Source organism: Paraburkholderia sp. GAS38, from assembly GCF_050434965.1.
Classification (GTDB): Bacteria; Pseudomonadota; Gammaproteobacteria; order Burkholderiales; family Burkholderiaceae; genus Paraburkholderia; species Paraburkholderia phenazinium_A.
Genome location: NZ_JBNDJO010000012.1, coordinates 1 through 112,992, shown reverse-complemented (window position 1 = coordinate 112,992; position 112,992 = coordinate 1). Strand labels below are relative to the sequence as shown.

The following is a 112,992-nucleotide window of genomic DNA, read 5'->3' as shown; positions in this document are numbered from 1 at the left end:
GTGTTCGCCGATATGTACGCGAACTCGGTCGCCACGGCCGTCAACAACCAGATCGGTATCGGTACGCAGCTCGCGGCCGTGCAGCAGCAGTTCTCGCAGGGCACCATCAACACGACCGGGCAGGCACTGGACGTCGCCATCAACGGCAACGGTTTCTTCCAGATGTCGAACAACGGTGCGCTCACGTATTCGCGTAACGGTGTGTTCCAGCTGAACAACGCCGGCCAGATCGTGAATTCGCAGGGCTTGCAGCTGATGGGTTATGCGGCGAACTCCTCCGGCATCATCAACAGCGCGCAGACCGTGCCGCTGACCGTGCCGACGACGAACATCGCGCCGACCGCGACGACCTCGATCACCGGCCAGTTCAACCTGGACGCGCAGGCTGCGGCCACCGTCGGGACCTTCGCGACCCTTGCCACGGGCAATACGGGCACGCTCGCGAGTAGCGGTGTGACGGGAACCGGTACGAACTCCGACAACTTCACGATCAACTTTACGAGTGCGACGGCGTACACGATAACGGACACTACAGCCGTTCCGAATACAACGACCAGCGGCACTTACACCGCGGGAACGGCTATTCCGCTCGGTAATGGAACGAGCGTGACCTTCACCGGTACCCCAGCGGCTGGCGACTCGGCGACGGTGGCGACGACGGCGTTCAACCAGAACACGTCGACGACCTACAACTATCCGACTTCCATCCAGGCCTACGACTCGCTCGGCGGCTCGCAGACGGTGGATATGTACTTCGCGAAGACGAGCGCGGGTAACTGGAACGTTTATGCAGGCGTCGCAGGCGGCACCGCGAGCCTGATCGGCACCGCGACGTTCAACAGCAACGGCGCGCTGACCGGCGTGACGAGCATCACGCCGTCGACCGGGGCGGACACGCTGGCGTTCTCGATTCCGAACACCGACGGCTCCGGCACGCCGCAGACGCTCACGCTGAATCTGACCGGCACGACGCAGTTCGGCAGCGCCAACGGCACCAACAACCTGCAGCAAAACGGCTTCGCGGCCGGGCAGTTGTCGAACTTCACGGTCGGCACCAACGGCATCCTGACCGGCAACTATACGAACGGCCAGACCGCCGACCTCGGCCAGATCGTGCTTGCCAACTTCAACGACCCGAACGGCCTCGTCGACCTCGGCAATAACGAATACGAACAGACCGCGGCATCGGGTGCGGCGCAGATTTCCACCCCGGGCAGCACGAACCACGGCACGCTGCAAGGCGGCGCGGTGGAAGAGTCGAACACGGACCTGACCAACGAACTGGTCAACCTGATCACCGCGCAGCGCAACTACCAGGCGAATGCGCAGACGATCAAGACGCAGCAGACCGTCGACCAGACGCTGATCAACCTGTAAGCGTCTGAGGAGCCGAACGAATGACCGACCGTCTGATTTATACCGCGATGTCGGGCGCCACCCAGGCGCTCGAGCAGCAAGCCATTGTCGCGAACAATCTCGCGAACACCTCGACCACCGGGTTTCGTGCCCAGCTCGAGACGTTTCGCGCGGTACCGATGTCGTTCGGCGACGGCAGTTCAGTCAACGACCAGACCACGCGTACGTTCGTGCTCTCGTCGACCCCGGGCGCCGATGAGACGCCCGGACCGATCCAGCAGACCGGCAATCCGCTCGACGTCGCCGTGCAGGGCGACGGCTGGCTCGCCGTGCAGACGGCGGACGGCAGCGAGGCTTACACGCGCGCCGGCAATCTGCATATCGACCAGAACGGGCAACTGGTGAACGCGACCAATCTGCCGGTGCTCGGCACCGGCGGCCCGGTCTCGGTGCCGCCGGGTGCGCAGATCACCATCGGCAAGGACGGCACGATCTCCGCGCTGGCTCCGGGCGATCCGGCTTCGGCGATCGCGGTGGTCGATCAGCTGAAGATGGTGAAGCCGGCGGCGGGCACGCTCACGCGCAGCGACGACGGCATGTTTCGCACCGCCGACGGCAACCCGCTCGACGCCGATCCGAGCGTGACGCTCGCACCCGAATCGCTGGAAGGCAGCAATGTGAATCCGGTGAACGCCATGGTCTCGATGATCACCAATGCGCGGCAATTCCAGATGCAGACCAAGATGATCGAGAACGCCGATCAGAACGACCAGACCGCCAACCAGTTGCTCAGCTTCAGCTAACGGGACCGACGCGCGCGTCGACCCAGGAGAACACATACTGTGAACCGCTCACTCTATATCGCTGCGACCGGCATGAACGCGCAGCAGTCCCAGATGGACGTCATCTCGAACAACCTGGCCAACGTCAGCACGAACGGTTTCAAGGGTTCGCGCGCGGTGTTCGAAGACCTGCTGTATCAGACGGTGCGCCAGCCGGGCGCCGACTCGACCCAGCAGACCCAGGTGCCGTCGGGCATCCAGCTCGGCACCGGGGTGCAACAGGTCGCCACGGAGCGTCTGTACACCCAGGGCAACCTGCAGCAAACCGGCAACTCGAAGGACGTGGCGATCAACGGCAACGGTTTCTTCCAGGTGCAGATGCCGGACGGCACGACCTCCTATACGCGTGACGGTTCGTTCCAGACCAATGCGCAGGGCCAACTGGTGACGTCGAGCGGCTATCCGGTGATTCCGTCGATCACGGTGCCGGTGAACGCCACCTCGCTCACCATCGGCAGCGACGGCGCGGTGTCGATCACCCAGGCCAATTCGACCAACTCCACGCAGATCGGCTCGCTGCAACTGGCGACCTTCATCAACCCGGCCGGTCTCGACGCGCAAGGTGAAAACCTGTTCGCGGAAACCAGCTCGTCGGGTACGCCGAACGTCTCCGCACCGGGTGCGAACGGTACGGGTTCGCTGCAACAGGGCTACGTCGAAACCTCGAACGTGAACGTCGTGCAGGAACTGGTCAACATGATCCAGACCCAGCGCGCGTACGAAATCAACAGCAAGGCCGTAACCACGTCCGATCAGATGTTGCAGACCCTGTCGCAGATGCAGGTTTAAGGGTTCGGGACTACAGGCGGTAGGTAAACACGATGTCGCAATTCAATCTCAATCCGGTGCTGGGCGACGCGCGCGATGCGCTCGTCGCCACGGCCAGCGTGCTCGCTCTGGCGCTGGGCGGCTGCGCGCAGATTCCCAAGCAGCCGATCGTGCAGCAGCCGATGACGGCCGTGCCGCCGACGCCGCCGCACGCGCAGTCGCCGGGCTCGATCTTCAATCCGGGCTACGCGGGCCGGCCGCTGTTCGAAGACCAGCGGCCGCGGAATATCGGCGACATCCTGACTATCGTGATTCAGGAAAACATCAACGCAACCAAGTCGTCGGGGGCCAACACCAACCGCTCTTCGGCCACCTCGTTCTCCACCACGAGCGCCGGCTTTCTCAGCGGCCTGTTCGGCAAGGCCAACCTCAACTCGCAGGGCGCCAACCAGTTCCAGGGGACCGGCGGCGCGAACGCTTCCAACACGTTCAACGGCGTGATCACGGTCACGGTGACCAACGTGCTGCCTAACGGCAACCTCGTGGTGAGCGGCGAAAAGCAGATGCTCATCAACCAGGGCAACGAGTTCGTGCGTTTCTCCGGCGTGGTCAACCCGAACACGATTTCCGGCCTGAACGCGGTGTACTCGACCCAGGTGGCCGACGCCAAGATCGAATACTCGGCGAAGGGCTATATCGACGAGGCGGAAACCATGGGTTGGCTACAACGCTTCTTCCTCAACGTTGCGCCGTGGTGATCATGAGACTGCTCTCTTTCCGCCATTTCAGCCGCGCCTGCCTCGTGTTCGCGCTCGCCTGCGGGGCCCTGCCGCCCGTCACGCCGGCCGCTCACGCGGAACGGCTGAAGGATCTGGTCGCCATTCAGGGTGTGCGGGACAACCCGCTGATCGGTTATGGCCTCGTCGTCGGTCTCGACGGCACGGGCGACCAGACCACCCAGACCCCGTTCACGACGCAAACGCTCGCGAACATGCTCGCGAACCTCGGCATCTCGATCAACAACCAGTCGGCCGGTTCGTCGAACAGCAGCACCTCGGCGCTGACCAGCATCCAGCTGAAGAACGTCGCGGCCGTGATGGTGACGGCGGTGCTGCCGCCGTTCGCCCGGCCGGGCGAGGCGATCGACGTCACCGTGTCGTCGCTCGGTAACGCCAAGAGCCTGCGCGGCGGCACGCTGCTGCTCACGCCGATGAAGGGCGCCGACGGCTCCGTCTACGCACTCGCCCAGGGCAACATGGCAGTGGGCGGCGCAGGCGCCAGCGCGAACGGCAGCCGCGTGCAGGTGAACCAGCTCGCGGCAGGCCGCATCGCCGCCGGCGCCATCGTCGAACGCGCGGTGCAGACCAGCATCACGCAGGACGGCACGATGCAGCTCGAACTGAACGACATGGACTACGACACGAACCAGCGCATCGTGTCGGCGGTCAACAACGCCTTCGGCTCGGGGACGGCCACGCCGCTCGACGGCCGCACGATCCAGTTGCGCGCGCCGGCCGATCCGGCCCAGCAGGTTTCGTTCATGGCGCAGCTCGAGGATCTCGACGTGAAGCCGGCGCAAGGCGCGGCGAAGGTCGTGCTGAATGCGCGCACCGGCTCGATCGTGATGAACCAGATGGTGACGCTCGAGAACTGCGCGGTCGCGCACGGCAATCTCTCGGTGGTGGTCAATACGCAGCCGGTGGTGAGCCAGCCGGGCGCGTTCTCGAACGGCCGCACTGTGGTGGCCCAGCAGTCCCAGATCCAGTTGAAGCAAGACGACGGCGCGATGAAATACGTCAAGGCCGGCGCCAATCTGGCCGACGTCGTGAAGGCGCTCAACGCGCTCGGCGCGACGCCCGCCGATCTGATGTCGATCCTGCAGGCGATGAAGGCAGCAGGAGCCTTGCGCGCCGAACTTGAAATCATCTAAGGAACCGCGATGACTACCGATCCCACTTCAGGCCCGAACGATCTGACCCAGCGCTTTGCGCTGGACGTCCAGGGATTCGACAGCCTGCGTGCCAAGGTTGCCGCGTCGCCGCAGCAAGGCGTGAAGATGGCCGCCAAGCAGTTCGATGCGAGCTTCATCACGATGATGCTGAAAAGCATGCGCGATGCGACGCCGCAGGACGGCCCGCTCGATTCGCGCGACGGCGCGCAGTTCACCTCGATGATGGACGAGCAGATGGCGCAGCAGATGTCGTCCAAGGGCATCGGCGTGGCCGATGCCATGCTCAAGCAGTTGATGAACAACGCCGGCATGCAGACCGGCTCGGCCGGCGGCAGCGGCGACGCCGCGCTGGACGCGCTCGCGAAGGCCTACAGCAATTCGCAGGCGAACGGCTCGCTTGCCAACGGCGTCGGCTATTCGCGCAACAGCGCGTTGACGCCGCCGTTGCGCGGCGACGGCACGACCAACGTGGACGCGTTCGTCGACAAGCTGGCGGCCTCCGCTCAGGCGGCGAGCGAAACCACCGGCGTGCCGGCGCGTTTCATCATCGGCCAGGCGGCGCTCGAATCGGGCTGGGGCAAGCGCGAGATCATGAAGGCGAACGGCGAGACCAGCCACAACGTGTTCGGCATCAAGGCGAGCAAGGACTGGACCGGCAAGACCGTGTCGACGGTGACCACCGAGTACCGCAACGGCCAGCCGCAGCGGGTGGTCGAAAAATTCCGCGCTTACGACTCGTACGACGAGGCGATGGCCGATTATGCGCAACTGCTGAAGAACAACCCGCGCTACGCGCAGGTGCTGAACGGCTCGCACGACGCGGCGGGCTTTGCGATCGGCATGCAGCGGGCGGGCTACGCCACCGATCCGCATTACGCGAAAAAGCTGATGTCGATCATGGAACGGATGAGCTGAGCGGCCTGGACGGGCCGGCAAGACGAAAAGCAGGCGACGGGGCCATGTCGCACAACAAGACGGTGGGGCCGGCCGGCACGCGTGCGTGCCGCCGGCCGAGCCGCACAGATGGGTGGGTATTGCAGGGTTGATGCGGGATGGGTGAAGGGTCGAGAACGGAGTGGAACGTGACCGGTTTAACGTTTGCGCCAAATATTTCCCTCGGTTACCCTAAACTTTGGGTCCAGACTGCCGCTATTCAGTCAGACCTTAATACCGGGGTAACGTTTTTCCCGGTCAACGCGCGTGTCATGGGCCCCGGCACTGGACCTCGGGCACGGGCCCGTAAGAACATGCATACCGGCAAGCCCATGGATACCACTGAGACGAACGGCCAGACGGACGGCTCTTCTGAAACCGGCAACGACTTCGGTCGCCGCAATCCGCTCGAGATCGGTGTCCAGTTGCGCAATCTCGTCAACCGCGGCGATTTCCTCACCGCGCAGTACAAGGGAGGCCAACTTGTCACCCGGATTCTCGACGTCGACGTGCGCGAGCGCACGTTCACTTTCGACTGGGGCGCGCTCGCCGAGCAGAATCGCGGCCTGATCGCTGCGCCCCGCTGTGTGTTTCACGCCCAGCCCGAAGGCGTGCGCGTCGAATTCGTCACCGGCACGCCGCGCGAGACCACCTTCGAGGGCCGGCCCGCGTTCGAAGCCGACTTCCCCGACGTGCTCTTCTACGTGCAGCGCCGCGAGTTTTTCCGCGTCGACGCGCCGGTACTCAACCCCTACCTGTGTACGGGGCAGTTGCCTGACGGCGAGGGATTCCGTTTCGAAGTGCACGACCTGTCGCTGGGCGGCGTGGGCATGCGCACCACCGACGTCCGCGTGGTCGATCTGCCGATGGGCTGCGTGCTCGACGATTGCGAACTGAGCCTCGGCGCGCCGGGCAAGCTCGCGGTGGATCTGCAACTCGTGTCGTTCCGCGCCATCGACCTGCCGAACGGCACCCAGCGTTACCAGCTCGGCATGCGTTTCGTGGCGCTGCCCGGCAATGCCGAGAACACCTTGCAACGGCTGATTACCCAGCTTGAAATGAAGCGTCGCTCGCTGGTGCGAACCTGATTGCGGCGCGCGTCGCGGCAATACTGCGGCGTGCGTTTAAATCCGGGTTGCCCCCTCAATTTTGTCGCCAGTGCGCCGATATACAGAGAGTCTTGGCAACTCGGTGGGCGCGTTGCCAGCCCTTCAGGATGACGCATGTCCAGCAACCTAATCAATATCGGTCTCAGTGGACTTAACGCAGCCCAGTGGGGGCTGAATACGACCAGTGAGAACATCAGCAATTCGGCGACGCCCGGCTATGACGTCGAGAGTCCCGTCTATGCGGAAGCCTCGGGTCAGTACACCGGCTCGGGCTATCTGCCGCAAGGCGTGAACACCACCACGGTTCAGCGCGCCTACAGCCAGTATCTGACGACCGAGCTGAACAACGCCCAGTCGCAAAGCGGCTCGCTTTCCACCAACTACACGATGCTCGCGCAGTTGAACAACCTGGTCGGCAGTCCGACCTCGGGGATTTCAACCGCGATCACCAGCTACTTCACCGGCCTGCAGACGGTGTCGAGCAACGCCTCGAATCTGGCGACGCGCCAGACCGCCGTGAGCGATGCGCAGACGCTGGCCACCGAGTTGAATACGGTGGGCTCGCAATACGCGCAGCTCGGCCAGAGCGTGAATACGCAGCTGGCTTCCACGGTGGCGCAGATCAACACGTACACCACGCAGATCGCGTCGCTGAACCAGCAGATCAACGCCGCCAGCTCGCAGGGCCAGCCGCCTAACCAGTTGCTCGACCAGCGCGACCAGGCGATTTCCAGCCTGTCGTCGCTCGTCGGCGTGCAGGTGGTGTCGAACTCGACCGGGGACAGCGTGTTCCTGCCCAGCGGCCAGACGCTCGTGTCGGGCACGACCAGCTACAACCTCGGTACGGCGCCGTCGCCGGCGAACTCCGCGGAGATGTCGGTGACCTATCTGGGCGCAGCGGGCACCACGCCGACTGCCGCCACCACGCAATATCTGTCCGACAGCACCATGCAGAGCGTGGGCGGCTCGCTCGGCGGCCTGGTCACTTTCCGCTCGCAATCGCTCGATCCGGCAGAGGCCCAACTGGGCGCGATCGCGACCAGCTTTGCCGCGCAGGTCAACAACCAGAACGAACTGGGTCTCACGTTGTCCGGCAGCACCGGCGGCGCGCTCTTTTCGGTGGCGCCGCCGGCGGCCAACGCCAACGCGAATAACACGGGCACGGCCGCGCTGAGCGTGTCGTTCGTCAACGCCACGCAGCCCACCACCAGCAATTACACGCTGTCGTATAACGGCTCGACCTACACGCTGACGGACAACCAGAGCGGCGACGTGGTGGGATCGGCCAGCAACCTGTCGGCGCCGATCGACGGCCTGAATTTTTCGATGACCGGCACGATGAACGCGGGCGACTCGTTCAACGTATCGCCGACGAGCGGCGCCCTGACCAGCTTCGCGCTCACGACGACCAGCGGCTCGGCGATCGCCGCGGCCTCGCCGGTGCTGGCGACGGCCAGTTCGGCGAATAGCGGCACGGCGACGATTACGGAGGGCACGGTTTCGGCCGGTTATTCGCTGCCTGCGACGACGACCACGCTCACCTACAACTCCACCTCGGGTGGCCTGACCGGCTTCCCGGTCGGCTCGGTCGTGACGATCAACGGCACCAGCACGCCGATTACGACGGCCACGACGGTCGTGCCGTATTCGCCGGCCAGCGGCGCCACGATGACGATCAACACGACGCCGGCCACCGCCGGCTCGATGAACGGCATTACCGTGACGTTGAGCGGCACGCCGGCGAACAACGACACCTTCACGATTGCGGCGAATACCGGCGCGCAGAGCGACGGCCGCAATGCGACGCTGATGTCGAACATCGTCAGCGCCCAGACGTTGAACGGCGGCACCACGACGCTGACGACGGCGTACGCGAACTACGTGAACACGGTGGGTAACACCACCAATTCGGTCAATGCATCGAACACGACCCAGACCGCGCTTGTGACGCAGATCACGTCGGCGCAGCAGTCGGTCTCGGGCGTGAACGTCAACGAAGAAGCAGCGAACCTGTTGCAGTACCAGCAACTGTACCAGGCCAACAGCAAGGTCATTCAGACCGCTGACACGCTGTTCCAGACCATTCTCGGCATATTCTCTTGAGGCGTTGAGCGATGCGCATCTCTACTAGCCAGTATCTCAGCATGAATGTCCAGAGCATGGACAATCAGCAAAGCGAACTGTCCCAGTTGTACGGCGAAATCTCGAGCGGCACGAACCTGACCACGCCGGCGGACAATCCGCTGGGCGCGGCCCAGGCGGTGCAGTTGAGCATGCAGGGCGCGACCCTGTCGCAGTACTCGACCAACCAGAGCTCGGCGCTGACCGCACTGGGCTCGGAAGATTCGACGCTCTCGAGCGTGACCCAGGCGCTGCAAAGCGTGAACACGCAGTTGCTGAGCGCGGGCGACGCCACGCTCAACGATACGAACCGCAGCGCCATCGCGGCCACGCTGCAGCAGTTGAACACCACCTTGATGACGCTGGCCAACACCAAGTCGCCCTCGGGTGGCTACCTGTTCGGCGGGTTTCAGTCGGCCTCGCAACCGTTCACGCAGAATTCGGCCGGCACGGTGGTTTACAACGGCGACAACGGCATTTCGAGCACCGAGATCTCCAGCACGACCTCGATCGCGACCGGCGATAGCGGCGCGGCGGTGTTCATGAGCGTGACGCCGGAAACGGCCAGCCCGGTCGCCTACGCGGCGGCGGGCAATACCGGCACGGCGATCGTCGGCGCGGTCAGCACGACCAATGCGGTGGCCTCGGCGAGCGGCGACACGTATGGGATTACGTTTAGCGTGACGGGCACACCTGCCGTCACGACCTATACCGTGTCGGACACCAACAGCGCGGGGACGACGACGTCCGCGGCGCAGCCTTTCACGGCGGGTTCGGCGATCACGCTGGGCACGAGCGGCCAGAGCGTGACGGTGACCGGCGTCCCGGCCAATGGCGATGCCTTTACTGTGCAGCCGGCGACCCAGGTACCGGCTTCGCAAGGCGGCACCAACATCTTCTCGACGATCCAGAACATGATCACCGCATTGCAGACCCCGGCCGACACGCCGACGACTGCAGCGGCGCTGACCAATACGCTGAACGTGGGGCTGACGCAGGTCCAGAACGCGCTGTCCAACATCACGACGGTGCAGGCGACGGTCGGCGGACGCGAGCAGCAGCTTCAGGCGATGCAGACGGTGAACCAGAGCGAGTCGCTGCAGAACACGAACTCGCTGGCCGATCTGACCTCGATCGACTTGCCCTCGACCATCAGCAAGTACACGCAAACGCAGTACTCGCTGCAGGCTTCGCAGGAGGCGTTCGTGCAGGTCCAGCAGATGTCGCTGTTCCAGTATCTGAATCAGTAAGCGAAGGGTTTGGTGGGGAAGGCGGGAGGCGCTGCGGCGGCCTCCCGTTTTTTATTGGGGCGCGGCGAATGCGAAGGTCGGGTGCCGGCTCGGCGGCTAATGCAAGCCCACCGCAACCCGCCCCATCTGCTCGATCCCGCTATCGAACAGCCGCGAGAAAAACGGAATCATATTCGGCACCATCAACTGCAACAGCAGCATGCCGACCAGCATCGTCAGCGGAAAGCCGATCTGGAACACGCCGATCTGCGGCGCCGCGCGGTTGAGAATGCCGAGCGCGAGGTTGGCGATCAGCAGCGCGGCGACCACCGGCAACGCCAGCAGCAACCCCATCGAAAAGATCGTTCCGCCCCACATCGCGAGCGAGCGCCAGCCTGCCGCGCCGAGCAGGTCGCTCGAGATCGGCAGCGACTGAAACGTGGCGATCAGCGCGCTCAGCATCTGCAGGTGGCCGTCGAGCACGAGGAACACCAGCATGCCGAACACGTTCATGTAGCTCGACAGCACCGCGCTCGAACCGCTCGCCTGCTGATCGAAGAAGGTCGCAAAGCCGAGACCCATGCCCAGCCCGACGAATTCGCCGGTCGCCTGGATCGCGGTGAAGACGATCTGCATGGTGAGGCCGAGCGCGGCGCCGATCAGGAACTGGTTCACGATGATCCACACGCCCATCGCCGAAAAGACCGTGACTTGCGGCAGGGGCCCAAGCGTCGGCGCGACGATGATCGTGATGAACGAGGAAAGACCGATTTTCACCGGCGTCGACACCGACGCATTGCCGAACACCGGCCCGGTGCCCACCAGCGCCAGAATCCGCACGAGCGGCCATAGAAACGCGGCCATCCACGTGTTCAGTTGCGCATAGGTGACGGAAAACATGACGGGGGCGCGACGCTCAGTTGGTGAGCGTGGGGATGTTGGTCAGCATCTGACGCAGATAGTCGAGCATCGTCGACAGCATCCACGGGCCGGCAATCACGAGCGTGATGGCGATCGCCAGCAGCTTCGGGATGAACGACAGCGTCGTCTCGTTGATCTGCGTGGCGGCCTGAAACAGACTCACCATCAGACCGACGACGAGCGCCACAAGCAACAGCGGTGCGGCAAGCAGCACGGCGACGTACATCGCCTGATGCGCCAGCGCCATGACTGATTCGGGTGTCATGATGAATGGACCGGAAGCGGTGAGGGTTAGTGAGTACGACTAGGTGAAGCTCTGCGCGAGCGAGCCGATCAGCAACTGCCAGCCGTCGACGAGCACGAACAGCATCAGCTTGAACGGCAGCGAGATCGTCGCGGGCGACACCATCATCATCCCCATCGACATCAGCACGCTCGCCACCACCATGTCGATGATCAGGAACGGAATGAAGATGGTAAAGCCGATCTGAAAGCCGGTCTTCAGTTCGCTGGTCACGAAGGCCGGCACCAGCAGCGGCAGCGGCACGTCTTCGGGGCCCTGCATCGGCGGCGCGTGCGAGATGCGGGCGAACAGCGCGAGATCGGTTTCGCGGGTCTGCCGCAGCATGAACGTCTTGAACGGCGCGAGGCCGCGCGTGACCGCCTGCTCCATCGGCATCGAGCCGTCGGAGAAGGGCTTGTAGCCGTCGTTATAGGCCTTGTCCAGCACCGGCGACATGATAAACAGCGTGAGGAACAAGGCCAGCCCCACCAGCACCTGGTTCGGCGGCGTGGTGGTGGTGCCGAGCGCCTGGCGCAGCAGCGACAGCACGATGATGATGCGCGTGAAGCTCGTCATCATCAGCACCATCGCCGGCAGGAACGACAGCATCGTGAGCAGCAGCATCGTCTGCACGCTCAGCGAATACGTCGTGCCGCCGTTCGGTCCGGGACTCGTGTTGAAGGCGGGCAGGCCGGCTGTCTGCGCAAACGACAACGACGGCAGCGCCATCAGCGTCGCAGTGAGCACGACCGGTAAAGCCGGCAGTGCCAGGCTTGCGAGGCGCCGCAGCGTGCCGGCGGATCTGGCGAGGAGACTGCGCCGGCGGGTGACGGCGACACGGCTCGAGGGCGCGTGCTCGCGGCGCGCTGGTGGATGACTGAACTGCATTTACTGATCCCTGCCGTCTGGCCGGTTGAAACGTTTGCCCACTTCGCCTTTTAGCGCTTCGCGAAAGCGCTGTCCGAAGGTGCCCGGCAGCGCGCTGCCTGAGCCGCCGTTGCCCGTCGCACTGTCGGGCGACAGCGCTGCTCCGGACAGCCCCACACCGGTTGCCGAACCGGCGGGCATGGTGTGCAGCAGACGGACATTGCCGGGTGCCGCGCCGAGCACGAGCCAGGTATCGCCGATCTCGACGACGGCGACGCGCTCCTTGCCGCCGAGCGACGCGCCGCCGATGGTCTTCACGAGACCGCCGCGGCTGCCCGGTTGCAGGCCGAAGCGGCGGGCGAGCCAGGCGCAGGCGAACACCAGGCCGATCACGACCAGCAGGCCGAAGATGGTTTGCAGCACCGCGCCGACACCCAGCGAAGGCACCGCGGAACCGGCGCCCACAGTGGAAGCGATCGGCGCGGGATGATTGACCGCATTCATGTCGGCTGCGGCGGCGCTTAGCGAAGGGAGGGCCAGCAGCGCGGTCAGCAGGACCCGCCCACTCACGCTCGCCATGCGCCCGGCAAGGCGTTTCATCGATTCAGCTTCCGGATCCGCTCGGACGGCGTGATGATGTCGGTGAGGCGGATACCGAACTTGTCGTTGACCACCACGACTTCACCCTGCGCGATCAGACAGCCGTTGACCAGCACGTCCATCGGCTCGCCGGCGAGGCCGTCGAGTTCCACCACCGAGCCTTGCGCGAGTTGCAGCAGGTTGCGGATGGCAATCTTGGTGCGGCCGAGCTCGACAGTCATCTGGACCGGAATGTCCAGGATCATGTCGATGTCGTTGCGCGTCGTGTTCGGTTCGACCTTCGAGAGCGGCTGGAACACACCGGCGGTCGTCGCGTTGACGGCGCTGTTGTCGTTCTGCTCGGCGAGGGCGCTGGCCCAGTCGTCGAGCGAAGCCTCGTCCGCGTCCGCGCCGGGCAGTTGCGGCTCTGCCGGCAGTTCCTTCTCCGGCGTTGCATTCAGCTCAGTCATATCCACCTTCCTTCATCGTGTCCGCTGCGCTGATCATTTTCTGAACTCGCAACGAATATTGACCATTGAAAATACCGTAGCCGCATTCCATCACCGGCACGCCATCCACCTTCGCGGTGATGTGTTCGGGGATGTTGATGGGCAGCACATCGCCTTTGCGCATGTTCAGAATCTGTTCGAACGTGATCGGGATCTGCGCGAGATCGGCGGTCAGTTCGACTTCCGCGGCCTGCACCTGCTGCGACAGCACGCGGACCCAACGGCGATCGACGTCGATCGCTTCGCCCTGGATCGGCGACGACAGGATGTCGCGGATCGGTTCGATCATCGAGTAGGGCATGCAGATATGCAGCGTGCCGCCGGTGGTGCCGAACTCGATTGAGAACTGCGTGACGATGACAATTTCGTTCGGCGTCGCGACGTTGGCGAACTGCGTGTGCATTTCCGAGCGCACGAACTCGAACTGCAGCGGGCGAACGCTCTTCCACGAGTTCGAGTAGTGCTCGAACACGAGGTTGAGCAGCTTGCTGATGATGCGCTGTTCGGTGGCCGTGAAATCGCGGCCTTCGACGCGGGTATGGAAACGCCCGTCGCCGCCGAACAGGTTGTCGACCACGAAGAACACCAGGTTCGGATCGAACACGAACAGGGAGGTGCCGCGCAACGGCTTCACGTGGACCAGGTTCAGGTTGGTCGGGATCGGAAGGTTGCGGGTGAACTCGCTGTACTTCTGCACCTTCACCGGGCCGACGGAAATTTCCGCGGTGCGCCGCATGAAGTTGAAGATGCCGACGCGCAACAGACGGGCGAAGCGGTCGTTGATGATTTCGAGGCCGGGCATCCGGCCGCGGACGATGCGTTCCTGCGTGGCGATGTTGTACGGCCGGACACCGGAGCGATCTGACTGCTCCGCTTCCGAGTCGGACTCGCCGGTTACGCCCTTGAGGAGTGCATCGACCTCCTCCTGGGACATGAACTCTTCGTGGCCCATTCCTATTCCTCGTGCGTCCCTTGGCGGTTGATGATGGCAGCAGCGTTACGCGGCGTCACTGCACGACGAATTCGGTGAACAGCACGTCTTCGACATTGACGGGCGCGGCGCCTTTATCGGTCGGCTGTTCGATCAGCGTCTTGAGTTCGGAGGCGAGCGCGCGCTTGCCGTCGAGGGGCGCGAGATCGTCCGGGTGTTTGTTCGACAGCGCGAGCAGGACGCGGCTGCGGATTTCCGGCATGTGGTCGGTGAGCTGTTGCTGGACCTTGGGGTCGTTGAGCTTGAGCGTGAGACCGATGCGCAGATAGTGTTGCTGGCCGTCGTCGGATTGGAGGTTGACGGTCATGGGTTCGAGCGGGAAGAACACCGGGATCGCGAGCGGCGCGGCGGCGGCCGCGGCGGACTGAGCCGGGGCGGGGGCGGGTTCGCGGCGGGACATGAAGAACCATGTGCCTGCGGCGGCTGCGCCTGCGGCGATCAGCGCGATCAGCACGATCAGCACGATCAGGATGATGCGCTTCATCGGGCCTGGAGCGGCCGGCTGAACGGTTGCTTGCTGGTTTGCGGTCGTCGATGCCATGGGTGCTTGGTTGCCTCAGTGCTGGTAGGGTGAATTGTTGTTCACTTGCGCGTGGCGCGATGGGTCGAAAAGAAGGGGGTTTGGGGGGTATCTCTAGTCTTTGATGTTTTTTCGTTTGTCTGGATGTTGGGGCTTTTTTTTTGCCTGCGGCGCTTTGGTTGTTGTTCTTGGGGTGTTGGCCTTTCCTTGTATTCTTAGTGGTCTATTAGCTTCGCCCCTGTGCGGGGCGGCACTTACTTTCTTTGCCGCCGCAAAGAAAGTAAGCAAAGAAAGCGGGCTGCAACCGCCAGCCCGTAGTGAGCCATCTCACATGCTTCGGGGAACGGCCCAACACGAGACCCGCGCTCGCATTTCCACCGCTCGTGACAATGCAGTCATCCGTTCCAGCGTTGCGCTACGCGCTCCGCCGGCGGGCATAACCGGGTCGTGGGCGTGGGCGTGTGGGTGCTGTCGGGGCGAACCTGACCGCCGCGCACTTGTGCGCGGGCGGGATGAATGACTGCTGTGTCACAGACGAGTGCGGAGCGAGAGAGGGTCTCGTGTTGGGCCGTTCCCCGTAGCAGTCCTAGATGGCTCACTAAACGCTAGCGGTGTGAGCCCGCTTTCTTTGCTTACTTTCTTTGCGGCGGCAAAGAAAGTAAGTGCTGCCCCGCACAGGGGCGACGCCAATAGACCACTAAGAATGCAAGGAAAGGCCAACACCAAAGGAACACCACCAAAGCGCCGGCAAGGCAAAAAAATCAGGCAAACGTATCCACCAACCCAACAGAGCGCCGAACAGCAACATTAGCAACAGAAGCATCGCCATCGGAATCCCCGCCGGAGGCAACCCCATCGCCAGAAGAAGAGCCTTTGCCAGACCCCCCAGACGACTGCCCCTGCTGCCCAGCCTGCTTGGCAAAGCCATCACTGACACTAGCACTCCCCAACCCAATCCCATTCTGCTCCATCGCTTCCCGCAGCTTCGGCAGCGCCGCCTCCACCGCCTCCCGCACCTGCGGATGCTGCGAAACAAACAGCGCATGCGCATGGTTATCCGCCACCTGCAACACCACCTGCAACGGCCCAAGATCCTTCGGATTCAGCGTCAACTCCGCACTCTGCTGATGCGCGTTCGACAGGAACACCACCTTCTGCCCCAACGCATCCTCCCAGTCCGACGTGCCCACCGTCGGCGCCAACGTGCTCGCCGCCGCCGCGGCCACCGCCGGATTGGCTCCCGCCGTCGCCGTCGTCGCACTCGATGCGCTCGCCGCCGCCTGGCTCGCCGCAAGCGCCGCGTTCGCCGCGTCCGCCGTGCTCTTCAAGCTCGACAAGCTGTCCTGCGTATTCGTCGTGGCCGTCGCCTCCAACGCGTCAGCCGCATTCTTCGCCACCGTGTCCGCATTGCTCGCGCTCGCGGCCGCCGTCTGCTCCATCTTGTCGCCCAGCTTGCCCTTCGCATCGCCCAGCATCGAACCGCTCGCCTGGCTCTTGCCGTTCGTCGACGCATGCAGCGACAGCCCCATGTCGCCGCTCGATCCCGTCGTGCCCGTCGCACTGGTTGCATTGCCGACATTCGCCGCCTGCGCCGGTACCGCGCCCTGCGCTCCGCTGAGCGCGGCAAGCGCCGCCTGCAACGCATCGCTGACCGACTTCGCGTCCCCCGATCCCACGTGCTTGCCGTGATGCGTACCGTCCGCCGTCGTCGCACTGCCCGCTGCGCCCGGCTGGTCGGTCGTGGTATCGGTCAGTGCATTGCTAGCATCGGTGGTCGTCTGGCCGTTCGCGCCGTTGGCGTTCGCCTGAGCCTGAAGCTGGGCCTGCGCCTGCAATTGCGCCACCACCGACGCCGTTGCCGCCGAGGTCGTCGTGTTGCCCGAACTGTTGCTGCCTTGCTGCGACGTCGAGCTATTGCCGTTCGCGGCGCTCTGTTGCGTGTTGCCCGAAGCCGAAGCCGAATTCGTGCTGCCGCCATTGCTGTTGGCGTTGCCGCTGCTGTTAGTGCTGCTCTGGCTGTTGCTGGCGCTGCTCGTGCTGCTCGAACTCTGGCTGTCCGACGGCGCGGGCGTCGGTGTCGGCGCCGGCGCGCTCGCAGCCGACGACGGCGCCGGAGAGGGGGCAGGCGCCGGTGTGGGCGTCGGGGCCGGCGCGCTCTGCACGCTGCTGCTCGCACTTTGCGACGCGTCGTTCTGCGAGTCGATGCTCTGCTGCAAGGTCTGCGAGAACGGCTGGCTATTCACGATGTCCACCGGCGAACTCGTCTGCGAGTTGTCCGACGAGCCGAACAGTGAACTGATATACGAAAGTGGCGACATGGCTGATCCTGTCTATCCGGTGGACCCGGTCAAATTCCGCTCGGCGCCGGTCAGGCGCTCATACGGTCATGGGTCGGGCAAGCGCGCGGGTTACACACCCTCGGCGCGCATCCTGAGAATTCGTGCGGCATGTTCGTCGGCGTCGCGCTGTTCGCGCCGCGCCATCTGCTGGGCTTCCGCTGCGTCGCCGCGAGCCTGCAGGACTTCATACGAGCCTAGCTTCTGTTTGTGACGCTGCCATTCCGGTTTCGCCGCTTCAACACGCGTGTAGGCTGCCTGCAACAGCTTGCGCTGCTGTTCGATGGCGGCGTCGAGCGTGTCGATGAAGGCCTGGAAGTTACGCATGTTGCCGGCCGGCATGCCCGACTGCGCGGTGGCGTTGAAGCGGGCGTGGTACTCGTCGCGGTAGCGCACCAGCGCGTCGAGCTGCGCCTGCACTTCGCTCGCCTCGCGCTGCGCGCGGCCAAGGCGTTGCGCGGCGGCGTCCACATCGTCCTGGGCGAGGCCGATAAGCGTCTTGATCGGAAAGTGTTTCGCCATCGTCAGCCTCCTTGGGCAAACAGGGCATCGAGTCTTTGCAGACTCGCTTCGAACTCCGCGCACTCGCGGAACCCTTGCTGCAAAAACGCCTCGATGCGCGGATACAGCGCAATCGCGCGGTCGAGTAACTGGTCGCGGCCGCTCGAATACGCGCCCACGTTGATCAGGTCGCGGTTGCGCTGGTAACGCGACAGCATCTGCTTGAAGAGACGTGTCTTCTCGAGGTGCGGCTCGTCGATCAGCGATGTCATCGCGCGGCTGATCGATGCTTCGATGTCGATCGCCGGATAGTGGCCGGCCTCCGCCAGCGAGCGCGACAGCACGATATGGCCGTCGAGAATCGCACGCGCCGAATCGGCAATTGGATCCTGCTGGTCGTCGCCTTCGGTCAATACAGTGTAGAACGCCGTAATCGAACCGCCGCCCGCCGGGCCGTTGCCGGTACGCTCGACGAGCGCCGGCAGCTTGGCGAATACCGATGGCGGATAACCCTTGGTGGCCGGCGGTTCGCCCACCGCCAGCGCGATCTCGCGCTGCGCCATCGCATAGCGGGTCAGCGAATCCATCAGCAGCAGCACATGCTTGCCCTGATCGCGGAAATATTCGGCGAGCGAGGTCGAGTAGGCGGCGGCCTGCATCCGCAGGAGCGGTGAGACATCCGCAGGCGCTGCGACCACGACCGAGCGCGCGAGGCCGTCCTCGCCGAGAATCTGTTCGATGAATTCCTTCACTTCGCGGCCGCGCTCGCCGATCAGGCCGATCACGATCACCTCGGCGCTGGTGTAGCGCGCCATCGTGCCGAGCAGCACCGATTTACCGACGCCCGAGCCCGCGAAGAGCCCCATGCGCTGGCCGCGGCCCACGGTGAGGAGCGCGTTGATCGCGCGCACGCCGACGTCGAGCACCTTATGAATCGGCTCGCGGTTCAGCGGATTGATGGTCGGGGCGGACAGCGGCGCATCCGCTTTGGCGCCGAGCGGTCCGAGCCCGTCGAGCGGCCGGCCCGACGCGTCGAGTACCCGGCCGAGCAACTCCCAGCCCACCGGCAGGCGCTTGGCGCCCGCCATCGGATCGGCGATCGGCGCGCTTTCCAGCGGATAGACGCGCGCACCGGGCAACAGGCCGATTACTTCGGTGGTCGGCATCAGGAACAGCTTGTCGCCGGCGAAGCCCACCACTTCGGCTTCCGCCATCGGCAGCGAGCTGCCCTGCGGCAGTTCGATCATCACTTCGGCGCCGACCGAGAGGCGCAGGCCGACCGCTTCGAGCACGAGGCCCGCGGCGCGCGTGAGGCGTCCGCAAGCGCGCATCGGCCGGGCGATCGCGTTACGGGCGCGCAGCCCATCCAGATGCGCGCGCCATGCGTTCATGTGCGGGTTGTTGGCGAGCGCCGGGTTCGGCGCCGGACGGGCCGCGGCGCTTGCGTCCGCTGCTGCCGGTGTGGCGTCGCGGCTTGCGGCCGCGAAGGCGCTGGTTGAATGACCGTGTCGCGGATCGTGCGGGGCGGCCGTGCGCGAAGCCGCTTTCGGACGCTGCGCGTCCTGCGGTTCGGTCGGCAGCGCCTGAGCGCCGAACGATGCCAGCGCCAGCTCCTGTTCGAGCGGCGTCAGATCGCTGGCGCGGATCTCCGCGATGGTCGGCTTTACCATGTGCTCGCCTTGCCGAGGGCGGCGGCAACCCGCTCCCAGCGTGTGTCGATGCCGGCATCCACTTCGCCGGTGCCGGCGTGGGCGCGGCAACCGCCGCGTTCGACCGCCGGGTCGGTGCGCACAGACCAGCCGCGCGCCTGCAGTTCTTCCATCAGATACGCTTCGACCACCGGCAGGTCGGCCGGGCTCACCACCAGGTGCGGCGCGCCGGTCAGCGCCGGTTCGGCCGCCAGCACTTCGCGGGCGGCGGCGATCAGCGCGGCCGGGTCGTGCTGCACGTGCTGGCGCACCACCTGCTGCGCGATGTCCAGCGCAAGCGCCACCAGCATTTCCGAAATTTCGTGTTGCGCGCCGTCGAGTGCAACCTTGAAGGTTTCCGCCAGCGCGGCGAGGCGCGCGGCTTCTTCGCGCGCTTCGTTCTGCCCCTGGGTGAAGCCTTGCGCGTGCCCTTGATCGTAGCCGGCCTGGTAGCCGAGCGCCTGGCCGGCCACATGACCGGAGGCGACGCCCTGGGCGTGCGCGGCATCGCGCAGGCGTTGCAGTTCGGCTTCGAATGCGCCGTCGTCGACCGCCTCCTGGGGCGGCGCCGGCGGCACCGGGTCGAACGAGGCCATCTCCCAGCGCTGGTAGGCCGAGAGGCTCCCCTTGCGCGTGGGATCCTGATCAGACATATGCATCTTCCGCCTTGCCGCCTATCGCGATCTGGCCGCTTTCTGCCAGGTTGCGCACGATCTGCAAAATGCGGCGTTGCTGCGTTTCCACTTCGGAGACGCGTACCGGGCCGCGCGCATCGAGGTCTTCGGCGAGCAGTTCGGCCGCACGCTGCGACATGTTCGAGAGGAACTTCTGCCGCAGCGCGGGCGGCGCGCCCTTCAGCGAAATGATCAGCGCTTCGGACTCGACTTCCTTCAGCAGCAACTGGATCGCGCGGTCTTCCAGGTCCAGCAGGTTCTCGAACACGAACATCTGATCGACGATCTTCTGCGCGAGTTCCGCGTCGTACTGGCGGACGTTTTCGAGCACGCCTTCTTCGTGGTTGCTCGACATGAAGTTGAGAATTTCCGCGGCCGTGCGGATGCCGCCCATCGGGCTGCGCTTGAGGTTGTCGCTGCCGGACAGGAGACCGGTCAGCACGTCGTCCAGTTCGCGCAGCGCGGCCGGCTGGATGCCGTCGAGCGTGGCGATACGCAGCAGCACGTCGTTGCGCAGCCGCTCGGTGAAGCAGGCGACGATTTCCGACGCCTGGTCGCGGTCCAGGTGAACGAGGATGGTCGCGATGATCTGCGGGTGCTCGTTCTTGATCAGCTCGGCCACCGCGGCGGAATCCATCCACTTCAGGCCTTCGATCCCGCTCGTATCGCTGCCCTGCAGGATCCGGTCGATGATCGCGCCGGCCTTGTCGTCGCCGAGCGCCTTGGTCAGCACCGAACGGATGTAGTCGCTCGAATCGAGCGACAGGGCCGTGTGCTGCTCGGCCTCGCGCACGAACTCGTGCAGCACCTCGTCGACCTGCTCACGCGTCACGTTCTTCAGCGCGGCCATCGCCACGCCGATCTTCTGGACCTCGCGCGGCCCGAGAAACTTGAATACCTGCGCCGCTTCTTCCTCGCCGATCGACATCAGCAGGAGTGCGCTTTTCACTACGCCTTCAGCGCTCATCGGACACCCAGCTCTTAACGACAGTTGCAACGATCTTCGGATCCTGGCGCGCGATGTTGCGTGCGTATTCCAGGTTCCGCTCGAATTTGTGTTTATCGCTTTCCAGCGCCATCAGCTCGGACTCGCCGTCGTCCTCGCGGGCCGCGCTGCCGCTGCGCTCGGCTGCCGGCAGGCCGTCGAGCAGGATCGGCTCGTCCGGCGAGGGCAGGGCGGCGGCAGCCGGGGCCGGCGGCGGGAAGGCGCGGCGCAGCGCCGGCTTGACCATCACGAAGTACAGGAACAGGGCGACCGCGCCGATGCCCAGGTACGTGGCGATCTGCTTGGCCAGCGCGATCATGTCCGGCGTGCGCCACCACGGCAGATTCGCGTTCGGGTCGACGTCGGCGGTAAAGGCGCTGTTGACCACGTTCACCGAGTCGCCGCGCTCGGCGCTATAGCCCATCGCATCCTTCACGAGCTGGGTGACCTGGGCGTTCATCTCCGGCGTCATCGGCTGCATGGTCGCGTGACCCTTCGCATCCACGACGCGCATGTAGTTCACCACCACCGCCACCGAGAGACGCTTGATGCCGCCCATCGATTGCTGGACGTGACGCACAGTCTTGTCGAGCTCGTAGTTGGTGGTGGCGTCCTTGCGGTCGCTCACCGGCGTGGTGGTCGCGCCGCTCGCGCCGTTCGGCGCGTTGACCGGCGCCGAGGCCGGTTGCGGCGGCTGGTTCGACAGCGCGCCCGGCACGCCCGAGGCGCCGCCTTGCGACAGCTCCGTGTCGGTGCTGGTCTGCTGGCTGCGAATGGCCGCCTGTTGCGGATTGCCGTTCGGGCCGTAGTTTTCCGAGGTCTGTTCGGACTGCGAGAAATCGATGTCGGCGCTCACCTGCGAGTGCGCATTGCCGCCGCCGAACAAGGGCGCGAGGATCGCGTCGATGCGCTGCTGCGTATTGTGTTCGACCTGCTGCACGTATTTGAGCTGGGTGGCGTCGAGTCCTGCGCCCGAGGGCGGCTGGGTCAGCAGGTTGCCGTCCTGGTCGACGATCGTCACGCCGTGTGCCGGCATGTCCGGTACCGCCGACGCCACCATATGGGTGATCGCGTTCACCTGGCCTTCGTCGAGCATGCGGCCCGGATACAGGTTCACCAGCACCGCGGCGGACGGCGTCTCATGGTCGCGCACGAACACCGAGGGCTTCGGGATCGCCAGATGCACGCGCGCTGTCTTGACGGCGTTGACCGATTCGATGGTGCGTTCGAGCTCACCTTCCAGTGCACGCTGGTAATTGACCTGCTCGGCGAACTGGCTGATGCCGAATTTCTCGTTGTCCATCAGTTCGAAGCCGACCGAGCCGCTCTTCGGCAGGCCCTGGGAGGCGAGGCGCAGGCGCATTTCGTGCACCTGCTCGGCCGGCACCAGAATCGCGCCGCCGCCGTCGGAGAACTTGTAGGGAATATTGGCTTGCTGCAGCGCGGTGATGATCGAGCCGCCATCCTGATCGGACAGGTTGCTGTACAGCACCTTGTAGTCAGGGGCGCGCGACCATAGCCACAGGCCGACCACCACGGCCACCAGCACGGCGACCGCGAAGATCAGCGGTGCGCGCGGGTTGCCGCGCATCTGCGTCAAACCTGATAGGCGCTGCGTAAAGTTGCCGCCGAGACCCCCACCGCCGAGGTCCGCGGCGCCGCCGGCCTGGCCGGCGCCGGCGGCGCCGCCAGGCGCTTGCGCGCCGGCGAGGCCCATACGGGCGTCGGGGTTGATCAACGAGTTGGCTGACGAATCCATGCGTCGGGTATCTCCGGGATGCCTGGGGTCCTGCCGCCTGCCGCCACACCGGGGTCGGCGGGCGCACGGACAGAGACTTTCACCATGGGAATTATGCGCAGCCACGGACAACCCGATTGCTCGAATAGAGCAGGGTTTCCCCCCTAGTTTCGGGCCTTTCGAAATAAGGCCGCTGATATTCTCTCGCTCAGATCGGCAGGGGTTGCTGCGGCAGCCATCGCTGCGGCAGCCGCCGCTGCGCCGCTCTACCTTCCTCTGGAGAGAACATGACAATGCCCGTGAACGCGCTTTCGTCGGCGCTGCAGCAAATGCAGGCGATGGCCGCGCAGGCCGCCGGCGGCACTGAACCGGCGGTGGATCAGGCTGGTGCGGCGAGCTCGAGCGGTTTTGCGTCGGCGCTCAAGGCGTCGCTCGACAAGATCAGCGACGACCAGAACACCGCGGCCGGCGAGGCGAAGGCGTTCGAAGTCGGCGCCTCCAACGTGTCGCTGAACGACGTGATGATCGACGGGCAGAAGGCCAACCTGGGCTTCCAGTTCGGCCTGCAGGTGCGCAACAAGCTGGTTTCGGCCTACAACGACATCATGCAGATGTCGGTCTGAAGCGATGGCCGGCACGGGTGCGCGGTGCGCGGGCGGGACCCGGCGCGCCGCCAGCCTGCAAGCCGCAATGCCGATTTTTACGCAAATTCGCCTTAAACCTCCTTACAGCGGCCTAAAGCTTTTCGGTTGCCCATCCGATAACCCAAGTAGAGGCAGGAGTCCGAGCGCGACGACGCGTCCGGTGAGACGTCTCATACTTTCCGAATCCGCAGTAAAGGAGGAGCGCCGATGTTTTCCCCAGGACACGCTGGAGCCAACGCATACGCACGTGTCGGCGTCGAGACAGGGGTGATGGGTGCGAATCCTCATCGTCTGGTCGTCATGCTCTATCAGGGCGCCCGCCAGGCCATCGCCCAGGCACGCATGCACCTGCAGCAAGGTGGCGTGGCGGCCGTGGCCGCACGCGGGGAGGCGATCAGCAAGGCGATCCGGATTATCGAAAGCGGGCTGCAGGCATCGCTCAACGTCGAAGCAGGCGGTGAGATTGGAGAACGTCTGAACGCGCTGTATAGCTATATGGCGCGTCGTCTGTTCGAAGCCAACGTAAAGCAGAGCGAGGCGATGCTGGTCGAGGTCGACCGCCTGCTGGCCACGCTCGAAGAAGCGTGGATCGGGATTGCCCCGGAGATCGCGCGGATGGCGGTACAGCCGTCCGCGGAAAGTATGAGATGACTTCGAACGCAGAATATTTTGCCCGCTACGAGGCGATCGCAGCGATTTCCGCACGCATGCTGATAGCAGCCCGTCGCGCCCTGTGGAACGATCTGGTGCCGTTACAGGAAGAGTACCGGCACCTCGTCGATGCGTTGAAAGACGCGGAAACCGGGGTGAAGCTCGACGAGCTGGAGCGCGCGCGCAAATTCGACCTGATCCGCCGGATTCTGGCGGACGACGCGGCGATCCGCGATCTCGCCAACCCGCGCATGGCGAACCTGTCGGCGCTGTTTGCCGGCCGGCCGGCCCGGGTGCTCAAGGAATTGTACGGAGCCCGCTGAGCTTTTTTGACTGCGATAAATTGACTGCGTTAGCCGCGCGCAGTTGAAGGTAGTAAATCCAAAGGAACCGGCATGAACGGAATCGACACGGCCATCGCTTCGCTGCTTGCGAGCCGGGTCGACAGTCTGCTCAATATCGCTCCCGGCGCACCGTCCACCGCGCAAGCGGGGGCGTCCGCGCTGAACGTCGACACCCCCGTTACCCCCGGCGCGCCCGAGGTGCCGACGCCACCGCCGGCTTCCGCGCAGACCGCCTTGTCGGCGGTGGCGCTGACGCTCAATGCGATTGCGCTCTCCGGTGGCGACGTCACGCCGGCCATTCTCGGCCAGTTGCCCATCTGGCCCGCCGCACCGGCGCTCGACGTCGAGATGGCTGAACTCCCTCTGTTCGATTCGGCAGGTGGCCAGGCTGCGGAGGCGGGCAATGCCGCCCTCGCAGGCAATCCGAACGCCGCGAACGCCGCGAATGCGACGGGCACCTCTGGCACAGCCAATCCCACCAGCGCGACAGGCACAAGCGCCACGGCGGCCACCAGCGTGGCCGCGTCGCCGGTGCCGGTAGCCGCCCTGGCCGCCGCGCTCGAGCAGACCGTGGCAGGCAGCGGCCTGTTCTACGAGGCGCATCTGGCGCAGTGGCTCGCCGGCCAGTTCTCGCCGGCCGATCTCGCCAACGAACCGCAAAACCGCGTCCTCGATCCCGCCGCGCAGTTGCCGCTCGACTGGGCGGCCGATGCCGATGCGGGCGCGCAGCCGGGCTCGGCGTCGGCCTCAGCCTCGGCGCAGCAGGGCCGCGCCGGCAACACGCAGACCGCGAGCGGCGCCGAAGGGAACAGCGCGGCCCGCCCGATGACGTCGATCCTCTCGCCCCAGGCCGCGCGCTTCGCCGCCGGGGAACTGCTGGCGAATTCCTTGTCCGATCTGTCCGCCCAGCCCGAACGCTCCGCTTTGCATGCGGCCGTCACCCAGACGAGCGATACGCCGAGCCAGGCGACCCAATCGGTTGCCGCGGCGATCAATGCCGCGACGGTTCCGCTGGTGCGCCAGCAACTCGACATGCTCGCCACGGGCCAGTTTCGCTGGACCGGCGAAGCGTGGCCCGGCGCGAAACTCGACTGGACCATTCAGCAGGAGGGCGACGAGTGGGAGCGCGGTGGTGGAGGGGCCGGCGCGGAGGAGGACTATCCGTGGCGTACGCGGCTCACGCTGTCGTTGCCGATGCTCGGCACCGTCGATACCGAACTGACGCTCACCGGCAACCGGCTGTCCGCGCGGGTGCTCGCCAGTCCACTCGGCGCGGCGCGGCTTGTGGAGCAAAGCGAAAGTTTCAAGCAGCGCCTCGCCGCCGCCGGGATTGAATTGAGCGGTCTGTCGATTCGCGAGGTGGGCGGGGCGGCGCCGGCGGGTTCGTCGAACGCGGCTGCTGCGGCCGCGGCTCAGGCCGCAGCCTCGGCCTATGCGCGTACGGCACCGGCCGACGACGCGCCGGCGGACACGCCGCGCCGCGGTTTCCGTACGGAGCGCGCCGAGCGCACGGAACGTCCCACGCGTCCGGAGCGTGCCGACCCGCCGACGCGTCCGTCACGCCCAGGCCGCCCGGACCGTGCCCAATGGCCGACCACGACGCCGGACACCGATTTCGACTGGGACATGTGATGAGCCGCACGCATCGCAAGAGCGCCGCCGCGCTCGTCTACGACGCCCAGAACAGCGACCTCGCGCCGCGCGTGATCGCAAAGGGCTACGGCCTGCTCGCGGAAATGATCATCCAGCGCGCCAAAGAGGCGGGCCTGTATGTGCACGAGGCGCCTGAGATGGTCTCGCTGCTGATGCAGGTGGACCTGGATGCGCGCATTCCTCCGCAGCTCTATCAGGCGGTGGCCGAGCTGCTGGCGTGGCTGCACCGGCTGGAAAGCGGCGCGGCGGACGAGCCGCCATCGAGCGCGCTCGAGCCGATCGAACCCATCGGGCGGTGAACGCCGGCCAGGCCTGGTATCGGGCGCGGCCGGCCTGAACGGGCCCGAGCCCGCGTCGCCGCCTGTTTCAATCCTAGAACCGCAGCATCAGTTTGAGCAGCGCGTTGACGCGCTTGCCATACGGCGGCGAGATCAGCCCCCGCGCGTTCCAGCGCGCCTGGGTGAGCACCGGCTTCATCTTCGAGAAGGTCGCGAAGCCTTCATAGCCGTGATACGCGCCCATCCCGCTGGCGCCGACGCCGCCGAACGGCAGGCTCTCGCAGGCCAGATGCATCAGCGTTTCGTTGACCGCCATGCCGCCCGCGATGGTCTCCTGCTCGACACGCCGGATGGTCGCCGCATCGTCGTCGTACAGATACAGGGCGAGCGGACGCGGCCGGGCGTTGATCCATGCGATGGCGTCGTCGAGCGTGTCGTACGGCACGATCGGCAGCAGCGGCCCGAAAATCTCCTCCTGCATGAGCGCGGTCTCGTCGGCCGCGTTGGTCACGGCGATCAGCGGAAAGCGCCGCGTCGCGGCATCGGCGCCGCCGTCGGCGAGCGGATGGAGTTGCGCGCCGGCCGCTTGCGCCTCGTCGACGAGGCGCTGCAGCCGCGCGAAATGACGCTCGGAAATGATCGACGTGTAGTCGCGATTGCGCGCGAAATCCGGATACATCGCCGTCATGCGCGCGCGGGCCCGTTCGATGAAGGCCTGCTCCTTGCCGCGCGGCACCAGCACGTAATCGGGCGCGATGCAGGTTTGCCCGGCGTTCAGCGTTTTGCCGGCGACGAGGTTGTCCACCGCGTTGTCGAAGCGCGCATGCGGGCCGACGATGGCGGGCGATTTGCCGCCCAGCTCGAGCGTGACGGGCGTCAGATGCTCGGCGGCCGCGCGCATCACTTCATGGCCCACCTTGGTCGAGCCGGTGAACAGCAGATGATCGAACGGCTGCGCGCTGAAGGCGGCGGCGAGCGCGGCGTCGCCGTTGACCACGGTGACGTGGTCGCGCGAGAAGGTCTGCGCGATCAGTTGTTCGAACAGCGCGGAGGTGCGCGGCGTCAGTTCCGACATCTTGATGATGGCGCGGTTGCCGGCCGTGAGGGCGCTCACCAGCGGACCGCCGGCGAGCAGGATCGGATAGTTCCACGGCACGATGATGCCGACCACGCCGAGCGGTTGCGGGATCACCTTGGCGCGCGCCGGCAACAGCCACTTGTTGGTGCTGCGCCGCTGGGATTTCATCCAGCGCTTGCCGTGCCTGAGCGCGCCGTCGATTTCCCCTTTCAGGACGAGGAATTCCGCGAGCAGGATTTCTTCCTTGGCGCGGTTGCCGAAGTCCGCGTTCATGGCGTCGGCGAGCGCGTCGCGGTTGTCGCGCAGCATCGCGCTCAAGGCCTTCAGATGCGCGGCGCGGGTCTCCCATGACGGATACGGCGCGCGCAGATACGCCTGGCGTTGTTCGCGCAGCAGCGCTTCGAGCGCGGCAATCTCCGGCAGATCGTTCTTCATGTCCACTCCCTTGATGGTTGTCGATGCGCGGTGGGCCGCGCTTATTGGCTTGCTGATGCGGATGGGCGATGCGATTGGGCGATGCGGTTGGCAAACCGGCGAGGTGCAGGCCAGTGCGGTGCATCAAGCCGGAAAGGCCCGCTCGACAATCGCCGCGTGATCGAACGTGGCCGGCAGCGTGCCGTACACGCGCCCGCTCTCGCCGCAGCCGTCGGCGAGGCGCGTCGCGATGAACGCATCGGCCACCGCCGCCGGCGCGTAGCGCACGAGCAGCGTCGCCTGAGCGGTCAGCACGATCTGCTGCGCGATCCGCCGCGCGGACGCTTCGCGGGTTTCCGGCGCCGCCTTGAGCGTTGCGGCGAGGCGCCCGAGCGCGGCCGTGAGCGCGGGATGCCCCTGCGCATCCGCACGCCACGCGGCGAACAGCGCCTGCGCGGCATCGGCTTCGCGTTCCATGGCGCGCAACACGTCGAGGCACATCACGTTGCCCGAGCCTTCCCAGATCGAATTGACCGGCGCCTCGCGATAAAAGCGCGCCATCGGCCCTTCTTCGACGTAGCCGTTGCCGCCCCATACCTCCATCGCTTCGCCGGTGAATTCGAGTGTCCGCTTGCATACCCAGTACTTCGCGGCCGGCGTGACGATGCGTCGCCAGGCGCGTTCTTCGGGTGCGCTCGCGGCATCTTCGAACGCCCGGGCAAGGCGCATGAACAACACGGTCGCCGCTTCGGATTCCAGCGCGAGGTCGGCCAGCACGTTGCGCATCAGCGGCTGCTCGGCCAGATGCCGGCCGAACGCGCTGCGATGGCGCGCATGGTGGATCGCCTGCACGAGCGCGGCACGCATCAAGGCGGCGCTGCCGATCACGCAATCGAGCCGCGTGTAGTTGGCCATTTCGATGATGGTCGGCACGCCCCGTCCTTCCTCGCCGATCAGGATGCCGAACGCGTCAAGGAATTCGACTTCGCTGCTCGCGTTCGAGCGATTGCCGAGCTTGTCTTTCAGACGCTGGATCTGCACGGCGTTCTTGCTGCCGTCCGGTGCGAAGCGCGGCACGAAGAAACAGGACAGGCCCTCGTGATCGCCGGTGCGGGCGAGCACCAGATGGGCGTCGCATTGCGGCGCGGAAAAGAACCACTTGTGGCCGACCAGCCAGTACTCGCCGCCGCGCCCGCCGCCGGCGCTTCCCGTGGCGTAAGCGCGGGTCTGATTGCTGCGCACGTCCGAGCCGCCCTGTTTCTCGGTCATGCCCATGCCGATCATCGCCGAGGTTTTTTGCGCGAGCGGCAGGTCGCGCGGATCGTGTTCGCGTGCGTAGAGCTTGTCGCGCAGCGTCTCGAATAGCGCGGGTTCGCGCTGCAGCACCGGAATGCTGGCGAAGGTCATGGTGAGCGGGCACAGCGAACCGGACTCGAGTTGCGCGTGCAGGAAGTAGCCGGCACAGCGCGCGGCCATCGCGCCGCGTTGCGGATCGGAGAACGGCAACGCGTGCAGTCCTTCGCGCCGCAGCAAGGACAGCAGACTGTGCCAGGCCGGATGAAATTCCAGTGCGTCGATGCGCTCGCCGCGCGGGCTGTACGTGAACAGTTCCGGGGTATGGCGGTTCGCCAGATCGGCGAGCGCGAGCGTCTCCGGCGTGGTCAGCGCCGCGCCGTGGCGCAGCAGCGCCTCGCGATGCCACGCGGCGCCGTCGCGCTCGAGGGCGGCGGCGAGGGCGGCATCGCTGGCAAACAGGTTGTAATTCGCCAGTGGCGGAACCTGATTGGTGACGTCGTGGGTTGTTCCGGGGCCATGCCGTTCCATCTGCTGTCTCCGTTCGCCGGATCTGCGCCGGGGCCGATCGGCGGCGCTGTTTAATCGGGCTCTGCCGTGCCGCGTGTCCGTTAGACAGCGCGTGCGATGCTGCGTTTGAATGTCGTGCCGGGAGGCGTTGCGTAGCCTCTACAAGGGGGAAGCCGCCCCCAGGTTCACCTTTCATCATAGGGGCGCGATGCGGGTTTCGTTTAGAGTGATCGCTCTGGCGCGGACCCGCCACGCGGTCACAACGCTCCCTACAATGCGCAGGAAACACACGTAGACAAGTGTGCACGAGACAGGGCGCGCGCCATGCGGCCCGAATCAGGAGGAGCGCATGCAATACGACTACATCATCGTAGGTGCGGGATCCGGCGGCTGTTCGCTGGCGGGCCGTCTCGCGGACGCCTGTCCCGACGCCACGATCGCGCTAATCGAGGCCGGGCCGCACACGGAGCGCAATCTGTTCGTCAACATGCCGGTCGGCGTGGCGGTGGTCGTGCCGAACAAACTCAAGACGAATTACGGCTACGAGACCACGCCGCAGCCGGAGCTGGCGGGCCGGCGCGGTTATCAGCCGCGCGGACGCGGCTTCGGCGGCTCCAGCGCGATCAATGCGATGGTCTACACGCGCGGCCATCCGCTCGATTACGACGAGTGGGCGCAACTCGGCTGCCAGGGCTGGGCCTGGTCGGACGTCCTGCCGTATTTTCGCCGTGCCGAAGGCAACGAACGCGGCGCGGATGCGTGGCACGGCGGCGACGGTCCACTGACCGTCAGCGATCTGCGCTTTCGCAATCCGTTCTCGCAGCGTTTTGTGCAGGCGGCGCTCGAAGCGGGCCACCGCGCCAACGCCGATTTCAACGGTGAGGACCAGGAAGGGGTCGGCTTCTATCAGGTCACACAGCGCGACGGACGGCGTTGCAGCGTCGCGAAGGCGTATATCTACGGCCACAACCGCCCCAATCTTCACACCCTGGCCGACGCCACGGTGCTGCGCGTGACCTTCGACGGCAAGCGCGCGAGCGGCGTCGAGATCGTGCGCGGCGGCCGTACCGAAACGCTCGAAGCGCGTGCCGAGGTGGTGCTCGCGGCGGGCGCATTCAATACGCCGCAGTTGCTGATGTGCTCGGGCATCGGACCGGCCGCGCACCTGCAATCGTTCGGCGTGCCGGTGATTCACGACGCGCCGCAGGTCGGCCAGAACCTGATCGACCATATCGATTTCACGATCAACAAGCGGGTGGCGTCGATCGAGCCGACCGGTTTTTCGCTGCGCGGCATTGCGCGGATGGCGCCGCAATTCGCCACCTTCATGCGCCACGGCACCGGCATGCTGTCGAGCAACGTCGCGGAGGCGGGCGGCTTCCTGAAAAGCCGGCCCACGCTCGACCGGCCGGATCTGCAATTGCACTTCTGCGCGGCCCTCGTCGACGATCACAACCGCCACATGCATTGGGGGCACGGCTATTCGCTGCATGTCTGCGTGCTGCGGCCGCATAGCCGCGGCACGGTGACGCTCGCCAGCGCGGACATGCGGCAAGCGCCGGTGATCGATCCACGCTTCCTGAGCGATTCGCGCGATCTGGACCTGCTGCTGGAGGGCGCGCATATCGCCCGGCGGATTCTCGATGCGCCTTCGCTGGCAGTGTGCGGCGGCAAGGAGTTGTACACGCATGCGGGCCAGAGCCGCGAGGCGTTGCGCGAGACCATTGCGCAGCATGCCGACACGATCTATCACCCGGTCGCGACCTGCCGGATGGGCAGCGATCCTGCCTCGGTGGTCGATCCGCAGTTGCGGGTGCGCGGCGTGACGGGGCTGCGGATCGTCGATGCCTCCGTGATGCCGACGCTGATCGGCGGCAACACGAATGCGCCGACCGTGATGATCGGCGAGCGGGCTGCGGAGTTCATCGCCGCGACGCGCCGCGCGGGAGCGTCGGCGCAGGTGGGGGCGGCGGTGGGGGCGCATGCGTGACCGCTCGATGGCGTGGTGACGTGCTGGCGCATGTCACTGCCATTACGCGCAACGGCGAGTTTGATATACGACAGGATGAATGGAATAAAGCACGGGCTATTTGACTCATGGCGGCCCGTGTCCAGTCTTTTAATCTGCTTTATCAGACTATCCGAATGACGCGGCCTGAATAATAGAAAATTAATCTGACAGATTAATCTGTCGCGTTTGTCTGAATTCTCTCCTCATTCCTAGGTAAGTCTCCCGATAGGCCGGAGCGAAATGCCCGAACTCCGGCGGTCCTCCATGGGTATTTGAGAGCTATTCCTGATTTATGTAATTAATCTTCCCGATCCATTTTTGAGATTTTCACGCCCCTATACTCTCGCGGCGAAAAAGAGCGTGTCAGGTGGCGCGTTCACTCACTCAAGGAACGAGTCGATGAGTATTAATGTCATTCAACTGATTCAGTTCGCGCTGTCGGACAGCGTGGTGCGGCAACTCTCCGCGCGCTTCGGCCTGCCGGGGCAGTCAACCGAGAAAGTCATCAGCGCAGCCGCGCCGGCACTGGTCGCCGCACTGATGCAAAAGGGCGCCACGCTGGAAGGCACGCGCGCGCTGTTCAGCACGATCATGGCGCCGGAAGTCAACGCGCATATCGGCGAACAACTGCCGCAACTGCTTGCCACCACGGCGGGTTTGAGCCAGCTCGAAGGGATGGGCCGGCAACTGCTGGAACGTGTGACGGATCGCCGGATCGACGGCCTGAGCGACACGGTCGCCGCGCAAACCGGCGTGCCGGCACAGTCAACGCACGCACTGACGGGCATTGTCGGCGCGACCCTGTTTGGCGTCCTGAAGCGCCATTTCCTCGACGCCCAAGGCGGCGCCGGACAATTGCCGACGATGCTCGGCCATCAGTTGCCGTCGATCGCGCCGTACCTGAACGACGGCCTGCTGTCGGCGCTGGGTCTGGGCGGCGTCGCGGCATTCATGGGCAACATCCTGTCGCAACTGAAAGCGGTCTCCGCGCATATCGAACATCCGGCTGCACCGGCCACGCCGGCTGCGCAGCCGGCGCCGTCCGTCCAGCCGGCGCCGCGCGTGCCGGTCGACGCCGTGTTGCGTGAAGAACGGCGCTCCCATCGCTGGTTATGGTGGCTGCTGGCCGCGATTGCCGCGGTGCTGGCGTTCCTGTTCCTGCGCGGCTGCAATCATGAGCAGACGGCGGACGTCGCGGCTCCGGCGCAGCAAGAGGCGTCCGCGCCCGCAGCGGTAGCCGCTTCCGCACCGGCCGTCGCGGCTAGCGAGGTTGCGGCATCGGCGGTCGCCGCGAGCGCCGTTGAGGCGCAACAGCCGGCCGCCGCTCCGGCGCCTACCAAAGACAGCCAGTTGACCTTCAAGGTCGATCCGGCCGGCAAGCCGACGCTCAACGCCACCGTCGGCAGCGAAGCCGAAAAGGCCGCCTTGCTCGATGCGCTGACGAAGAAGTTCGGCGCCGATCGCTTCGTCGCGAACGTCACCGTCGATCCGGACACCAGGCCGGCCGACTGGCTCTCGCATATCGACGCCTTGCTGCCGCTGCTGGCCCTGCCGGGCGCGGAAGTGAAGGTGGACGGCTCGCGCATCGAACTGAGCGGCGCGGCGGCGAACGCCAAGCTTGGCTGGCTCGACCGCCTGAAGGCGCTGTTCGGCGCGTCGTACCAGATCGGCTCGTTCAACGTGGACCAGGCTGTGGCCGACGCGACGCAGACGTTCCGCAGCGCCGTCAAGGGTCTGCTTGCCCCGGATAGCTCGTGCGCCGTGGCCGATGTCGTCAAGGTGCTGAATCTGCAGGTCGTCAACTTCGCGAGCGCAAGCGCCCACGTGCCGGCCTCGGCTGTCGACGATCTGCGCCAGTCGGGTCAGGTGCTGATGGCCTGCTCGCATAACGGCAAGGCGGCGAAGCTCGAGGTGGCGGGGTATTCGGATAACGTCGGCGGGGCGCAAGCGAATCTGCAACTGTCGAAGAAGCGCGCCGAGTCGGTTCGGGCGTTCCTCATCAGGACCGGCGTGCCGGCTGACTCGTTGACCGCGCAAGGCTATGGCGATGCGCGTCCGGTGGCGAGCAACGACACGGCGAGCGGCCGCTTTGCGAACCGCCGCATCGAGTTCGTCGAGGCTCAGCAGTAAGCGTAAGCCGCGCTACTCAAACCCGGCCGGCGCCGTCCCCCGTCGACGCAACGCCGGCCGGCGCGGCGCCGGTAATGCCGATGTCGGGCCAGTGCATCAGGTCGTCGCCGGTCTGCGCCCGCAACGTCTCACGCGCCACCTCGAGCCACGCCCGCGCGGCGTGGGAGAGGTAGCCGTTGCGCCGCCAGCCGATCGCCATTTCCCACGGAATCTCGGGTTCGACGACCGGCCGGCAGGTGAACTGCGTCGCGTCCAGCCGCCGGCAATAGGGCGCGGGCAACAGCGCAATGCCAACGCCGGCCAGCACCAGCGCCGCCATGAAATCCCAGTGACCGCTGCGCCCGACAATGGTCGGCGCGAAGCCGGCCGCGCGACACGCGTTCAGCACCACGTCGTTAAGCGCGAGGCTCTCGCCATAGAACACGAACGGCTCGGCCGCGAGATCCGCGAGCGGCACCTGCTGCAGCGCGTCCCAGCGTGAACCGCGGCGCGCGACCAGCCAGAGCAACTGGTGTGTCATCGGCAGCACATCAATGTGTTCGGGGTCCACGGGCTGCAGCACACCGCCCAACTCCAGCTCGCCGTTGATCAGCGCCGTTTCGATGGCCCGCGAGCCCTGTTCGAACAGCTTCAGTTCGATCTTCGGATAGCGCTGGCGAAATTCGGCAATCGCCGGCGTGAACAGCGATCCGCCCATCGGCGGAATGCCGATGGTCAGCTCGCCGCGTCCGAGCGTGTCCAGATCGTTGAGCTCGGCCTGCAATTGCGCATGCGCGGCGAGCACGTCCTGGCCGCGCTGATAGACGATGCGCCCGGCGTCGGTGAGCACCATCTGGCGGCCGTCTCGCAGCAACAGCGGCGAGCCGATCTCGTCTTCCAGCGACTTCACCATCTTGCTGATGGTGGGCTGCGTGACGAACATCTGCTCGGCTGCCACGGTAAAGCTCTGCTGGCGCACGACTTCGACGAAATAGCGGAGGGCACGAAGTTCCACGATCTCAGGCTCCGGAATTCCAATATGGAATGATTTTTACGATGATGAGTCATTATATTTATGTTGCGGCGCAGCCTAAGCACTTTTGTCGTATGTGACCTGGGGATTGTCACCAGCGCTTCAAGCCTCGCCCGTCCGCCGACGCCACTGCCTTTTCAGGATGGTCTTTGAAAGCGCCGCGCTATCATGATCCCCCTCTCGTACCCGCGCTTTCGCGCCGTTCTCCCCATCCCATGTTGCCCGTTTCGATCGTCATTCCCTGCTACAACGCTGCCGCCACCCTCGCACGCACGCTCGATAGCTGCGTCATCCAGCCCGAGGCGGCGCAGATCGTCGTCGTGGATGACGGCTCGAGCGACGCTTCGATCGAGATCGTGCGCCGCTACGGCGAGCGCGACGCGCGCATCGGTCTGCTGCAGATGCCGGTGAACGGCGGCGCCGCGCGGGCGCGCAACTGGGCCGCGATGCATGCCACACAGCCGCTGCTGGCTTTCATCGACGCCGACGACGAATACTTCCCCGGCGCGCTTGCGGCCGCTAGCGGCTTTCTCGAACAGCATCCCGGCGAAGCCTCGATCCGGCTCGACGTCGAGTACGCGGGCTTTCCGGCGGAGATCGTCGGGCATCCGCAGTTCGACGCGCACGCTGCGACACTGAGCAATACGGTGCCGAGCAGCCTGATCATTCGCCGGCCGGTCTATGCGGCGCTAGGCGGCTTCCCGATGGACGCGTTTTTCCGCCGCAACGGCGGGGAAGACGGTGCGTTTTCGTGGGCCCTGCGCGAACTGTTCGGCAACCCGCGTCTCTCCGACGCCAAGCGGGTGCGCATGCACTACCACCCGCGCATCCATGCCGAGCGCTATTTCCGCATCTGCTTCGGCATGCAGGCACCGGTTCAGGCGGATCTGGAAGAGTCGTTCCGGCTCTCCGGCCAGTTTCTCGAAGCGGCCAAGGCCGGCATCGCGCAATTGCGCACGCTGAACGCACCGGCCGCCGGGGCGGCCTAACCCCCCAAGAGGCGTCCAGGCGTCCTCACAAAGCGCCCACGCACCCTCGCAAAGCGTTCAGGCCTCCTCGCAAGCCCCGCGTCACCCCGAGTTCATCTCGATTTGCTACAATCGCCGTTCGTCTTCGAGGAGCGTTGCGACGGGTACCGCGAATCTGCATTCGCTGGCCGCCCGCCAGGCTCGGAGGCTTTCAATCGGACGGCTTGAATGCGCGCAGCGCTTTTCAAGGCGCCCCATCGAACCGCGCTCACGTCAAATTTCTAGTCAATTTCTTAGAAAGGAGGGCGTGATGAACGCCGCAGTTATCGATTCCAAAAATTCCCAGGATTTCCTCGTTGCCGACCTGTCGCTTGCCGACTGGGGCCGCAAGGAACTGAACATCGCTGAAACCGAAATGCCGGGTCTCGTGCAAACGCGCGAAGAATACAAGGCGCGGCAGCCGTTGAAGGGCGCACGCATCGCCGGTTCGCTGCACATGACGATCCAGACCGGCGTGCTGATCGAGACGCTCACCGCGCTCGGCGCCGACGTCCGTTGGGCTTCGTGCAACATCTTCTCGACGCAGGATCACGCCGCTGCCGCGATCGCCAAGGCCGGCACACCGGTGTTCGCGTTCAAGGGCGAATCGCTCGACGAATACTGGGAATTCTCGCACCGCATTTTTGAATGGCCGAACGGCGAATTCGCCAACATGATCCTCGACGACGGCGGCGACGCCACGTTGCTGCTGATCCTCGGCGCGAAGGCTGAGAAGGACCGCTCGGTCATCGCCAAGCCGACCAACGAGGAAGAAGTCGCGCTGTACAAGTCGATCGCATCGCACCTCGATGCAGACCCGACCTGGTACTCGACGCGTCTCGCGCACATCAAGGGCGTGACGGAAGAAACCACGACCGGCGTGCACCGTCTGTATCAGATGGAAAAGGAAGGGCGCCTGCCGTTCCCGGCCATCAACGTCAACGACTCGGTCACCAAGTCGAAGTTCGACAATCTGTATGGCTGCCGTGAGTCGCTCGTCGACGGTATCAAGCGCGCCACCGACGTGATGATCGCCGGCAAGATCGCCGTGGTCGCCGGTTACGGCGACGTGGGCAAGGGCTGCGCGCAATCGCTGCGCGGTCTGGGCGCGACGGTGTGGGTCACGGAAATCGATCCGATCTGCGCACTGCAGGCGGCGATGGAAGGCTACCGCGTCGTGACGATGGAATACGCCGCCGACAAGGCCGACATCTTCGTGACGGCCACCGGCAACTTCCACGTGATCGGCCACGACCACATGAAGGCGATGCGTCACAACGCGATCGTCTGCAACATCGGTCACTTCGATTCGGAAATCGACATTGCGTCGACCCGTCAGTACCAGTGGGACAACATCAAGCCGCAAGTCGACCACATCATTTTCCCGGACGGCAAGCGCGTGATCCTGCTGGCTGAAGGCCGCCTCGTGAACCTCGGTTGCGCAACCGGCCACCCGTCGTTCGTGATGTCGAACTCGTTCACGAACCAGACGCTCGCACAGATCGAACTGTTCACCGAAGGCTCGAAGTACGAGAACAAGGTGTACGTGCTGCCGAAGCATCTCGACGAGAAGGTTGCGCGCCTGCATCTGGCGCGCATCGGCGCGAACCTGACCGTGCTGTCGGACGAGCAGGCCGGCTACATCGGCGTCGACAAGAACGGTCCGTTCAAGCCGAACCACTACCGTTACTAAGCAAGACCAGCCCAGGCCGCCGCTGCGGCGTGCAACCCGCTGTCACCGCAGCGCGCGCCGCACGCCGCGGCGTCACGGCATGAGACAAAGGCGCTGCCTGTACGGCGAGCCGCCTTTGTTTCAGCGCCGGCCTGTTCCGCTCGATTCCGGACTTTCAGCCTAAAAGGAGCTTTACATGACCGTGCTGCTGACCTGGGTGATCAATGCGCTCGCACTCCTGATCATCACGTACCTGGTGCCGTCGATCCACATCCGCAGCTTCGGCACCGCGCTGATCGTTGCCGTGGTGCTTGGGTTGATCAACGCCGTGCTGCGCCCGGTGCTGATCCTGCTGACGCTGCCCGTTACGATCGTTACGCTCGGACTCTTCATTCTGGTCGTCAATGCGCTGTGCTTCTGGCTGTGCGCGTCGCTGCTGAAGGGCTTCGAAGTGTCCGGTTTCTGGTCGGCGTTCTTCGGCTCGATCCTGTACAGCATCGTTTCATGGCTGCTGTCCGCGCTCATCTTCGGCAATCGCAGTTTCGGCTGAAGTGAGCTTCATTTTTAGAAGGGCGATTGAGTCATGAATCCGCTCGAACTTTCATTCGAATTTTTCCCGCCCAAGACCGCGGACGGCGTCGAGAAGCTGCGCGCCACGCGCGCGCAACTCGCGCCGCTCAAGCCGAAATTCGTCTCTGTGACTTTCGGCGCCGGCGGCTCGACGCAGCAGGGCACGCTCGACACCGTGGTCGATATGGCGAAGGAAGGGCTGCAGGCGGCGCCGCACCTGTCGTGCATCGGCTCGTCGAAGGAAAGCCTGCGGGCGATCCTCAACGAGTACCGCTCGCATGGCATCCGCCATATCGTCGCGCTGCGCGGCGACTTGCCGTCCGGTATGGGCGAAGTGGGCGAACTGCGCTACGCGTCGGAACTGGTGAGCTTCATTCGCGCCGAGTTCGGCGACTGGTTCTGGATCGAGGTGGCCGGCTATCCGGAATACCATCCGCAGTCGCGCTCGCCGCGCCACGATCTGGAGAACTTCGCCCGCAAGGTGAAGGCCGGCGCCAATTCGGCCATCACGCAGTACTTCTTCAACGCGGATGCGTATTTCCGCTTTGTCGACGACGCGCGTAAGCTCGGCGTCGACGTGCCGATCGTGCCCGGCATCATGCCGATCACGAACTTCTCGCAGTTGATGCGCTTCTCCGAGATGTGCGGTGCGGAAGTGCCGCGCTGGGTGGCGCGCCGGCTGGAGAGCTTCGGCGACGACCGCGAAGCGATTCGCGCGTTCGGCCTGGATGTGGTTACGGACTTGTGCGGGCGTCTGGTCGATGCCCGCGTGCCGGGACTGCATTTCTATACGCTCAACAACGCAGCGGCCACCAAGTCGATCTGCGACCGGTTGGGCGGTTCACTGGCCGCGTAATCCGGCGCCTGAGCGGGCACCTGAGCGGGCGCATAAGACTTGTGTTTCACCCGCGCGGCCGGCTGGCCGCGCGGTTCATTTCCCCCACCGCTTCGCGCAAGGCGATTTGGTGCGCCGCCGCAGACGCGCTCGCTCCACCGCAAGGTCTGGAGAGTAGAAGCGTGTATTGAAGCTGAATATTGTGCTGTCTATGATCAAGGCGCAGCCGGCCCGGCTGCCGACCGGAGAACGTCATGACAGTGTCATCCATGCTGTTCGTAGTTCGCCAGTATTGCCTGCCCGCATTGACAACCCTGGCCGTCTCGACGGCATGCTTGACACCCGTCGCCGCCCCCGCTGCGACGCTGCCTGACAAGACCCTGGTGTTCTGCTCCGAAGGCAGCCCAGCCGGTTTCGACACCGCGCAGTACACCACCAGCGTCGAGTTCACCGCCGGCTCCTATACGGTCTACAACCGGCTGGTCGAGTTCGCCCACGGCAGCACCGACATCGAACCCGGACTTGCCGAGAAGTGGGACGTCTCCCCGGATGGCCTGCAATACACGTTTCATCTGCGCCATGGGGTGAAGTTTCAGACCACCTCGTTCTTCAAGCCAACCCGCGAATTCAATGCGGACGACGTCGTGTTCACCTTCGAGCGCATGCTTGATCCGGATCAGCCGTTTCATAAGGCGTATCCGGTGCCGTTCCCGTACTTCAGCGATCTGGGGCTGGCGAAGAACATCGCGAAGATCGAGGCGCTCGACCCCTACACGGTGCGCTTCACGCTCAAGCAGGTGGATGCGCCGTTCCTGCAGCAGATCGCGATGCCGTTCGCGTCGATTCTGTCGGCGGAATACACCGATCAATTGCTGAAGGCCGGCAAGGCCTCCGACATCAATCTGTTCCCGGTCGGCACGGGGCCGTTCATCTTCCGCAGCTACACCAAGGACGACACCATCCGTTTCGACGGTAATCCGGACTACTGGAAACCGGACGTCGTGAAAGTGAGCAAGCTGATCTTCGCCATCACCGTCGACCCGGCCGTGCGGCTGCAAAAATTGAAACGCGGCGAGTGCCAGGTGATGAGCTACCCGCGTCCTGCGGATATCGCGGCGGTCAAGGCCGACTCGTCGCTGGCGATGCCGAGCGAGGTGGGCTTCAATCTGGGCATCCTCGGCTACAACACGACCAAAAAGCCGCTCGACAACGTGCTGGTGCGCCGTGCGCTGGATATGTCGATCAACAAGAAGGCGATCATCGAGTCGGTGTACCAGGGCGCGGGCCAGATTGCCACCAATCCGATGCCGCCTACCCAGTGGGGCTACAACAAGAGCCTGAAAGACGCGCCCTACGACATCGACAAGGCCAAAGCGCTGCTGAAGGAAGCCGGTTATCCCGACGGCTTCGACCTGACGCTGTGGGCCATGCCGGTCCAGCGCCCCTACAACCCGAACGCGCGGCTAATGGCTGAAATGCTGCAGTCCGACTGGGCGAAGATCGGCGTGAAGGTGAATATCGTTACCTTCGAGTGGGGCGAGTACATCCGCCGCGCCCACGCCGGCGAACACGAGGCGATCCTGATTGGCTGGACCGGCGATTACGGCGACCCGGACAACTGGCTCGGCGTGTTGCTCGGCTGCGATTCGGTGAAGGGCAGCAACTTCTCGAAGTGGTGCTACAAACCCTTCGACGACCTGATCACCGCGGCGCGCAGCACCACCGACCTTGCCCAGCGCACCAAGGATTACATGGACGCTCAGGTGATCTTCAAGGACCAGGTGCCGTTCACGCCGATTGCCCACTCCACCGTTTATCAACCTATTTCAAAAGAGGTGACGGGCTTCAAGATCGACCCGTTCGGCCCGACGCAATTCCTCGGCGTGGGACTGAAATGAGCGGATATGGGTGCTTTTGCACCCGCTTTTAGCCTCAGAGACGTCACGCGGCCCGTCAATCCGGTGTTGACGGGCCTCAATCTATGCCTAACAAGTGTTTCCGATCGTGAACACAAGGAATTTCCTCCGCTTGTTGCCGCAAGCTATGCTCAAGTAATATCGCGCTACGCCGGTGCAAGCCGGCCCCGAACCTGGAGGAAACATGAAGCAAAACAATCTGTTGCGCGCCGCGCGGATCACGACGCTCGTCGCAGCTGCAGCGGCATCAATGGTGGGCGCGAGTGTCGCGCGTGCCGAGATCCCGAATAAAACCCTGGTCTACTGCTCAGAAGGCAGCCCTGCGGGTTTCGATCCAGCCCAATACACCACGGGCACCGACTTCACCGCCAACACGTTCACCGTCTATAACCGCCTCGTCGAGTTCGAGCGCGGCGGCACCAAGGTCGAGCCGGGCCTCGCCGAAAGCTGGGATGTCTCGCCGGACGGCAAGACCTACACGTTCCATCTGCGTCACGGCGTCAAGTTCCAGACAACCGCCTACTTCAAGCCGAGCCGCGAATTCAACGCGGACGACGTCCTCTTCACGTTCACGCGCATGCTCGATCCGACCATGCCGTTCAACAAGGCGTATCCGGCGCAGTTCCCGTACTTCACGGACATGGGCCTCGACAAGCTGATCGCGAAGGTCGAAAAGGTCGATCCGTACACCGTGCGCTTCACGCTGAAGGAAGTGAACGCCCCGTTCATCCAGAACATGGCGATGGAGTTCGCGTCGATCCAGTCGGCCGAGTATGCGGATTCGCTGCTCAAGGCCGGCAAGGCCGCTGATCTCAACCAGAAGCCGGTCGGCACGGGCCCGTTCATTTTCCGCAGCTATACGAAGGACGCCACGATCCGTTTCGACGGCAATCCGGATTACTGGAAGCCGAACGACGTGAAGATCTCGAAGCTGATCTTCGCGATCACCCCGGACGCCGGCGTGCGCGTGCAGAAGCTGAAGCGCGACGAATGCCAGGTGATGAGCTATCCGCGTCCGGCGGACATCGCGCCGCTGAAGACGGAAACCAGCATTTCGATGCCGTCGCAACCGGGCTTCAACCTCGGCTACCTGTCGTATAACGTCCAGCACAAGCCGCTCGACAAGGTCGAAGTGCGCGAGGCGCTCGACATGGCGATCAACAAGAAGGCGATCATCGATTCCGTCTACCAGGGCGCGGGCCAGTCGGCCACCAATCCGATGCCGCCGACCCAATGGTCGTACGACAAGAACCTGCCGAGCCTCTCCTACGATCCGGAGAAGGCCAAGGCGCTGCTCGCCAAGGCGGGTCTCGCGAGCGGCTTCGACATCACCCTGTGGGCGATGCCGGTGCAGCGTCCGTACAACCCGAACGCGCGTTTGATGTCGGAAATGATCCAGGCCGACTGGGCCAAGATCGGTGTGCGCGCGAAGATCGTCACGTACGAGTGGGGTGAGTACATCAAACGCGCTCACGCGGGTGAGGACGACACGATGCTGATCGGCTGGACCGGCGACAACGGCGATCCGGACAACTGGCTCGGCACGCTGCTCGGCTGCGAAGCGATCAACGGCAACAACTTCGGCAAGTGGTGCTACAAGCCGTTCGACGATCTGATCCAGAAGGGCCGCACGACGATCGATCAGGGCGAGCGCACGAAGATCTACACGCAGGCCCAGCAGATCTTCGCGCAGCAACTGCCGTTCTCGCCGATCGCGCACTCGACGGTGTATCAGCCGGTGAGCAAGAAGGTAATCGATATGCGCATCGAGCCGCTCGGCTATGCGCGCTTCGACGGTGTTGGCGTGCAGTAAGACTGACGCAGTCCGTTTTTCGCACGGTTAGAAAACTGGTCGAAATGGTCCGGCGACCGGGGTGTCAAGCCCTCGTCGCCGGTTGTGTTTTCCGTTCATCAAGACCATAGGGACGAACCATGTTCCGCTTCGTTTTGCGCCGCATCGGCATGGTGATACCGACCTTCATCGGCATCACGATCCTTGCGTTCGCGCTCATTCACCTGATACCCGGCGACCCCATCGAAGTGATGATGGGCGAACGCGGCGTCGATCCGGCGATGCACGCCGCCGCGATGCACCGGCTCGGACTCGACGAGCCGCTGCCGATGCAATACGTCCACTATCTCAAGCGGGCAGTGCACGGCGACCTCGGGATGTCGATCATCACCAACACCAGCGTGATGGACGAGTTCCTCGCGCGCTTTCCCGCCACCGTCGAGCTGTCGATCTGCGCGATGCTGTTCGCGCTGGTCATCGGGCTGCCGGCCGGCGTGTTCGCGGCCTTGAGGCGCGGCACGGTGGTCGATCACGGCGTGATGGGCACCGCGCTCACCGGCTATTCGATGCCGATCTTCTGGTGGGGCTTGATCCTCATCATGCTGTTCTCGGTGAAGCTCGGCTGGACGCCGGTGTCGGGCCGCATTGCGGTCGAATACGACATTCCGCACGTCACCGGCTTCATGTTGATCGACTCGCTGATGTCGACCGATGAAGGCGCGTTCAGGTCCGCCCTGAGCCACCTGATCCTGCCGGCCATCGTGCTCGGTACGATTCCTTTGGCGGTGGTGGCGCGGATGACGCGCTCCTCCATGCTCGAAGTGCTGCGCGAGGACTACATCCGCACAGCGCGCGCCAAGGGTTTGCCGCCGGGGCGTGTGATCGTCGTGCATGCGCTGCGCAATGCGCTGATTCCGGTGGTGACCGTGATCGGGCTGCAGGTCGGCACGCTGCTGGCCGGCGCGGTGCTGACCGAGACGCTGTTCTCCTGGCCGGGCATCGGCAAATGGCTGATCGATGCGATTAGCCGGCGCGACTATCCGGTCGTGCAGGGCGGTATCCTGTTGATTGCCACACTCGTGATCGTCGTGAATCTGATCGTCGATCTGTTGTACGGCGTGTTGAATCCGCGCATTCGCCATACGAGGTAAAAGGACCATGCACCCCCACGCTCACATTCGTTCGCTTCCCCCCAAGGGGGCTCATGCCTCCCTTGAGGCGGCTCGGCGGGAGGCATGATGGCAGACATACAAAATACAGTCCCCACAGCAGTGACCCCGCCGAGCGGCCGGGCACTGGCCGCCCGTGAATTCTGGGCCAACTTTTCCCGCAACCGCGGCGCGGTGGTCGCAGGCGTCATCGTGCTGCTGCTGATCTTCGTGGCGATCTTCGCACCGGTGATCGCACCGCACAGTCCGATCGAGCAATACCGCGACTACGTGAAGATCCCGCCCGCCTGGCTCGACGGCGGCAACTGGAAGTTCATCCTCGGCACCGACGAAGCCGGCCGCGACATGCTGTCCCGCTTGATGTACGGCGCGCGCCTGTCGTTCTGGATCGGTTTCGTCTCGGTGGTGCTGGCGCTGATTCCGGGTGTCGTGCTCGGGCTGATCGCCGCGTTCTTCGAGAAGTGGGCCGATACGCCGATCATGCGCATCATGGACGTGCTGCTCGCGCTGCCGTCGCTGCTGCTCGCGGTGGCGGTGGTCGCCATCATCGGCCCGGGCCTGATCAACACCATGCTGGCGATTGCCATCGTCGCGTTGCCCGGCTATGTGCGTCTGTCGCGCGCCTCGGCGCTCGGCGAGTTGCAGAAGGAATACGTGACGGCTTCGCGGGTCGCGGGCGCGGGCACGCTGCGTCTGATGTTTTCGCAAGTGTTGCCCAACTGCACCGCACCGCTGATCGTGCAGGCGACGCTCGGGTTTTCGTCGGCAATTCTCGATGCGGCCGCGCTCGGCTTCCTCGGCCTCGGCGTGCAACCGCCGGCGGCGGAGTGGGGCGCCATGCTGGCTTCGGCGCGCGACTACATCGACAACGCCTGGTGGATCGTGACCTTGCCGGGCCTCGCCATCGTGATCTCGGTGCTGGCGATCAACCTGCTCGGCGATGGCCTGCGCGACGCGCTCGACCCCAAACTGAAGCGGATGGCCTAGATGGAACAACCTCCACGCTCATTTCATTCGCTGTCCCCCGAGGGGGCCGGTCAGCCCGCTTCGGGCGGCCGTGCGCGTGCTGACCAGAAGTTACTCACCATCCGCAATCTGGCAGTGAATTTCAACGGCCTGCCGGCCGTCGACCGCATCAACCTGGACGTGGCGCCGGGCGAAGTGGTCGGCGTCGTGGGCGAATCCGGCTCGGGCAAGAGCGTGACGATGATGGCCCTGATGGGCCTGATCGATGCGCCGGGCAAGGTCAGCGCCGACGAGGTCACCTTCGACGGCAAGGATCTGCTGAAGGCCTCGCCGAAGGAGCGCCGCAAGATCATCGGCAAAGACATCGCGATGGTGTTCCAGGACGCCCTCACCAGTCTGAACCCGAGCTATACCGTCGGCTATCAGATCAAGGAAGTGCTGAAGCTGCACGAAGGGCTGCGCGGCGCCGCGCTGCACCAGCGCGCGCTCGAACTGCTCGACCAGGTCGGCATTCCCGATGCGAAGAACCGCATCATGTCGTTTCCGCACCAGATGTCGGGCGGCATGAACCAGCGCGTGATGATCGCGATGGCGGTCGCCTGCAATCCGAAGCTGCTGATTGCCGACGAGCCGACCACGGCGCTCGACGTGACGATCCAGGCGCAGATCATGGAACTGCTGGTGAAGCTGCAGAAGGAGCGCGGCATGGCGCTCGTGCTGATCTCGCACGATCTGGCCGTGGTGTCGGAAGTCGCGCAGCGCGTGGCCGTGATGTACGCGGGCGAGGTGATCGAGACCAACAAGGTCCCGGATATCTTCGCGGCGCCGCATCATCCGTACACGGAAGCGTTGCTGGCGGCGATTCCCGAACACAATGTCGGCGCGGTGCGTCTGGCGGCGTTGCCGGGCATGGTGCCGGGACGCGACGACCGGCCGAAAGGATGTCTGTTCGCGCCGCGCTGCAAGTATGTGGTGGACGACTGCACCAAGGCGCGGCCCGCGTTGGCGCCGTTGCCGGGCCTTGCTGATGCAACCGCGAACGCAACCGCAGACGCAACCCCGAACGCAGCCACGGAGGTAACCAGGGTACGCTGTATCAAGCCGCTGAACCTCACCGGCGACGCGAACGTCCACACTCACGGAGGCGCACGATGAATGCAGTACCCGAAACGCGCCGCCCGACGGAGCCGAGGGGGCAGGCGGGCGATCACGTACTGGTCGCCGATCAGCTGGCGCGGCACTACTCGGTGCGCCGCGGCATGTTTGGCCACGGCACGGTGAAGGCGTTGAACGGCGTGTCGTTTTCGCTCGACCGCGGCAAGACGCTGGCTGTGGTCGGCGAGTCCGGTTGCGGCAAGTCGACGCTCGCGCGTCAACTGACGATGATCGAAGGACCGACGGCCGGCCGTCTTCTGATCGACGGTGAAGATGTGGCCGGAGCCGATCAGGCGAAGATCGCCGCATTGCGCCGGCGCGTGCAGATGGTGTTCCAGAATCCGTTTGCCTCGCTCAATCCGCGCAAGACCGTCGAGCAGACGCTCGGCGAGCCGCTCGCCATCAACACGCAGTTGAGCGCGGGCGAGCGCGCCGAGCGGATCGCGCAGATGATGCGCACCGTCGGCCTGCGGCCTGAGCACGCCAAACGCTATCCGCATATGTTCTCGGGCGGTCAGCGTCAGCGCGTGGCGATTGCGCGCGCGATGATTCTCGATCCGCAGATCGTCGTCGCCGACGAACCCGTGTCCGCGCTCGACGTGTCGATCCAGGCGCAGATTCTGAATCTGTTCATGGATCTGCAGGAGCAGTTCAAGACCAGCTACGTGTTCATTTCGCACAACCTGTCGGTGGTGGAGCATATCGCTGACGATGTGATGGTGATGTACTTCGGCGGCGTGGTCGAACTGGGCGACAAGAAGCGGATCTTCACGAATCCGCGTCATCCGTACACGCGGGCGCTGATGTCGGCGACGCCGTCGATCTTCGAGGCGGATCGCAGCATCAAGATCAAGCTGCAAGGCGAGATGCCGTCGCCGCTCAGTCCGCCGTCGGGCTGCACGTTCCATCAGCGCTGTCCGTATGCGATCGAGCGCTGCCGCAGCGAGGAACCGAAGCTGCGTGAAGTGGATGGACGTCAGGTGTCGTGCCACCGCGCTGAGGAGGTGGGGGACGTGGATGCCTGAAGCGTTGGCGGCGCGTCGTCCTGCGCGCCGCCTGCGTGAAGGCGGCTGTCGCGCCGTTTTCGCGCGGCGCTGGCGAACGTGGCTGCTGGGGTGCGCCGCGCTTGCCTGCGTCTTACCCGGTTCGGCTACGCCGGTCGTCACGGCTTACGCTGCGGGCGCGGCTGCGAATACCCCGGCGCAAAGCGGCCGGCCGGCGTTGCCGGTGCCTGCCGTGCCGGGGGCGCCTGGCCAGCCGCGCGCCACCTTGCCCGGTTTCAATCCTCCACCCGCGAACTCCGGCAACACGGCGAGCGGTCCGGTGCGCACGCAACCGGCGCATATGCCGTTCTACGTCGCGACGCGCGGCACCACCACCCTCTATATTCTCGGCACGCTGCATGTCGGCGATCCGGCCGACTATCCGCCGAACAAGCCATTCCGTCCGCAGATTCTGGCCGCGCTCGCGGCCTCGCCGACGCTGGCGCTGGAACTGTCGCCGGACGACCTGCTGGTCTCGCAGGACGATGTGTCGAAATACGGCGTGTGCCGGAGCGAGTGCCTGCCGAAGTATTTGCCGGAATCGCTATGGCACAAGCTCGAAGTCCGCTTGCGCGGCAATCCGGCGGCGCTCGACGAGATCAAGCGAATGCGGCCGTGGCTCGCTTCGCTGCTGGTCGAAACCTACGACTCGTTGAGTGCGGGGCTGCAGACGGAATACGGCACCGAGGCGCAGTTGCAGAACGTCTATCTGCGCACACGCGGCAAGATTGTCGGGCTTGAGACGCTTGGGGAGCAGATGCGCGCGTTCACGAGCCTGTCGTCTGCGCAGCAGCGCGAGATGCTGGCGCAGGACCTGGTGCAGACGCCGGCCGGCAACCTCGCGGATGTGCAGACCTTGCACCGGCTCTGGCAGGTGGGCGACGCGGACGCGATCGCCGCGTGGCAGGCGGCCAAGTCCGAGGTGCTGGCGCGCGACAAGCGGGTGTCCGATTCGATCGACAACAAGATTGTGTACGAACGGAACCGGCGTTTCGTCACGCGGATGCTGTTGATTGCCGGGCCGAACAAACCGGTGTTTGTGGCCGTGGGGGCCTTGCACCTCGGCGGCCCGAAGGGCGTGCTGCAGTTGTTGCGGCAGCATGGGTTTGTGGTGGAGCCGGGGTGAGGGGGGGATTTTCGGACCTCCTTACTCTAAAGCAAGGAAATATCGAATCAGGAGGATGTATGGCATCCGCAACTCTCACCTCGAAGGGTCAGGTCACGATCCCGGCTGTCGTCAGAAGCGATCTCGGGCTGGGTGATGCGGCACAATCGTCCAAGGCGAACGCTTTGGTGGAGTCTCTTACTGTAGACGATCCTGGTTATGTGACCCAGGTTGCGCTTATTGAAGTTGTGTGGGTACTCGGGAGTCTTTATGCGGCAGACAGGGCGGACATCGCCAAAGTTGTCGAAACCCTGCTGCGTACGCGCGAGTTGGTGATTGAGTCCGCGGAGACCGTTTGGAAAGCGCTTCGGCTCTTCGCTTCGTCCAAAGCCGATTTTGCCGACTGCGTTATTGAGCGCACTTGCCATGATGCCGGGTGCGAATACACCGCGACTTTCGATGCGAAAGCCGCTAAGACAGCGGGCTTGCGCTTAATCAAGTAGCGCCCTTGCCACGCCCTCAACCACCGGCGTCCAATCCCCCAGCACCGCTTGCCTGAACAGACGCGCGTTCGGATACCACGGCGAATCGCTGCGATGTTCCAGCCAGCGCCAATCGGAGTTGGCCGGCAGCATCACCCACACCGGCTTGCCCAATGCGCCCGTCAGGTGAGCAACACCGGTATCCACGGCGATCACCAGATCGAGATTCATCACCAGCGCGGCGGTGTCTGTGAAGTCGTGCAGATCGGCGGTGAAATCGTGCGGGCGGAAGTCCGGCGGCGCATCCGCAAGTTGTGTTTCTGACGGCCCTTTTTGCAGCGAGAACCACGCCACACCCTCCAGCTCGCGCAGCGGCGCGAGGTCTTCGAAGCGCATCGACCGATAGCAATCGTTGCCGAAGGTCGGACTGCCGGCCCACACCAGGCCAATCTTGCGCCGCGAGCCGGCGGCCGTTTCCACGCGTTCGCGCCAGGTGTGCATCCTGGCGTCATCGGCGAACAGATACGGCACGTCCGCAGGAATCGTCGACAGCTCGGTCCCGACACACGACGGCACGCTCATCAGCGGTACCCAGAAATCGTACCGGCCCTCGGCCTTGCCGATACTCCACGCGCGATGCACGCCCGGCACCTGTTGTGCCAGCGGCAGCAGCGGCTCACGGACGCACACATCGACCGTCGCACCCAGCTTCTCGAGCACGCGGGCAAAGCGCAAGAACTGCATCTGATCGCCAAAGCCCTGGTCACCCACCAGCAGGATCGCGCGTCCTTCGAGCGGTTCGCCATGCCACTCCGGCACATCTTCCACCGCAATCGCCGCGTAATCCTGCGGACGCCAGCGCTTCGCAAACTCTGCCCAGCCTTGCGCGTAGTCGCCTCGCTTGAGCAGCGTCCAGGCGAGATTCTGATGCGCGTCGACATACCCAGGGTCGAGTTCGAGCGCACGCCGATAGAACACCTCTTCCTCGTCGAGGCGGCCCTGCGCACCGAGCGAGCCACCCAGGCACACCAGATTGGTGGGATTCGGCTTGAGCGCGACGGCGTACCGGTACTGCTGCTCGGCCTCGGCATAGTTGCCCAGCTTGCCGACCGCGCTGCCCAGATTGATGTGCGCATTGGCAAAGCCAGGCCGCAATTCGAGCGCGCGCCTGAAGCGGACGATGGCCGCCGCGCTGTCGCCTTTCGCCGTCAGCGCATTGCCTGCATTGAAGTGCGCGTCTGCCGAGTACGGATCGAGTGACAGCGCCTGCTCGTAGCAAGCCAGCGCCTCGTCGTAGCGGTCGAGTTTGGCGAGCGCGGTGCCAAGATTCAGATGTGCATCGAGCATCGAAGAGTCAAGCGCCAGCGCCTGACGATACTGATGCACGGCGCCTTCCAGTTCACCTTGCGCCTGCAGGGTCACGCCGAGGTTATTGCGTGCGTCGGGGAAGTCCGGCTGGAATTGCAGCGCTTGCCAATAACACCGGCGCGCTTCTTCGTGCAGCCCAAGCGCCGCGGCGACAAGGCCGCGGTTGCTCCAGCAGGCCGCATTGGTGGGCTCGAGTTCGAGCGCGTGATCCAGCAGATCGGCTGCGGCCGCGTGGTTGCGCCGCTGGTGCTGCAGCACGCCGAAGTAGTGCAGCGCTTCCGTGTGAATCGGGTTGATTGCCAGCGCTTCCTGATAGAGCGGCGCGGCTTCGTCGAGTTGCCCCGCGCGATGCGCGTGGAGTGCATTGGCAACGAGGGCGGCGAGGTAGGACGGTGAGTCTGCGTCGTGCTGCGCGTCACCGGTATGAGGATGCTGTTCCATGAAAACCTGCTTCAGGACGCCGGCGGCACGCGTGCTGCGCGACGCCGGCTGGTGGATGAGAAGACGTCCACCAGCTTAGGTCTCAGGCTTTGCCGCTTCGATCAGACATATCCTAATTTAGCGCGACAGGTCGTCGCGACGGGCGTTCCCATGGTACCGACCTGTCGCGAAAAGATGCGTCAGGCCGGCCGCGCGGGATGCGCTACAGAAACATCAGGAAGTTCAGCAAGAAGATGTTCACGACCAGCAAGCTCAGGGCCGTGGGCACCTGGACCTTGATCACGGCGTTCTTGTCCGGCAATTCGAGCAGTGCGACGGGGACCATGTTGAAGTTCGCGGCCATCGGCGTCATCAGCGTGCCGCAGTAGCCCGAGAACATGCCGATCGCGACCATTACCGCCGGATTGCCGTGGAACACGCCGACCAGAATCGGCACGCCCACGCCGCCCGTCATCACCGGAAATGCGGCGAAGCCGTTGCCCATCACCATCGTGAATACGGCCATGCCGATGCAGTACACGGCGACCGCCACGAACCGGTAGTCGAGATCGATATAGGCGGTCGTGACGTGCGCGACCGCCTTGCCGACGCCCGCATCGGAGAACACGAGGCCGAGCATGCCGAGCATCTGCGGCAGCACCGCGGCCCACGACAACGCATCGACGAGGCGGCGCGCTTCCTTCATCGACTGGCCAACCGTATCGCGCGTCATCACGCAGGCCACGGCGAGGGCGATCACGCAGCCGATCCCGAAGCCGATCAGCGTGACGTTCTTCTGCTCGATCAGCGGCGTGCCGCCGAACGCCAGATGGCTCGCCGCCAGCGTGATCACGACGGTGACCACCGGAATCGTCAGCGCGGGCACGAACAGTTTGTTGCCGAGGCGTTTGGCGCTAGCCTGACGCGCTTCCAGCGACAGCACTTTCGGCCTGGCCGCGGTCACGCCGCCGAACCCGGCGATCAGCGCCATGGCGATCACCAGCACGCCGACCACCGAAGGCGGTATCAGGTCGCCGATCAGGAAAATCAGCGCGTACAGAATCCAGAAGCCGCCGGCGGTGAGGCGGCGCGGATGTTCCTTGTCGGTGAGGATCATGCCGCCGATGATCAGCAGCACAACCCCGAGCAGCCAGAACAGATAGTTGATGGTGAGCGTCATGCCTCGTCTCCCGTGGCCGATCCGGTCTGCGGCAGTGTGCCCGGCGTGTCCTTGCCGCGCAGTTCGCGGTCGAGCTTGCGGTCGAGCAGATACAGCCGGAAGCCGTGAATCAGGAACGCGCAGATCGCCGTGGGGATGCCCCATACGGCGACGTGAATCGGCTCGACCTCGATGCCCGCTTCGCGCAGGAAGGTGGTCATCAGCACGATGGCGCCGAAGGCGACGAAGATGTCTTCGCCGAAGAACAGGCCCACATTGTCGGTTGCCGCGGCGAAGGCGCGCAGGCGGTGGCGCACGGCGTCGGTGAGCTTGCCGTAGCGGCTCTCGGCCGCGCCTTCGGCCATCGGCGCGATCAGCGGACGCACCATCTGCGGATGGCCGCCGAGGCCGGTCAGGCCGACCGCTGCGGTGAGTTCGCGCACCAGCAGATAGACGATCAGAAGACGCCCGGCGGTGGCCGCCTTGATGCCGGCGATCCAGGTCTGGGCCCGCTCGCGCAGGCCGTGCCGTTCCAGCAGACCGATCACGGCGAGCGGCAGCAGGATGATCAACGGGATGTTGCGGGTCTTGATAAAACCCGTGCCGATGGCGGCGAGGATTTTCTCGGGCGGGAAGTGCGCGGCCAGCGCAGTGACGATAGCGGCGGCGGCCACGATCAGCATCGGATTGAAGCGCAACACAAAACCGATGATGATCACGGCCACGCCGATAAGCGGCCATAAATTGACTGCTGTCTGCATCAGGATCTCCAAACAGGGTTGCTAACCTTGCCGCGAATGGCGGCTAACGTGAGGCGGCGCATGGGGCGTGCCCTGCGCCGTCTTGCTGTGCGCGGCTCTGGTTGGCCGCGTCCGTCCACTGCAACTACCTTTGTGCCCTTTAGGCGTACTGACGTCTGCTGCTGCCTGCTGTGCTGCGGGTTCTCTGCTGCCGCCACTACTGCGCGGTTTTCTACCGCGTGACCTGCCTCGATAGACACGTTCGCTACCGCACCTGGCAAACGCCCCGCGCGGGGCGGGGCGTTGCTTGCTTTATGGCCGACCGTTGCGGGGCGCCCCGGTTGCCTGGCTTCAGGCGCGCGCGGCGTTGGCCGCATGCACTTCGATGCCGGCGCTCTCGAGCGCGGCGCGGATGCGGCGCGCAAACGCCAGCGCATGCGGGCCGTCGCCGTGCAGACAGATGGTCTGCGCGTTGAGCGGCACCCAGCGGCCGTCCACCGCCTGCACGCGTTGCTCGCGCACCATTGCGAGGGTGCGCGCAAGCACTTCTTCCTCGTCGTCGAGCAGCGCGCCCGGCTCCTTGCGCGGCACGAGCGAGCCGTCCGAGCGATAGCCGCGGTCGGCGAAGACTTCCTCGATGGCGATCAGGCCCGCTTCGCGGGCGGCCGTCACGAGGCCGCTGTTGGCGAGCGCGAACACCGCCACGGACGGGTCGAAATCGTGCACGGCGGAGACGATCGCATCGGCGATCTTCGGGTCGCGCGCGGCCTGGTTATACAGCGCACCGTGCGGCTTGACGTGCGCGATGCGTCCGCCTTCGGCCTGGGCGATCGCCGAGAGCGCGCCGAGCTGGTACAGCACGCCGGCGTAAATCTCGCTGGCGGGCAGGTCCATTTCCTTGCGCCCGAAGTTCTCCGGGTCGTTGAAGCTCGGATGCGCGCCAATCGACACACCCTTCTTGACGGCCCAGCGCACGCAGTCGTGCATCGCGTTCGCGCCGCCCGCGTGCCAGCCGCACGCAATATTGGCCGAGCTGACGAGGTCGAGCAGCGCCTCATCGGAGCCGCAGCCCTCGCCGAGATCGGCATTCAAATCGATTTCCATAATTTCCTCTACTTGGTCTTACAACGCTGCTAGCGCCGGCTGGCGTGCACAGCGTTCCTCATGCATCGTGATCGCGGCGTCGATCTGCCGCAGATACGCCCGTTCTTCCAGCAAAGCCTGCCGCGCCTCTTGGGGCGTGGTCGGGATGAAACGAATCGCGCCGTTCAGGCGCACCTGGGCGAGCTTCCACAGATCGGCCTGGATCACCGCGCCGATCTTCGGATAGCCGCCGGTGGTCTGCGCGTCGCTGAGCAGCACGATCGGCTGGCCGTTCGGCGGCACCTGGATCGTGCCCGGCAGCACCGCGTGCGACAGCAGGTCGGTCTTGTGCGTACGCTTGAGCTCGGTGCCGGCGAGCCGGTAGCCCATGCGGTTGCTGTTCGGTGTGACGAGCCATTCGTTCGACCAGAACGCCTCTTGAGCGTCGGCCGGGAAGTGGTCGTATTCGGACCCTTGCAGCACGCGGATAGGCGCGGCCCAGGCCACGCCGGACGGGTGCCGGCCGCGGCGCAGCGGCTCGTGGACGAGCACGAACTTGCACCAGGCGGGCGCCTTCACGCCGAATTCGGGCGCTTGTGGACTAAAGCCGCGACCCGCGTGCGGCGCCGGCGCGCCGACCGGCAGACGGTCGCCGTCGCGCAGCGCCCGGCCGCCGAGGCCGCCGAACTGGCCGGCGAGGTCGGTGCTGCGCGAGCCGAGCATCGGCAACACGTCAATGCCGCCGGCCACGCAGACGTAGCCGCGCATGCCGCGCTTCGCCGCTTGCAGCGTCAGTTCCTGGCCGGCCTGGACCGGCAGGCTCCACCATGAATAGACTGGCTTGCCGTCGAGCGTGGCGCCGAATTCGGTGCCGGTGATGGCGATCCGGGTAGCGCGCGGAAAGCGTAGCACGGTGGGCCCAAAGGTGATCTCGAGGCAGGCAGCGTCCGGCCGGTTGCCGACGAGGCGGTTGCCCACCTCCAGCGAGAGCCGGTCGAGCGCCCCGCCCATTGCCACGCCGAGGTGCCGGTAGCCATGTCGGCCCAGATCCTGAACCGTGGTCAGAAGACCCGCGCGAATCACGTCGATCATGCTGCGATCCCCGCCACGGTGAAGCGCACCCGGTCGCCCGGCTGCAGCAGGGTGGGCGGCGAGCGCGCCGGATCGAACAGCGGCACGGAGGTGCGGCCGATCAGTTGCCAGCCGCCCGGCGACGTGGCCGGATAGACGCCGGTCTGCTCGCCGCCGATACCGACCGACCCCGCCGGCACTTCGAGCCGCGGCGATGAGCGGCGCGGTGTGTGCAGCGCCTCTTCGAGCCCGCCCATATAGGCAAAGCCGGGTTGGAAGCCGAGGAAGAACACGACGTACTCGCCCGCCGAGTGGCGGTTCACCACCTCTTTCACCGACAGCCCCGTGTGACTGGCCACCACCTGCAGGTCCGGGCCGAACTCGCCGCCGTACTGCACCGGAATCTCGACCTCGCGGCCGGCGGCGGGGGCGTCGCCGGTGGCGTCCCAGGCCGTCTGCAGCAAGTTGGCGAGCGCCGCGCTATCCGCTTCCAGCGGATCGAACACGATGGTCAGGTTGTTCATGCCGGGCACGACCTCGAGCACGTGCGGCCAGCCGCGCGCCGCTTCGGCGGCCGCCCAGACGCGCCGCTGGCAATCGAGCGTCGCGGGGGCGGGGGCCTCGCAGACTAGCGCGGCATCGCCGAACTGAAAGATTCGTGGTTGCGTCATCGCTGATTCGTTGGGTGGGTCGGAGACTTTGCCAGACTGGCAAGCGCTCCGCTCATAAGTGGATATCGGCACCAGGCGCGTCAACCATGATGCATAGCGTACATTATCAATAAAATATCAACAATTTCTCAATAAGCGTTTTCGCCAGGCACCCAAAAAGAGGCGCTCGTCGTACACTTCGTGCACCTCTATTCGTGCATTGAGAACACCCGTCATGTCGCGTCAACCGACCAAAATCGTCTCCTCGGAACATCTGGTTTCGGAAACAAGCGCGGAGCTGTCGGAGCTGGAGTACGGGCTCATCATGGCGAGCAACGCGTTCAACCGCTGGATGGTGCGGTGCATGTCGGCGGCGGGCGAAAAGGATATGACCGCCATCGAAGTGTCGCTGCTGCATCACGTCAGCCACCGCGAGCGCCGCAAGAAACTCGCTGACATCTGCTTCGTGCTGAACATCGAAGACACCCACGTCGCCACCTACGCGTTGAAGAAGCTGGTAGCTAGAGGGTATGTAAAAAGCGAAAAGACCGGCAAGGAAGTGTTCTTCTCGGCGACGCAATCGGGCCGCGATCTGTGTCTCAAGTACCGCGAGGTGCGCGAAAGCTGCCTGATCGCCACGCTCAAGGAAAGCGGTCTGACGAATGAGCAGATCGGCGAGGCCGCGCAGTTGATGCGCAACGCCTCCGGGCTGTACGACACCGCGGCGCGGGCGGCGGCATCGCTTTGAGCCGGGCTTGAACCGGGCGTGGGAAACGGTGCGGTGGCTCTTTATCTTTAAGCGCCGTGATCTTCAGGCACCGTGACGATGTGACGCGGTGAGGCTCAGTTGGCTTGCTGCGCCTGCTCCGGATAACAAGCCGCCTCGGTGACGATCATGTCGAGCGGGATGTCGTGGGCTTCGCGCTGCAGCGCGTCGATGCGGCAGGCTTCGCAGGCCACGCCGATGGTGATGGGCTTCTTCTTGCCGGGCCACGACGCGAGCGTGCGGTCGTAATAGCCGCCGCCATAACCCAACCGGTAGCCTTGCGCATCGAAGCCGACGCACGGCACGAACAGCAGGTCGGGCACCACCACCTCTTGCGGGACCGGCTCGGGAATCCGGTGATGGCCGGTCTTCATTGGCGTGTCAGGTGCCCAGGCGTGGAATTCCAGCGCTTCGCCGCGCGTCCTGACCACGGGCAGACTCGCCTGCCGCTGCCCACCGGGCGCGAGCCAGATGGCGATGGCCGCACGGGCGTCGAACTCGCCCGGCAGCGGCCAGTAAAAGCCCACGCAGGCCGGTTCGTAACGTTTCAGCGCATCGAGCAGGCGGCGGCTCAACGCCTCGCTGTCCGCCGGCCCGAGAGCCGCATGTACACGTGTTTCCAGCAGCATTTTACGGAGCGCGTTTTTCGATTCCGGGAAGGGGTTGCGTGCTATGCTTGGGTTCAATTCGCGCTCCAGAAACAACGATGTCAAAACGCCTCTTTCGAGTATATCGCGCGGCCGGTCTTGCGCTTGCCGCAGCGGCACTCGTCGCGTGCAGCACGGCCTCGGCCGTGAAGCCTGTTCCGCTTTCGCAACTCTCCAACGACGACCAGACTTTCATCCAGCTGCGCGAAGCCGCGCGCGATAACGATCCGGGTCGCGCAGCGCAACTGGCGGCGATGATTCCGGACTATCCGGCGCCGTCGTATGTGGAGTACTTCCAGATCAAGCCGCAGTTGTTCGATTCGACGGGGCATCCGCGCGTCGATGCGCCGGACGCGCCGGTGTTGTCGTTCCTGCAGAAGTACGACGGCCAGGCGATTGCCGACCGGTTGCGCAACGACTACCTGGTGGTACTCGGCGCGCGTCACGACTGGAATAACTTCGACCAGCAATATGCGCGCTTCGTGCTCAACGACGATACGCAGGTCAAGTGCTACGCGCTCGAATCGCGCGCCGCGCACGGTGAGAACGTGGCGGACGCGGCGCGTGCGCTGCTGGTCGACCCGAAGTGGTACGGCGACGGTTGCGTCGACCTGATCACCTCGCTTGCCTTGAACCAGCAGTTCAGCGCGGACGACGTCTGGCAGCAGATCCGCCTCGCTTACGAACAGAACTACACCAGCACCGGCAGCAAGCTGGTCGACGCGCTCGGCAACCAGCGCCCCGACCCGGTGCTGTTCGATCAGGCGGCGAGCACGCCGCCGCTGCTGCTCGCGCGTGGCGTCGGACCGGATGCGCAGTCGCATCAACTGGCGCTGCTGGCGATCACGCGTATGGCGCGCAACGACCCGGCAATGGCCGCGGCGACCTTCGCGTCGGTGGCGCCGTCGCTCAGTTCGCCGGAGCGGGCGATCGGCTGGGGCACGATTGCTTACCAGGCCGCGGCCAAGCAGATGTCGACCGCGGTGGACTGGTACCGGTTGTCGGCGAATGCGCCGTTGCTGTCGAACCCGGCCTACGAATGGCGTACCCGCAGCGCACTGCTGGCAGGCGACTGGACGATGGTGCGCTGGTCGATCGAGCAGATGCCGGCGGCATTGCGCAGCCAGCCGTCGTGGGTGTACTGGCACGCGCGTGCTCTCAAGGAAGGGGGCAACACCGCGCAGGCCAACCAGGAATTCGCCCAGATCGCTTCGGGCTATAACTTTTACGGCCAGCTCGCTACGGAAGACCTGGGCCAGAAGATCACCGTGCCACCGAAAACCATGGTGTCCGACGCCGAAGTGCAGCAAGCGGCGAACACGCCGGGCCTGGCGCTCGCGCAACGCTTCTATCAGCTCAATCTGCGTCTCGAAGGCAACCGCGAGTGGAACTGGCCGCTGCGCACCATGAGCGACCGGCAACTGCTGGCGGTGGCCGAGTACGCGCGCCGTATCGAACTGTATGACCGCACCGTCAACACGGCGGACCGCACGAAGACCGAGCACGATTTCTCGTTGCGCTACCTGTCGCCGTTCCGCGACATCGTCGAGCGCGATGCGCAGACCAATGGGCTCGACGTCGAATGGGCGTATGGTTTGATCCGCCAGGAGTCGCGTTTCATCATGAATGCGCGCTCGGACGTGGGCGCGAGCGGCCTGATGCAGTTGATGCCGGGCACCGCGCAACTGGTGGCGAAGAAGATTGGTCTGGGTCCGATCTCGCGCGAGCAGATGAACGACATCAACACGAACATCCTGCTCGGCACCAACTACCTGTCGATGATCTACAATCAGTTCGACGGGTCCGCCGTACTCGCCACCGCCGGCTACAACGCCGGTCCGGGCCGTCCGAAGGCATGGCGGGAAGGGCTGGCGCATCCGGTTGAGGGCGCGATCTTCGCGGAGACGATCCCGTTCAACGAGACCCGCGACTACGTCAAGAATGTGCTGTCCAATACGGTCTACTACGCGGCACTGTTCGAAGGCCGTCCGCAATCGCTGAAGGCGCGTTTGGGTTATATCGCACCGTAAGCGTCGTGCCGCCGCGCGTCACGCGGCGGCGCCTCACTCCAGCCGTTGCCGCGGCTTCCACCAGGGAGTCGGAAATGCGACATCAAGCCATTGCGATCATCGGCGGTTCCGGTTTTATCGGCAGCCATCTCGTCAACGCGCTCGTCGAGCTCGGCAAAGACGTCCGCATTGCTACGCGCCGGCGCTACAACGCCCGTCATCTCACGCTGCTGCCAATCGACGTGATCGAAACCGATGTGTTCGATCCGGTCGAGCTCGCGCGCTTCGTCGAGAATGCCGACGCGGTGATCAACCTCGTCGGCACGTTGCATGGCGGACGCGGCACGCCGTATGGCCCGGAATTCGCGAAAACGAACGTCGAGTTGCCGACGAAGATCGTGGCCGCATGCGAAGGCAAGGGCGTGCATCGGTTGATCCATATCAGCGCGCTCGGCGCCGACCAGAATGGCCCGAGCATGTATTTGCGCTCCAAGGGCGATGGTGAAAAGGCGGTGCGCGCCTCCACGCTCGCCACGACAATTTTCCGGCCTTCGGTAGTGTTCGGTCCTGAGGACGCGTTCCTGAACCAGTTCGCGTTCTTGCAGCGGATCTTTCCGGTGATTCCACTGGCGAGCCCGGATGCACAATTCCAGCCGGTGTTTGTCGGCGATGTCGTGAAGGCCATCGTCAACGTGCTCGATCTCGATGCCGCCAGTGGTCGCAGCTACGAGTTGGGCGGCCCGACCGTCTATACGCTGGAGCAACTGGTGAAGTACTGCGGCGACGTGATCGGCCGTCACGCGCGGATCATCCGTCTGCCGGATGCGCTGGCGCGGCTGCAGGCGCTGACTTTCGAAATCGCGCCCGGCGAGCCAGTGATCTCGCGCGACAATCTGGATTCGATGAAGGTGCCGAGCGTGCTGAGTGGGCCGCTTGCGCCCGAGCTGGGCCTTGAGCCGGCCAGCATCGAGACCATTGCGCCCGTGTATCTGACCGGAGCGTCGCCCCGCTCGCGCTTCAATGCGTTCCGCGCCAACGCCGGGCGTTGAATTCCCCGTTTTTCATTTTCTCGCTTATCAGGCAATGAAACTCCTTATTGGTGACAAGAACGATGGGTCGTGGCCATTGCGTCCGCGGCTGCTGTTGAAACATGTCGGCATTCCGTTCGAGGCAGTGTGCATCGAGTTGTTTGCAGCCGGCTCGAAAGCCGCGACTCCTGTCTACGATACGTGCGCATGAATATCTACGTGGTAGGCGGCGCGATCCGCGACGAGTTGCTGGGTGTGCCGGTTCAGGACCGCGATTACGTGGTGGTGGGCGCGACGCCGGAGCAGATGGTGGCGCAAGGCTACCGTCCGGTGGGCAAGGACTTCCCGGTATTCCTGCATCCGCAGACGCACGAGGAATATGCGCTGGCGCGCACCGAGCGCAAGACGGCGGCGGGTTATCACGGCTTCCAGTTCTTCTATGCGCCGGACGTCACGCTCGAGGAGGATCTGGCGCGGCGCGACCTGACGATCAACGCGATGGCGCGCCAGTTGCAGCCGGACGGCACGTTGACGGGGCCGGTGATCGACCCGTTCGATGGACAGGCCGACTTGCAGGCGCGCGTCTTCCGTCATGTCAGCGATGCATTTCTTGAGGATCCCGTACGAATCTTGCGCGTCGCGCGTTTTGCTGCGCGCTTCACTGATTTCACGGTAGCGCAGGAGACGCAGGTATTGATGCGCAAGATGGTGAGCGCGGGCGAGGTGGATGCGCTGGTGCCGGAGCGGGTGTGGCAGGAGTTGTCACGCGGCTTGATGGAGGCACGGCCGTCGCGGATGTTCGAGGTGTTGCGCGAGTGCGGTGCGCTTGTGCGGATTTTGCCGGAGATCGATGCGTTGTGGGGCGTGCCGCAGCGGGCGGACTACCATCCGGAGGTGGATACGGGTGTGCATGTGATGATGGTGGTGGATCATGCCGCGGCGCAGGGGTATGCGTTGGCGGTGCGGTTTGCGGCGCTTACGCACGATTTGGGGAAGGCGACTACGCCGGAGGATGTGTTGCCGCGGCATATTGGGCATGAAGGGCGTAGTGTGGATTTGCTTAAGCCTTTGTGCGAGCGGTTGCGGGTGCCGAATGAGTGTCGGGATCTGGCTGTTCTCGTTGCGCGGGAGCATGGGAATATTCATCGCGTGATGGATACGGGTGCCGCTGGCGTTGTGCGGTTGTTTGAGCGGTGTGATGCGCTTAGGAAACCTGCGCGGTTTGCTGAGGCTTTGCAGGCTTGTGAGGCCGATGCTCGGGGACGGTTAGGGTTTGAGGCCAGCGAGTATCCGCAGGCTGAACGGCTTCGTGTCGCTCTTGTCGCTGCGCGGGCTGTTGATGCGGGGGCTGTCGCGCTTGGTCTTGCTGAGAAGCCTTCGCTTATTAAAGATGCTGTGCATCGGGAGAGGGTTAGGGCTGTTGGGCGGGCTTTGGGGGAGTAGTTGGGTTTTTGCCTGCGGCGGCTTGGTTTTGTTGTTGTTCTTGGGGTGTTGGCCTTTCCTTGATTTCTTAGTGGTCTATTGGCGTCGCCCCTGTGCGGGGCAGCACTTACTTTCTTTGCCGCCGCAAAGAAAGTAAGCAAAGAAAGCGGGCTGCAACCGCCAGCCCGTAGTGAGCCATCTCAGCATGCTTCGGGAAACGGCCCAACACGAGAGCCGCCCTCGCATTTCCACCGCTCGTGACAAGGCAGTCATTCGTTCCAGCGTTGCGCTACGCGCCCCGCCGGCGGGCATAGCGCCTTCTGCAATTTCGGTAGGATATCTAATGTTAATTGACAGTACTATTTGTCCAGGAAGACCCCGCCTTCCCATGCAGACCCATCCGCGACGCACGTAGTGCGGAGTGGGGTGGATGAGCGCTGTGTCAATAACGTGTGGGGTGCGAGGGCGGGTCTTGTCTTGGGCCGTTTCCAGTGGTGGACCTAGATGGCTCGCTAAACGCTGGCGGTGTGAGCCCGCTTTCTTTGCTTACTTTCTTTGCGGCGGCAAAGAAAGTAAGTGCTGCCCCGCACAGGGGCGAAGCTAATAGACCACTAAGAAATCAAGGAAAGGCCAACACCCCAAGAACAACAACCAAAGCGCCGCAGGCAAAAAAACAACTACAAAACCCGAGCAATCACCGACAAAATCATAGACAAAACAAGCGTAGACATAAAAGGAAACGGATATTCCTTCCCGAACAACCGAAGGGTGACATCCCCGGGCATCCGCCCAATCCCAATCTTGCGCAGCCAGGGCCAACACGACGACAAAATGGCCACAGCGATAAACGTAGTCAACAACCACCGGATCATCGCAAAGCCCCTAACGGAAACGAACCCTAACGAAAATGCAAACCAGAAGCACAAACCAACCCGAACGGGCTTAAATCAAAGAGTATGCGTCCGGTCGCCACTGGCAAACGCATCGAGCGTCTCCTCAATGCCCCGCGAAAACGCAATCACCTTGAACAACTCCCCCATCTCCGCTTCGGATAACAACTTCTGCACCGAATTGGCCGCCGGTAAAAACCGCGCCGTATCCGTCGGATCAATCTCGCCCAGCACCTCGGTAATCCCCGCATTCAACAGAAACCGCGCCTGCGACGTATACCCCAGCAAATCCGCCCCCGCCTCGACGCCCGCCTCGGCAATCCCCGTAAACTCCACGTGCGCCGTAATGTCCTGCAAGCCCGGATAAACAAACGGATCGCCATGCGCCCGATGCCGGTAATGGCACATCAACGTCCCCCCCGCACGTTGCGCATGGTAGTACTCGTGGCGCGGAAACCCATAGTCGATCAGCAACGCCGCCCCCCGCGTCAGCATCGTGCAGATCGTCCGCGTAAAAGCCCGCCCCGCGTCGTGCGTCTCCGTGACGTACTCGCCATCCACTTCAATCTCCGCCAGAAACTCAACGTCCTGCGCTGAGTTCACCGGCCGGTCTTCGAACTCAAACACTCCCTCATGCAACGTCACGCCGCGTTCGTGCCAGACGCCCCCGGCATGCGCGAAGAGTCGCACCGGCATCGCGTCCAGAACCTCGTTGCCGATCACCACCCCCTCGAACTGCTGCGGCAACGCTTCCAGCCAGCGTACCCGCGCGGCCAGCGCCGGCGCCTCCGCCTCCAGCGTCGCGCGTTGGCGTTCCCGCAACTCGCCCGACAGATCGACGATCGAATACGTGTCGAATTGCGCGCCCAGCGCATCCAGCGCCTTCAGCAGGCCCGCCGCCAGCTTGCCCGTGCCCGCACCGAATTCCATCAGGTGACGCGTGCCGCTCGCCTCCAGCGCTTGCGCGACCGGTCGGGCCAGCGTCGCGGCGAATAGCGGCGAGAGTTCCGGCGCCGTGACGAAGTCGCTGCCGTCCTCCGGCCGACGGCCGAATTTCACCGAGCCGCCGCCGTAATAGCCCAGTCCCGGCGCGTACAAGGCGCGCTCCATATAGCGGTCGAACGGCAGCCAGCCGCCCGCTTGCGCGATCTCCGCACGGATTTGCCCAGCCAGCGCTTCCGACTGCGCAAGCGCGGTCGGGCCGGGAGCAGGTAAACTATCGGGTTGGTGAGCTTTCGGATTCATCCGCGTATTGTAAATGACCGTCCCCTCCGATACTTCCGCAGTCCACGCCCGTCCGGCCGCCGTCGCGCGCGTCGTGCTGATCACCGGCGCCGCCCGGCGGATCGGTCGCGCCCTCGCGCTCGGCTTTGCCAGCCGGGGCTGGGACGTCGCCGTCCATTACGGGAAGTCGAAGGCCGAAGCCGACGAAGTGGTCGCCGAAATCACCGCGCTCGGCCGTCGCGCGGTCGCGCTGCAGGCGGACCTCGCCGTCGAGGCTGAGGTCGCCCGGCTCGTGCCGGACTGCACCGCAACGCTGGGCCGGCCGGTGTGTGTCGTCAACAATGCCTCCCAGTTCGACGAAGATACCGCCCAGAACGTCGGCTACGAAGCTCTGCTGAGCCATATGGCCGCGAATGTCGGCGCACCGCTCGTGCTGGCGCGTATGCTGTACGAGGTCACGCCGGACGCGGCGCGCAGCGACGAAACGCAGCGCGCCGTCGTCATCAACGTGCTGGACCAGAAGCTGTACAACATGAATCCGGACTACCTGTCCTATACGCTGTCGAAGGCCGCGTTGCAGACCGCCACCGTGGCGCTCGCCCAGGCGCTGGCGCCGAAGCTGCGCGTGGTGGGTCTCGCGCCCGGTCTGACGCTGCAGTCGGGCGACCAGACGCCGGAAGGTTTTGCCGCGGCTCATCGCGTCACCCCGCTCGGCCGTGCGTCGCGGCCCGAGGATATCGTCGCCGCCGCGCTGTATCTGGCCGAGGCGGCGGGTGTGACCGGGACGACGCTGGTCGTCGACGGTGGTCAGCACCTCGTGCCGTCCCCGCGCGACGTGATGTTTTTGACGGGCGCCTGAACGCGCGCGGCCCCATTGGCCGTCGCGCATTGAAGCGTCCCCTTGCGTGCCCTGCACGCCTTTTTTGACTGGAACGACCATGTTTGCCGCTCTTTCGCACCCCCGGCTAGCCGATTGCCGCCGGCTTTTTCTGCGCAACTACGAAGTGCACATCAACATCGGCGTGCACGACTTCGAAAAGCGCGGCGAGCAGCGCGTCGTGATCAACGTCGAACTGTACGTGCCGCTCGCATTGTCGACGCCCGTCGAAGACAAGCTGCGCGAAGTCGTCGACTACGACTTCATGCGCTCCACCATCGCGCGCCGCGTCGAGCGGGGGCACATCCATCTGCAGGAAACGCTCTGCGACGACCTCCTGACCGCGCTGCTCGCCCATCCGCAGGTGCGCGCGGCTCGCGTGTCCACGGAAAAGCCGGACGTGTATCCGGACTGCGATGCAGTCGGCGTCGAAGTCTTCCGCATCAAAGAGGATTGAGCCATGAACGCTCCTGAAATCCTGAGCGCCGAGTCGCAGCAGGCCGCCACGGCCGAAGCGACGAGCGCCGCCGAACGCCCCGTCAAGCCGGCGCTCACGCGGCGCGAGCAGAAAGAGGCGTACGAGAACAACAAGCTCTTCAAGCGGCTCGCGCGCCTCGTCGGTCAGGCGATCGGCGACTTCAACATGATCGAGGAAGGCGACAAGGTGATGGTGTGCCTGTCGGGCGGCAAGGACAGCTACGCCATGCTCGACGTGCTGATGCGCCTGCGTGAACGGGCGCCGATCAACTTCGACATTGTCGCGGTCAACCTCGACCAGAAGCAGCCGGGTTTCCCGGAGCACGTGCTGCCGGAATACCTGAAGCAACTGGACATTCCGTTCCACATCGAGAACCAGGACACCTACAGCATCGTCAAGCGGCTGGTGCCGGAAGGCAAGACCACCTGCTCGCTGTGCTCGCGGCTGCGGCGCGGCATCCTGTACCGGGTGGCGGGCGAACTGGGCGCGACCAAGATCGCGCTCGGCCATCACCGCGACGACATCCTGCAGACGCTGCTCCTGAACCTGTTCTACGGCGGCAAGCTGAAGGGCATGCCGCCCAAGCTGCAATCGGATGACGGCAAGAACATCGTGATCCGGCCGCTCGCCTATGTGAAGGAGACGGATCTGGAGAAATACGCGGAGTTGCGCGAATTTCCGATCATCCCGTGTAACCTGTGCGGCAGCCAGCCCAATCTGAAGCGCGCGGAAATGAAGGCGCTGATCCGCGATTGGGAGAAGCGCTTCCCGGGCCGCGTCGAGAATATGTTCAACGCGCTGTCGAACATCGTGCCGTCGCATCTGATGGATCACAAGCTGTTCCCGTTCGCCGATCTGCGCGCGACGGGCGAGGCCGATCCGCACGGCGATATCGCTTTCGACGAAGAACCGTGCTCGACCGATGCCGGCGAAGGCCTGACGCTCAATGGCGCGAAGCCGATTTCGATCGTGCAGTTCGACGATCTGTGAAGTGACGCGGGTTCTTTCGCTTCTTCAGCTACTTCTGCTTCGATAAGCCCCGGAAGCCCCACGCTTCCGGGCTTGCGCGCCGCCGGCGTGGGCTTTGACGGCGGGTTCGCCGTCATGAGCCGCATGCTAGAATTAACGGCTCCAAACTCGTCCCCCTCGCCGACGCCATGAACATTGTGATTTTGGCGGCAGGCACCGGTAAGCGCATGCGCTCTGCGCTGCCCAAGGTGCTCCATCCCCTGGCCGGCCGGCCGCTCCTATCTCACGTCATCGACACCGCCCGTACGCTCAAGCCCACCCGTCTCGTGGTGGTGGTAGGCCATGGCGGCGAGGCCGTGCGCGCGGCGGTGGCAGCGCCCGATGTCCTGTTCGCCGTGCAGGAACAGCAGCTCGGCACGGGGCACGCGGTGCAGCAGGCCTTGCCGCTGCTCGATCCCACGGTGTCCACGCTGGTGCTGTACGGCGACGTGCCGCTTACGCGGGCAAGCACGCTCAAGCGGCTCGTCGACAGCGCCGCGGAAGGTTGCTACGGCGTGCTCACCGTGACGCTCGACGATCCGTCGGGCTACGGGCGCATCGTGCGCGACCAGACCGGCTGCGTGGTGCGCATCGTCGAGCAAAAGGACGCGACGCCGGAACAGTTGCGCATCGCCGAGATCAACACCGGCATCGTCGTCACGCCCACAGCCCAACTCGGCATGTGGCTCGCCTCGCTGAAGAACGACAACGCACAGGGCGAGTTCTATCTGACCGACGTGGTCGAGCGCGCCATCGAAGCCGGTTTCGAAGTCGTCACGGCGCAACCGGACGAAGAATGGGAAACGCTCGGCGTCAACAGCAAGCAGCAACTGGCCGAGCTCGAACGGATCCATCAGCACAACGTCGCGGATGACTTGCTGGCGGCGGGCGTGACGCTCGCCGACCCGGCGCGTATCGATGTGCGCGGCACGCTCGAATGCGGGCGCGATGTCTCGATCGACGTGAACTGCGTATTCGAAGGGCGCGTGACGCTGGCGGACAACGTGACCATCGGGCCGAACTGCGTGATCCGCGATGCGACGCTCGGCGCGGGCACGCGGGTCGAAGCCTTCACGCATATCGAAGGCGCCGAAATCGGTGCGAACGTGGGGCTGGGGCCGTATGCCCGGCTGCGGCCCGGGGCCTCGCTGCAGGACGAGTCGCATGTCGGCAACTTCGTCGAAGTGAAGAATGCCGTGATCGGCCATGGCTCGAAAGCGGGCCATCTGACCTACATCGGCGACGCGGATGTCGGCGCGCGCGTGAATATCGGCGCGGGCACCATCACCTGCAATTACGACGGCGCGAACAAGCACCGCACGATCATCGAAGACGATGTGTTCGTCGGCTCGGATACGCAGTTTGTCGCGCCGGTGCGCGTCGGGCGCGGTGTGACGATTGCCGCGGGCACGACGATCTGGAAGGACGTCGCGGAGAACGTGCTGGTGCTGAACGACAAGACGCAGACCAGCAAGACGGGCTTCGTGCGTCCGACCAAGAAGAAAAGCTGAAGGGCACCTGGCGTGCGACCGCTGCACGCTCTGATACTGAACCCCTGCAAAGGACCAAGACTCTATGTGCGGCATTGTTGGCGCGGTTGCGCAACGTAATATCGTTCCCGTCCTGATCGAAGGACTGCGTCGCCTCGAATATCGCGGCTACGATTCATGCGGCGTTGCCGTGCTGGCCAACGGCGAGCCGCAGCGTGCGCGCAGCGTCGCCCGGGTGGCGGATCTGGATGAGCAGGTGCGCGAGAGCCGCCTCGAAGGCATCACGGGGATCGCCCATACGCGCTGGGCCACGCACGGCGCACCCGTCACGAACAACGCGCACCCGATTTTCTCGCGCAATGCGCTGGCGCTCGTGCATAACGGCATCATCGAGAATTACGAAGGCCTGCGTGAAATGCTGCGCGGCAAGGGCTACGAATTCGTTTCGCAGACCGATACGGAAGTGATCGCGCATCTGGTGCACAGCCTGTATCAGGGTGACCTGTTCGCTGCGGTGCGTGCCGCGGTTCAGCAATTGCACGGCGCGTATGCGATTGCGGTGCTGCATAAGGACCAGCCGCATACGGTGGTGGGTGCGCGGCAGGGTTCGCCGCTCGTCGTCGGGCTGGGCGAGGGTGAGAACTTCCTCGCCTCGGATGCGCTGGCGCTGGCCGGCAGCACCGAGCGCTTCATCTTCCTCGAAGAAGGCGACGTGTGCGAGCTGACGCTCGAAGGCGTGCGCATTGCGGACCGTGAAGGCTACGAGGTGCCGCGCGAGGTGCGTCAGGTAGCGGCGTATGGTGGCGCGGTCGAGCTGGGTCCGTATCGCCACTTCATGCAGAAGGAAATTTTCGAGCAACCGCGTGCGATCACCGACACGATCCCGCAAGCCGAAACCTTCGATGCGACGCTGTTCGGCGAGGGCGCGGACAAGGTGTTTGCCGGCATCGACAGCTTGCTGATTCTGGCTTGCGGCACGAGCTATTACTCGGGGCTGACGGCGAAGTACTGGCTGGAATCGATCGCGAAGATCCCGACTCAGGTCGAGATTGCGAGCGAGTATCGCTATCGCGAGTCGGTGCCGAATCCGAAGGCGCTGGTGGTGGTGATCTCGCAGTCGGGCGAGACGGCGGATACCCTCGCGGCGCTGAAGCATGCGCAATCGCTTGGGCATTCGCATACGCTGGCGGTGTGCAACGTCGGCACGAGCGCGATGGTGCGGCAGACCGAGTTCTCCTTCCTGACGCATGCGGGCCGCGAGATCGGCGTGGCGTCGACCAAGGCGTTCACGACGCAACTGGTTGCGCTGTTCACGCTGGCGGTGACGCTCGGCAAGCTGCGCGGTCATGTGAGCGCGGCGCAGGAAGCGGATTACATCAAGCAGTTGCGGCACTTGCCGGCGGCGCTCAACAGCGTGCTGGCGCTGGAGCCGCAGATCATTGCGTGGTCCGAAGAGTTTTCACGCAAGGAACATGCGCTGTTCCTCGGGCGTGGGCTGCATTATCCGATCGCGCTTGAAGGTGCGTTGAAGCTCAAGGAGATCTCGTATATCCATGCGGAAGCGTATCCGGCGGGTGAGTTGAAGCATGGGCCGCTGGCGCTGGTGACGGAGGCGATGCCGGTGGTGACGGTGGCGCCGAACGATGCGCTGCTCGAGAAGCTGAAGTCGAATATCCAGGAAGTGCGCGCGCGCGGCGGTCAGCTTTATGTGTTCGCGGATGCGGATACGAAGATCGTCAACGACGAAGGGCTGCATGTGATCCGCATGCCGGAGCATTACGGGTTGCTGTCGCCGATTCTTCATGTGGTGCCGCTGCAGTTGCTGGCTTATCACACGGCGTGTGCGAGAGGCACGGATGTGGACAAGCCGAGGAATCTGGCTAAGTCGGTGACGGTGGAGTGAGGTGTATGCCGGTCGCGTGCGTCTGCTGGAGAGCACTAATACCCCTGGACGGTCATCACGATGAAACGCCGCGCGGAGTACATGACTGCACTTGAGCAGGCCAGCGTCCACCGTAACATCAAGTCTCTAGCCACCTTCATCAAGGAAGAGATGGAGCAGTGGTCGCCCATGCGGAATTAAGCACGACAACGTCGCGAACGCTCATTTCAACCCCGGCGTTCCCGTTGTCGCGGCCAGGAGTCTGAAGCGATAGACTTGCCGCTGTAAACCTCTCCAGCCGCGACAGCGACTTCAGGGTCATTCAGGGAGACGCAACGGCATGGACCGCATGGCAGCAATGGAAACGTTCGTCAGCGTCGTCGAGGCGGGCTCGTTCTCGGCGGCTGCGAAGCGTCTCAAGCTCGGCCAACCGGCCGTCTCGAAGTCGATCGCGCAACTCGAGGAGCGGCTCGGCGTGCGACTCCTGTTGCGCTCGACACGCGGCCTGACGCCCACCGATGCCGGTCAGCGTTTCTACGAGCACGCGCGGCGCGCAATCGAAGAAGTGGATCTTGCCGAACAGGTCGTGCGCGACGCGTCGACCGGGCTGTCCGGGGTGTTGCGCATCAGCGCCGCGGTGACCTTCGCGCGCCTGCACATTCTGCCGGCGCTCAAGACCTTTCTTGACCGGCACCCTAACCTGCAGATCGACATCGTGCTGGACGATCGCACCATCGACCTGCTCGAAAAAGGTGTGGACGTCGCGTTGCGCATGGGCTCGCTCGACGATTCGACCATGACCGCACGCCGCATTGCGCAAAGCCGCCGGCTGGTTGTCGGCGCGCCCGGCTATCTCAGCGAAGCGGGCGTGCCGAAGACGCCTGCGGACCTGAGCCAGCACCAGGTCGTGGTCTATTCGTTGCGGGGCGGCGGTGAGTCGTGGGCGTTCAGCCAGCACGGCAAGGAAGTGGCGGTGGTCGTGTCCGGGCGCGTCAGTGTGAGCGCCGCCGAGGGCATACGCACGACGGTACTCGGCGACATGGGCCTCGCGATCGCGTCGGAATGGATGTTTTCTCCTGAGCTTGCCAACGGCACGGTCCAGGCTGTGCTGACCGATTGGGAATTGCCCTTGATCGACCTGTGGGCGGTGTTCCCGGCCGGACGCCTCGTCAGTGCGAAGGCGCGTGCATTCGTCGCCTTCGTGGAGGAGATACTCGGCGCCTCTGTCAGCAGCAAGAGCGGCACGCCCTCGGAAACCGGGCGTGCCGATTGACGCGCCGCAGTCTCCGGCAGGGCATACGGTGAAGCTCAGGCTCTCGCCGTCGCTTTCTCCAGAACCGGGAACATGTCCGACGGGTCGGGGCGGCGCGTGTAATCCGGGTTGACCTCGGAATACAGCACGATGCCGTCCTGTCCGATGACGTAGCGCGCAGGCATCGGCAAGGTCCAGCTAGGATCGTTGTTAAACGCAGGCAGATCGTTCTTCAGGTTCTTGTAAAGCTCGACCAGATAGTCGGGCAACGCAAAGCGCAGTCCGAAGTCGGCACCCGTCTGACCGTTCACGTCGCTCAGCACCGGGAAGCCCAGCTCGTTGGTGCGCACGGACTTGCGGCTATTGACCGGCGTTTGCGGCGAGATTGCCACGACGTTCGCCCCATAGGCCTGAATCTCCGGCAACACTTCGTTGATCGCCTGCAACTCGATGTTGCAGTACGGGCACCACACGCCGCGATAGAAAGTCACGACCAGCGGGCCCTTCACGAGCAACGCCGCGGAAGACACGTCGTTGCCGTTTTGATCCTTGAGGTTGAAGTGAGGCGCGCGGTCGCCGGCCTTGATTGCGCGTCCCGCCTGCCCGCTCGCAATCAGTTCCGCGGTGGCGCGCTCCATCACCGGATGAATTTCCGGCGGCGCGTGAAACGGCGGCTTGCCCGCCTTGAAGTCGGCCCGAAAGGCGTCGAGTTTGTCTTGCAGTGACATGAGCGTTCTCCGTTAAGAGATATCTACGAATCAGTTGATGCATGGGCGCGGGTCGGACGGAGCCACTGGGGCTCCCGACGATGGCTCAGGCGGCGACAGCGGCAGGTTTGGTCCACTCGTTACCGGCCATGAAGGCGTCGAGCTCGGTGTGGACGATGTGGTTGGTGTAGTTGCTCATCACCTTGGTCGCCACGCCGAGGATCACTTCGAGGACGTTCTGACGGGTGTAGCCTGCGGCGAGAAAGGTGTCGACATCGGCGTCGGGAACGAAGCCCCGCTCACGCACTACGAGCGTCGTGAATCGATGCAGCGCTTCGAGCTTTGCATCCGGCAGCGGCGTGCCGGCGCGCAGCGCGGCGATCACGCCCGCGTCCATCTTGATCATCTTCGCGAGTGTGCTGTGACCGGCCATGCAGTAGTGGCAGTTGTTTTCGAAATTCGACGTCAGATAGACGACCTGCTGCTCGTGCGGCGTGAGTGTGCTCTTCGAGAAGAGGTCCCACAGCGCCGAGTAACCGGCCAGAAGCGCAGGCGACTCTGCCATATGCGCCTGAAGGTTGGGGACAAAGCCAAAGGCACGTTTGGTGTCTTCGAGGCCGGCCTTCGACAAGGACGGTGCGTTGTCGATCGTGTAGGTCGGGAAGGTGCTCATCGTTTGCTCCGGTGGGTTGACGGTGAGCAAATGATGACGGCGAGCGCCGGCGCGAAGAAGGCAGGCGCCGTCGATAACAGTCATTCCTGGCGGGCATAAAGCGACGGGCTGGCCGGGACCGGTAGCGAAAAAATTCAAAGCGGAAACTTGAATTCGCGATCTGCAAACCGCGCCCATGCTGCGAAAAAGAGGTTTGCGTTAAACCCCATCCCCATCCGCCGAAAAGCCATCTGTTACGGTTCGGAAAGCTTGCATCCATTCCGCTTTCAAACGATAATGATTCGCATTTATGTTTGTAATAATATCGCGGCAACCGGCACCGGAGCGGTCCGGCTTGCGTTGAGCGAGCGTTTGGAACGGGGAAACTTTCATGCACGGCGGCGGTACACGGCAACACCCATTGGCACATCGACGTAAGCGGAACTGGATCGGCACATTGCTGGCGGCGAGCGTGATCAGCACTTCGGCGCAAGCGGCGGATACGACCGAGACGCCGGACAGCAACACCAAAAGCAGTGCCAAACCTGGCGCGGAAAGCCGCGTAGGTGAGACCTCAGATGACGCCGGTCAACTTGCACCGGTGAAAATCACCGGTGAGAAGTCGCAGCATTTTGCTCCGGCGAGCGTCGAGACGGGGCCCTACAAGGGACTCGACGCGCTCGACGTGCCCGCCACCGTCAACGTGGTGACGCGCGACGTGATGGACGCGCAAGGCGACACGGGGCTATACGACGCGCTGCGCAATGTAGCGGGCGTGACGCGCCTGCAACTGAACGGGCTGGCGTACGACAATCTGGCGATCCGCGGCATTGCGCTCGATAACCGCTCGAGCTACTACATCGACGGCATCCTGCCCATCGACAACAATGTCTGGATGCCGATGGAAGACAAGGAGCGCGTCGAAGTGCTGAAGGGCGCGTCGGCGCTTTACTACGGCTTCACCGTGCCGGCCGGCGTGGTCAACATGGTCATGAAGCGGGCGGGCGCTGAACCCGTCACGAGCGTCACGGCACTCGCCGATTCGAACGGCTCGTACGGTGCGGCGGTCGATCTCTCGCGGCGCTTCGGAAGCGACGATCAGTTCGGCATTCGCGTCAACGCGATGGACGAACACGTCGAGACGCCGATCGACGGCGATCGCGGCTATCGCAAGTTCGTCAGCGCCGCGCTCGACTGGAAGATCAGCAGCAAGCTGAAGCTGCAATACGATTTCGAACACGTCGAATCCAGCATCGTCGAGCAGGCGGGCATCGTGCCGCTCACGGCAAAGAACGGCGTCATCACGCTGCCTGCCATCCCCGATCCGTCGAAGCTGCTGGTCAGCAACGCGCATCCGACCCAGGCGAGCGCCAATAGCCAGTTGCTGCGTGCCGACTACGCACTGTCCGACAACTGGAGCGTGGATTTCTCGATCGGCCAGTCGATCACGCGTCGCGACCGTTGGGCGTGGGTGTTCCAGAAGTACAACCTCGCGACGGGCGCCGGCTCCTTGCAGGCCAGCCAGCAGAACGGCCAGATGTACGAGAACAAGAACGTGCGGCTCGAAACGACCGGTGCGTTCAGGACAGGCCCGATCGGCCATACGCTGACCGCCGGCGTCATGCAGAACTGGCTGTTCCAGCCGGACTTCACGACCTATTTCTACACGGCGGCTCAGAATCTCTACGACCCGGTACCTGTCACGAAGTTGACGCCAAGCGGCACGCCGAAGCCGTTCTACGCGCAGCACGTGCGCAACAGCGGCGTGTACCTGTTCGACCAGGTCGATCTGACCTCGCGCCTGCAATTCATCGCCGGTGCGCGCCGCTCCGAGTACATGAGTTCGCAGGCGGGCACGCCGAGCCAGGACATCAGCAAGACATCTCCCTCCGGTAGTCTCAGCTACCGGCTCACGCCTGACACGAGCGTCTACGCGAGCTATGTCGAGGCGCTCGAATCGGCCGGCAGCGCGCCCGCGACGGCCGCCAATGCGAACCAGATCCTGCCTGCCGCCGTGAGCCGCCAGGAGGAAGTCGGCATTCGCACGCGGGTAGCGGACCGTGCGCTGGTGTCGCTCGCGCTGTTCAATCTGCGCCAGCCTTCGGCCGACACCAACGCCGACAACATCTACGCGATGGACGGCAATGCGCGCTTTCGCGGCATCGAGTTCTCGGTGCAGGGCGATGTGACGAGAGATGTTTCGCTGACGGCATCGACGGTCTATCTCGACGCGCGGCAACTCGACTCGTCGGACCCGACGCTGGTCGGCAAGACGCCGGAGAACACGCCGCACGTCACGGCGAGCCTCTTCGCCGAATATCGTGTGCCGGTGCTCGCAGGCTTGTCGGTCAATGGCGGGATGTACTACGTGGGACCGCGGCCCGTGAATAGCGCCGATCAGGCGTGGATCGGCGGCGCCACCATTTACACGGCTGGCCTGCGCTACGCGACGCGCCTGTACGGCAAGCGCGTTTCGCTCCAGGCCAACCTGGAAAACGCGACCAACAAGCGCTACTGGAGCGCTGCGGGTTCGAACCAGCTCGCGGTCGGCCTCGGCCGCACGCTCGAGCTCACGTCGACCATCGACTTTTGATCAAGGGATATCCGTTGAACGACATCGCAACCCGGACCGCCACGAATCCGGAATTCATCGAGCAGCGTCGCTCTCGCACGGGCGGCACGCGCTCGTTGCGCAGCACCTTTCTCAAGTGGCTGCGCAAGGTGCACGGCTGGATCGGCTTGTGGGGCGCGGTGCTGGGCCTGCTGTTCGGCGTGACCGGTTTTTTGCAGAATCATCGTGCGACGATGAAGATCAAAGTGGGCGGTCCGGTCGTGTCGACCGTGCAGATGCCCGTGCAGTCCGCTCAGTTCAGGACGCCGCGCGAACTGGCCGGCTGGCTGCGCACCGAACTGAAACTCGACCGGCCCGCGGAGCGCGTCACGCGCGATCCGGCCGGTCCGGTCACGTGGGGCGATCAGTCGGTCATTCAGCCGGAGCACTGGGCGGTGCGCTTCAACGCGCCGAACTATGTCGTCAGCGCGGACTACTGGAAGGGGGGCACGTTCGTCAGCGTCGAGCGTCGCGAGCAAGGCGTCATTGCGACGCTCGAAGGCTTGCATCGCTCGACGGGCGCGAGCGCCGGCTGGATTCTGCTTGCCGATTCGATTGCCGGCAGCATGGTTCTGCTGTCGTTGACGGGCGTGATTCTATGGACCGAACTGAACCGCAGACGCACGATCGGTGCGCTGATCTTCATGGTCTCGATCGCCACGACCCTCGTACTGGGCATGCAGACGCTCTAGGCCCGCTACGCAGGAGCGAACACCACCGCGCCGACATTGTCGATGTGCGTAAAGCTGCGAAAGAAACGGTACGTCTCATCGCCGACGGTGATCTGATTCGTGCCGGGATGCGTGTACTCGAGGATTTCGTCGGCCACGGCTGTCGCCAGGGTTCCGTGCGCGGTCAGTTGGGTTTCCTCGTCAGACGGATCGCCGACATACACCGAACAGACGTCGGCGCCATGGCGCATCATGACGAGGCACTTGCCCTTGTCGAGCGAGAGTTCAAGATACCCGGCCAGCGCCCGCAGCGATTCGGGCGGCTGCCCTTGCGGGCGGTAGGTCGCATCTGAAGTGATAGCCATCGTGCCGTCCCCCGTCAAAGACGTTTCGTCCTGAACCGAAGCTTACCCCTAAGGCAGGCACGGTCTCACTTCACTATACGTTCTCCACCCACGCGCTCAAAGCGCCTCGTGACAAAGCGCCATCATTCTCTGCACCATGGTGCTCGCGCCGTTGAGTTCCATCTCGTTGGTGAACAGCGCGTTCACGCTGGACAGCCGCACGGCGACGCCTGCGTCCAGCAAATCCTGACTGGCGATCTTCAGCGCAAGCTGACCGATCAGCACGCGGTCGAGCCAGTGCATCTTCAGGCGGTTCTTCTTGAGCCACTGACGGCAGCACTCCACCACATGGTCGACGCGCCATTCCTGAGTCAAGGCATACGAGGCGGCTGCAATCGCGACGAGGAAACACAGCAAGTCGGGACGCGCACTGTCGGGCTCGGTAAATTCAGGTTTGTTCATGTATCGGCCTGCCTACTGTCGTTACTCAGCGACCACACATATGGGCGCGAGCTGGAGAATCAACATCGGATTCCATGCGGAAGTCTAAACGCGATCGCGTTTTCAGGCGCTTGACGTCCCACCTCGGATCTTGCGCCTCAGACATTGCGCCGAGGCTACCGTAACCTTGCGTTACCGATGTCGTACTGCCGTTGCACTCGCCGTAAGGCGCGTCTTTTATACTGCGAACCGTTGTCCGTCACCCGGCGCTCAGGTATCGATCTTCGCAGACACGCCTGCCGCGCCCATCCACACACGAGTTATCGACACATGAACGCAAGTCGCATCAGGTTTGCCCTCTTCAGCGCCGCGCTGGCGCTCGCCACGATCGGAACCGCCCACGCGGCGGGTTGCATCAAGGGCGCGGTGGTCGGCGGGGTCGCCGGTCATTACGCGGGACATCATGCGGTGGTGGGGGCCGTGGGCGGTTGTCTCGTCGGCCGGCATCTTGCCAAACAGCACGCGCAACAACAGGCCCAGCAGCAGGCGGCGATGCACCAGCAGGTACAGGCGCAGTAATCCGCTCGATCCACCTCCCACGCGGTTTTGACTATGTTCTGACGAATAGGTGCCTATTTTTCGGGCATCGGTATAATGAGAGGCTTCTCCTCTCGAACGGTCTTCGCTCATGAGCCGCTTACTCTGTCTGATCATGCTGTCGCTGGGCCTGGTGCAGATCGCAGCGGCCGATGAAACCGACCCCGACCACGAGCGCATCTCCGCGTACCTGACGCAAAAGTTCGGCGTGGCCCGGGCCAAGGCCGAGCAGATCTCGGATGCCGTCCAGACCGCGGCGGCGAAGTATTCGCTGCCGCCGGCGCTGCTGCTGGCAATCATCTCGATCGAATCCCGCTTCAAGGAAAAGGCCAAGGGCCCGCGCGGGGCGACGGGCCTGATGCAGGTGGTGCCTGCCGCGCACCGCGGGCTGCTGCGGAACGTCAAGGACCTCACCGACCCTGGCGCCAACATCGAGGCCGGCTCCGCCATCCTGCACGGCTACATGCAGTCGGCAGGCGGCGATCTGAGCCTCGCACTGAAGAGTTACGGCGGCTCGCTGGCCTACGCGCAAAAGGTCAGCATGCGGGTCCAGACCTTCGCTCCCGTGGTTGCGAAGCCGGACGACGCACCTTCTGCCGCCGCGCAGCAGGCGGCGTGCGACGCCCACGCCACCGACGACTGCCCGGCGCCGGCGAGCGGCGCCCGTTCGTTTTACATTCCGTCGGCGAACGCCGCCGCGGCCGGACCGGCCGCGTTTGGCCTGTCGGCTGCAGCACCGGCTTCGGCGCCCTGACGGCATCGCGGCACGCAACCGGCCGCAGCCCCTGGCCCGGTCAGCGTGCGCCACGCTGACGAACACCCTACAAACCTTGTTGTTTCAACGTGTTACGTCGTCTGCGGGTTGTTTTCCGCTCCACCTGGCAACCGCTCTACAATGCATGCCATTCGACGTTAAGTCGTTCGCCTCCCAGAATCATGCGCACCTCATTTTCCAAACTCACCGCAGCGTCGCTGCTCGGATTGCTCGCGCTCGCCGCCTGTTCGAGCGCACCCCAGCCGAAGTTTCAGCAAGAACAGTTCGATACGGGCGCAAGTCCCTTCGCGCGTAATTTCAACGCCAGCACCACCGACACCTGTGAAGCTGCCCGCCGCGCGCTGCTAAGCCAGGGCTATATGACGACGTTGACGCACCCGGATACCGTCGACGGCACGAAGAATTTCCAGCCCACCGGCGATTCGCATATCGTGGTGGAGTTTCACGTCGTCTGTACGCCGGGCGAGGAAACCGCCGATACGAGCATCGTCTACGTGAACGCGGTGCAGAACGGCTTTGCGCTGAAGAAAAGCGATACGTCGGCGAGCGTCGGGCTGAGCGTACTCGGTTCGCTGTCGCTGCCGATCCGCTCCAACAACGACGCGATGGTGAAGATCTCCAGCGAGACGATCCCGTCGGGCACGTTCTACGATCGGTTCTTCGCCCTGCTCAATCACTACCTGCAGACGGTCGTACGGACCATGCCGGTCAAATCCAATGATGTGACGAGCACGCCGCTTCTGGCTCCCGCTGCGGTTCCGGTCGTCGCTCCGGTGCCGCTGGTGCCGGCGCCGAAGTTGGCGACCACGCCCGTAGTGGCGCCGCCTTCGAGCGCGTTGAACGTGCCGGTATTGACGCCGGTGGCGCCCACTGCGCTGGAATCGCCGGATGCGTTGGGCCGTCCCGACATGACGCAGGCTGCCAGCGCACCCAGCGTGAGTCCCTAAGGCCTTAACGCGCTAACACTTACGCTCGGCAAGGAGCGCGCTGCGCTGATCATTCATGGGTCGGCTCAGCATCATGGATGGGCCGTGCACACTTTTCCCCAATGGTTTTACTTCATATGTATACGTATGTAGTAATAGTTAACAAAGGGCGCGCCGTCCTGTGGACAAGCGGGAAATCCTCCGTCCGGTCAACGCTGTAACAAAACCATAACAATGCGGAGCGCGCGTGCAGAGCGCCAGCGGGCCGAGGATAACTTCGGCGTCGCGCCATCTCCTGCGCCGGTTATCAAGAATCCGCACACAGCCTGTTAGCGGCGCTATCCCGGAGTTGTCCATAGGGCTACGTGGATAACTCTGCGCCGCTCACCTTAAAGTTATCCGCCAGAACGCCGTTTAACTGTTGTCTGAGCGGTGCAGTCTCGTGGCACGGCGCTCTCCGGTGCGCCGCCGATCCCATCCAGCCTGTTACGGTCGCCAGCGCACATACTGCACTGCGCCAATGCGCGCACATTGGTGTCGGGTGGTGCGGGCATCCGGTACGCGCGACTTCAACCGCGACTGTTGCTATTTAGTCAAAAACTACACAGCAGTGCACCGTCCAGGCATAAAGTTAAAGTGCTTTATCAAGTTACTTGTGCAGTGCGGGGGTGTGCGATGAAACGCAGAACAGCACGACAGCTTGTCCGTCTCCTCTCAGACATCAGACATTCTGCCCATTGCAGTACGCTGAGGGCCGCGGCAACCAGCCGTGCCATCGAACTGGCGGAGGACGAAGCCGACGAGCCGTCCACCTCGGAAAGTGCCGACGACACGCGCGACGTGACTCAGGACGAACGCATGTGGAGAGGATCATGAGGGCCGCCAGCGAACAGTCCCTGCGCTTTCTCGTCGAAAAGTGGCTCGCCCCGGGCCCGTCGATTCCCGTTCGCGTGACCGAATTCAGCCGCACCCGCATGGGTGGCAGACGCTACGTGCGGGTCGAGACAGCCCTTGAGGCGGGCGCCCGGGGTCTGTTCTTCTTCCGGCACGACGACGGTTGCTGGTGCGTGTTTCCGCCCACGGCGGATAGCCGCAACGTGATGAACGACGCCGCCGGCATGCCACTGGCGATGGCGCGGGCGGCGTAACAAGCCCCGCAGCCTGATGACGCGGGGCATGCCGCCCCGCCTCGTCCCCTCGTTGAACCGCCATTTCTCCATGAAGAACCGCACCGCGCGATAATCGCGCAAACGCGCCGCTGTCGAGACTGAACGGTGGCGTCGAGCGCATTTCAGGCGGAAATCATGGATGAAAAAGACTGGATCGCTGGCGCGGCCAAAGCCCTGGCGATCATCGAAGCGTTTGACGAAGAACACGCGCGCATGACGCCGACGATGGTGGCCGCAAGGGCGGGGCTATCGCGCACGGCAGCGCGCCGTTATCTGCTGACGCTGCGCGAACTCGGCTATGTGGATACGGACGGCAAGCTGTTCTGGCTGGCCCCGCGCGTGCTGCGCCTCGGCCAGTCGTATCTGGATTCGGCGCGCTTGCCGCGCACGGTGCAGCCGTTCCTGCAGCGGATCACGGCGACCCTGCAGGAAACCGCGCTGGTGGCGATTCTCGACGAACACGACGTGGTCTACGTGGCGCGCAACGGCGTGAACCGGGCGATGGCGGTCGGCTTCGTGCTGGGCTCGCGGGCTGCGGCGCCGCTGTCGTCGGCGGGGCTGATCCTGTTGGCGTTCCAGGCGCCCGAGGAGATCGACCACTGGCTTTCGACCTACGAAATCAAGGTCTTCACGCCGCAAACCTACTCCACCGTCAAAGAACTGCGTGACGTGCTGGGCGAGGCGCGTCGTAACGGCTACGTCGTCACCGATCAACAGCTCGAACTCGGCATGCGCGGCGTCGCCGTGCCGCTGCGCGACCGTCACGGCTCCGTGGTAGCGGCCATCAGCGTCAGCATGCCGATGGGTCGGGAGTCGGCCCAGGCCGCCTTGCAGCGGGTGCTCCCGACGCTGCAGGAAACCGCCAGTTTGCTGCGCAATCTCGTCTAGATCGGGAGATCGCGGACCTGTCCCGCCTGGGCCAGGCGCACGCGCAAATCGACTGAAGGGATAACGAAAGAAACCTGTCTCCCGGAAAATACACAGGGCGTGATATGGGATGACAAACGCCCTACGCTGCGTGATACTCCCCCGCGGGGAGCCGCCAGGCGCCGCGTCGTCATGTCTGCTTCACCATGCTGTTCTTATTCATTCACATTGACATAGTCGTTCAGGTTTGGGGATTAACACATGAAAAAAGTCATTGCCTCGCTCGCAACTGCAGCTCTCGCGCTGGTCTCCGTTCAAGCTTTCGCACAGGCATCCGACGCAGCCGCGCCGGCCGCAGCTAGCACCGCGAAGCCCGCCAAGCACCACAAGAAGCTGAAGACGCACGGCAAGCGTGCTGGCGTTTCGGCGGCCGCATCGGCTGCCGGCACGAACGACAAGGGTACGCAGAACTAAGCGAGCGCTTTTGTCCGCCGCGCGGACCTCGCCGGTTCGCACCGCAGCCAGCCGACAGGCTGACGCGGACTTCCGGAACGGTTGAGGTTTGCACGAAAAAGGCCAGAGCCTCGCGCTCTGGCCTTTTTTTCATGGGATGCGGGAGATTGGCTTCGGGGAGCGGAGACGGCCGCAGGCGGGTGGGGTATGACGACTTACGACGCGTCCGCAGCGAGGCCGCGTTTGACGATCTCGGTCAGCAGACCGGTCATGCCTTCGGGATGCGCCGCAGCCCGTTCCTGTAGCTGGGCGACGAGATCTGCGTTGAGCTTGCAGGCGAACGGCACGAGTCCTTGCGCCTGGTCGAGCCTGCGTTGTTCGCGGCGGTCCAGCACCGGCGCGGCAGCGGAGGCCTTGCCGAAGCGGTCGGCGGTCGCCAGCTTCATCGAATTGGTCAGTTTCAGGGCCTTGTTCTTCTCAAGGTCGGTTTTTTTCATCGCCATACGGAATGCCTCTGCTTGATAGGTAATCCCGCATTGTACGCATCGCGCTGCCCTGCCAGTCAGGGGCGGGGTTCAGCGGGACAAAACGGCGTCTCTACTGGGGCGGCGCGCTCGCCCGCCATGCTGTCCATCAACGCGCGCATGCGCTGCCAGTGAGTGCCTTCCCAGAACACGCGGCGGCACACGTCGCAGGTGACGAACTGGGTATGACGCTCGAGTACGCCTTCCGGCGCGCGGCCGGCGACCTCGTCCTTGGCGATGCGCCGCAGCGGCACGTTGCAGGTGAGGCACAGGCGAAACGGGCGGGCGCTGCCGGCCAGATCCAGCCGGTCGAAAATCTCGCGCAACTGCGCCTTCGGTTTGAGCGCGCGCACGTAGCAGCCATGGGTGATGGTGCGCCGTTTGAGCAGCTCGCGGTCGCGGGTGAGCACGATGCGGTGTTCGGCGGCGGCCAGCACCTCGATGTCGGCGTCCGGGTAGTGGTTGTCGTAGAGCGTGTCGAAGCCCGCGAGCCGCAGCAGTTGCGCGAGGCCGCCGAGATGGGCGTCGGCGATGAAGCGCATCACCCGCAAAGGACGCTCGCGCACGCGCAGCAAGGGCTGGATATCGAGCGCTTCGAACTTCGGATAGACCGCCACGCGGTCGCCGTCCGCGAGTTGCCGTTCGAAGCCGACCGACTCGCCGTTCACCAGAATCAACTCGACTTCCGTGTGCGGCACGCCGAGCGCCTCGATCATGTGCTTGGCGGTCGCGGCATGCGCGCAGACGCAACTGAACGCGCGCCGGCGCAGCGGCCGGGCGAGAAAATCGTTCAGCTCCTCATAGAAGCGGAATGTCGCGGTGACCATCGTGCCAGTATGGCACCGTGTCCTGTGGCGCGCTGGCTGCGCGTGTCACAGGGCTGTGCTTTACTTCCGGTTCCTTTGAAGATGGGAGCAAGAGATGGACATCGGTTTTATCGGTCTTGGCGAGATGGGCGTCGCTATGGTTCAGAACATGCTGAAAGCCGGCCACACGGTGCGGGTCTGGAACCGTTCGCCGCAACGCGCCGAGCCGCTGGCCGCCGCCGGCGCCAGGGTCGTGAGTTCGCCGGCCGAAGCGTTCAGCGGCGACGCGGTGTTTTCGATGCTCGCCGACGACGCAGCGCTGCGCGCGGTGATCGACGCCCAGTTGCTGGAACACGCCCCGCGCGGGTTGATTCACGTGAACATGGCGACGATTTCCGTCGCGCTGGCCGAAGAACTGGCCCACGCGCACGCATTGCGCGGGTTGCACTACGTGGCCGCGCCGGTGCTCGGACGCCCGGACGTCGCGGCAGCGGGCAAGCTGACCATTGTCGCCGGCGGTCCGGCCGAGGCGATCGACCGGGTGCAACCGGTATTCGACGTGATCGGCCAGAAAACGTGGCGCATCGGATCGCTGCCGCAACAGGCGAATGTCATGAAGCTCGCGGCGAATTTCATGCTCGCGGCGGCAGTTGAAACGCTCGGCGAGGCGGCAAGCCTGGTGACGGGGCATGGCGTCGCGATGCAGGATTTTCTCGACGTGATCACGGCCGGTCTGTTCCCCGGCCCGGTCTATCAGGGCTACGGCAAGATGATCGCGGAACGGCGCTATGAGCCGGCGCTCTTCAAGGCGCGTCTGGGCCTGAAGGACGTGCGCCTCGCGCTGGCCGCGGCCGATGCGGTGTCGACGCCGCTGCCGGTGGCGAGCGTCGTGCGCGATAGCCTGATCGAAGCGATCGCCCACGGCGACGGCGAGAAAGACTTCGCGGTGCTCGGGCAGGTGTCGGCGCGCCGCGCCGGGCGTTGAGGGCAAGTTGAGGGCGCGTCGACGGTGCGCGCGGCGGGGGCTGGTTGAACCCGGAGACCGCAGCGCAGGCCGCGGGCGGGCATAATGCCTGTCCCGCCCTTTCCTCACCGTGTCGATCATGAGCCTGCATACCTGGTGGCTGTTCGTTGCTACCGTCTTCGTCGTTTCCGCCATTCCCGGTCCGAACATGTTGCTCGTCATGACCCACGGCGCGCAGCACGGGCTGCGCCGTTCGAGCGCGACGATGGCCGGCTGCCTGTCGGCGCTGGTGCTGATGCTGTCGGTATCGGCGGCCGGGCTGGGCGTGTTCCTCGAAGCGTGGCCGGCCATGTTCAACGGGCTACGCATGATCGGCGCCGCGTATCTGGTCTATCTGGGCGTCAAGTCGTGGCGCGCGCCCGCCGACGAGGCTCCGGTGCACGATGCCGACATGCTCGCCGCGAAACCGGCGCGCTCGCGTTTTGCGCTCTTTCGCAACGGTTTTCTGGTGACCGGCAGCAATCCCAAGGCGATTCTGTTCGCCGCTGCCCTGCTGCCGCAGTTCATCGACGCGAGCCGCCCGACGCTGCCGCAGTTCGGTGTGCTTGTCGCCACCTTCGCGGTCATCGAAGTGAGCTGGTATCTGGTTTATGCCGGCTTCGGCACCCGTATCGGCGCCAGGCTGAAGAGCCGCAGTGTCGCCAAGGCGTTCAATCGTCTGACGGGTGGCGTGTTCGTCGGCTTCGGCGCGATGATGGCGCTGGTGCGCCGCTAGCGGCAGATTGGGCCGTTGTGTAAACGCAACGTTGAGGGTCTACCCTAATTATCATGTTGCGCCGCACCAAGCGGTTTGCTAGTATTTGTCTTGTCTCCTCCATGTCTCCTCTGATATGGATTCAGCCCGCCCAAGTAGGCGGGCTTTTTTTCGTCCTGCGTTTCCCCCACTTGCCGCCATACCCCGATCCGTCCCGGTAGCATTGCCGGCGCGCATCAAAACTTATACGAAACGGCCAGGAACGAGATGATCGGGTCGGCCTTCAGTTCCGCCTTGCTCACCGCGAGTTCCGTACCGTCCGCTGCCTTGACGATCACCGACGAGGTGGTCTTCAGCGGGATATAGGTGATCGAGGCCACCAGACCCCAGTGATTCGTAATGTTGTACTCCGCGCCCGCGTTGAACACCGGTTGCCAGGACGACGAAGCCTTCGCCGACACCTGGGTGGTGCCCGGTTTGCCTGCGCCGGCGGCCAGCACCGAGCCGAGATTGTTCTGCGTCGACGTCACGAAGTTCGGATTCAACTGGATGTCGGAAAACCAGTTGTACGACACCCCGACACCCACGAACGGGCGGAACTTGGCGGTCGGCTGGTTGAAGTAGTACTGCAGGATCGCCGCCGGGCTCCACTGGCGCACGCTCTTGATGATCGGATTGCTCGACGGGTCGCCCAGATTCTGACTGCCGAGCGCGCCGGCCGGCCCGGGCGGCATGATCGTGCCGTGACCGTAGACCTTGAACACCGGCGGCACGCCCGCAACCGAGGTAATCGCAATGTGGTCGGTCAGGAAGTGGCTGAAGACGAGGCCGACCGTGTCCGCGTTGTTGGTCGACAGACCGGTGCCGGCCGAGGTGAATGAGTTCGGCAGGCGCAGCGGCGTGTTGATCGGCGTCGGCGCGACGTTGGTGGTCAGCGCCGAACTCGAGTCTTGCGGCGCGACGTGGAACCAGCCGAGCACGGCGACGTTGTCGCCCGCCTGCTGGGCGTGGGCGCTGAGCGACAGGCACGTGGCCAGCGCCGCGATAAATATTCTTTTCATGACCTTCCTCCTGGGGCGGGCATGCCTGCTGCGCGCGTCGGCGGGGTTCGATTCCCGCGTGGACGTCGCGCTCTGGGCAGACCCCGGCCGCTGCGGATGCCGCAGCCGGGGAGCGGTTGCCTCGTTACGTGGTGACAGGGTTCGCTGCGTCCATTACTGAACGAATGCGCCGATCGTGAAGTAGGGCGATGCGGGCGTCGTCAGATCCAGGTAGCCGAACACACCACCCGTGAAGATCATCTTTCCGGTCGGCGTCGTGCCCGTCGATGCGCCCACGTGGGTCGTCGTCACTTCGCCCGGCACCGTCTCGGTGAAGTCGAGATTCAGCGCCGTCGCGAGCGAAGCCTGCGACGCGTTGAACGGATCGAGCAGCGTGGCCTCGGTGCCTTCAAGCGCCGTCGTGCGGTAGTCGAACTGGCTGTCCACGCCGATGTACTCACCGTTCTGCGAGTTCACCGCGATCGTCGACTGTGGCGCGAGAATCGAAATGCCCGATTCGTCGTCCGCCAGCAAGGCCGCCGGATTGGCGACGCCGGTGCGCACCAGGATCGGCACCAACTGGCCGCGCAACTTGCCGACGATCATGAAGCCCTTGGCCGCCGGGGTCGTGGCGAGGGTGGCTTTGGCCTGCCCCTGGAAGTTGTCGGTTTCGAACGCGCCGCTGCCGTCCGACGACTGCACGAGGTTGGTTCCGGGCTGCTGGCACTTGCCGGCGTTGATGCCGCTGTTGTCGCACTCGGTCCAGGTACCGTCGCTGTTGATGGTGATCTTCGTGTCCACCGAGACCGGCAGGAAGTTCTGCGACGGAATCTGGTGATAGCCGAGCTGGTTGTAGGTGCCGGCCACGTTCGCGATGTTCGTTTCGATCGACGAGAAGCCGATGAACGGGTAGTACGGGAACGTCGTGTCGGGCACGGCGCCCACGCCGAGCACACCACCGAACTGAATCTGCGCACCGGGGATCGTGCCGCCCGCGACGCCTTCGCCGATGAAGACGCGCGCCGGACGGGTCGGGTCGAGGCTGGCGCCGTTCAACTGATACGCGCACTGGTTGAGCTTGGCGGTCGGCAGACCGGTTTCCTGGGTCAGCGAGCCGCTGACGGTCGTGCCCGCGCGCGTGGGCGTGACGGTGCCCGTGGTCGCTGGAACTGGCGATTCGACATAGGTGATCTGCCAGGTCATCTTGGTGGTGTCGATCTGCAGCTTGGCGAGTTCGCCGTCGCCGCCGCCGCCCGTGTAGACCGTGCTGTAGTCAAGCGTGGTCGGACACAGGGCTGCCGGAGCCGGTGCCGGCGGCGTGTTGCCGCCGCCGCCGCATGCTGTCACCAGCGGCGCTGTCAAAGCCAGTGCCGCAAGGAATTTCCATTTCATACTGCCCTCTCCTGAATGTTCTCGTTGTCGATGGCCGGCTCCCGGTCCGGCCATCCCTCGATCCCGCTGCGTCTCTTTTACTTGTTGACCTGTGCGCCGATGCCGAAGTACGGGCTCTCCGCCGTCCCCGAAATGGCCGAAGTCGATGCCACCCCGTTGTTTTCCTCGCCCTGGATGAGGATCGCGTACAGGCCGCCTCCGGCTATCGCAAAGCCGCTCGCCGTGGTCCCGCTGGTCGTCTGGGCCGTGACGCCGACCAGACCCGGGCTCGCCGCGACGCCGTAAGTCAGGCTGAAGCCGTCCTCGGCGCTCGACGTTCCCGGATTGACGAAGGTGCCGCTGGCTCCGTTGATCAGCGTCGCGGTGTAGTCGAAGTTCGAATCCGCGCCGACATAGCCGCCATCGAAGCCGCCCGAGGCCAGCGCCGTGGCCGGCGCGAGCATGGCGATGCCGGATTCGTCGTCGACCTGCAGGGCGCCGATATTGACGTTGCCGGTACGCACGACGAGCGGGATGGTTGCGCCGTTCAACTGGCCGAGGATCATGTGCGCGACGCCCGATTTGCCAGTCGGCAAGGTCTGGGTAATGATCTGCGGCGCTGCGGTGCTGTCGAAATAGCCGTTGCTGTCGAGCGTGTACGGATTGCCGGTGGTCAGGCAGCCGCCTGCATTGGGCGAGAAGCCCGAAGTGCTTTGGGTGGATGTGCAGGCGCCGGTGGAATCGAAGGTTTCGATAGTGCTCGTGCCGACGGTCGCGTAGTTGCCCGAATTACCGGATGGCGTCAGGTGGTAGAGCAGGCCGTTATAGGTCCCCGGCAGCTTTGTGATATCCGTGGTGGTGTTGGCGAAGGCGAGGAACGGGTAAAAGTCGAAGTGACGGTTATCCACGGCGCCGATGCCGGTCAGGACCCCGCTGAACTGCACCGTCGCGCCCGGAATGCCGCCGCCTGCCACGCCGAGACCCACGAAGATCGTCGGCGGATTGGCGGCGTTGAAATTAGCCGAGGTGCTGTAGGTACCGTTGGGTCCCGAGCCGGTGCCCGGCTCCAGCACGAACGCGCAGCGTATCTGCTCGGCGGTCGGCAGGGCGCCGGTAGGCGGATGCGCAACCGGGCCGGTGATCTGCACGCCCGCGCGGGTCGGCGACACGGTGCCGGTCGCCAGCGGAATGGGGGATTCGAGCCACGACAGCGTGTACGTCATGGCCGTGGCGTTGATGTTCAGGCTCACCACTTCGCCGCTGCCGGCGCCGCCCAGATACGTGGTGTTGCCGATATCCGCCGTCGCGGGACACAGCGACGCCACCGTACCCGAGGTCGGCGCGCCCTGCCCGGTGCAACTCGATCCGGAACATTGCGGTGCATTGACCGCACTCGGATTGCTGGCGCTGCCGCCGCCGCAGGCGATTAACAATGGAGCGGTGATAAGGGCCAATGCGAGGCCTCTGTTTATGGCGTCCCACATGCTGCTGTCTCCCTTTCGTGTAATTGTGCGAAGTAATTTCGCTGCACGCTTCAGGGCTGTCAATTGACAGAACCGTCTAAAAAGACCGATTCAAACAGCCTCTGAAACGTGCGACTCTTGCTACCGTGAGGTTGGCGAGCCTTTTAAACAAAAAACGATTTTTCGGGTGAGGGAGCTGCAGCGTTGCTTCGCCGCACACGCTTGCCTGTCAAGCCTTGGAGCAAAATGGCTCTATCATCTGCGAACGACCGTTCGTGAAAGAATCGGGTGTTTCCCCAGGCGGCAATCTATGCAGGCTGAATCGTCATGGTGAACGATTTACCGATCGCTGTATAACGGCAAGGTTCCGTTTAGAAGTAATTGGGACTAGTACTAATTAGGTATGCGGAATGAGACTTTTAAAGCGGGTATTTGAAACGAAAAAAAGCCGGTTTATGAAAACCGGCTTTTTGATTGAATGACGGCAAAGCGCCGCCGGGCGGAACGGGATTAGCGTTTCAATCCGCTGTCTTCGGCGGTGCCGATCGCGAGGTTCATGCACTGGATGGCGGCACCCGAGGCGCCCTTGCCCAGATTGTCGAGACGCGCGACGGTGACAAAGCGCTCTTCGCTGCCGAATACGAACAGGTCGACGCGGTTGGTGTCGTTGTTGGCCTGCACGTCGAAGAAGCCGCCGTCGAGGTTCGCTTCGGCATCGAACGGGGCGACGCGCACGAACGCTTCACCCGCGTAGTACTCGGCGAACAGCGCGAGCACGTCTTGCGGCGTGGCCTTCTTCGCCAACTGGTTCGGCGAGAAGTAAGTGGTGACGGCGAGACCCTTGTAGAAGTCGCCGACGATCGGCGTGAACACCGGTGCCGACTTCAGACCGGTGTGAGCCGCCATCTCCGGCAGGTGCTTGTGCGTGAGACCCAGCGCGTAGGGGCGCGGGCTCTTCAGCCTGTCGTTGCCGCCTGCTTCGTAGTCCGCAATCATCTTCTTGCCGCCGCCGCTGTAGCCGGTGATCGAATAGCTGTGCGCGGCGAACTCCGGCGCAACCACGCCGGCTTCGACCAACGGCCGCATGGCCAGCACGAAGGCCGAGGCGTGACAGCCGGGCACGGCGATGCGCTTGGCGGTACGCAGGCGCTCGCGTTGCGAGCGGGCCAGTTCCGGCAAGCCGTACGCCCAGTCGGCGCTGGTCCGGAACGCGGTGCTCGCGTCGATCAGCACGGTGTGGTCGTTCGCAACGAGCGACGCCGATTCGCGCGACGCGACATCCGGCAGGCACAGGAACGTGACGTCCGACGCGTTGATGAGACGACGACGCTCCTCGAGGTCCTTGCGCTTCGCTTCCTCGATACGCAGGATCTCTACGTCGGCGCGTTGCGACAGGTATTCGAAAATCTTCAGGCCGGTCGTACCTTCCTGTCCGTCGACAAATACTTTCGTGCTCATCTCAATCTCACTGGCTTACGGGAATACGGAGGCGCCGGAGTGCGCCGGAACGTCATTTTAAGACCGGATGGCGGCACGTGTGCGCAAACATCGTCGAAAAACGACGTTGCGCCGTGGAAATGACACTGAGATGACGGTTTTATGCGCCAGATGCCATCCGTTGACGGCGGGTTCGCAGCGCTGGGTGGCGCAGGATGGCACAGGGGTGACCACCTGGGTGCTTCAGCCGTCCATGAGCAGGCCCGCCGCCCGATCTCAGCGCGCGGCGTTCCAGCGCGCCGTCACGGCCACGATGCGCGCTCCGAATACCTTCGCCGTTTCGAGATCGCCCGACGGCGGCGCTTCTTCCGGCGAAGCATCGGCGGCCGATTGCGTCAGCAGGCCGGTAGAGCCGCCCACGTAGTTCAGGTCGTCGCGGGTCGCCGCCTTGGTATTGGCCGGCATGATGCCGGTACCCGCCCAGATCATGCCGTGCTGCATGGCCAGCGTGACGAAGTACTGGATGGTGGAGAATTTGTCGCCGTTCATCGTCGCGGAGTTGGTGAAGCCGGCCGCGATCTTGTCTTTCCACTTCTGGCCGAACCACGCTTTCGAACTGGCATCCGCGAATTTCTTGAAGTCGGCGGAAGCGCCGCCCATGTAGGTCGGTGCGCCGAAAACGATGGCGTCGGCGGCGTCGAGTTCGGCCCAGCCGGCGTCGTCCAGTTCACCGACCGCAAGCAGCTTCGCCTCCGCGCCGGCGCCGAGCGTGCCGGCAAGCACGGCCTCGGCGACCTTCTTCGTATGGCCGTAGCCGCTGTGGTACACGATGACAATCTTCGACATAAGACTCTCCATGAGGGTTGAGCGCAGCAGCAGGACGGGCGCCGTGGAACCTGCGCCCTAGCGTCCGTAGTTGACCACGATTCGCGCACTGCCGAGGGTGGCGGTGCCGATCTCATGATCGAACATCAGCGCCGGCCTGCCTTGGGCGAGCCGAAGATCGGTGGTGTTGAGCGCATACACGGTGACCACATAGCGATGCGCTTTGCCTGCCGGCGGGCAGGGGCCGCCATAGCCGTCGATGTCGAAGTCGTTGCGCCCTTCGACGGCGCCGATCTTCTTCACGTAGCCTGATGCGCTGGCATTCTCGGGCAATCGGTCGATGTTGGCCGGGATCTGCGCTACCGCCCAGTGCCACCAGCCGGGGCCGGGTGCATCGGGGTCGAAGATGGTGACCGCAAAACTGCGCGTGCCTTGTGGCGCGTCATGCCAGGACAATTGCGGCGAGCGGTTGCTGCCCTTGCAATCGTCCTGGTCGAAAACCTGGGCGGCGTCGACGGTGCCGCCATCGCGCAAGCTTGTGCTCGTCAGCGTAAACGGACCCTCGGCGAGCGCACGTGGCCCATGCGCGACGGCGAGCGCGAGGCTGAGCAACGCAATGGCGAAAGACGGTGTTCGGGTACGGGGCGAAGCAAACGAAACGACCAGGCAACGCGAGCGCATGTGCCGATTCTCCTTTGTCGAACGGAGTGAGCGCTTTAGCGCTTACTCCGATCCCATGCAAGGTTCTTGCGCGGATCGGTGAACCATCATCCTCACGATCATTATTGTCCCTATTTTGTGCCCCGCGGTCGAATGGCATCTAACATTTGCTTTGTGGGATTTCGCGCCACGCTCTGACGGGCCGAGCCGCCAGGAAATGGGCTATAGTCAGATGAATTGCGCCCGTGAGCCGGGCCGCAAGCAAGTTCACACATTTGCAACCTGGAACCTACAATTCAAGAATGACGCATGGCTGAGGTTTTGGAGAGCGTGTTATCAGGCAAAGGGAGAGCAATGCCAGATCCAGTCAGGGTGGTCGTGGCCGATGATCATCCGGTGATTTTGTTCGGCGCGGAGCACGCGCTGCTCAAATTCCCCGGCATTCAGGTGGTTGCGCGCGCACGCCAGTCAACTGAACTCATCAAGGTGTTGCAGACCGTCCCTTGCGACGTGCTGGTAACCGATCTGGCAATGCCCGGCGGACAGTACGGCGACGGCTTGCCCCTCATCGGCTATTTGCGTCGTAATTTTCCTACTCTGCCAATCGTCGTATTGACGATGCTCGAGAATGCGGCGCTGCTCAAGCGGCTGAGCGAACTCGGGGTCACGTCGGTCGTCAACAAGGCGGACGACCTGAGTCATATCGGACTCGCGGTTCAGCACGTCAGCCGCAATCTCGAATACATGAGTCCGTCGGTCAAGGCCTCGCTCGACACGTTGCGCATGAATGCGGGCGGCAAGAGCGACGAGGTGATTCTGTCGAAGCGCGAACTGGAGGTGGTGCGGCTGTTTGTGTCCGGCATGACCATCAAGGAAATCTCGGAACAGTTGAACCGCAGTATCAAGACCATCAGCACGCAGAAGAACACTGCCATGCGCAAGCTCGGCATTGATCGCGATTCCGAACTGTTTCAATACGCGCAAAGCAATGGTTTGCTGAATCTGTCGTCGTATTCGGTAGGGGAGCAGGGCGATTTACCCTGACGCGGTCCGCGGCTGTGTTCCGGCCGCGTGCGTGTGACGGATGGAAAAAGGGCTGCCTGTCGTGCCGACAGGCAGCCCTTTTTAACGTCAGCCATCCGGACTGGGATCGGACCGCGTTCGACGGTCCAGACTCAGTCGATTAAGGCGAGCTTACTGCGGCGACGCGGTCGCGCCGCCGTGCGCAGCCGACCACTCGGCCGGCGCGTGCAGGAATTTTTCGACTTCGTCGAGCGTCTTCGTGTCGAAGTAGCTGTTTTCCTTGGCGACGCGCAGCACGTCCCACCAGGTGGCGAGCGCGTGCAGATCGACATCAATGTCTTTCAGCACCGACACGCTTTCCTTGAAGATGTTGTAGTGGAACAGCACGAAGCAGTGGTTCACCGTCGCGCCGGCGGTGCGCAGCGCGTTGATGAAGTTGATCTTGCTGCGGCTGTCGGTGGTGAGGTCTTCCACCAGCAGCACGCGCTGGCCTTCCGTCAGCAGACCTTCGATCTGCGCGTTACGGCCGAAACCCTTCGGCTTCTTGCGCACGTATTGCATCGGCACCATCAGGCGGTCGGAGAGCCATGCCGCGAACGGGATGCCGGCGGTTTCGCCACCGGCGACCGCGTCGATCTGCTCATAGCCGACGTCGCGCAGGATGGTGGCTTCGGCCATTTCCATCAGGCCGCGGCGCACGCGCGGATACGAGATCAGCTTGCGGCAGTCGATATACACCGGGCTCGCCCAGCCGGACGTGAAGATGTACGGTTTTTCCGCGTTGAAGTGAACTGCTTGCACTTCCAGCAGCATCTTGGCGGTCGTGTCGGAGATCGTCTGGCGATCGAAGCCTGTCATGGGCGGATCCTTGGGTGAGAGCGGGGAGGGCGCGGGCGCAGCGGCCCGGTGGCGCAGCAAGCGGGGCATTCCGCGCCTGATGGGCGGAACACGCAGCCGGTCAGTGGAGTGCAGGCCGGTTTTGCTACGCGCGTAGCCCGACATTTTACCCGATTCGGACACTTCCGAGGAGGCTGTCGCGCGTGAAAACCCTTAATGACGGCTATAGCGACGGCGCCGCTCCGGCGCGACCGCCTTTTTTGGCTTGCTTGTGGCCCCGGCGGGCGCCGATTACACTCACGCGAATTTTCAGGGGCGGGCGGCCCCGGCGCCGATATCGTCACCGCAGCCGCGCCCTACGGGATGCTTTCGATGACTGTCGCCTCTACTTCCCCCACCTCCCGCGCGAGCGCGCAACGCGGCTATGCCGGCCGTGCCCTGCTCGCGGCGGTGCTCGGCTACGCGATGGACGGCTTCGACCTGCTGATCCTCGGCTTCATGCTGCCGGTCATCGCCGCGGACCTGCATCTTTCCTCCGCCCAGGCGGGCTCGCTCGTCACCTGGACGCTGATCGGCGCGGTGGCGGGCGGCATCGTCTTCGGCGTGTTGAGCGACTACTTCGGCCGGGTTCGGATGCTCACGTGGACCATCCTGATCTTCGCGGTGTTCACCGGTCTGTGCGCGCTGGCGCAGGGCTATACGGATCTGCTCGCTTACCGGACCGTTGCCGGTCTCGGACTCGGCGGGGAGTTCGGCATTGGCATGACGCTCGTCGCGGAGGCCTGGCCGGCGTCGCAGCGGGCGCGGGTGTCGTCGTACGTGGGGCTCGGCTGGCAACTGGGCGTGCTGGCCGCCGCACTGCTGACGCCGCTGCTGTTGCCGATCATCGGCTGGCGCGGCATGTTCGCGCTGGGACTCGTGCCCGCGGTGGTGTCGTTCGTCGTGCGGCGACGCGTCGAGGAGCCGGCATTGTTCGTCGAGCGTGCGGAACACGCGCGGCATACGCGGCACGCGGGACAAGGCGGCGCCGCACGCAAGCTGCCGCTCAGGCGTCTCGTGGCCGACGCACGCACCGCGCGCGTGAGCGTCGGTGTGGCGATTCTCTGTTCGGTGCAGAACTTCGGCTACTACGGCCTGATGATCTGGCTGCCCAGCTATCTGTCTAAAACCTTCGGCTATTCGCTGACCAAATCCGGCTTGTGGACCTCCGTGACGGTGCTCGGCATGGGCCTCGGCATCTGGCTGTTCGGCATCGCAGCCGACCGCTTTGGCCGCAAGCCGACCTTCCTGTTCTATCAGGCGGGCGCGGTCGTGATGGTGTTTGTCTACGCACACCTGAGTACGCCGTTCGCGCTGTTGATCGGCGGCGCCGTGATGGGCGTGTTCGTCAACGGCATGATCGGCGGTTACGGCGCGCTGATTTCCGAGTTGTATCCCACCGAGGCGCGGGCCACTGCGCAAAATGTTCTGTTCAACATCGGGCGTGCCGTGGGCGGTTTTGGGCCGGTCGTGGTCGGTGCGCTGGCGGCGCGGTATTCGTTCGGCGCCGCGCTCGCGCTGCTTGCCTCGATCTACCTCCTCGACATTCTCGCGACGCTTTTCCTGATCCCCGAACGTCGTGGCGCCGCACTCGACTGAGTGATCCGCTTCACGCCTGTGCGAACTGTCGTGACAGCGCCGGACACCGCTGTGCGATGACGCGCCGCAGCATTGCGGCGACCTGCGCCGTGCGCGATCAAGTCCTTGTTTCGCCGATGGTTAGCGCATCTAAAGGTCACGCGTAATGGCCCATGCGGGGTGTACACTAACTCCCCCGCAAAAGCTCTGTGCCGTCTTGCCAACCGCTCAGGTTCGACGCGGCGCCTAACCGGCGCAAGCGAGAACCGCTGCAGTCGATTACCCATTCGATTCATGCAAGCGAGGCACACGGCACGCTGGGCCGGGCCCAAGCGGGCCGCGCCCAATTTACTTACGTCTCGCAGGCCAAAAAATGGACGAACAACTGAAGCAAAGCGCTCTCGCGTATCACCAGAATCCGAAGCCCGGCAAGATTTCGGTCACGCCGACCAAGCCTCTGTCGAACCAGCTCGACCTGTCGCTCGCGTACTCGCCGGGTGTCGCCGCAGCCTGCATGGCGATCTACGAGGAACCGCTCGACGCGCAAAAATACACCTCGCGCGGCAACCTCGTGGGCGTGATCACGAACGGCACCGCCGTGCTCGGTCTCGGCAACATTGGCCCGCTCGCGGCCAAGCCCGTGATGGAAGGCAAGGGGTGTCTGTTCAAGAAGTTCGCCGGTATCGACGTGTTCGACATCGAACTGTCCGAGACGGATCCGGACAAGCTGGTCGAAGCCATTGCGATGCTCGAGCCGACCTTGGGCGGCATCAACCTGGAAGACATCAAGGCGCCGGAATGTTTCTACATCGAGAAGAAGCTGCGCGAGCGCATGAAGATTCCGGTCTTCCACGATGACCAGCACGGTACCGCGATCATCGCTTCGGCGGCGATCCTGAACGGCCTGAAGGTGGTCGGCAAGAAGCTCGAAGAAGTGAAGCTCGTTTGCTCGGGCGCAGGCGCTGCGGCAATTGCCTGTCTGGACCTGCTGGTGCACCTGGGCCTCTCGAAGAAGAACGTGCTGGTCGCGGATTCGAAAGGCGTGATTTACGAAGGGCGCGGCAATCTGGATCCGTCGAAGGAGCGCTACGCGGCGAACACCGATGCGCGTACGCTCGGCGACGCGATTCGCGGCGCCGACGTGTTCCTCGGCTGCTCGAGCGCGGGCGTGCTGAAGCCGGAAATGGTGGTGGAGATGGGCACCCAGCCGCTGATCCTCGCACTGGCGAATCCAGAACCGGAAATCCGTCCGGAAGAAGCGAAGAAGGTGCGCCCGGACGCGATCATCGCCACGGGCCGTTCGGACTATCCGAACCAGGTCAACAACGTGCTGTGTTTCCCGTTCATCTTCCGCGGCGCGCTCGACGTGGGCGCGACCACCATCACGGAAGAGATGAAGCTCGCCTGCGTGCGCGCCATCGCGGAACTGGCCGAAGAAACCGACCAGGGCGACGAAGTGGCGAAGGCCTACGAAGGCCACACGCTCGAGTTCGGCCCGGACTACCTGATCCCGAAGCCGTTCGACCCGCGCCTGATCATCAAGATCGCGCCGGCCGTCGCGCAGGCCGCGATGGACTCCGGCGTGGCGACCCGTCCGATCAAGGACATGGAAGCCTACCGCGAAGAACTCGGCACCACCGTCTACCGTACCGGCATGGTGATGCGTCCGGTGTTCGCCGCGGCGAAGTCGGCGCCGGCGCGCATCGTGTTTGCGGAAGGCGAGGACGAGCGCGTGCTGCGCGCGGCGCAGTTCGTATTGCTGGAGAAGATCGCCAAGCCGATTCTCGTCGGCCGTCCGGCAGTGATCGACATGCGTCTGAAGAAGATGGGCTCGAAGCTCAAGTGCGGCGAGGACTTCGAGATCGTCAATCCGGAAGACGATCCGCGTTATCAGAAGTGCTGGCAGGAATACCACGAGATCGGCGCGCGCGAAGGCGTCACGCCGGAAGTCGCGAAGGCGGCGCTACGCAAGTTCAACACGCTGATCGGCGCGATCCTCGTGCGTCTGGGTGACGCGGACGGCATGATCTGCGGGATGATCGACACGTACCAAAGCCATCTGAAGTTCGTCGACCAGGTGCTCGGCAAGGCCGAAAACGTGCAGAACCTGGCGGCGATGAATCTGCTGATGCTGCCGGGCCGCAATCTCTTCATCTGCGATACGTACATCAACGAAGTGCCGACCGCAGAGCAGCTCGCCGACATGACGGTACTGGCCGCCAGCGAGATCGAGAAGTTCGGCATTACGCCGAAGGTCGCGCTGCTGTCGAACTCGAACTTCGGCAGCGTGCCGTCGGCTTCGTCGCAACGGATGGCCGAAGCACGCAAGCTGATCGTGCAACGTGCGCCTGAGCTCGAAATCGACGGTGAGATGCACGGCGATGCCGCGTTGTCGGAGATGGTCCGCAAGGCGGCGTTCCCGGGCACGAAGCTCACGGGCGAGGCGAACCTGCTGATCATGCCGAACGTGGAAGCCGCGAACATCACGTACAACCTGCTGAAGATGATCGGCGGCGAAGGCGTGACGGTGGGGCCGTTCCTGCTCGGTTCGGAGAAGCCGGTACATATCCTGACGCCGGCGGCAACCGTGCGCCGGATCATCAACATGACGGCAGTGGCCTCGGCCAATGCGCGGGTGCGGGTGAACGCGGAGTAACGCTTCCTATTGCATCTGATGCAGGTAGCGTCGCGTTGCGGCGCTTGCAGACGGCAAGCAAAAACGCCACGGAACGGGAACGGGTGTTGTTCGTGGTGGGCAGCAGTGCCGCCCGTTCCCGCGCATGAGTCGTGTGCGTAGGTCACATGCAAAAAAGGCGGCTGTCCTTACGGGCAGCCGCCTTTTCCATTTCCATCTACCGCATCGTCAAACCGCGAGGGTAATCGCCGATCAGGCCGCGTGCTGTGCCTGATCGCCTTGCGGGGAGCGCCAGCGAGCCAGCAAGCCCTGCCACTTCACGCGCACGCCCTTCAGGTTGTTTTCCTTCACGTGTCCGTAGCCACGGATACCGTCAGGCAGGTTCGCGAGTTCGACGGCCAAGGCGTGCTTTTGCGCGCTCAACCCGCCGATCACTTCACGCACCAGCGCCTCGTACTCGCCGATCAGCGCCCGCTCGGTGCGACGTTCCTCCGTCTTGCCGAACACATCGAACGCGGTGCCGCGCAGGAACTTGAGCTTCGCGAGCACGCGCATGGCGCTGAGGATCCACGGTCCGTACTTCTTTTTGATCAGATGACCGTGCGCGTCCTTCTTCGAGAAAGCCGGCGGTGCAAGGTGAAGGTTGACCTTCCAGTCGCCCTCGAAACTCGCCTTCAGTTTTTCGATGAACGCGGGATCGGCGTACAGGCGTGCAACTTCGTACTCGTCCTTGTAGGCCATCAGCTTATGCAGGTTCTTCGCCACCGCTTCGGTCAACGGCAGTTGACCGTCGCCCATGTCGAGCGCCGATTCCGCCACCCGCACCTGCGCCACGAGTTCGCGATAGCGCGCCGCGTAGGCGTCGTCCTGCCATGCGGTGAGATACTCGGCGCGCTTGTCGATCAGCGTGTCGAGTGCCTTCGGCGTATGCAGCGAGATGATCTTGCTGGTGGTCGTTTCAGCAGCAGCGCCGCTGCGCCCCTGCGACTGCGCGAGCTTGCGCACCGACGCGAGGTCGTGTGCGGCACGGCGGCCCCATTCGAAGGCCGCGCGGTTTTTCTCGACCTGCACCGCGTTCAGTTCGATCGCGCGCATCAGCGATTCGTACAGCAGCGGCACCCAGCCTTTTTGCCACGCATAGCCCAGCACGAACGGGTTCGTGTAAATCGCATCGCCGAGTAGCGCGACGGCAAAATGATTGGCGTCGATTGCATCGACCCCGGTGTCGCCCGCACCCAGACGCACGTCGGACTCCGCGTCGGCGCCGGGGAATTGCCAGTTCGGGTTCTTGATGAAAGCGGCGGTCGGCGTATGCGCGCTGTTCAGCACGACGCGCGTGCGTCCCACCTGCATCCGCGAGACGCATTCGTCGCTGGCCGTGACGATGGCGTCGCAACCGATCACCAGACTCGCTTCACCCATGGCGATACGTGTCGCGTGGATGTCGCCGGGTTGCTTCGCGATCTGCACGTGGCTCATCACGGCGCCGCCCTTCTGCGCGAGGCCGGTCACGTCCAGCACTGTCACACCCTTGTTCTCGAGGTGGGCCGCCATACCAAGCAGCGCGCCGATCGTCACGACGCCTGTGCCGCCCACACCAGTCACGAGCACGCCATACGGCCGCTCGATCGACGGCAACTCGGGCGCCGGCACCGGCGGCATGGCATCGGCCGTCGCGCCTGACGACGCTTTGGGCTTGCGCAGCTGTCCGCCTTCGACCGAGACGAAGCTCGGACAAAAGCCGTTCACGCACGAGAAATCCTTGTTGCAGGTGGACTGGTTGATCTGGCGCTTGGTGCCGTATTCGGTATCGAGCGGCTCGACCGACAGACAGTTCGACTTCGCCGAGCAGTCGCCGCAGCCTTCGCAGACGGCTTCGTTGATCACCACACGGCGCGCCGGATCCGGATAGGTGCCGCGTTTGCGGCGGCGGCGTTTTTCGGTGGCGCAGGTCTGGTCGTAGATCAGGATCGACGTGCCGGCAATGTCGCGCAGCGCGCGCTGCACGTCGTCGAGCTGGTCGCGGTGATGGATTGTGATACCCGGCGCAAGACCGACGTTTGCGTTGTACTTCTCCGGCTCGTCGGTGACGATCACGATCTTCGTCGCGCCCTCGGCGGCGAGTTGATGCGTGATCTGCGGCACGGTCAGCACGCCGTCGACCGGCTGGCCGCCCGTCATCGCCACGGCGTCGTTGTAGAGAATCTTGTAGGTGATGTTCGCCTTCGACGCGATCGCCGCGCGAATCGCCAGCAGCCCCGAGTGGAAGTAGGTGCCGTCGCCGAGGTTGGCGAACACGTGCTTGTCGTTGGTGAACGGCGCCTGGCCGATCCACGCGACGCCTTCACCGCCCATCTGGCTGAAAGTGCTGGTGCTGCGGTCCATCCACACGGTCATGTAGTGGCAGCCAATGCCGGCCATCGCGCGCGAACCTTCCGGCACGTTGGTCGACGTGTTGTGCGGACAGCCGGAGCAGAACCACGGCTTGCGCTCCACTTCCACGCGCGGCCGGGCCAAGGCCTTTTCCTTCGCTTCGATCACGGCAATCCGCATGGCGATGCGCGCGCGCACGTCGGACGGCAGGTCGAACTTGTCCAGACGCGTGGCGATCGCCTTGGCGATGATTGCCGGCGACAGCTCGTAGTGCGCCGGCAGCAGCCAGTTGCCCATCGGCACCGACCATTCGCCGCCCGCGCCGTCCTTCTCGTCGAACTTGCCGAACACGCGCGGACGCTGTGCGTCGGGCCAGTTGTACAGCTCTTCCTTGATCGCGTACTCGAGAATCTGACGCTTTTCCTCGACCACCAGAATTTCTTCGAGGCCGCGGGCAAACGCGTGCGCGCCTTGCGCTTCGAGCGGCCACACGCAGCCCACCTTATAGAGGCGAATGCCGATGCGCGAACAGGTTTCGTCGTCGAGGCCGAGGTCGGTCAGCGCCTGACGTACGTCGAGATAGGCCTTGCCGCCGGTCATGATGCCGAAGCGCGCGTTCTGCGAGTCGATCTCCACGCGGTCGAGCTTGTTGGCGCGGACGTAGGCGAGCGCGGCGTACCACTTGTAGTCGAGCAGACGCGCTTCCTGCACCAGCGGCGGATCGGGCCAGCGGATATTCAGGCCGCCGTCGGGCATGACGAAGTCTTCCGGCAAGACGATCTTCGTGCGATGCGGATCGATATCCACCGAAGCCGACGATTCCACCACGTCGGTCACGCACTTCATGGCGACCCACAGGCCGGAATAGCGGCTCATCGCCCAGCCGTGCAGGCCGAAGTCGAGATATTCCTGCACGTTCGACGGGAACAGCACCGGCAGGCCGCACGCCTTGAACATGTGTTCGGACTGATGCGCGAGCGTCGAGGACTTGGCGGCATGGTCGTCGCCGGCGAGCACGAGCACGCCGCCATGTTGCGCCGACCCGGCCGAATTGCCGTGCTTCAGGACGTCGCCCGAGCGGTCGACGCCGGGCCCCTTGCCGTACCACATCGAGAACACGCCATCGTATTTGGCGTTCGGATACAGATTGACCTGTTGCGAGCCCCACACCGCGGTGGCGGCGAGGTCTTCGTTGACGCCGGGCTGGAACACGACCTGGTGTGCGGCGAGGTGCTGCTTCGCCTTCCACAGCGACTGGTCGAGACCGCCAAGCGGAGACCCGCGATAGCCGGAAATGAAACCGGCGGTATTCAGCCCTGCAGCCTTGTCGCGCTCCTGCTGCAGCATCGGCAGACGCACGAGCGCCTGAATACCGCTCATGTACGCGCGACCGCGTTCGAGCGTGTATTTGTCGTCGAGCGTGACGGAATTTAGCGCGGCATCGAGCGAGGCTCGCTGACCAGCGTCTAGCGGGGCATTCATTATGTGTACTCCTCCACCCTGTTTGGGATCACCAAAACTTGTTGGCCTCGGCATCTTGTGGATGCCCGGACCGGGGTCGCAATATTGACGTGTTTTGAGGGATGGTAGCACTGGGAGAAACCCGCCGCATGGCACCAAAAGTGCCGTCATGCAGCGCGCATTTCAGGCGATTGGCGATGCGGTGAGTGACGCCGTGATGACGGTGCGTCGCCGAATTGAAAACTTTGCGTTGATTCGTGTAACAAGCTGTAAAAGCTTCAAACTTGCGGAACCGCACTTGAAAAGCCTGTCTAACCACCCACCTGTGCACGTGTCTGCGCAACGCTCCGCGGTTGGTGGAGCTTCACGACAACAGGCTGTTAGACAAGGAGTACGCATGAACACCAGAAACATCCAGACCTTCCTGATGGTCTCGGCAGCATTTTTTGCCATGAGCGCGCCGGTTCGCTCGAGCGGCGCGAGAACCCTCGCGAACGCGGTCGCCCACACCGCGCAAGTTGCGCCGGTGAGCCTCGCTTCGGAACGCATCACATTGTCGAGCGAGTCCGACGAGGACGAACAGGCTTCCTGATGAATCGCTGAGGCGATTTGTCGGCCCATTCCTTGCCGTCGCCCGAAACCAGGCGGCGGCGCAAACGACGAAGGGCGGAGATCGTAAGATCCCCGCCCTTTTCTATTGGCGCGTCGTCTTCCGCCGCGCCGGGTTCAGCGTGATGCCGAGGCTTTACGCCTTGTCCTGCACAACACCGCGGCGAATCTGGTCCAGCTCGATTGATTCGAACAACGCCTTGAAGTTGCCTTCTCCGAAGCCCTGATTGCCCTTGCGCTGAATGATCTCGAAGAAGATCGGGCCAATCTGGTTTTCGGTGAAGATCTGCAGCAACAGGTCTTCGGGCGCGCCGTCGATCAGGATCTTGCGCTTGCGCAGTTCGTCGAGCGGCTCGCCGTGATTCGGCACGCGGCGATCGACCAGCTCGTAGTACGTGTCGATCGTATCGAGCAGCGAGATCTTCGCTTCGCGCAGTCCGTCGACCGTGCGATAGATGTCGTTGCTGCCGAGTGCGATGTGCTGGATGCCTTCGCCGTGATACGCGTCGAGGTATTCCTGGATCTGGCCAGCCGTTTCCGACCCTTCCTCGTTGATCGGAATGCGGATCTTGCCGCACGGCGAAGTCATCGCCTTCGACTTCACGCCCGTCACCTTGCCTTCGATGTCGAAGTAGCGCACTTCGCGGAAGTTGAACAGGCGCTCGTAGAACTCCGCCCACTCCTGCATGCGGCCGCGGTGCACGTTGTGGGTCAGGTGGTCGATATAGGTGAGGCCGTGGCCGACCGGGTTCGGGTTGGCGCCGGGAATCGGCACGAAGTCGACGTCGTAGATGCTGATGTCGCCAATGCTGTTCGGCTCCGCGCCGTTCTTGCCGCGCCAGCGGTCGACGAAATAGATCAGGGAATCGCCGATGCCCTTGATCGCCGGGATGTTCAGCTCCATCGGGCCGGTCTTGTTGTCGAAGCCCCATGCGCCTTTTTCGAGCGCCTGTTTGTACGCCTTGGCGGCGTCCTGCACGCGGAAGGCGATGGCGCAGATCGACGGGCCGTGCAGGCGCGTGAAGCGCTGAGCGAACGAATCCGGTTCCCCGTTGACGATGAAGTTGATCTCGCCCTGGCGATACAGCGTCACGTCCTTGTGACGATGCCGCGCGATCGCGGTGAAGCCCATCTGTTCGAACAGTTTGCCGAGCGCCTTGGGATCCGGAGCGGTGTATTCGATGAACTCGAAGCCGTCGGTGCCGACGGGGTTGTCCCAGGTTTGAACCTGCATGTCTGTCTCCTGATGCCTGATGGGGATGTACGCGATGCGCGATGGAATGACGCAAGTGTAAAGGCCTGTGTGAGGCAAAAACTTGCGAACTTAATCGTGCTTGCGTAGGCTGACGCTACTTCATGGCTTAAATAGCCTATCAGGCGGCAGAAAATGGCTAATATCGAGATGGACGCGATCGACCGGCGGATTCTCACCATCCTGCAGGAGAACGGCAGGCTGTCGAATCAGGAGATTGCGGAGCGGGTGAACCTGTCGCCGAGTCCCTGTCTGCGGCGTATTCGCCGGTTGGAGGAGAGCGGGGTGATCCGTGGCTATGTGGCGTTGCTCGACGCACAGCGGCTCGGCCTCGATTTGCTTGCGTATGTGAATGTACGGCTGGAAAAACGCGGCGGGCCGACGCTCAGCCCGCCCGGCGACGGCACGCCTCTGCGGGCAGGCGCGACGCATGCGGATCTGTTTCGCGCTGCGGTGCAGACCTGGCCGGAGGTGGTCGCCTGCCACGCCATGACGGGGGATATGGATTACCTGCTACGCGTGCAGGTGGAGGATATGGCGCACTTTTCGCGCTTCGTGCAGGACCGCTTGCTGCACCATCCGTCGGTGATCGACGTGAAGTCGAGCTTTTCACTCGAGACGTTCAAGGAGACCACGGCGTTGCCGATTTTGTGAGGCGACGAGGGCGCTGCTGCCCGGTGCCGCTTATGCAGCCACAGCCGCAGGCAGAAACGATTCGAAAATCCTGGACGCCTGACGCGCCTGGCGCTTCAACGCATAGTCGAACACGGCGGCCTGCTCCTGGAGCATTTCGGCGATGATGCTCGACTGGTCGGCCGGCGGCAGCGTCAGATAGGCGTCGGCTTCGCCGTACGCGTATTCGATCTTCATGCCGGCTTTCTTGGCAATGTGCATCATCGTCGAGTTACGCGACAGGCAATGCATATAGAGCGTCGTGACGTGCGTGTTGCGGCTGCGAATAGCGGCGCGCTCGAACAGCCTGCTGCCGATACCCTGGCCGCGCACGCTTTCCAGCACCGACACGCCGAACTCGGCCGTGCGCTTGTCGCCTTCCGCGGGCAGATAGGCGAGGTGGCCGACGCCGACCAGTTGCAACTGGTTGTCGAAGACGCCGAACACGGTGTCGCGGGTGAAATCGATGGCGCGCACGTAGTTTTCGATCACGTGGTCCGGCACGATCTGGCCGAAGCGCAGCAGACGGTCGTCTTCGGCCAGGGCGAGGAAGTGCGTCAGCAGGCGTTCGCGGTCGACCGCAGTCAGTTCCCGTACCAGGGCATGTGCACGACCGCCCGTTTGCAACAGGCGATCGGCTGTGACGATCGGCTCGGCGGCGCGAGTGGTAGGCGTAGTCATGGTTGGGTTCTCCTATTGATCAAGCGGCATGGTGCACCGCAAGGTCAATTCTATCGGAAACGCCATCCCATAACTAGGGAAAACCCGGATGTCAATTCGACGGTCCGTTCTATTTTGTTGCGAACCTATTTTTATATATTTGATTATTAACGATTATCTGTTTTGAATACGCAAGACTACGGCCTGTGGTCCCCAGGCCACGCTGAATGCTGCTGCGCAACAGGAGGAGGCTACTCGGCCGCCTTCAGCCCGTGATCGACCATCTCGACCACCTGCTCGGCAAATTCCCGGTAGCCCATGCGGCCGCCGGGTTTCAGCCACGTGAAGGTCCAGTTGATCATGCCGAACACCATCATTGTCAGCGCTGTCTGGTTTTCGCGGGTGGCGCGCTCGGGGTAGGCGCGCGTCAACTGGCGGGCAAACGCCGCCACGACGTCCCGCTGGCGGTTCAGGACGATCTCGCGCTGCGCGTCGACCAGGTATTTGACGTCGTTCAGCAGTGCAACATGCCGGCTGTGCGAGTTTTCATATTCGGAGAGAAACGCGCGGATCAGCTCGGCGAAGGTTTCGCGCTCGGTCAGCCCGCGCCGCTGGCTCGCGCCTTCCACCTCCGCGATGATCAGCATCAGCCGCTTCGTGTAACGGTCGAGCAGGTCGAACAGGATCGCTTCCTTGCTCTCGTAATAGTGGTACAGACGTGCCTTGGAGGTGCCGCTCGCCGCGGCCAGATCGGCCATCGAGGTACTCGGATAGCTCGTCTGGGCGAACTTGGCCGCGGCCAGTTCGAGGATCTGATCGCGCTGGGTTTCGTGGTCGGGTGCGCGGGTGCGGGCCATGGTCCTTGGAATCCTTAGCTTGAGCAGGTGGAAAGGGCGGCGCGCAGCTCCAGCGCATGCCAGGCGGAGGCGTTGCCGCGCAGGCAGACGCGCCCGCCCGCGGCCAGTTCCCGAAAGCGCCAGAGTACGAGGCTGTCGCTGACCAGAAAGCCCAGTTCGGTGACCATCAGTTGCGCGGCGATCCGGGCGGCAGGCTGCCAGGCGTCGCTGGCGTGTTCGAGGATCAGCGCGTCCAGATCGCCGAAGGTGCCGCTGGTGAAGGTGTTGTCGCGCCAGCGGCGGGTCTCGCCGTTCGCCTGTTTGACCTCCTGCCATTCCAGGGCGAGGCGGCTGATGCGCAGCACCGAGATCGGCGCGACGTCCGCGAGCCGCGCTTGCAGGACGGCGGGGGCGAACATGCCGACCGACGTCGCGCGGTCTGCCCGGCTATGAGCGGCGGCGCCGGGATCGGTGAGGTCGCGAATCGAAAGGCGGACCTCGTTCAGGCGCTGCGGGCTGTTGCGCAGGTGATAGCAGACCCGGCGCAGGGTCAATTGGTCGGCGGCGCTGTCGCCGTGCCAGACGACGACCTGGGTGTCCGCGGCCGCAACTTGCTCCAGCGCCGCGGCCTGCTCGCTGAATTCGCGCAGGAAATTTCGCGGTGCGCCATCGCGTTGGGCGCCGTCCATCAACCGTTGCCAGAACTCGGCGCGTACCTCGGGCGTGTCGTCGGCGCCACGCAGCGGGCCGACCGCAAGGTCGTCGCGCAACGCCTGCACGGGATCGTCGCGTCCTGCCTGTTGCAGGGCGGTACGCAGGGAGTCGGCGGCGACATCGCCGTTGGTCAGGTGGATCGTGCTCATCGACAGCTCGCAGGCAAATCAGTCACAAAAAAGGCCGCTTGGCGAGCGGAACCGGGTCCCGATCGCGAGCGGCCCTTAGTGTAAGCGGATCGCGGATGAGCTGAAAGCACTCAGGCGTGCACCGTGGAAGATAGGCGCCCGTATGTGGCTTAACGCTCGTCGTAGCTGACCACGACGCGGTCGCTGACCGGGTGGCACTGGCACGTCAGCACGAAGCCGTCGCGGATTTCGTGTTCTTCCAGCGTGTAGTTCTTTTCCATCCGCACTTCGCCTTCAAGCACCTTGGCGCGGCAGGTGCAGCACACGCCGCCTTTGCAGGCGTAGGGCAGCGCGAGCCCGGCCTTCAGGCCGACGTCCAGCACGCTCACACCCTGATAAGGCAGACGCAGCTTGCGCTTCTTGCCGTCGAGGACGATTTCGAGGTCGGCGGCCGGCGTGTCTTCGGTGATCTCGACAGGCGGAACCCCGGCCTGCGGCAACGGCGAGCCGAAGCGTTCGACGTGAATGCTTTCGTGCGGCACGCCCGCTGCCTTCAGTGCGGCCTCGGCGGCGTCCATCATCGGCGCGGGGCCGCAGATAAACGCTTCGTCGATGGTCTCGGCGGGCACCAGGTTTTCGATGAAGGCCGCGCACTTTTGCTGATCCAGCACGCCGTTGAACAACTCGACGTCCTGCAGATCGTCCGACAGCACGTGGTACAGCACGAACCGGTTCATGAAGCGGTTCTTCAGGTCTTCGAGCTCTTCGGCGAACATGATCTGATCGACGCTGCGATTGCCGTAGACCAGCGTGAAAGTGCTGCGCGGCTCGACTTCGAGCGTGGTCTTGATGATGGCGAGCACCGGCGTGATGCCCGAACCGCCGGAAAAGGCGATGTACTGCTGGCCCTGGTCCGCGTTCAGGTGAGTGAAGAAGCGGCCGTCGGGCGTCATGACGTCGATGGTGTGGCCCGGTTGCAGGGTGTCGAAGGCGAAATTCGAAAAGCGGCCGCCCCGCACGCGCTTGATGCCGATGCGCAGTTCGCCGTCGCGATCGTAATCGGTGACGCCGACGCAGATCGAATACGAGCGGCGCGTCTCCTCGCCGTCGATGTGCGTTTTCAGCGTCACGAACTGGCCTTGCGTGAAGCGATACTGCTCGCGCAGTTCAGCAGGGACGTCGAAGGCGACTGAGACCGCATCGGCGGTTTCGGGCCGGACTTCGCGGATACGCAGGGGGTGAAATTGCGGGGTGGCCATATCAGTATGGTTTGAAGTAGTCGAAGGGTTCGCGGCAATCGAGGCAGCGGTACAGCGCCTTGCAGGCCGTCGAGCCGAACTGCGCGAGACGTTCGGTGTGAGCCGAGCCGCAGCGCGGGCAGGCCGGCGCCGGAAGCGCTTTAGGCACGAAGCGGATCACTTTCTCGCGTGGCGTAGCGGGCGGCTGCGGCGTTTCGCCGCCACAGTTGCCAGTAGGCGGGGCGATGCCGTATGCGCGCAGTTTTTCGCGCGCGTCGGCGCTCATCCAGTCGGTGGTCCAGGCGGGGGCGAGCACGGTGGCGACCCGGTACGGCGCGAGTTTCGCCACTTCGAGCGCGTGCTCGACGTCCTCGGCGATTTGCGACATCGCCGGACAGCCCGAGTAGGTCGGTGTGATGACGACCTCGAGCACGCCGTCGGCGGCGCGGCGGACGTCGCGCAGAATGCCGAGCTCGCGAATCGACACCACCGGAATCTCCGGGTCGGGCACGCTTTCGAGCACCTCCCACGCGCGCTCGAGCGTGGGGTCGGTGGCGGTCGTGAGGTTCGCGGTCGAGGTCATTGCGAGGCTCCGGGGGTTACCAGCTTGCGCCGGGATGTTGCCGCGCGAGACTCTGCATTTCGGCGAGCACGTAGCCCATGTGTTCGGAATGCTCGCCATGCTTGCCGGCTGTGATGTGCTTCACCGGTTCCGGCAGCGAGAGCGTGGCTTCGTCGAGCGCAGCGCGCACGTCTTCCTCCCAGGCGGCTTGCAGATCGGCCGTCAGCGGACCGATGCCGGCCGCCGCGATGGTCTCCTCCACGGCATCCACACTAAAGAACTCGCGCGTGTAGGGCGTCAGATAATCGAGCGCGGCCTGTGCACGGCGATGCGATTCGTCCGTGCCGTCGCCGAGGCGAATCAGCCATTCGCGCGCGTGGTGAACGTGGTAGCGGGTTTCCTTGATCGATTTCGCTGCGATCGCGGCAAGCTGCTCGTCGCTCGAAGCCGTGAGCGCTGTCCACAGATGCGCCATCAGCGTCGCATACAGGAAGTTGCGCGCAATCGTGACCGCGTAATCCTTGTCCGCATGCGCGGTGCCGGCGAGCGGCCCGTAATGCGGCAACTCGGCGAGCGTGTAGTTGGCGAACTCGCGCTCGGCGCGGAAATACGCGTAGTCGTCCTCGCTCTTGCTTGCGCCGGTGAGCGTGTGCTCGAGCGTCGCGGCATGTGTGTACAGCAAGCGGGCCTGGCCGATCAGGTCGAGGCTCATGTTGGCGAGCGCAATGTCCTCTTCGAGGACTGGGCCGTGGCCGCACCACTCGGCGTTGCGCTGACCGAGGATCAGCGCGGTGTCCGCAAGGCGCAGAACGTACGAAAGATGTTGGGGCGTGATGTCCATGACGCTTACATGTGGTTGACTTCGTCGGGGAGCGTGTAGAACGTCGGATGGCGATAAATCTTGTCGCCGGCCGGTTCGAACAGCTCCGCCTTGTCCTGCGGATCGGACGCGGTGATCGCCGAGGACGGCACCACCCAGATGCTGACGCCTTCCTGGCGCCGCGTGTAGACGTCGCGCGCCATGCGCAGCGCCATCGGCGCGTCGGCCGCGTGCAGGCTGCCGCAATGCTTATGGTCGAGGCCCTGTTTGCTGCGCACGAACACTTCCCAAATCGGCCATTCCTTGTTCATTGACTTGTCCATTCTCGGATCTCCTGAATCTTTCGCTGCTGTTGCCGGGCGGCGCCGGCTAGTGCCGGATAGGTGATGGCTAATACCCGGCGTTACCTGGATTGAGCTGATCGCCGCGATGCTTACGCGGCTTGCTGCTGTGCGCGCTGACGCTGTTTTTCCGCGTGCGCGAGGGCGGCTTCGCGAACCCAGGCGCCGTCGTTGTGGGCTTTCACGCGGGTAGCCAGTCGCTCGCGGTTGCAGGGACCGTCACCGTTGACGACGCGCCAGAACTCTTCCCAGTCGATGTCGCCATAGTCGTGGTGGCCGCGTGCCTCGTTCCACTTCAGGTCCGGATCCGGCAGCGTGACGCCGAGCACCTTGGCCTGGTCGACGGTGGCGTCGACGAATTTCTGGCGCAGATCGTCGTTGGAGATGCGCTTGATGCCCCATTTCGACGACTGGTTGCTGTGGATCGAGTCCTTGTCGCTCGGGCCGAACATCATCAGGACTGGCCACCACCAGCGGTTCACCGCCTGCTGGACCATCTCGCGCTGCGCTTCGGTGCCTTTCATCATGGACAGCAGCGCGTCGAAACCCTGGCGCTGGTGGAACGACTCTTCCTTGCAGATGCGGATCATCGCGCGGGCGTACGGTCCGTAGGTACAGCGGCACAGCGGGATCTGGTTCATGATCGCCGCGCCGTCGACCAGCCAGCCGATCACGCCGACATCCGCCCACGTAGGCGTCGGATAATTGAAAATGCTCGAATATTTGGCTTTGCCGGCGTGCAGGGCGTCGATCAGCTGGTCGCGCGACACCGCGAGCGTTTCTGCCGCGCTATATAGATAGAGGCCGTGGCCGGCTTCATCCTGGACTTTGGCGAGCAGGATCGCTTTGCGCTTGAGGCTCGGCGCGCGCGTGATCCAGTTGCCTTCGGGCAGCATCCCCACGATTTCCGAGTGCGCGTGCTGCGAGATCTGCCGCACCAGGGTCTTGCGATAGGCGTCGGGCATCCAGTCCTGCGGCTCGATCTTGCCGTCGGCGGCCATGATCGCGTCGAAACGCGCCTGCTCAGGCGAACTGGCGGCCGCGTCGAGTGGGGCGACGTTGCCGGGAATGTCGAGGGATTGCGTGTACATGGCGAATGCTCTCGTCCGAAGTTGTCTGTGTTCGGCAGTATAAACCAACCGACCGGTCGGTTAATGATTTTTTTGAGAATGATTTTGGGGTAGGTTCAGGCGCCAGAGATGAGTTACGGTGGAGGCCGGCGGCGACGTGCTGCGCGTCGCGCTTGCTTAATACAGGGGTGGAACAGAGATGACGGAGCGGATCTATTTGCGGCACCCGGCGAGGAACGAGACGGTCGAGATCAGGACCGGTTTCAGTTGGGCGGCTTTCCTGCTGGGTTTCGTCTGGGCATGGATGAAGAGAATGTGGCTTGTCGGGCTGCTGATGCTGGCGGCGGACCTGGCGATCGGCTTGATCGGCTTTGCAGGCCTGACGGCCGATGTCATCAGCCTCGCGCTCAGCATCCTGTTTGCGGTCTATTGCGGCATGAGAGGGAACCAATGGCATCGCCGCGATCTCGAGCGCAAGGGCTACGTGACCTTGGCGCAGCCTTGAAAACGGCGGGGTGGTTCGCTCTGCGTCGACGCGAAATGCACGCCGCAGACTTCCCGATCTCAGCCGTTGCTGCCCCCGGGGCTCTGCAGAACCTATAAAATCGCGGATTGGCTGCGATTGTGCGCCCTAGTATCCCCGGTCCCCATGTTACGTTTAAGTGAAATCAAACTCCCGCTCGATCACCCCGAGAGCGCGCTCGATGCCGCGGTTCTCGCGCGTCTAGCCGAGCTCGGCGTGGCGGCCGGCGAGCTCGTCCGCTACACCGTGTTCCGCCGTGCGCATGATGCGCGCAAGCGCGCCGATATCAAGCTGACCTATATCGTCGACGTCGAGGTGAAGGACGAAGCCGCGGCTTTGAAGCGCCTCGCGGGCGTGCCGCATTGCGGGGTGACGCCTGACATGGCGTATCGCTTTGTCGCCAAGGCGCCCGAGCATCTGGCCGGGCCGCGCCCGGTGGTGATCGGCATGGGCCCGTGCGGACTGTTTGCGGGCTTGATCCTCGCGCAGATGGGTTTCCGCCCCATTATTCTCGAGCGCGGCAAGGCCGTGCGGGAACGGACCAAGGACACCTTTGGCCTGTGGCGCAAGTCGGTGCTCAATCCGGAATCCAACGTGCAGTTCGGCGAAGGCGGCGCGGGGACCTTCTCCGACGGCAAGCTGTACAGCCAGATCAAGGACCCGCATCACTACGGCCGCAAGGTGCTCGACGAGTTTGTGAAAGCGGGCGCGCCGGAGGACATCCTTTATTTGAGCCGGCCGCACATCGGCACGTTTCGCCTTGTCAGCATGGTGGAGAAGATGCGCGCCACCATCCACGAGCTGGGCGGCGAAGTCCGCTTCGAGACGCGCGTCGAGGACATCGAGATCGAGCAGGGCAAGGTGCGGGCGCTGCAGTTGTCCACCGGCGAGACGCTGCCTTGCGACCATGTGGTGCTGGCTGTCGGACACAGCGCGCGCGATACCTTCGAGATGCTGCATAAGCGCGGCGTCTATATTGAAGCGAAGCCGTTTTCGCTCGGTTTTCGGATCGAGCATCCCCAAGGGCTGATCGACCGCAGCCGCTTCGGCAAGTTTGCCGGCCACAAGCAACTCGGCGCCGCGGACTACAAGGTGGTGCATCACTGCAGCAACGGGCGTGCGGTGTACAGCTTCTGCATGTGCCCGGGCGGCACCGTAGTCGCGGCGACTTCGGAGCCGGGCCGCGTGGTGACCAACGGCATGAGCCAGTACTCGCGGGCCGAGCGCAATGCGAACGCGGGGATTGTCGTTGGCATCACGCCGGACGATTACCCGGGCGGGCCGCTCGCCGGCATTGCGTTCCAGCGCCAATGGGAAGAGCGTGCGTTCGAACTGGGCGGCCGAAACTATTGCGCGCCGGGCCAGCGGGTGGGGGACTTCATTGCCGGGCGGCCGTCTACTTCGCTCGGTTCAGTCGTGCCGTCGTACAAGCCGGGCGTGACGCCGACCGACCTCAGCACGGCGTTGCCCGACTATGTCATCGAGGCGATTCGCGAAGCGCTGCCTCAGATGGACAAGAAGATTGCCGGTTTCGCCATGGACGACGCGGTGCTGACCGGGGTTGAGACGCGCACGTCGTCGCCGATCCGGATTCGTCGCAAGGACGACTACCAGAGCATGAACGTCGAAGGGCTTTATCCGGCCGGTGAAGGCGCGGGATACGCCGGCGGCATCTATTCCGCGGCGATCGACGGGATCGAAGTGGCACAGGCATTGGCCCTGAGCATGACGTCGGGGCGCGCTGGCTGAGTCCGCGGGAGGGGGCAGGGTTTGAGATCGCGGCCTTGGGTGCATTCGCCACCCGCTGCGGTCGATCGGGCACAATGGGCGCTTTGCCTCCAGCCCCTTTCCCCGAATGACCCTCCGTACTCTGGCCGCTGCGTGCGGCGCCGTCTTTCTTGCCCAATTCGCCCTTTCGCCGGCAGCCATTGCCGCCGATGCGCCATCGCGCTGGGTCGCGACGTGGGCCACTGCGCTCCAGTCCATTCCTCAGCAGGCCAATTTGCCGCCGCTGTACCGGGCACCGGATGTGGCCGGGCGGACGGTTCGGCAAATCGTCTATCCGACGCTGTCCGGTAATGCTGTGCGGATTCACCTCAGCAACGAATACGGCAAGTCGCCGCTCGTCGTCGAGGCGTTGCGCATTGCGCGCTCGGCGGGTGGGGCCGCGCAAAGCGACGGTGGAGTCGCCGTGACATTTGGCGGCAAGGAGTCAGTGACGCTTCCGCCCGGCGGCGAACTGGACAGCGACCCGGTTGCGCTCGAGATTGTCGCCGGGGCGCCGTACGCCATCAGCTCCTATATGGGGGCGGGGCAACGCCTCGTGGCGTGGCACCGCGTGTCGAACCAGGTCAATTACGTTTCGCTGCCCGGCAATCACGCTGACGACGCCCTGTCCGGGGCCTTTCATCAGCGCTTCACGCAGTTTGCGTGGGTGACGGGTCTCTCAGTGGAAGCGCCGTCTTCGGCCGCCGTCGCCGCGATCGGCGATTCGATCACCGATGGCATGCGCTCGAGCCTGAACGAGAATCACCGTTGGCCGGATGCCTTCGCGCGCCGGCTCGCGCGCGAGGGCGACCGATCGACCGCGGTCGTCAATCTGGGCATTAGCGGTAACCGTCTGCTCAGCGATTCGCCTTGCTACGGCGATGCGCTCGTCAAGCGTTTCGGCCGGGACGTGCTTGAGCGCCCGGGGGTGAAGACGGCGATTCTGCTGATCGGCATTAATGACATCAACTTCTCTTCCATGCCGCCGCGGGCCGGATTGGATTGCGATTACCCGCATACGTCCGTGACGGCGGCTGATCTGATCGCAGGCTACCAGCGCGTGATTGCCGAGGCGCATCGTCATGGCGTCCGGGTATTCGGCGCGACGCTTACGCCTGCCGCGTTGCCGCAGCAGCGCGAAGGCATCCGGCTGGCGGTCAATCAGTGGATTCGGACGACCCGGACGCTGGACGGCGTGGTCGATTTCGACGCAGCGCTGCGCGATCCGTCGCAGCCCGGCCGTCTGCGGCGCGGCTACGACAGCGGCGATAACATTCATCCAAGCGATGCGGGTTATGCAGCAATGGCCGACGCGGTTCCGCTGGATGCGGTAGTCAATTCGACTCGGAAATGACTCGCCAAAAAAACATTTCGGTCAAACCCTTGTCATATGGCTGATGTTCGCCTACTATTCGGCTCCTCGTTTGTAAACGAGTGCCGCTGCGGGAACCAGCGGCCGTAGCGTCAACAGGTTTTAAGCGAAAGCGAAAAAATGTTGTTGACGAGGCGAAAAAGATTCTCCATAATCTCGTTTCTCTGCTGCTGATGCAGCGACGCAGAACGAAGCGGTGCCGGGTGGTTGAAGTGCGGTGCCGGTTTGGTGGTGAATGCGGACTCGATCTTTAAAAATTAACAGCCGATAAGTGTGGGCGCTTGATGGCGACGCGAGCCGGATTTTTCGGAATCTGGCATGAAGCGAAAG

At 64.2% G+C, this 112,992-nt stretch carries 105 protein-coding genes and 1 riboswitch (1 of these 106 only partly in view); of the genes, 56 read left to right on the top strand and 49 right to left on the bottom strand.

Annotated elements, in window-relative coordinates:
• The 9 genes from P3T42_RS25645 to flgL all read left to right on the top strand — a co-directional run.
• Positions 1 to 1,377, top strand: the 3' portion of a protein-coding gene (locus P3T42_RS25645) for a flagellar hook-basal body complex protein (protein ID WP_429307577.1). It extends 111 nt beyond the left edge of the window; the window shows 1,377 of its 1,488 coding nt (coding positions 112-1,488); its start codon lies off the left edge, out of view; it ends in the stop codon at positions 1,375 to 1,377.
• A gap of 20 nt (positions 1,378 to 1,397) precedes the next feature.
• Positions 1,398 to 2,159 carry a flagellar basal-body rod protein FlgF gene (gene flgF, locus P3T42_RS25640; RefSeq protein ID WP_074301315.1) on the top strand — a complete coding sequence of 254 codons (762 nt, stop codon included), beginning with the start codon at positions 1,398 to 1,400 and terminating at the stop codon, positions 2,157 to 2,159.
• 39 nt (positions 2,160 to 2,198) lie between these two features.
• On the top strand, positions 2,199 to 2,987 hold the full coding sequence (gene flgG / locus P3T42_RS25635) for a flagellar basal-body rod protein FlgG (RefSeq protein ID WP_074301316.1): 789 nt from the start codon (positions 2,199 to 2,201) through the stop codon (positions 2,985 to 2,987).
• A 32-nt stretch (positions 2,988 to 3,019) separates the two neighbouring features.
• On the top strand, positions 3,020 to 3,724 hold the full coding sequence (flgH, locus tag P3T42_RS25630; protein ID WP_074301317.1) for a flagellar basal body L-ring protein FlgH: 705 nt from the start codon (positions 3,020 to 3,022) through the stop codon (positions 3,722 to 3,724).
• Positions 3,725 to 3,726: 2 nt separating this feature from the next.
• The gene (locus P3T42_RS25625; protein WP_074301318.1) at positions 3,727 to 4,896 is read left to right on the top strand and encodes a flagellar basal body P-ring protein FlgI; all 1,170 of its coding nucleotides are present in this window, start codon (positions 3,727 to 3,729) and stop codon (positions 4,894 to 4,896) included.
• 9 nt (positions 4,897 to 4,905) lie between these two features.
• A complete protein-coding gene (gene flgJ / locus P3T42_RS25620; protein ID WP_429307576.1) occupies positions 4,906 to 5,832 on the top strand; it encodes a flagellar assembly peptidoglycan hydrolase FlgJ in 927 nt (308 codons plus the stop codon).
• A 350-nt stretch (positions 5,833 to 6,182) separates the two neighbouring features.
• On the top strand, positions 6,183 to 6,938 hold the full coding sequence (locus P3T42_RS25615) for a flagellar brake protein (RefSeq protein ID WP_171991742.1): 756 nt from the start codon (positions 6,183 to 6,185) through the stop codon (positions 6,936 to 6,938).
• Between the two features lie 135 nt (positions 6,939 to 7,073).
• On the top strand, positions 7,074 to 9,062 hold the full coding sequence (gene flgK, locus P3T42_RS25610; protein WP_429307575.1) for a flagellar hook-associated protein FlgK: 1,989 nt from the start codon (positions 7,074 to 7,076) through the stop codon (positions 9,060 to 9,062).
• 11 nt (positions 9,063 to 9,073) lie between these two features.
• Complete coding sequence (gene flgL / locus P3T42_RS25605; protein WP_074301322.1) at positions 9,074 to 10,330, top strand: flagellar hook-associated protein FlgL; 1,257 nt, start codon at positions 9,074 to 9,076, stop codon at positions 10,328 to 10,330.
• 96 nt (positions 10,331 to 10,426) lie between these two features.
• Here the strand turns inward: flgL and fliR are convergent, their stop codons facing one another.
• The 13 genes from fliR to fliF all read right to left on the bottom strand — a co-directional run bounded on the left by fliR (position 10,427) and on the right by fliF (position 22,922).
• Positions 10,427 to 11,209 carry a flagellar biosynthetic protein FliR gene (fliR, locus tag P3T42_RS25600; RefSeq protein WP_429307574.1) on the bottom strand — a complete coding sequence of 261 codons (783 nt, stop codon included), beginning with the start codon at positions 11,207 to 11,209 and terminating at the stop codon, positions 10,427 to 10,429.
• A 16-nt stretch (positions 11,210 to 11,225) separates the two neighbouring features.
• The gene (gene fliQ / locus P3T42_RS25595) at positions 11,226 to 11,495 is read right to left on the bottom strand and encodes a flagellar biosynthesis protein FliQ (RefSeq protein ID WP_074301324.1); all 270 of its coding nucleotides are present in this window, start codon (positions 11,493 to 11,495) and stop codon (positions 11,226 to 11,228) included.
• Positions 11,496 to 11,534: 39 nt separating this feature from the next.
• On the bottom strand, positions 11,535 to 12,401 hold the full coding sequence (gene fliP, locus P3T42_RS25590; RefSeq protein WP_074301325.1) for a flagellar type III secretion system pore protein FliP: 867 nt from the start codon (positions 12,399 to 12,401) through the stop codon (positions 11,535 to 11,537).
• Positions 12,402 to 12,980 (bottom strand): flagellar biosynthetic protein FliO, encoded by a 579-nt coding sequence (gene fliO, locus P3T42_RS25585; RefSeq protein WP_074301326.1) that lies wholly within the window; start codon positions 12,978 to 12,980, stop codon positions 12,402 to 12,404.
• Positions 12,977 to 13,429: a flagellar motor switch protein FliN gene (gene fliN, locus P3T42_RS25580; RefSeq protein WP_074301327.1), complete on the bottom strand. Its 453-nt coding sequence runs from the start codon at positions 13,427 to 13,429 to the stop codon at positions 12,977 to 12,979. Before fliN ends, fliO begins: the two co-directional genes overlap by 4 nt.
• Positions 13,422 to 14,420 carry a flagellar motor switch protein FliM gene (gene fliM / locus P3T42_RS25575; RefSeq protein ID WP_074301328.1) on the bottom strand — a complete coding sequence of 333 codons (999 nt, stop codon included), beginning with the start codon at positions 14,418 to 14,420 and terminating at the stop codon, positions 13,422 to 13,424. Before fliM ends, fliN begins: the two co-directional genes overlap by 8 nt.
• A gap of 55 nt (positions 14,421 to 14,475) precedes the next feature.
• Positions 14,476 to 15,000, bottom strand: coding sequence for a flagellar basal body-associated protein FliL (gene fliL, locus P3T42_RS25570; RefSeq protein WP_429307573.1), 525 nt, complete (start codon positions 14,998 to 15,000; stop codon positions 14,476 to 14,478).
• A gap of 740 nt (positions 15,001 to 15,740) precedes the next feature.
• The gene (locus P3T42_RS25565) at positions 15,741 to 17,297 is read right to left on the bottom strand and encodes a flagellar hook-length control protein FliK (RefSeq protein WP_429307572.1); all 1,557 of its coding nucleotides are present in this window, start codon (positions 17,295 to 17,297) and stop codon (positions 15,741 to 15,743) included.
• A 90-nt stretch (positions 17,298 to 17,387) separates the two neighbouring features.
• Complete coding sequence (fliJ, locus tag P3T42_RS25560) at positions 17,388 to 17,837, bottom strand: flagellar export protein FliJ (RefSeq protein WP_074301332.1); 450 nt, start codon at positions 17,835 to 17,837, stop codon at positions 17,388 to 17,390.
• 2 nt (positions 17,838 to 17,839) lie between these two features.
• Positions 17,840 to 19,486, bottom strand: coding sequence for a flagellar protein export ATPase FliI (gene fliI, locus P3T42_RS25555; protein WP_074301333.1), 1,647 nt, complete (start codon positions 19,484 to 19,486; stop codon positions 17,840 to 17,842).
• Positions 19,480 to 20,163: a flagellar assembly protein FliH gene (gene fliH / locus P3T42_RS25550; RefSeq protein ID WP_083640698.1), complete on the bottom strand. Its 684-nt coding sequence runs from the start codon at positions 20,161 to 20,163 to the stop codon at positions 19,480 to 19,482. Before fliH ends, fliI begins: the two co-directional genes overlap by 7 nt.
• On the bottom strand, positions 20,150 to 21,145 hold the full coding sequence (gene fliG / locus P3T42_RS25545; RefSeq protein WP_074301335.1) for a flagellar motor switch protein FliG: 996 nt from the start codon (positions 21,143 to 21,145) through the stop codon (positions 20,150 to 20,152). Before fliG ends, fliH begins: the two co-directional genes overlap by 14 nt.
• Positions 21,135 to 22,922: a flagellar basal-body MS-ring/collar protein FliF gene (gene fliF / locus P3T42_RS25540; protein ID WP_429307571.1), complete on the bottom strand. Its 1,788-nt coding sequence runs from the start codon at positions 22,920 to 22,922 to the stop codon at positions 21,135 to 21,137. The genes fliG and fliF overlap by 11 nt, the downstream gene beginning before the upstream one ends.
• A gap of 266 nt (positions 22,923 to 23,188) precedes the next feature.
• Here fliF and fliE point away from each other — a divergent pair, with 266 nt between their 5' ends.
• The 5 genes from fliE to P3T42_RS25515 all read left to right on the top strand — a co-directional run bounded on the left by fliE (position 23,189) and on the right by P3T42_RS25515 (position 26,492).
• Entirely contained in the window at positions 23,189 to 23,524 is a 336-nt protein-coding gene (gene fliE, locus P3T42_RS25535; RefSeq protein ID WP_074301337.1) for a flagellar hook-basal body complex protein FliE, read from the top strand.
• 228 nt (positions 23,525 to 23,752) lie between these two features.
• Entirely contained in the window at positions 23,753 to 24,196 is a 444-nt protein-coding gene (gene fliS / locus P3T42_RS25530; RefSeq protein WP_074301338.1) for a flagellar export chaperone FliS, read from the top strand.
• A complete protein-coding gene (locus P3T42_RS25525; protein ID WP_074301339.1) occupies positions 24,193 to 24,519 on the top strand; it encodes a flagellar protein FliT in 327 nt (108 codons plus the stop codon). The genes fliS and P3T42_RS25525 overlap by 4 nt, the downstream gene beginning before the upstream one ends.
• Before the next feature lie 72 nt (positions 24,520 to 24,591).
• A complete protein-coding gene (locus tag P3T42_RS25520; protein WP_429307570.1) occupies positions 24,592 to 26,172 on the top strand; it encodes a flagellar hook-length control protein FliK in 1,581 nt (526 codons plus the stop codon).
• The gene (locus P3T42_RS25515) at positions 26,172 to 26,492 is read left to right on the top strand and encodes an EscU/YscU/HrcU family type III secretion system export apparatus switch protein (protein ID WP_074301341.1); all 321 of its coding nucleotides are present in this window, start codon (positions 26,172 to 26,174) and stop codon (positions 26,490 to 26,492) included. The genes P3T42_RS25520 and P3T42_RS25515 overlap by 1 nt, the downstream gene beginning before the upstream one ends.
• A 73-nt stretch (positions 26,493 to 26,565) precedes the next feature.
• Here the strand turns inward: P3T42_RS25515 and P3T42_RS25510 are convergent, their stop codons facing one another.
• A complete protein-coding gene (locus P3T42_RS25510) occupies positions 26,566 to 27,984 on the bottom strand; it encodes a coniferyl aldehyde dehydrogenase (protein WP_429307569.1) in 1,419 nt (472 codons plus the stop codon).
• 123 nt (positions 27,985 to 28,107) lie between these two features.
• Positions 28,108 to 29,787, bottom strand: a complete 1,680-nt coding sequence (locus P3T42_RS25505; RefSeq protein ID WP_429307568.1) for an isovaleryl-CoA dehydrogenase — start codon at positions 29,785 to 29,787, stop codon at positions 28,108 to 28,110.
• A gap of 328 nt (positions 29,788 to 30,115) precedes the next feature.
• Between P3T42_RS25505 and P3T42_RS25500 the strand changes: the two genes are divergently transcribed.
• Positions 30,116 to 31,756 (top strand): GMC family oxidoreductase, encoded by a 1,641-nt coding sequence (locus P3T42_RS25500; RefSeq protein WP_429307567.1) that lies wholly within the window; start codon positions 30,116 to 30,118, stop codon positions 31,754 to 31,756.
• Positions 31,757 to 32,176: 420 nt separating this feature from the next.
• A complete protein-coding gene (locus P3T42_RS25495; RefSeq protein ID WP_429307566.1) occupies positions 32,177 to 33,907 on the top strand; it encodes an OmpA family protein in 1,731 nt (576 codons plus the stop codon).
• 16 nt (positions 33,908 to 33,923) lie between these two features.
• Here P3T42_RS25495 and P3T42_RS25490 read toward each other — a convergent pair whose 3' ends face one another.
• Complete coding sequence (locus P3T42_RS25490) at positions 33,924 to 34,901, bottom strand: LysR substrate-binding domain-containing protein (RefSeq protein WP_429307565.1); 978 nt, start codon at positions 34,899 to 34,901, stop codon at positions 33,924 to 33,926.
• 233 nt (positions 34,902 to 35,134) lie between these two features.
• Here P3T42_RS25490 and P3T42_RS25485 point away from each other — a divergent pair, with 233 nt between their 5' ends.
• The 12 genes from P3T42_RS25485 (at position 35,135) to P3T42_RS25430 (ending at position 48,652) form a co-directional block, all read left to right on the top strand.
• Entirely contained in the window at positions 35,135 to 35,908 is a 774-nt protein-coding gene (locus tag P3T42_RS25485) for a glycosyltransferase family 2 protein (protein WP_074301347.1), read from the top strand.
• Positions 35,909 to 36,028: 120 nt separating this feature from the next.
• Positions 36,029 to 36,164, top strand: a riboswitch (S-adenosyl-L-homocysteine riboswitch).
• Positions 36,165 to 36,197: 33 nt separating this feature from the next.
• Positions 36,198 to 37,619 (top strand): adenosylhomocysteinase, encoded by a 1,422-nt coding sequence (gene ahcY / locus P3T42_RS25480; protein WP_429307564.1) that lies wholly within the window; start codon positions 36,198 to 36,200, stop codon positions 37,617 to 37,619.
• Between the two features lie 175 nt (positions 37,620 to 37,794).
• Entirely contained in the window at positions 37,795 to 38,148 is a 354-nt protein-coding gene (locus P3T42_RS25475) for a phage holin family protein (protein ID WP_074301349.1), read from the top strand.
• 33 nt (positions 38,149 to 38,181) lie between these two features.
• Positions 38,182 to 39,024, top strand: a complete 843-nt coding sequence (gene metF, locus P3T42_RS25470; RefSeq protein ID WP_074301350.1) for a methylenetetrahydrofolate reductase [NAD(P)H] — start codon at positions 38,182 to 38,184, stop codon at positions 39,022 to 39,024.
• A gap of 233 nt (positions 39,025 to 39,257) precedes the next feature.
• On the top strand, positions 39,258 to 40,901 hold the full coding sequence (locus tag P3T42_RS25465; protein WP_429307563.1) for an ABC transporter substrate-binding protein: 1,644 nt from the start codon (positions 39,258 to 39,260) through the stop codon (positions 40,899 to 40,901).
• Between the two features lie 202 nt (positions 40,902 to 41,103).
• Positions 41,104 to 42,732 (top strand): ABC transporter substrate-binding protein, encoded by a 1,629-nt coding sequence (locus P3T42_RS25460; RefSeq protein ID WP_074301352.1) that lies wholly within the window; start codon positions 41,104 to 41,106, stop codon positions 42,730 to 42,732.
• A gap of 119 nt (positions 42,733 to 42,851) precedes the next feature.
• Positions 42,852 to 43,862 (top strand): ABC transporter permease subunit, encoded by a 1,011-nt coding sequence (locus tag P3T42_RS25455; RefSeq protein WP_074301353.1) that lies wholly within the window; start codon positions 42,852 to 42,854, stop codon positions 43,860 to 43,862.
• A gap of 87 nt (positions 43,863 to 43,949) precedes the next feature.
• The gene (locus P3T42_RS25450) at positions 43,950 to 44,867 is read left to right on the top strand and encodes an ABC transporter permease subunit (RefSeq protein ID WP_074301816.1); all 918 of its coding nucleotides are present in this window, start codon (positions 43,950 to 43,952) and stop codon (positions 44,865 to 44,867) included.
• Positions 44,868 to 46,001, top strand: coding sequence for an ABC transporter ATP-binding protein (locus P3T42_RS25445; RefSeq protein ID WP_253190240.1), 1,134 nt, complete (start codon positions 44,868 to 44,870; stop codon positions 45,999 to 46,001).
• Positions 45,998 to 47,026 carry a peptide ABC transporter ATP-binding protein gene (locus P3T42_RS25440; RefSeq protein ID WP_429307562.1) on the top strand — a complete coding sequence of 343 codons (1,029 nt, stop codon included), beginning with the start codon at positions 45,998 to 46,000 and terminating at the stop codon, positions 47,024 to 47,026. Before P3T42_RS25445 ends, P3T42_RS25440 begins: the two co-directional genes overlap by 4 nt.
• The gene (locus P3T42_RS25435; RefSeq protein WP_429307561.1) at positions 47,019 to 48,170 is read left to right on the top strand and encodes a TraB/GumN family protein; all 1,152 of its coding nucleotides are present in this window, start codon (positions 47,019 to 47,021) and stop codon (positions 48,168 to 48,170) included. Before P3T42_RS25440 ends, P3T42_RS25435 begins: the two co-directional genes overlap by 8 nt.
• Positions 48,171 to 48,229: 59 nt before the next feature.
• Positions 48,230 to 48,652, top strand: a complete 423-nt coding sequence (locus tag P3T42_RS25430; RefSeq protein WP_083640699.1) for a type II toxin-antitoxin system VapC family toxin — start codon at positions 48,230 to 48,232, stop codon at positions 48,650 to 48,652.
• On the opposite strand, the gene P3T42_RS25425 is transcribed toward P3T42_RS25430, so the two are convergent.
• The 6 genes from P3T42_RS25425 to pxpB all read right to left on the bottom strand — a co-directional run bounded on the left by P3T42_RS25425 (position 48,641) and on the right by pxpB (position 55,143).
• Positions 48,641 to 50,440, bottom strand: coding sequence for a tetratricopeptide repeat protein (locus tag P3T42_RS25425; RefSeq protein ID WP_429307560.1), 1,800 nt, complete (start codon positions 50,438 to 50,440; stop codon positions 48,641 to 48,643). The genes P3T42_RS25430 and P3T42_RS25425 overlap by 12 nt on opposite strands.
• A 202-nt stretch (positions 50,441 to 50,642) precedes the next feature.
• The gene (locus tag P3T42_RS25420) at positions 50,643 to 51,599 is read right to left on the bottom strand and encodes a DUF979 domain-containing protein (protein WP_074301357.1); all 957 of its coding nucleotides are present in this window, start codon (positions 51,597 to 51,599) and stop codon (positions 50,643 to 50,645) included.
• On the bottom strand, positions 51,596 to 52,339 hold the full coding sequence (locus P3T42_RS25415) for a DUF969 domain-containing protein (protein WP_074301358.1): 744 nt from the start codon (positions 52,337 to 52,339) through the stop codon (positions 51,596 to 51,598). Before P3T42_RS25415 ends, P3T42_RS25420 begins: the two co-directional genes overlap by 4 nt.
• A 330-nt stretch (positions 52,340 to 52,669) precedes the next feature.
• Positions 52,670 to 53,422, bottom strand: a complete 753-nt coding sequence (pxpA, locus tag P3T42_RS25410; protein WP_074301359.1) for a 5-oxoprolinase subunit PxpA — start codon at positions 53,420 to 53,422, stop codon at positions 52,670 to 52,672.
• A gap of 18 nt (positions 53,423 to 53,440) precedes the next feature.
• A complete protein-coding gene (locus P3T42_RS25405; RefSeq protein WP_074301360.1) occupies positions 53,441 to 54,493 on the bottom strand; it encodes a biotin-dependent carboxyltransferase family protein in 1,053 nt (350 codons plus the stop codon).
• Positions 54,490 to 55,143 (bottom strand): 5-oxoprolinase subunit PxpB, encoded by a 654-nt coding sequence (gene pxpB, locus P3T42_RS25400; RefSeq protein WP_074301361.1) that lies wholly within the window; start codon positions 55,141 to 55,143, stop codon positions 54,490 to 54,492. Before pxpB ends, P3T42_RS25405 begins: the two co-directional genes overlap by 4 nt.
• Positions 55,144 to 55,357: 214 nt before the next feature.
• Between pxpB and P3T42_RS25395 the strand changes: the two genes are divergently transcribed.
• A complete protein-coding gene (locus P3T42_RS25395) occupies positions 55,358 to 55,870 on the top strand; it encodes a winged helix DNA-binding protein (RefSeq protein WP_074301362.1) in 513 nt (170 codons plus the stop codon).
• Between the two features lie 95 nt (positions 55,871 to 55,965).
• Here the strand turns inward: P3T42_RS25395 and P3T42_RS25390 are convergent, their stop codons facing one another.
• Positions 55,966 to 56,517 (bottom strand): 5-formyltetrahydrofolate cyclo-ligase, encoded by a 552-nt coding sequence (locus P3T42_RS25390; protein WP_253190241.1) that lies wholly within the window; start codon positions 56,515 to 56,517, stop codon positions 55,966 to 55,968.
• 77 nt (positions 56,518 to 56,594) lie between these two features.
• On the opposite strand from P3T42_RS25390, the gene P3T42_RS25385 reads away from it, so the two are divergent.
• The 3 genes from P3T42_RS25385 (at position 56,595) to P3T42_RS25375 (ending at position 61,015) form a co-directional block, all read left to right on the top strand.
• Complete coding sequence (locus P3T42_RS25385; RefSeq protein ID WP_074301363.1) at positions 56,595 to 58,565, top strand: lytic transglycosylase domain-containing protein; 1,971 nt, start codon at positions 56,595 to 56,597, stop codon at positions 58,563 to 58,565.
• Between the two features lie 74 nt (positions 58,566 to 58,639).
• The gene (locus P3T42_RS25380) at positions 58,640 to 59,593 is read left to right on the top strand and encodes a complex I NDUFA9 subunit family protein (protein ID WP_429307559.1); all 954 of its coding nucleotides are present in this window, start codon (positions 58,640 to 58,642) and stop codon (positions 59,591 to 59,593) included.
• A gap of 186 nt (positions 59,594 to 59,779) precedes the next feature.
• Positions 59,780 to 61,015, top strand: coding sequence for a multifunctional CCA addition/repair protein (locus P3T42_RS25375; protein WP_074301366.1), 1,236 nt, complete (start codon positions 59,780 to 59,782; stop codon positions 61,013 to 61,015).
• A gap of 656 nt (positions 61,016 to 61,671) precedes the next feature.
• Here the strand turns inward: P3T42_RS25375 and P3T42_RS25370 are convergent.
• Both P3T42_RS25370 and P3T42_RS25365 read right to left on the bottom strand, forming a co-directional pair.
• Positions 61,672 to 61,866: a DUF2905 domain-containing protein gene (locus P3T42_RS25370; protein ID WP_074301820.1), complete on the bottom strand. Its 195-nt coding sequence runs from the start codon at positions 61,864 to 61,866 to the stop codon at positions 61,672 to 61,674.
• A gap of 75 nt (positions 61,867 to 61,941) precedes the next feature.
• Complete coding sequence (locus tag P3T42_RS25365) at positions 61,942 to 63,129, bottom strand: class I SAM-dependent methyltransferase (RefSeq protein WP_429307558.1); 1,188 nt, start codon at positions 63,127 to 63,129, stop codon at positions 61,942 to 61,944.
• Between the two features lie 13 nt (positions 63,130 to 63,142).
• Between P3T42_RS25365 and P3T42_RS25360 the strand changes: the two genes are divergently transcribed.
• From P3T42_RS25360 to P3T42_RS25335, 6 genes are all read left to right on the top strand, one after another.
• Positions 63,143 to 63,967 carry an SDR family oxidoreductase gene (locus tag P3T42_RS25360; protein WP_429307557.1) on the top strand — a complete coding sequence of 275 codons (825 nt, stop codon included), beginning with the start codon at positions 63,143 to 63,145 and terminating at the stop codon, positions 63,965 to 63,967.
• Positions 63,968 to 64,046: 79 nt separating this feature from the next.
• Positions 64,047 to 64,442: a dihydroneopterin aldolase gene (locus tag P3T42_RS25355; protein WP_074301369.1), complete on the top strand. Its 396-nt coding sequence runs from the start codon at positions 64,047 to 64,049 to the stop codon at positions 64,440 to 64,442.
• 3 nt (positions 64,443 to 64,445) lie between these two features.
• The gene (ttcA, locus tag P3T42_RS25350) at positions 64,446 to 65,453 is read left to right on the top strand and encodes a tRNA 2-thiocytidine(32) synthetase TtcA (RefSeq protein WP_074301370.1); all 1,008 of its coding nucleotides are present in this window, start codon (positions 64,446 to 64,448) and stop codon (positions 65,451 to 65,453) included.
• Between the two features lie 167 nt (positions 65,454 to 65,620).
• Positions 65,621 to 66,982, top strand: coding sequence for a bifunctional UDP-N-acetylglucosamine diphosphorylase/glucosamine-1-phosphate N-acetyltransferase GlmU (gene glmU, locus P3T42_RS25345; protein ID WP_429307556.1), 1,362 nt, complete (start codon positions 65,621 to 65,623; stop codon positions 66,980 to 66,982).
• A gap of 64 nt (positions 66,983 to 67,046) precedes the next feature.
• Positions 67,047 to 68,864, top strand: a complete 1,818-nt coding sequence (gene glmS, locus P3T42_RS25340; RefSeq protein ID WP_429307555.1) for a glutamine--fructose-6-phosphate transaminase (isomerizing) — start codon at positions 67,047 to 67,049, stop codon at positions 68,862 to 68,864.
• 319 nt (positions 68,865 to 69,183) lie between these two features.
• The gene (locus P3T42_RS25335) at positions 69,184 to 70,116 is read left to right on the top strand and encodes a LysR family transcriptional regulator (RefSeq protein WP_429307554.1); all 933 of its coding nucleotides are present in this window, start codon (positions 69,184 to 69,186) and stop codon (positions 70,114 to 70,116) included.
• A 35-nt stretch (positions 70,117 to 70,151) separates the two neighbouring features.
• On the opposite strand, the gene P3T42_RS25330 is transcribed toward P3T42_RS25335, so the two are convergent.
• Entirely contained in the window at positions 70,152 to 70,823 is a 672-nt protein-coding gene (locus P3T42_RS25330) for a peroxiredoxin-like family protein (RefSeq protein ID WP_429307553.1), read from the bottom strand.
• Positions 70,824 to 70,908: 85 nt separating this feature from the next.
• Positions 70,909 to 71,475 carry a carboxymuconolactone decarboxylase family protein gene (locus P3T42_RS25325; protein WP_429307552.1) on the bottom strand — a complete coding sequence of 189 codons (567 nt, stop codon included), beginning with the start codon at positions 71,473 to 71,475 and terminating at the stop codon, positions 70,909 to 70,911.
• Positions 71,476 to 71,875: 400 nt separating this feature from the next.
• Here P3T42_RS25325 and P3T42_RS25320 point away from each other — a divergent pair, with 400 nt between their 5' ends.
• Positions 71,876 to 74,047, top strand: coding sequence for a TonB-dependent receptor (locus P3T42_RS25320; RefSeq protein ID WP_253190242.1), 2,172 nt, complete (start codon positions 71,876 to 71,878; stop codon positions 74,045 to 74,047).
• Between the two features lie 14 nt (positions 74,048 to 74,061).
• Positions 74,062 to 74,757 carry a PepSY-associated TM helix domain-containing protein gene (locus P3T42_RS25315; RefSeq protein WP_429307551.1) on the top strand — a complete coding sequence of 232 codons (696 nt, stop codon included), beginning with the start codon at positions 74,062 to 74,064 and terminating at the stop codon, positions 74,755 to 74,757.
• A 5-nt stretch (positions 74,758 to 74,762) separates the two neighbouring features.
• Here the strand turns inward: P3T42_RS25315 and P3T42_RS25310 are convergent, their stop codons facing one another.
• On the bottom strand, positions 74,763 to 75,101 hold the full coding sequence (locus P3T42_RS25310; protein WP_074301376.1) for a hypothetical protein: 339 nt from the start codon (positions 75,099 to 75,101) through the stop codon (positions 74,763 to 74,765).
• A gap of 96 nt (positions 75,102 to 75,197) precedes the next feature.
• Complete coding sequence (locus P3T42_RS25305; protein ID WP_074301377.1) at positions 75,198 to 75,542, bottom strand: hypothetical protein; 345 nt, start codon at positions 75,540 to 75,542, stop codon at positions 75,198 to 75,200.
• A gap of 309 nt (positions 75,543 to 75,851) precedes the next feature.
• Between P3T42_RS25305 and P3T42_RS25300 the strand changes: the two genes are divergently transcribed.
• From P3T42_RS25300 to P3T42_RS25275, 6 genes are all read left to right on the top strand, one after another.
• Entirely contained in the window at positions 75,852 to 76,100 is a 249-nt protein-coding gene (locus tag P3T42_RS25300) for a hypothetical protein (RefSeq protein ID WP_074301378.1), read from the top strand.
• A 109-nt stretch (positions 76,101 to 76,209) separates the two neighbouring features.
• Positions 76,210 to 76,872, top strand: a complete 663-nt coding sequence (locus P3T42_RS25295; RefSeq protein WP_074301379.1) for a lytic transglycosylase domain-containing protein — start codon at positions 76,210 to 76,212, stop codon at positions 76,870 to 76,872.
• A 182-nt stretch (positions 76,873 to 77,054) separates the two neighbouring features.
• Positions 77,055 to 77,840, top strand: a complete 786-nt coding sequence (locus tag P3T42_RS25290) for a DUF2242 domain-containing protein (protein WP_429307550.1) — start codon at positions 77,055 to 77,057, stop codon at positions 77,838 to 77,840.
• Between the two features lie 851 nt (positions 77,841 to 78,691).
• On the top strand, positions 78,692 to 78,967 hold the full coding sequence (locus tag P3T42_RS25285) for a hypothetical protein (RefSeq protein ID WP_074301381.1): 276 nt from the start codon (positions 78,692 to 78,694) through the stop codon (positions 78,965 to 78,967).
• A 156-nt stretch (positions 78,968 to 79,123) separates the two neighbouring features.
• Entirely contained in the window at positions 79,124 to 79,876 is a 753-nt protein-coding gene (locus P3T42_RS25280; protein ID WP_074301823.1) for an IclR family transcriptional regulator domain-containing protein, read from the top strand.
• A gap of 240 nt (positions 79,877 to 80,116) precedes the next feature.
• Positions 80,117 to 80,329, top strand: coding sequence for a hypothetical protein (locus P3T42_RS25275; protein ID WP_074301382.1), 213 nt, complete (start codon positions 80,117 to 80,119; stop codon positions 80,327 to 80,329).
• A gap of 194 nt (positions 80,330 to 80,523) precedes the next feature.
• Here P3T42_RS25275 and P3T42_RS25270 read toward each other — a convergent pair whose 3' ends face one another.
• Both P3T42_RS25270 and P3T42_RS25265 read right to left on the bottom strand, forming a co-directional pair.
• On the bottom strand, positions 80,524 to 80,811 hold the full coding sequence (locus P3T42_RS25270) for a hypothetical protein (RefSeq protein ID WP_074301383.1): 288 nt from the start codon (positions 80,809 to 80,811) through the stop codon (positions 80,524 to 80,526).
• 59 nt (positions 80,812 to 80,870) lie between these two features.
• The gene (locus P3T42_RS25265) at positions 80,871 to 81,659 is read right to left on the bottom strand and encodes a Mut7-C RNAse domain-containing protein (RefSeq protein WP_429307549.1); all 789 of its coding nucleotides are present in this window, start codon (positions 81,657 to 81,659) and stop codon (positions 80,871 to 80,873) included.
• A 94-nt stretch (positions 81,660 to 81,753) separates the two neighbouring features.
• Here P3T42_RS25265 and P3T42_RS25260 point away from each other — a divergent pair, with 94 nt between their 5' ends.
• Positions 81,754 to 82,623: an NAD(P)-dependent oxidoreductase gene (locus P3T42_RS25260; protein WP_074301385.1), complete on the top strand. Its 870-nt coding sequence runs from the start codon at positions 81,754 to 81,756 to the stop codon at positions 82,621 to 82,623.
• A gap of 118 nt (positions 82,624 to 82,741) precedes the next feature.
• A complete protein-coding gene (locus P3T42_RS25255; protein WP_429307548.1) occupies positions 82,742 to 83,377 on the top strand; it encodes a LysE family translocator in 636 nt (211 codons plus the stop codon).
• Positions 83,378 to 83,592: 215 nt separating this feature from the next.
• Here P3T42_RS25255 and P3T42_RS25250 read toward each other — a convergent pair whose 3' ends face one another.
• The 6 genes from P3T42_RS25250 to P3T42_RS25225 form a co-directional block, all read right to left on the bottom strand.
• Positions 83,593 to 84,417: an OmpW/AlkL family protein gene (locus P3T42_RS25250; RefSeq protein ID WP_074301387.1), complete on the bottom strand. Its 825-nt coding sequence runs from the start codon at positions 84,415 to 84,417 to the stop codon at positions 83,593 to 83,595.
• A gap of 153 nt (positions 84,418 to 84,570) precedes the next feature.
• Positions 84,571 to 85,788: a DUF2957 domain-containing protein gene (locus P3T42_RS25245; protein WP_074301388.1), complete on the bottom strand. Its 1,218-nt coding sequence runs from the start codon at positions 85,786 to 85,788 to the stop codon at positions 84,571 to 84,573.
• 77 nt (positions 85,789 to 85,865) lie between these two features.
• Positions 85,866 to 87,251, bottom strand: coding sequence for a DUF2957 domain-containing protein (locus P3T42_RS25240; protein WP_429307547.1), 1,386 nt, complete (start codon positions 87,249 to 87,251; stop codon positions 85,866 to 85,868).
• A gap of 489 nt (positions 87,252 to 87,740) precedes the next feature.
• Positions 87,741 to 88,688 (bottom strand): N-acetyl-gamma-glutamyl-phosphate reductase, encoded by a 948-nt coding sequence (gene argC / locus P3T42_RS25235; RefSeq protein ID WP_074301390.1) that lies wholly within the window; start codon positions 88,686 to 88,688, stop codon positions 87,741 to 87,743.
• Positions 88,689 to 88,943: 255 nt separating this feature from the next.
• A complete protein-coding gene (locus P3T42_RS25230) occupies positions 88,944 to 89,513 on the bottom strand; it encodes a flavodoxin family protein (protein WP_429307546.1) in 570 nt (189 codons plus the stop codon).
• A gap of 57 nt (positions 89,514 to 89,570) precedes the next feature.
• On the bottom strand, positions 89,571 to 90,173 hold the full coding sequence (locus P3T42_RS25225) for a YbhB/YbcL family Raf kinase inhibitor-like protein (RefSeq protein ID WP_074301392.1): 603 nt from the start codon (positions 90,171 to 90,173) through the stop codon (positions 89,571 to 89,573).
• 333 nt (positions 90,174 to 90,506) lie between these two features.
• Between P3T42_RS25225 and P3T42_RS25220 the strand changes: the two genes are divergently transcribed.
• Positions 90,507 to 91,196 (top strand): response regulator, encoded by a 690-nt coding sequence (locus P3T42_RS25220; protein ID WP_074301393.1) that lies wholly within the window; start codon positions 90,507 to 90,509, stop codon positions 91,194 to 91,196.
• Positions 91,197 to 91,346: 150 nt separating this feature from the next.
• Here P3T42_RS25220 and P3T42_RS25215 read toward each other — a convergent pair whose 3' ends face one another.
• On the bottom strand, positions 91,347 to 92,033 hold the full coding sequence (locus tag P3T42_RS25215) for an orotate phosphoribosyltransferase (RefSeq protein WP_074301394.1): 687 nt from the start codon (positions 92,031 to 92,033) through the stop codon (positions 91,347 to 91,349).
• 351 nt (positions 92,034 to 92,384) lie between these two features.
• Here P3T42_RS25215 and P3T42_RS25210 point away from each other — a divergent pair, with 351 nt between their 5' ends.
• Positions 92,385 to 93,650, top strand: a complete 1,266-nt coding sequence (locus P3T42_RS25210; RefSeq protein WP_429307545.1) for an MFS transporter — start codon at positions 92,385 to 92,387, stop codon at positions 93,648 to 93,650.
• A 352-nt stretch (positions 93,651 to 94,002) separates the two neighbouring features.
• The gene (locus tag P3T42_RS25205; RefSeq protein ID WP_074301395.1) at positions 94,003 to 96,285 is read left to right on the top strand and encodes an NADP-dependent malic enzyme; all 2,283 of its coding nucleotides are present in this window, start codon (positions 94,003 to 94,005) and stop codon (positions 96,283 to 96,285) included.
• A gap of 231 nt (positions 96,286 to 96,516) precedes the next feature.
• Here P3T42_RS25205 and P3T42_RS25200 read toward each other — a convergent pair whose 3' ends face one another.
• Positions 96,517 to 100,119 (bottom strand): indolepyruvate ferredoxin oxidoreductase family protein, encoded by a 3,603-nt coding sequence (locus P3T42_RS25200; protein WP_429307544.1) that lies wholly within the window; start codon positions 100,117 to 100,119, stop codon positions 96,517 to 96,519.
• Between the two features lie 376 nt (positions 100,120 to 100,495).
• Here P3T42_RS25200 and P3T42_RS25195 point away from each other — a divergent pair, with 376 nt between their 5' ends.
• Entirely contained in the window at positions 100,496 to 100,690 is a 195-nt protein-coding gene (locus P3T42_RS25195) for a hypothetical protein (protein WP_074301397.1), read from the top strand.
• Between the two features lie 153 nt (positions 100,691 to 100,843).
• On the opposite strand, the gene hppD is transcribed toward P3T42_RS25195, so the two are convergent.
• Positions 100,844 to 101,941 (bottom strand): 4-hydroxyphenylpyruvate dioxygenase, encoded by a 1,098-nt coding sequence (gene hppD / locus P3T42_RS25190; protein WP_074301398.1) that lies wholly within the window; start codon positions 101,939 to 101,941, stop codon positions 100,844 to 100,846.
• Between the two features lie 153 nt (positions 101,942 to 102,094).
• Here hppD and P3T42_RS25185 point away from each other — a divergent pair, with 153 nt between their 5' ends.
• The gene (locus P3T42_RS25185; protein ID WP_074301399.1) at positions 102,095 to 102,613 is read left to right on the top strand and encodes an Lrp/AsnC family transcriptional regulator; all 519 of its coding nucleotides are present in this window, start codon (positions 102,095 to 102,097) and stop codon (positions 102,611 to 102,613) included.
• A 30-nt stretch (positions 102,614 to 102,643) separates the two neighbouring features.
• On the opposite strand, the gene P3T42_RS25180 is transcribed toward P3T42_RS25185, so the two are convergent.
• The 8 genes from P3T42_RS25180 to paaA form a co-directional block, all read right to left on the bottom strand.
• Positions 102,644 to 103,312 (bottom strand): GNAT family N-acetyltransferase, encoded by a 669-nt coding sequence (locus P3T42_RS25180; protein WP_074301400.1) that lies wholly within the window; start codon positions 103,310 to 103,312, stop codon positions 102,644 to 102,646.
• A 230-nt stretch (positions 103,313 to 103,542) separates the two neighbouring features.
• Complete coding sequence (locus tag P3T42_RS25175; protein ID WP_074301401.1) at positions 103,543 to 104,148, bottom strand: TetR/AcrR family transcriptional regulator; 606 nt, start codon at positions 104,146 to 104,148, stop codon at positions 103,543 to 103,545.
• A 14-nt stretch (positions 104,149 to 104,162) separates the two neighbouring features.
• Positions 104,163 to 104,990 carry a DUF1835 domain-containing protein gene (locus tag P3T42_RS25170; protein ID WP_429307543.1) on the bottom strand — a complete coding sequence of 276 codons (828 nt, stop codon included), beginning with the start codon at positions 104,988 to 104,990 and terminating at the stop codon, positions 104,163 to 104,165.
• 149 nt (positions 104,991 to 105,139) lie between these two features.
• A complete protein-coding gene (paaE, locus tag P3T42_RS25165) occupies positions 105,140 to 106,228 on the bottom strand; it encodes a 1,2-phenylacetyl-CoA epoxidase subunit PaaE (protein WP_074301403.1) in 1,089 nt (362 codons plus the stop codon).
• Position 106,229: 1 nt separating this feature from the next.
• On the bottom strand, positions 106,230 to 106,790 hold the full coding sequence (gene paaD / locus P3T42_RS25160; RefSeq protein ID WP_074301404.1) for a 1,2-phenylacetyl-CoA epoxidase subunit PaaD: 561 nt from the start codon (positions 106,788 to 106,790) through the stop codon (positions 106,230 to 106,232).
• Positions 106,791 to 106,806: 16 nt separating this feature from the next.
• On the bottom strand, positions 106,807 to 107,610 hold the full coding sequence (paaC, locus tag P3T42_RS25155; RefSeq protein WP_429307542.1) for a 1,2-phenylacetyl-CoA epoxidase subunit PaaC: 804 nt from the start codon (positions 107,608 to 107,610) through the stop codon (positions 106,807 to 106,809).
• Positions 107,611 to 107,615: 5 nt separating this feature from the next.
• Positions 107,616 to 107,912, bottom strand: a complete 297-nt coding sequence (paaB, locus tag P3T42_RS25150) for a 1,2-phenylacetyl-CoA epoxidase subunit PaaB (protein ID WP_367117672.1) — start codon at positions 107,910 to 107,912, stop codon at positions 107,616 to 107,618.
• Between the two features lie 110 nt (positions 107,913 to 108,022).
• Entirely contained in the window at positions 108,023 to 109,021 is a 999-nt protein-coding gene (gene paaA, locus P3T42_RS25145; RefSeq protein ID WP_429307541.1) for a 1,2-phenylacetyl-CoA epoxidase subunit PaaA, read from the bottom strand.
• Positions 109,022 to 109,199: 178 nt separating this feature from the next.
• On the opposite strand from paaA, the gene P3T42_RS25140 reads away from it, so the two are divergent.
• The 3 genes from P3T42_RS25140 (at position 109,200) to P3T42_RS25130 (ending at position 112,644) form a co-directional block, all read left to right on the top strand.
• Positions 109,200 to 109,505 (top strand): DUF2628 domain-containing protein, encoded by a 306-nt coding sequence (locus P3T42_RS25140; RefSeq protein WP_074301407.1) that lies wholly within the window; start codon positions 109,200 to 109,202, stop codon positions 109,503 to 109,505.
• A 144-nt stretch (positions 109,506 to 109,649) separates the two neighbouring features.
• Positions 109,650 to 111,272, top strand: a complete 1,623-nt coding sequence (locus tag P3T42_RS25135; protein WP_429307540.1) for an NAD(P)/FAD-dependent oxidoreductase — start codon at positions 109,650 to 109,652, stop codon at positions 111,270 to 111,272.
• A 106-nt stretch (positions 111,273 to 111,378) separates the two neighbouring features.
• Positions 111,379 to 112,644: an SGNH/GDSL hydrolase family protein gene (locus P3T42_RS25130; protein WP_429307539.1), complete on the top strand. Its 1,266-nt coding sequence runs from the start codon at positions 111,379 to 111,381 to the stop codon at positions 112,642 to 112,644.
• Between the two features lie 120 nt (positions 112,645 to 112,764).
• Here P3T42_RS25130 and P3T42_RS25125 read toward each other — a convergent pair.
• Positions 112,765 to 112,992, bottom strand: a 228-nt coding sequence (locus P3T42_RS25125) for a hypothetical protein (protein WP_429307538.1), incomplete at its 5' end; no start/stop codon positions are given.

Excerpts from the sequence above, each read along its gene's own strand:
- P3T42_RS25295 (WP_074301379.1), top strand. The coding sequence starts at position 76,210 with ATGAGCCGCTTACTCTGTCTGATCATGCTGTCGCTGGGCCTGGTGCAG.
- glmU (WP_429307556.1), top strand. The coding sequence starts at position 65,621 with ATGAACATTGTGATTTTGGCGGCAGGCACCGGTAAGCGCATGCGCTCT.
- P3T42_RS25275 (WP_074301382.1), top strand. The coding sequence starts at position 80,117 with ATGAAAAAAGTCATTGCCTCGCTCGCAACTGCAGCTCTCGCGCTGGTC.
- P3T42_RS25405 (WP_074301360.1), bottom strand. The coding sequence starts at position 54,493 with ATGATCGACGTGATTCGCGCGGGTCTTCTGACCACGGTTCAGGATCTG.
- P3T42_RS25325 (WP_429307552.1), bottom strand. The coding sequence starts at position 71,475 with ATGAGCACCTTCCCGACCTACACGATCGACAACGCACCGTCCTTGTCG.
- P3T42_RS25265 (WP_429307549.1), bottom strand. The coding sequence starts at position 81,659 with ATGGTCACCGCGACATTCCGCTTCTATGAGGAGCTGAACGATTTTCTC.
- P3T42_RS25290 (WP_429307550.1), top strand. The coding sequence starts at position 77,055 with ATGCGCACCTCATTTTCCAAACTCACCGCAGCGTCGCTGCTCGGATTG.
- fliJ (WP_074301332.1), bottom strand. The coding sequence starts at position 17,837 with ATGGCGAAACACTTTCCGATCAAGACGCTTATCGGCCTCGCCCAGGAC.
- P3T42_RS25230 (WP_429307546.1), bottom strand. The coding sequence starts at position 89,513 with ATGTCGAAGATTGTCATCGTGTACCACAGCGGCTACGGCCATACGAAG.
- P3T42_RS25510 (WP_429307569.1), bottom strand. The coding sequence starts at position 27,984 with ATGAAGAACGATCTGCCGGAGATTGCCGCGCTCGAAGCGCTGCTGCGC.
- P3T42_RS25305 (WP_074301377.1), bottom strand. The coding sequence starts at position 75,542 with ATGAACAAACCTGAATTTACCGAGCCCGACAGTGCGCGTCCCGACTTG.
- P3T42_RS25515 (WP_074301341.1), top strand. The coding sequence starts at position 26,172 with ATGAGCCGCACGCATCGCAAGAGCGCCGCCGCGCTCGTCTACGACGCC.
- fliQ (WP_074301324.1), bottom strand. The coding sequence starts at position 11,495 with ATGACACCCGAATCAGTCATGGCGCTGGCGCATCAGGCGATGTACGTC.
- P3T42_RS25130 (WP_429307539.1), top strand. The coding sequence starts at position 111,379 with ATGACCCTCCGTACTCTGGCCGCTGCGTGCGGCGCCGTCTTTCTTGCC.
- P3T42_RS25415 (WP_074301358.1), bottom strand. The coding sequence starts at position 52,339 with ATGCAGACAGCAGTCAATTTATGGCCGCTTATCGGCGTGGCCGTGATC.
- P3T42_RS25330 (WP_429307553.1), bottom strand. The coding sequence starts at position 70,823 with ATGTCACTGCAAGACAAACTCGACGCCTTTCGGGCCGACTTCAAGGCG.
- P3T42_RS25485 (WP_074301347.1), top strand. The coding sequence starts at position 35,135 with ATGTTGCCCGTTTCGATCGTCATTCCCTGCTACAACGCTGCCGCCACC.
- fliL (WP_429307573.1), bottom strand. The coding sequence starts at position 15,000 with ATGGCATCGACGACCGCAAACCAGCAAGCAACCGTTCAGCCGGCCGCT.
- P3T42_RS25425 (WP_429307560.1), bottom strand. The coding sequence starts at position 50,440 with ATGGAACAGCATCCTCATACCGGTGACGCGCAGCACGACGCAGACTCA.
- pxpA (WP_074301359.1), bottom strand. The coding sequence starts at position 53,422 with ATGGAAATCGATTTGAATGCCGATCTCGGCGAGGGCTGCGGCTCCGAT.
- P3T42_RS25625 (WP_074301318.1), top strand. The coding sequence starts at position 3,727 with ATGAGACTGCTCTCTTTCCGCCATTTCAGCCGCGCCTGCCTCGTGTTC.
- P3T42_RS25520 (WP_429307570.1), top strand. The coding sequence starts at position 24,592 with ATGAACGGAATCGACACGGCCATCGCTTCGCTGCTTGCGAGCCGGGTC.
- paaD (WP_074301404.1), bottom strand. The coding sequence starts at position 106,790 with ATGACCTCGACCGCGAACCTCACGACCGCCACCGACCCCACGCTCGAG.
- P3T42_RS25335 (WP_429307554.1), top strand. The coding sequence starts at position 69,184 with ATGGACCGCATGGCAGCAATGGAAACGTTCGTCAGCGTCGTCGAGGCG.
- P3T42_RS25420 (WP_074301357.1), bottom strand. The coding sequence starts at position 51,599 with ATGACGCTCACCATCAACTATCTGTTCTGGCTGCTCGGGGTTGTGCTG.
- glmS (WP_429307555.1), top strand. The coding sequence starts at position 67,047 with ATGTGCGGCATTGTTGGCGCGGTTGCGCAACGTAATATCGTTCCCGTC.
- fliR (WP_429307574.1), bottom strand. The coding sequence starts at position 11,209 with ATGTTTTCCGTCACCTATGCGCAACTGAACACGTGGATGGCCGCGTTT.
- P3T42_RS25175 (WP_074301401.1), bottom strand. The coding sequence starts at position 104,148 with ATGGCCCGCACCCGCGCACCCGACCACGAAACCCAGCGCGATCAGATC.
- P3T42_RS25260 (WP_074301385.1), top strand. The coding sequence starts at position 81,754 with ATGGACATCGGTTTTATCGGTCTTGGCGAGATGGGCGTCGCTATGGTT.
- fliI (WP_074301333.1), bottom strand. The coding sequence starts at position 19,486 with ATGGTAAAGCCGACCATCGCGGAGATCCGCGCCAGCGATCTGACGCCG.
- P3T42_RS25220 (WP_074301393.1), top strand. The coding sequence starts at position 90,507 with ATGCCAGATCCAGTCAGGGTGGTCGTGGCCGATGATCATCCGGTGATT.
- P3T42_RS25355 (WP_074301369.1), top strand. The coding sequence starts at position 64,047 with ATGTTTGCCGCTCTTTCGCACCCCCGGCTAGCCGATTGCCGCCGGCTT.
- P3T42_RS25225 (WP_074301392.1), bottom strand. The coding sequence starts at position 90,173 with ATGCGCTCGCGTTGCCTGGTCGTTTCGTTTGCTTCGCCCCGTACCCGA.
- P3T42_RS25245 (WP_074301388.1), bottom strand. The coding sequence starts at position 85,788 with ATGAAATGGAAATTCCTTGCGGCACTGGCTTTGACAGCGCCGCTGGTG.
- P3T42_RS25375 (WP_074301366.1), top strand. The coding sequence starts at position 59,780 with ATGAATATCTACGTGGTAGGCGGCGCGATCCGCGACGAGTTGCTGGGT.
- P3T42_RS25440 (WP_429307562.1), top strand. The coding sequence starts at position 45,998 with ATGAATGCAGTACCCGAAACGCGCCGCCCGACGGAGCCGAGGGGGCAG.
- P3T42_RS25365 (WP_429307558.1), bottom strand. The coding sequence starts at position 63,129 with ATGAATCCGAAAGCTCACCAACCCGATAGTTTACCTGCTCCCGGCCCG.
- P3T42_RS25445 (WP_253190240.1), top strand. The coding sequence starts at position 44,868 with ATGGAACAACCTCCACGCTCATTTCATTCGCTGTCCCCCGAGGGGGCC.
- fliF (WP_429307571.1), bottom strand. The coding sequence starts at position 22,922 with ATGGATTCGTCAGCCAACTCGTTGATCAACCCCGACGCCCGTATGGGC.
- P3T42_RS25460 (WP_074301352.1), top strand. The coding sequence starts at position 41,104 with ATGAAGCAAAACAATCTGTTGCGCGCCGCGCGGATCACGACGCTCGTC.
- fliP (WP_074301325.1), bottom strand. The coding sequence starts at position 12,401 with ATGCAGTTCAGTCATCCACCAGCGCGCCGCGAGCACGCGCCCTCGAGC.
- P3T42_RS25185 (WP_074301399.1), top strand. The coding sequence starts at position 102,095 with ATGGCTAATATCGAGATGGACGCGATCGACCGGCGGATTCTCACCATC.
- P3T42_RS25360 (WP_429307557.1), top strand. The coding sequence starts at position 63,143 with ATGACCGTCCCCTCCGATACTTCCGCAGTCCACGCCCGTCCGGCCGCC.
- P3T42_RS25215 (WP_074301394.1), bottom strand. The coding sequence starts at position 92,033 with ATGACAGGCTTCGATCGCCAGACGATCTCCGACACGACCGCCAAGATG.
- P3T42_RS25565 (WP_429307572.1), bottom strand. The coding sequence starts at position 17,297 with ATGTCGCCACTTTCGTATATCAGTTCACTGTTCGGCTCGTCGGACAAC.
- P3T42_RS25385 (WP_074301363.1), top strand. The coding sequence starts at position 56,595 with ATGTCAAAACGCCTCTTTCGAGTATATCGCGCGGCCGGTCTTGCGCTT.
- P3T42_RS25170 (WP_429307543.1), bottom strand. The coding sequence starts at position 104,990 with ATGAGCACGATCCACCTGACCAACGGCGATGTCGCCGCCGACTCCCTG.
- P3T42_RS25395 (WP_074301362.1), top strand. The coding sequence starts at position 55,358 with ATGTCGCGTCAACCGACCAAAATCGTCTCCTCGGAACATCTGGTTTCG.
- flgK (WP_429307575.1), top strand. The coding sequence starts at position 7,074 with ATGTCCAGCAACCTAATCAATATCGGTCTCAGTGGACTTAACGCAGCC.
- P3T42_RS25210 (WP_429307545.1), top strand. The coding sequence starts at position 92,385 with ATGACTGTCGCCTCTACTTCCCCCACCTCCCGCGCGAGCGCGCAACGC.
- pxpB (WP_074301361.1), bottom strand. The coding sequence starts at position 55,143 with ATGACGCAACCACGAATCTTTCAGTTCGGCGATGCCGCGCTAGTCTGC.
- paaB (WP_367117672.1), bottom strand. The coding sequence starts at position 107,912 with ATGGACAAGTCAATGAACAAGGAATGGCCGATTTGGGAAGTGTTCGTG.
- P3T42_RS25240 (WP_429307547.1), bottom strand. The coding sequence starts at position 87,251 with ATGTGGGACGCCATAAACAGAGGCCTCGCATTGGCCCTTATCACCGCT.
- P3T42_RS25525 (WP_074301339.1), top strand. The coding sequence starts at position 24,193 with ATGACTTCGAACGCAGAATATTTTGCCCGCTACGAGGCGATCGCAGCG.
- P3T42_RS25615 (WP_171991742.1), top strand. The coding sequence starts at position 6,183 with ATGGATACCACTGAGACGAACGGCCAGACGGACGGCTCTTCTGAAACC.
- P3T42_RS25300 (WP_074301378.1), top strand. The coding sequence starts at position 75,852 with ATGAACGCAAGTCGCATCAGGTTTGCCCTCTTCAGCGCCGCGCTGGCG.
- P3T42_RS25465 (WP_429307563.1), top strand. The coding sequence starts at position 39,258 with ATGACAGTGTCATCCATGCTGTTCGTAGTTCGCCAGTATTGCCTGCCC.
- fliE (WP_074301337.1), top strand. The coding sequence starts at position 23,189 with ATGACAATGCCCGTGAACGCGCTTTCGTCGGCGCTGCAGCAAATGCAG.
- P3T42_RS25180 (WP_074301400.1), bottom strand. The coding sequence starts at position 103,312 with ATGACTACGCCTACCACTCGCGCCGCCGAGCCGATCGTCACAGCCGAT.
- paaA (WP_429307541.1), bottom strand. The coding sequence starts at position 109,021 with ATGTACACGCAATCCCTCGACATTCCCGGCAACGTCGCCCCACTCGAC.
- P3T42_RS25495 (WP_429307566.1), top strand. The coding sequence starts at position 32,177 with ATGAGTATTAATGTCATTCAACTGATTCAGTTCGCGCTGTCGGACAGC.
- hppD (WP_074301398.1), bottom strand. The coding sequence starts at position 101,941 with ATGCAGGTTCAAACCTGGGACAACCCCGTCGGCACCGACGGCTTCGAG.
- flgF (WP_074301315.1), top strand. The coding sequence starts at position 1,398 with ATGACCGACCGTCTGATTTATACCGCGATGTCGGGCGCCACCCAGGCG.
- P3T42_RS25310 (WP_074301376.1), bottom strand. The coding sequence starts at position 75,101 with ATGGCTATCACTTCAGATGCGACCTACCGCCCGCAAGGGCAGCCGCCC.
- paaE (WP_074301403.1), bottom strand. The coding sequence starts at position 106,228 with ATGGCCACCCCGCAATTTCACCCCCTGCGTATCCGCGAAGTCCGGCCC.
- P3T42_RS25475 (WP_074301349.1), top strand. The coding sequence starts at position 37,795 with ATGACCGTGCTGCTGACCTGGGTGATCAATGCGCTCGCACTCCTGATC.
- flgH (WP_074301317.1), top strand. The coding sequence starts at position 3,020 with ATGTCGCAATTCAATCTCAATCCGGTGCTGGGCGACGCGCGCGATGCG.
- P3T42_RS25205 (WP_074301395.1), top strand. The coding sequence starts at position 94,003 with ATGGACGAACAACTGAAGCAAAGCGCTCTCGCGTATCACCAGAATCCG.
- fliS (WP_074301338.1), top strand. The coding sequence starts at position 23,753 with ATGTTTTCCCCAGGACACGCTGGAGCCAACGCATACGCACGTGTCGGC.
- P3T42_RS25250 (WP_074301387.1), bottom strand. The coding sequence starts at position 84,417 with ATGAAAAGAATATTTATCGCGGCGCTGGCCACGTGCCTGTCGCTCAGC.
- ttcA (WP_074301370.1), top strand. The coding sequence starts at position 64,446 with ATGAACGCTCCTGAAATCCTGAGCGCCGAGTCGCAGCAGGCCGCCACG.
- P3T42_RS25390 (WP_253190241.1), bottom strand. The coding sequence starts at position 56,517 with ATGCTGCTGGAAACACGTGTACATGCGGCTCTCGGGCCGGCGGACAGC.
- P3T42_RS25195 (WP_074301397.1), top strand. The coding sequence starts at position 100,496 with ATGAACACCAGAAACATCCAGACCTTCCTGATGGTCTCGGCAGCATTT.
- P3T42_RS25280 (WP_074301823.1), top strand. The coding sequence starts at position 79,124 with ATGGATGAAAAAGACTGGATCGCTGGCGCGGCCAAAGCCCTGGCGATC.
- P3T42_RS25500 (WP_429307567.1), top strand. The coding sequence starts at position 30,116 with ATGCAATACGACTACATCATCGTAGGTGCGGGATCCGGCGGCTGTTCG.
- metF (WP_074301350.1), top strand. The coding sequence starts at position 38,182 with ATGAATCCGCTCGAACTTTCATTCGAATTTTTCCCGCCCAAGACCGCG.
- P3T42_RS25200 (WP_429307544.1), bottom strand. The coding sequence starts at position 100,119 with ATGAATGCCCCGCTAGACGCTGGTCAGCGAGCCTCGCTCGATGCCGCG.
- P3T42_RS25135 (WP_429307540.1), top strand. The coding sequence starts at position 109,650 with ATGTTACGTTTAAGTGAAATCAAACTCCCGCTCGATCACCCCGAGAGC.
- flgL (WP_074301322.1), top strand. The coding sequence starts at position 9,074 with ATGCGCATCTCTACTAGCCAGTATCTCAGCATGAATGTCCAGAGCATG.
- fliG (WP_074301335.1), bottom strand. The coding sequence starts at position 21,145 with ATGAGCGCTGAAGGCGTAGTGAAAAGCGCACTCCTGCTGATGTCGATC.
- P3T42_RS25455 (WP_074301353.1), top strand. The coding sequence starts at position 42,852 with ATGTTCCGCTTCGTTTTGCGCCGCATCGGCATGGTGATACCGACCTTC.
- ahcY (WP_429307564.1), top strand. The coding sequence starts at position 36,198 with ATGAACGCCGCAGTTATCGATTCCAAAAATTCCCAGGATTTCCTCGTT.
- P3T42_RS25270 (WP_074301383.1), bottom strand. The coding sequence starts at position 80,811 with ATGGCGATGAAAAAAACCGACCTTGAGAAGAACAAGGCCCTGAAACTG.
- fliM (WP_074301328.1), bottom strand. The coding sequence starts at position 14,420 with ATGGGCCACGAAGAGTTCATGTCCCAGGAGGAGGTCGATGCACTCCTC.
- fliO (WP_074301326.1), bottom strand. The coding sequence starts at position 12,980 with ATGAAACGCCTTGCCGGGCGCATGGCGAGCGTGAGTGGGCGGGTCCTG.
- P3T42_RS25505 (WP_429307568.1), bottom strand. The coding sequence starts at position 29,787 with ATGGAACGGCATGGCCCCGGAACAACCCACGACGTCACCAATCAGGTT.
- fliH (WP_083640698.1), bottom strand. The coding sequence starts at position 20,163 with ATGCATATGTCTGATCAGGATCCCACGCGCAAGGGGAGCCTCTCGGCC.
- fliN (WP_074301327.1), bottom strand. The coding sequence starts at position 13,429 with ATGACTGAGCTGAATGCAACGCCGGAGAAGGAACTGCCGGCAGAGCCG.
- P3T42_RS25435 (WP_429307561.1), top strand. The coding sequence starts at position 47,019 with ATGCCTGAAGCGTTGGCGGCGCGTCGTCCTGCGCGCCGCCTGCGTGAA.
- P3T42_RS25285 (WP_074301381.1), top strand. The coding sequence starts at position 78,692 with ATGAGGGCCGCCAGCGAACAGTCCCTGCGCTTTCTCGTCGAAAAGTGG.
- paaC (WP_429307542.1), bottom strand. The coding sequence starts at position 107,610 with ATGGACATCACGCCCCAACATCTTTCGTACGTTCTGCGCCTTGCGGAC.
- P3T42_RS25140 (WP_074301407.1), top strand. The coding sequence starts at position 109,200 with ATGACGGAGCGGATCTATTTGCGGCACCCGGCGAGGAACGAGACGGTC.
- argC (WP_074301390.1), bottom strand. The coding sequence starts at position 88,688 with ATGAGCACGAAAGTATTTGTCGACGGACAGGAAGGTACGACCGGCCTG.
- flgJ (WP_429307576.1), top strand. The coding sequence starts at position 4,906 with ATGACTACCGATCCCACTTCAGGCCCGAACGATCTGACCCAGCGCTTT.
- P3T42_RS25450 (WP_074301816.1), top strand. The coding sequence starts at position 43,950 with ATGGCAGACATACAAAATACAGTCCCCACAGCAGTGACCCCGCCGAGC.
- P3T42_RS25430 (WP_083640699.1), top strand. The coding sequence starts at position 48,230 with ATGGCATCCGCAACTCTCACCTCGAAGGGTCAGGTCACGATCCCGGCT.
- P3T42_RS25370 (WP_074301820.1), bottom strand. The coding sequence starts at position 61,866 with ATGATCCGGTGGTTGTTGACTACGTTTATCGCTGTGGCCATTTTGTCG.
- P3T42_RS25380 (WP_429307559.1), top strand. The coding sequence starts at position 58,640 with ATGCGACATCAAGCCATTGCGATCATCGGCGGTTCCGGTTTTATCGGC.
- P3T42_RS25255 (WP_429307548.1), top strand. The coding sequence starts at position 82,742 with ATGAGCCTGCATACCTGGTGGCTGTTCGTTGCTACCGTCTTCGTCGTT.